Here is a 112,881-nt window from a genome sequence, read left to right as displayed (position 1 = left end):
GACGGCGGGCATCGTCGGGTGCAGCAGCAGGCCGTCCCCGATGATCGCCGTCACCTCGTCCGCCGCCGTGTGGGCGGCGGTGGCCAGCCGCCGCACCAGCGGCTTCGGCAACAGCTTCTCGAGAACCTCGCCGATCACCAGCGACCGCATCGGCGCCGTGTGCTTGCCGCGCGGCGCGACCAGTTCCGGCAGCGAGAGGGGATGGGCGCCCTCCCCGCGCATGATCTCCGCGAAGCTGATGCCCGTCTCCTCGGCCAGGACGATGGTGGTGAACAGGCCGATCTGGCGCAGCGACGTCATCGTGACGTGCTCGACCTTTGCGCCTGCGTCCTCCAGCGCGGCGGCGGCCCGGTCCCGCGCGCGCAGCATCTCGCGGCCGGTGCCCGGCAGGAACGCGTCATCGACGAGGGTCACCCGGACGCCGGTCAGCGAGGTCGACGCGGGGTCGTGCAGCGGCACCTCCCGTACGAGGGGGTCGACGCCGTCGGGGCCCGCCATGATCTCCAGCAGGGGCATCAGGTCCTGGGCGCGGCGCGCCAGCGGACCGTTCGCGCACATCCGCGCGACCCCGTAGGGCGGTGGCCAGGATCCGGTGACGGGCAGCAGTCCGGTCGAGGGCCGGTGCCCGAAGACCCCGTTGCAGAAGGCCGGGATGCGAATCGACCCCAGCGTGTCGGTGGCGATCCCGATCGGGGACCCGCCGCTGCCGATCACGGCACCCTCGCCGCCGGAGGAGCCGCCCGCGCTGCGCCGACGGTCGTAGGCGTTGTTGGTGCGCCCGTAGACCCGGTTGTTGCTCTCGATCCACATGCAGCCCTCGGACGTGTTCGTCAGGCCGAGCACGATCGCGCCCGCGTCGAGGACGCGCTGCACCACCGGCGCGTGTGCCGCGGGGCGGATATGCTTGCGCGCAACGACTCCCGCGGTGTTGGGCATGCCTGCGACGGCGAGCGACTCCTTGACGGTCACCGGAACGCCCGCGAGCGGCGGGAGTGCGTCCGGCCCATCGGCGGCCAATCGCGCGTCGACCTCGTCCGCCTCCCGCCGGGCGGCGTCGTACCGTTCGACCACCACCGCGTTCAACGCCGGGTTGACCCGATCGAGCACCGCGATGTGCGCTTCGACCACCTCGCGCGAACTGAGCGACCCCGCCCGGATCGCGCCCGCCAGCGCGACGGCCGACTCCTCGGTGATCTCCACGTACCCTCCTGACCCTGCACTCTGGACGAGCCCGGCCGACTCGTGCGTGACAGTTTGACATGAGATGTCAACGTGCATCGAGGGCGGTCGGGGACCGACGAGAACGCCCCCGCCGAGCAGGTCGGCGGGGGCGTTCTCGTCACGGTGGGGGAGCGGTCAGCACTCGCCCTTGATGCCGGCGTCCACGCCGCGCTGGAAGTCCTTCTGGTCCTGCTCGGACTTGGTGGCCCAGTCCGGCGCGGCCTTCGCGAGGTTCGCGAACTCGGCGCCGATGGCCTCCGGCGTGGCGGCCTCGTCGGTGATGCCTGCGTCCTTGAGGGTCTTGATGTACTCGCTGATCCCGACGCAGGTGTCGTGGTAGATGTCGCCGGTCAGCTGCGGGGTCTCGCCGATCGCCAGCTCCTCGACCGTGCTGGCGGCGGAGTCGCTCGTCTTCTCCTCGGAATCAGAGCTGCAGCCGACGAGGAGGAAGGGCACGGCGGCGGCCGCGACGGCGGCGATCAGGGTTCGTTTCATGCCCGTATCAGTACCAGACGATCGGGCCGGCTCCGACAGCGCACCCCGTTCCGTCCGCTCCCGGATCCGTTGTCCCACAAGAGCTAGTCGGTCGGGGCGAGCTCGGCGATCAGGGCTTCGACGCGGGATCGGATCTCGTCGCGGATCGGGCGCACCTGCTCGACGCCCCGACCGGCCGGATCCGCCAGCTGCCAGTCGCGGTAGCTCACGCCGGGGAACACCGGGCAGCTGTCCCCGCAGCCCATGGTGATGACCACGGTCGAGGACTCGACCGCGTCGGGGGTGAGGATCTTCGGAGACCGTGCGGAGATGTCGATCCCGAGCTCGGCCATCGCGGCGACCGCGGCCGGGTTGACGGCGTCGGCGGGCGCGGAGCCTGCGGAGCGGACCTCGATCGCGTCGCCCGCGAGGTGGGTGAGGAAGCCGGCGGCCATCTGGGATCGGCCGGCGTTGTGGACGCAGACGAACAGGACGCTGGGTGTGGCTGCCATGATCGGCCTTTCGTCAGGCGGGGAGGTTGGCGGAACGGAAGCGCCCGCGCAGCGCGAGCGAGACATAGACGAGCCCGACCAGGACAGGAACCTCGATCAGCGGTCCGACCACCCCGGCCAGCGCCTGCCCGGAGGCGGCGCCGTAGGTGGCGATCGCGACGGCGATGGCGAGCTCGAAGTTGTTGCCCGCGGCGGTGAACGCGAGGGTCGTGGTGCGCTGATAGCCGAGGCCCAGCCCGGCGCCGAGCGCGTAGCCACCGCCCCACATCACCGCGAAGTACACCAGCAAGGGGATCGCGATGCGGACGACATCGAGAGGATGTGAGGTGATCTGATCGCCCTGCAGGGCGAAGAGCACCACGATGGTGAACAGCAGTCCGTACAGCGCCCACGGCCCGACCTTGGGCAGGAACGTGCCCTCGTACCAGTCTCGGCCCCTTGCCTTTTCGCCGAATCGGCGGGACAGGTAGCCGGCGACCAGCGGGATGCCGAGGAAGATCAGCACCGACCTCGCGATCTGCCACGGCGAGGTGTCGATGGTGGTCTGCTCGAGACCGAGCCAGCCGGGCAGAACGGAGAGGTAGAACCAGCCGAGGGCGGCGAACATGATCACCTGGAACACGGAGTTGATCGCGACCAGGACAGCGGCGGCCTCGCGGTCCCCGCAGGCCAGGTCGTTCCAGATGATGACCATCGCGATGCAGCGGGCCAGCCCGACGATGATCAGTCCGGTGCGGTACTCGGGCAGGTCGGGAAGGAAGATCCAGGCCAATGCGAACATCAGCGCGGGGCCGAGCACCCAGTTCAGCACCAGCGAGCTGATCAGGAGCTTGCGGTCGCCGGTGACGGTGTCGAGTCGGTCGTAGCGGACCTTTGCCAGCACCGGGTACATCATGATCAGCAGGCCGAGGGCGATCGGCAGCGAGATGCCGTCGATCTCCACCGCGCTGAGCACGTCGCCGAGTCCCGGGATCATGTTGCCGAGCAGCAGCCCGGCGACCATCGCGGCGCCGATCCACACCGGCAGGAAGCGGTCGAGGGTGGAGAGTTTGCCGACGACGGCCGGATGGCCCCCGGTGGTCGCTGGCGCGCTCACGCGGTCACCGCGGCGGTGGGATCGGCGTCCGCGAGTGCCGACGAGAGTCGGTGCAGCGCGGCGGGGATCACCCGGTAGTAGACCCAGGTGCCGCGGCGCTCGGAGTCCAGCAGGCCCGCCTCGCGCAGCACCTTGAGGTGATGCGAGATCGTCGGCTGGGACAGATCGAAGGAGGGGGAGATGTCGCAGACGCAGGCCTCGCCGCCGTCGTGGCTCGCGATCAGGCTCAGCAGCCGCAGTCGGACCGGGTCGCCAAGGGCCTTGAACGTGCGGGCGATCTCGTGTGCGTGGCCCTCGCTCAGCGGCTCGCGGACCAGCGGCGAGCATCGCTCGGTGACGTCGGTCAGCGCCAGACCTTGATTCGACATGTGTCTATATTGACACCTGTCGATGTAAAGCGCTACCGCAACTGTGCGCGATCCGTACCCCAGTCGGGGTACGGATCGCGCACAAGCGGCTATGCCGCCTGCACCGCCTGCTCCTCGGCGGACGTGATGGCCGACCGCAGCAGGTCCGCGACGTCGGACACCAACCGCACCTCGACGGACTCGAGCACGTCCGCGGGGACGTCGTCCAGGTCCGGCTCGTTGCGGGCGGGCAGGAACACCGTGCTCAGCCCCGCCCGCTGCGCCGCCAGCAGCTTCTGCTTGGCGCCGCCGATCGGCAGCACCCGCCCGTTGAGCGTGACCTCGCCGGTCATGCCGACGTCCGAGCGCACCGGGCGGCCCAACGCCAGCGACACCAGCGCCGTCACCATCGTCACCCCGGCGGACGGCCCGTCCTTGGGCACCGCACCCGCGGGGACGTGGATGTGGATGCTCCGGTCCAGGGCGGCGGGGTCGACGCCCAGTTCCTTCGCGTGCGAGCGGACGTAGGACAGCGCGATCTGCGCCGACTCCTTCATCACGTCGCCGAGCTGCCCGGTCAGGGTCAGCCCCGCCTTGCCCTCGGTGGCGTTCGCCTCGATGAACAGCACGTCCCCGCCGAGCCCGGTGACGGCGAGCCCGGTCGCGACCCCGGGAACCGAGGTCCGCTCGTGTGCCTCGGGGGTGAAGCGCGGCCGGCCCAGGAGGTCCCTGAGCTGGTCGACGCCGATCACGACCCGCTCCGGCGCGGCGATGCCCGCGAGCCGGGTCGCGGCCTTGCGGAGCGCCTTCGCCAGCAGCCGTTCGAGCTGCCGCAACCCGGCCTCCCTGGTGTAGTCGGCCGCGATCTCGCGCAGCGCGTCCTCGGTGACCTCGACCTCGTCCGCGGTGAGCGCGGCGCGTTCGAGCTGGCGCGGCATCAGGAAGTCCCTGGCGATCGCCACCTTGTCGTCGGCGGTGTAGCCGTCGACGGTGACGAGCTCCATGCGGTCCAGCAGGGCGGCCGGGATCGACTCCACCACGTTGGCCGTCCCGATGAACACCACATCGGACAGGTCGAGGTCGAGATCGAGGTAGTGGTCACGGAAGGTGTGGTTCTGCGCCGGGTCCAGCACCTCGAGCAGGGCCGCCGCGGGGTCGCCGCGGTAGTCCGAGCCCACCTTGTCGATCTCGTCGAGCAGCACGACCGGGTTCATCGAGCCGGCCTCGTTGATCGCGCGGACGATCCGCCCGGGCAGCGCGCCGACGTAGGTGCGCCGGTGCCCGCGGATCTCCGCCTCGTCGCGGACGCCACCGAGCGCGACGCGAACGAACTTGCGTCCCAACGCTCGTGCGACGCTCTCGCCCAGCGAGGTCTTGCCGACGCCGGGCGGGCCGGCGAGCACCATGACCGCGCCCGAGCCGCGACCGCCGACGACCTCCATGCCCCGCTCCGCGCGGCGCGCGCGGACCGCCAGGTACTCCACGATCCGGTCCTTGACCTCCTCCAGGCCGTGGTGGTCGGCGTCGAGGACCGCGCGGGCGGCCGCGACGTCGGTGCTGTCCGTGGTGCGGACCGTCCACGGCAGTTCGAGCACCGTGTCGAGCCACGTGCGGATCCAGCCGGACTCGGGGCTCTGATCGCCCGCCCGTTCCAGCCGGCCGACCTCGCGTAATGCGGCCTCGCGCACCGAATCCGGCAGGTCCGCGCCCTCGACGCGGGAACGGTAGTCGTCCGCCCCGTCCGCCTCGCCCTCGCCGAGTTCCTTGCGGATCGCGGCGAGCTGCTGCCGCAGCAGGAACTCGCGCTGGCTCTTCTCCATGCCCTCGCGGACGTCGTCGCCGATCTTGTCGGCCACCTCGACCTCGGCGAGGTGCTCCTTCGTCCAGTCGATCAACACGGTCAGACGCTCTGTCGCCGAAGGCGTTTCGAGGAGCTGTCGCTTCTGCAGGTCGGTCAGGTAAGGGGCGTATCCGGCGGTGTCGGCGATGGCCGAGGGGTCGGTGAGCCGGTTGACCGAGTCGATGACCTGCCAGGCCTCGCGGCGCTGCAGGACCGCGACCACCAGGTTCTTGTACTCGTGGGCGAGTTCGGTGGTCCGGCCGTCGGGCGCGTGGTCCTCGACGAGTTCGGCCTCGACCCACAGCGCGGCGCCCGGTCCGGTGACGCCGGTGCCGATGCGGGCGCGCCTGCCGGCCTTGAGCACGGCGGCCGGGGCCCCGCCGCTTAGCCTGCCGATCTGTTCGATGGAGGCGACCACGCCGAACGCCGCGTATCGGTCCTCGAGGCGTGGGGCGAGCAGCACGCGGCCGTCGCTGCTGCTGCGGGCCGCGTCGATGGCGGCCTGTGCCGGTTCGTCGAGCTCGATGGGGACGACCATTCCTGGCAGCACCACCGGTTCCGCCACGAACAGCACGGGGAGACGTTCGGTTGTTGTCATGACCCTGCCCTTCTGAAGTTGAGCGTGCGATGCTCAACCTCGTCGATTAGGGGTCTGTTCCCGCCACTGCGGCGTTTCGCCGTGGGCGGACGCGGCGCCGAAGTGTGGCGCGAGAGATAGGTGAGGCTACCCTGTGTTTCTGTTCACGCTTAGCCCTGTTCGGCGGCGACCTCTTCAGCTTCGCGATCCACGTCAACCTCTGACGCACGCAGCGCGACAAAGGGGCGCCTCCCGGCGGGGAGGCGCCCCCTTCTGCCTGGGTCACGGGGAGGTCGTGTGCCGCCTGGCCGCGTACACCAGCGCACCCACGCCGAGCACCGCCAGCCCGCTGAGCACGGAGGCGAGGGGCAGCGCGAAACCCAGCACCACGCAGCCGAGGGCGCCGAGGATCGGGACCCCCGGCCACGCCCTGCCCTCCGCGCGCGTCAGCGTCAGCGCCGAGCAGTTCGCGATCAGGTAGTAGGCCAGCACGGCGAACGAGGAGAACCCGATCGCGTGCCGCAGGTCCGCGACCGCGGCGAGCACCGCGACGACCGCGCCCACCAGCAGCTCCGCGCGGTGCGGCACGCCGAAGCGCGGGTGCACGGCGGCCAGCCCGCGCGGCAGGTGGCCGTCGCGCGCCATCGCCAGGGTGGTGCGCGAGACCCCGAGGATCAGCGCGAGCAGCGAGCCGAGCGCGGCGAGCACCGCACCGACCCGGACCACCGGCTCCAGACCGGGCGCCCCCGCGGCCCGCACCACTTGCGCCAGCGGATCGGTCGCCGCCGCCAGCCCCTGCGGGCCAAGGGTTTTCAGGGCCGCCGCCGCGACCAGGGCGTACACCACCAACGTGATGCCCAGCGCGATGGGGATGGCAAGGCCGATGGTGCGGCGCGGGTCGCGGACCTCCTCGCCGAGGGTGGCGATCCGGGCGTAGCCTGCGAACGCGAAGAACAGCAGTCCGGCGGCCTGCAGCACACCCAAGGCGCCGCCCGAGCCGCCGTCCGCCCAGCGGCTCGGCGCCGCGGAGCCCAGGCCCACGACGACCACGACCGCCAGCACGGCGAGCACCACCGCGACCAGGACCCGGGTCAGCAGCGCCGACTTCTGCACTCCCACATAGTTGACCGCGGTCAGCGCGAGCACGGAGGCCACAGCGACGGCGTGCGCGTGCGCGGGCCAGGCGTAGGCCCCGACGGTCAGGGCGATCGCGGCGCAGGACGCGGTCTTGCCGATCACGAAGCCCCAGCCGGCCAGGTATCCCCAGAACTCGCCGAGCCGCTCGCGGCCGTACACATAGGTCCCGCCCGAGCTCGGGTATCGGGCCGCGAGCCGGGCGGACGAGGTGGCGTTGCAGTAGGCGACAATCCCGGCGACCGCCAGCGCGAGGGGCAGCGCTGTCCCGGCGGCCTGCGCGGCAGGGGCGAGGGCGGCGAAGATCCCGGCCCCGATCATCGAGCCGAGGCCGATCAGCACGCTGTCGCGGACCCCGAGCGTGCGGGCGAGTTCGGGCACCGTCACACGGTAGGGGTGGATTCGGCGCAGCGCCACCGGAACCGGTTGCCGCGGCGTCTAGCTGTATTCGGTGCCGTTGCCCCGGCCGCCCTTGAGCCAGCGGCCGGGCAGCCGGCCGGCGAGGTCGCCGAGCGGGCCCACCGCCGCGCTGAGGACCCCAACGGTCTCGCGGAGCAGTTCGATGCTGTCGCCCATCTTCTCGAGGTTGGGCGCCAGGGACGCCAGCGTCTCGGAGAGGCTGACGATCTGGTCGAGCGGTCCGCCGTCCGCGATGATCCGTTCGAGCGCGCCGTCCTTGGCCAGCAGCGTCTCGAGGATGCCGTCCTCCTCGAGCGCGCGCTCGATGAGTCCGCCCTCGCGGGTGAGGGTTTCGAGCGGACCGGCGGTGGCGGTGAGGCGTTCGAGCGGTCCGTCCTCGGCGGTGAGCCGGTCGAGCAGCCCGCCGGGGGCGAGCAGCCGCTCCACCGGTCCGTCCACGTCGAGCAGTCGGTCGACAGGGCCGCCGGTGGCGAGCACACGCTCGAGCGGCCCGCCCGGTTCGATGATCCGTTCCAGGGTGCCGCCGGGTGCGGTGAGCCGGTCGACAACGCCGCCCGGTTCGAGGAGTCGGTCCAGTGGCCCGCCGGGGCGCATCGCCTGGCCGAGTGGACGCTGGTCCGAGGCGAGCTCGGCGACCTGTTGCAGCAGCTTCAGCGGTCCGGAGGGGTTGGCCGAGGCGAACCCGCCGAGGCTCGCCGCCGCCCCGGGGGAGGTCGAGGCGGCGAGCATGACGCGGGCGGCGCCGAGGGCGGTTTCGGCCACCCCCAGAGCCGAGTCGGTGATCGCGAGGCTGGCCCGCACCGGGAGTGTGACCATCGCCACCAGGTTCATGAAGTAACTGTAACCCTGGGGTGACGGGCAACACGCCCGGTCCGGGTGCGGCGGGTTGTCAGTGCAGGACCTTGAGTCCGATCACGCAGCCGACGATGCCGAGGATCAGCAGGACCTTGACGATCGACGACGATTCGGAGCCGGTGATCATCGCGTAGGCGACCGTGAGGGACGCGCCGATGCCGACCCACACCGCATACGAGGTACCGATGGGGAGAGAGCGCATCGCGTAGGCGAGCCCGCCCATGCTGATCACGAGGGCGACGCCGAACACGATCGAGGGGTTGAGCTTCGAGAAACCCTCGGACTTACCGAGAGCGGTGGCCCAGATGGCCTCGAAGATTCCAGAAATGACGAGCACGATCCATGCCATGGTGTGATTCTCCCAAGGCACCGTCTTGTCGCTGGCCGGGTACGGTGCTGCTCGTCCGGATGTCATGTTGACGTCTTTACCGTAGCAAACGAAATGCCCCGGGTGCGGGTGTCTTCGGTCACCACCGCCGCAAAGGCGGACGTCAGCTCCGCGGCACCCGCGAGATCTGAACGATCGCAAGGCGATTGCCCAGCCCGCCCGGATACGGCGAGATGCGCAGGCTGGACAGCGCCCACTCGTCCTCGCCCGCCCGAAGCCGTGCCACCGCCTCGACGGGCTCGACGGATCCGGAATCGAAGCGGGCGCGGGCCAGCTCCAGCACGCCCTGATCCTCCGGGTGGATGACCCGGTTGCCGCCCTCGATGCCGCGCCAGTGCACCCACGGGGCCGGCTCTGCCAGCCACATGGTCAGCACCCCCAGCTCGGTCTCGAACAGCGCGGTGTAGATCCCGGCCCCCCGCATCACCTCCTGCATGCCGAGCTCTGCGAGCGTCGGCCTGCGGGGCTCGACCGTGTCGGTGACGTCGTGCCAGAGCAGGCGCAGGCCCGCCTGCCCCGGTTCGGTCCTGGCCCTGGCCCAGCAGTGCCACCGCATGATCCGGCCGTCGGCGTGCAGCACGCTCATGTCGGCGTCCCATCGGGCGCCAGGCTGAGGATTGAAGGCCAGTGCGAACAGCGATTCCGACTCGTCGAACTTGACCGCCTTGGCGTAGTACTCGGCAGGCGTCCGTTCGGTGACGTGGTCGGCGGGGCTGACCCCGGACATCATCGACGCCTCGAGCGTCTGCGCGATCATGAGGCGCTCGAGCAACCAGGAGATGCCGGAGGCCATCCGCGGCGGCGAGGGCGGGGCGTCGGCCTCCCCGATCCACAGCTGGACGCCGTGGGTGTCGCCGGACGGTCCGAGGACGGGGAAGGCCTCGAGGCGGTACCGCTTGCGCTCGCCCCTCTGGCTCTGCGCCTCGAGGACCTCGCGGCGGCGGCCGGACCGCACGGCCTCGACCAGTGGTTCGACCCGGACGCCGGGGGCGGGCGACAGCCGGCCGGCCGAGGTCCACGCGCGCACCGTTCCGCCGGTGCTGACCACGGTGGGCGAGTCCTCGGCCAACGTTTCGATCAAGTGCCATTCGTTCACGGTGTCTCGACGCTCCCGGTCATCGCGATCGGATCCGGAGCGTGAAGCCGCGTGGCTTGAGGGTGACCGCTTCCTGGATGTCCAGTGTGTACGCCGGGTCGCCGGTGAACTCGTACCGGCGCAGCAGTTCCGCCAGCGTCAGCACGGCCTCGTGGAGCGCGAACTGGCGCCCGATGCAGGACCGGGGGCCGGTCCCGAACGGCCGGTACGCGTCGCGCGGCCGCTTGCGGGCCTGTTCCGGCAGGAAACGGTCCGGGTCGAAGGTCTCGGTGTCGTTTCCCCACACCGGGTCTCGATGCAGCTGCGGTAGCAGCACGAACACCCAGGATCCCATTGGCATCGCGTACCGGCCGCCGAGCATCGTGTCCGTCCGGACCTTGCGGAAGTAGCCAGGCGCGGCGGGCCACAGGCGCAGGGTCTCGTCGACCACCCGGCGCAGGTACCGCAATTTCCCGATCTGGTCGAAGGAGAGCGGGGCGTCGCCGGGGGCCACGGCGACGATCTCCGCGCGGGCTGCGGCCGCGATCTCCGGGTGCTTGGCCAGGTAGTAGAGGGCGAATCCGAGTGTCCCCGCTGTGGTCTCGTTGCCAGCGACCAGAAACGTGAGTACCTGGTTGCGGATGTTCACCGGGTCGAGGGATTCCCCGCTGGCCGGGTCGACGGTGCCCAGCATCAGGTCGAGGAGGTCGTCGTGACCACCCTGGTGTCGGCTCCGCTCCGCGATCACGTCGTCGACGACCGAGCGCATCAGAGCGATATCGGCCTTGTGCTGTTCGGCGGCCTTCCGGCCGAACAGCTTTCGCACGAAAGGAAGGTCGTTCGAGGTGCGGTTGATGTGAGCCAGCGCCCGCGACATGGCCGTCACGAACGGGTCCTCTGACACTGGTCGCTCCGCGGGCTCCGCTCCTGCGGACTTCGTGAACGAGCCGAAGTCGTAGCCGAACCCGGCCAGTCCGATCACATCGAGGGTGAGCCGGTTCATGTCCCGGGAGACGTCGACCGGGTCGCCGGTGGCCGCGGCCCCATCCCACGCCGACCGGAGGCCGTCGAGGGCCCGGAGCATCGAACCGTGATAGCCGCGCAGCGCGGCCTGGCTGAAGCCGGGGGCCAGGATGTTGTGTGCCTTGGCCCAGTTCGGCTCGTTGTTGAACGCCGTGAACAACCCGTCCTCCGCAATGCTGCGGAGTTTGCGGATCGGCTGGCCGAGGGACTTCGCCCAGGTCGATTCGTCGTTGACCTCCGACACCAGGTCGACGCCAGAGACGACGACGAGGCGCTGGCCGACGATCTTGCGCTCGAAGATCGGGCCCAGTTCGGCGGCCATCCGCATTTCCTTCTGCACCGGCTTGGCCGGGTCGACGCTCAGCAGATCGCCCAGCACAGGTAGCCGGTGGCGGGGCCTCGGGATGACGGCTGCCGGCCCCACCGGCGCGGCCGGCGCCGGATCGGTCGCAGGGGTCGGCCCGGCGATGGTGTGCGGGCACTTGTCGGCGGTCACACCCAGAGTCTGCCGCATCGCCGGGTGCGGGGATCCGCGGTGTCGGCAGGTGCTCGTCGGTGGGTCGTCCGCCGGGCGAATCCCAGGTGGGACCGCCCGGCGGGCGCCTCGCGATCCGGACCCCTCGAGAATGCGTGAGCACCCGATTTCCGGATCGAGTCGGAGGACGGCACGAAAGGGACGCCGGACGGCGCGCGTCCGGTGCTGTGACCGTCGAGGTCGGCGTGGCCCTGAGAGAATCAGGCAAGCCACACCGTGAGTGCTGCATCCGGTTCCGACGTCGACAGGAACCGGGGAACTCCCGAGGGAGCGCAAGGGAAACTCTAGCGCACGGGTCCTCGAGCCGACTGACAGGAAGTTCACAGCCGATGTCCAGCCTCCTGGCAGCGATCACGAACAAGATGGGGGAGTGAGCGCCACCAGAACCGAGGCCAGGGTGTTGGTCGTCGACGACGAGCCGACCATCGTCGAACTGCTGTCGGTGAGCCTGCGGTTCCAGGGCTTCGAGGTCGAGACCGCCGCCACCGGGCCGGAGGCCCTCGACCGGGCGCGCGGCTTCCGGCCGGACGCGGTGATCCTGGACGTGATGATGCCCGGCATGGACGGCTTCGGCCTGCTGCGCAGGCTGCGGGCCGACGGCGTCGACGCGCCGGTGCTGTTCCTCACCGCGCGGGACGCGGTGGAGGACAAGGTCGCCGGGCTCACCCTCGGCGCCGATGACTACGTCACCAAACCGTTCAGCCTCGAGGAGGTGGTGGCCCGGCTGCGGGTGATCCTGCGACGGGCGGCGGGCGGCGCGCAGTCCGCCGAGTCCGCACGTATCCGGTTCGCGGACCTCGAGCTCGACGACGACACCCATGAGGCGTGGAAGGCAGGCGAGCCGGTGTCGTTGTCGCCGACGGAGTTCACGCTGCTGCGGTACTTCATGGTCAACGCAGGCGTGGTGCTGAGCAAGCCGCGGATCCTCGATCACGTGTGGCACTACGACTTCGGCGGCGAGGTCGGGGTGGTCGAGTCGTACGTGTCGTACCTGCGGCGCAAGGTCGACACCGGGGACCGGCGGCTGATCCACACCCTGCGCGGGGTCGGCTACGTGATGCGCGAGCCCAGGGAGCCGTGATGGCGCGCCGGGTCCCGCTGCGGTTGTCGCTGGTGGCGGCGCTCGTGCTGCTCGCGGGCCTGGGGTTGCTCGTGTCAGGGGTTGCGGTCACCTCGTCGCTGGAGAACTCGTTGGTCGCCCGCACCGACGAGGTGCTGCGCGACGCGGCGCACGGCTGGGCGAAGCCCCAGGCGCTGCCGTTGCCGCCGCCTCCGTTCGCGCTGCCCGCGCCCGGGCCCGACCGGCCGCCGACCCAGTTCTTCGTCCTCGTGCAGGCCCCCGGCGGACAGCCCCAGTTCGTCATCAACGACGACGCCAGCCAACCGGATCTGCCGCAGGATCTCGGTTCGGAGCCGGTCACGGTGGGCTCGGTCGGTGACCCAGGGGAGCGGTGGCGGGTGCTGGCCAACACCTCGCCGATGGGCACGGTGACGGTCGCGGTGAGCCTGTCCGACGTCGACGCCACCGTGCAACGGCTGGTGATCCTCCAGCTCGTGATCGGGGCCGTGGTTCTGCTGATCCTGGCCGTGCTCGGGTACTTCGTCGTTTGGCGCAGCCTGCGCCCGCTGGTCGAGGTGGAGCACACGGCCGCGGCCATCGCGGCCGGGGACCTGCACAGCCGGGTGCCCGAGTACGGCGGCAGGACCGAGGTCGGCAGGTTGTCGGCGGCGCTCAACGGGATGCTCGCCCAGATCCAGACCGCGTTCGCGGCCACCGAGGCCTCCGAGGAATCGGCCCGCCGGTCCGAGCAGAAGATGCGACGCTTCGTCGCCGACGCCAGCCACGAGTTGCGAACCCCGCTGACCACCATCCGCGGGTTCGCCGAGCTGTACCGGCAGGGCGCGATGACCGACACCGGGCTGCTGATGGCGCGGATCGAGGGCGAGGCCGCCCGGATGGGCCTGCTGGTCGAGGACCTGCTGATGCTGGCCCGGCTCGACGCGCAGCGCCCGCTCGAACGCGCGCCGGTGGATCTGCTCACCGTCGCCTCCGACGCGGTCCACGATGCCAGAGCAGTTGCCCCACAACGCGAGATCGGGCTCGAGGTGCTCGGCGGCCCCGGGCAGGCCGAGGTGCTCGGCGACGAGGCGCGGCTTCGCCAGGTGCTCGGCAACCTGGTGGGCAACGCGCTCAGCCACACCCCGGCCGACGCCGCGGTCACCGTCCGGGTCGGGACCGAGGGGCCGGATGCCGTGCTGGAGGTCGCCGACACGGGGCCTGGACTGGACGCGGAGACGCGGGAGCGGGTCTTCGAGCGGTTCTACCGCGCGGACAGCTCTCGCACCAGGGAGTCCGGCGGCAGCGGGCTGGGCCTGTCCATCGTGTCGGCGCTGGTCGCCGCGCACGGCGGCACGGTCGCGGTGGAGTCGCCGGAGGGCGGCGGCGCGGTGTTCCGGGTGCTGCTGCCGCGGATCGAGCGGCCCGACTAGCCCCACCGGCCGGCGGCGGCAGCGTGCCCCGCCGAGTGTGCACCTGTGTGCGCACCCACTCGACGTTTGCGACAGCAGGTGCACACTCGGCGGAACCAGCGGCGGTGTCAGGCCGGGACGTTCGCCCCGTGGCCGAGCTCGCGCAGCGTCGCCTTGATGGTGGCCTGCGCCTCGTCCAGGGACTCCGGCGAGGGGTTCGGGTCGGCGCCCGAGATGTTGAAGTCGCCGAGGCTGAATGCCGGGAACACGTGCAGGTGCAGGTGCGGCACCTCCAGCCCGGCGATCAGCAGTCCGGCGCGCGGGGCGTCGAAGCCCTTGCGCACCGCCTGCCCGACGATCTGCGCGACCTTCGTGCACTTGGCGAGCACCTCGCCGTCGAGGTCCTGCCACTGGTCGATCTCGGCGCGCGGGACCACCAGCGTGTGGCCCTGGGTGATCGGGTTGATGGTGAGGAAGGCGACGACCTCGTCGTCCTCCCAGACGAACCGGCCCGGGAGGTCGCCGGCGATGATCATGCTGAAGACGGATGCCATGCCGCGATTATGCCGGGTGACCCGATACGTCGGCGAGATGCACTTTGGCGTCGTCGTAGCCGGCGGAGCCAGCGGCTTCGGCGGAGGTGTAGATCAGGTGCAGCACCCCGGTGGTGAACGTCTGGGCGGAGATCAGGCGCAGTGGGATCGGCGCGCCCTCCTCGAACAGCCGCTTGCCGCTGCGCAGGGCGATGGGGTGCACGAGCAGATGCAGTTCGTCGATCAGCCCCGCTGCCAGCAACTGCTGGACGATCGACGGGGAACCGCTCATGGCGATATCCGTCGCGCCCGGCTGCTGCTTGAGCTCGGTGACGGCGTCGACCAGCTCGCCCGCCAGCTGTTCGGAGTTGCGCCAGGTGAATTCGAGATCCCGGCGGGAGACGACGATCTTGCGGGCATCGCCGAGGGCCTTGGCCATGCCGGCGTCCTCGCCGCCCGTGGCTTCCCGCCCCGGCCAGGCTCCGGCGAAACTGTCGTAGGTCTCGCGGCCGAGGAGCAGGGTGTCGGCTGACGCGAGCTGCGAGCCGACGGCCGCGCCCATCTCGTCGTTGAAGTAGGGGAAGTGCCAGTCCTGAGGTTCGCCGACGACGCCGTCGAGCGAAATGAACAGGCCTGCGGTGATTCTGCGCATGGGAGTGCTCCTGGCGGTGTGGTCGGGCGCGGCTGCGAGCGGATCAGACGGCGTATTTTGCTGTACCGGTGAGGAATTCGCCTGCGGGCGGGGTGAGGAGCGCGATGTTCGGGTTGTGACTCAGCTTGGCCAGTTCCACGTGCTGGGCGTTGGGCAGGGCCGCGGTGATCGCGCGAGCGGCGGTGCGCAGCAGATCGCCGCTCTTTCCGCCGGAGATGACCAGGGTCGGCACGGTGATGTCGGACCAATCCGCCGCGCGCAGCGGTTCGCCGCGCATGTAGTCGCCCATGACGGCCCAATCATGTGCGGTCGCAGGGGCGGTCGCCTTCAGGCTCTTCCAGAACGGTGTGAACCGCATGACGGCGACGAAGGGGCGGGGCATGCCCATGGCGTGGGTCATGTAGAACTTCACGACGTCGGCGCGGCGGTCCTCGGCGATCAGCTTGTGCAGCGTCACATCAAGATCCGCGGCGGGAACGAAGTCCTCGTGGTTCACCACGAACGGCGGTTCGAAGGCGATGACCTTGGTGATGCCGGGCACCCGGCCCGAGGCGGCCGCCAGCAGCGCGAGTCCCGCGCCGGAGGACCAGCCGAACAGTGCGGCGGATCCACCCGTCGCCTCCACCAGGGCGGCGATATCGTCGATCTCGTTCTCGACGTCGTACACGCCCGGCGAATCGCTGCTGTCGCCCCGGCCGCGACGGTCGTAATTGATGACGGTGAGACGGTATTCATCGGCCAGCTTCTGGGCCAGCTCCACCATTTTCGGGAATGCGCGGTAGCTGAATGCACCACCGACGAGAATGACTGTTCCGGCATCGCCACCGACGTAGCGGTCGAAGGCGAGCGTGATTCCGGCTGGCGTGGTGATGGATTCCATGATCTGAGTCCTTTCGTCGAACTCTCTTGTCACCGTTCGGTGGGTTCAGCAATAGAGACGGCGGTCGGCTCCGGTACTCATCGCCACCGATGTGTGACATAAGTCACATCATGTCCGCAGGAAGTTGCCAGCCTCGGTCCAGGGACACCACAGGTTCGGCCGCGAGGGTGGGCCGCATGACGAAATCACTGGTCCGGGGCGAGACGGCACCGGAACCGCCACCGGACGCCCAGACCGTGGCGCTCGACGTGGTCATCCCGGTGTACAACGAGGAACGCGACCTCGAGCGCTGCGTGCGGCGGCTGCGTCAGCATCTCGACGCGTCGGTTCCGTACCCGAGCCGAATCACCGTCGCGGACAACGCGAGCACCGACTCGACCCTCGCGGTCGCGGCGCGGCTCGCCACCGAGTTCGACGGGGTCCGCGTGGTCCACCTCGACGAGAAGGGCCGCGGCCGGGCACTGAGCGCGGTGTGGGGCGGATCGGACGCACAGGTCGTCGCGTACATGGACGTGGACCTGTCCACCGACCTCAACGCGCTGCTGCCGCTGGTGGCGCCGCTGCTGTCCGGGCACTCGGACCTCGCGATCGGATCGAGGCTCTCGCGCTCGTCGCGGGTGGTGCGCGGGCCCAAACGCGAGGTGATCTCCCGCTGCTACAACCTCATCCTGCGCGGAGCCTTGCGAGCGAGGTTCACCGACGCCCAGTGCGGTTTCAAGGCGATCCGGACGGACGTCGCGCGACGGCTGCTGCCGCTGGTGCAGGACACCGGCTGGTTCTTCGACACCGAACTGCTGGTGCTGGCCGAGCGGGTGGGTCTGCGGATCCACGAGGTGCCGGTGGACTGGGTCGACGACCCCGACAGTTCGGTCGACCTCGTCGCGACCGCGCTCGCCGACCTCAGGGGGGTGGTGCGGGTGGGACGGGCGCTGGCCACCGGCGCTCTGCCGGTGGCCGCGCTGCGGGAGGGGCTCGGCCGCGAGCCGCTGGTGCCGGGGGTGCCGCGCGGGATGGTCGGGCAACTGGCCCGGTTCGCGGTCGTCGGGGTCGCCTCGACCCTCGCCTACGCGCTGCTCTACCTGGCACTGCATCCCGTGATCGGCGCCCAGGCGGCGAATCTCGTCGCGCTGCTCGTCACCGCGGTGCTCAACACCGCCGCCAACCGGGCGTTCACCTTCGGGGTGCGCGGCCGGTCGGACGCCGCCAAACACCAGGCCCAGGGCCTCGCGGTGTTCGCGTTCGGACTGCTGCTCACCAGCGGATCCCTGTTCGCCCTGCACCGCTGGCTGCCAGACGCCTCCAAGCATCTCGAACTCGCGGTGCTCGTCGCCGCGAACCTCGTCGCCACCGTCACCCGGTTCGTCGCGCTGCGCTGGGTGTTCCGCAATCACCACGAAGGAGTCACTCCGTGACCACCACCACCGCTGCACCGCCGATCGTGACGGCGCACCCCGATCCAGCACCGCCGCGCTTTCGGTGGGAACCGTGGCTGCTGGCGGCGCTGCTGATCGGGACCGCCGTCGCCTACATCTGGGGACTCGGCGCCTCCGGCTGGGCCAACTCGTTCTACTCCGCCGCGGTGCAGGCGGGTTCGGTGTCCTGGAAGGCCTTCTTCTTCGGCTCGTCGGACGCCGCGAACTCGATCACCGTCGACAAGCCGCCCGCCTCGTTGTGGATGATGGCGCTGTCGGTGCGCGCGTTCGGCCTCAGCTCGTGGAGCATCCTCGTGCCGCAGGCCCTGATGGGGGTCGCCACCGTCGCCCTGCTGTGGGCGACGGTGCGGCGGTATTTCGGCGCCGCGGCCGGGCTGCTCGCCGGGCTCGTGCTGGCGCTCACGCCGGTCGCGGTGCTGATGTTCCGGTTCAACAACCCGGACGCGTTGCTGGTGCTGCTCATGGTCGCCTCCGTCTGGGCGCTGCTGCGCGGCGTGTCGGACGGCCAGACCCGGTGGCTGGTGCTCACCGGCGCGTTCGTCGGGCTGGGCTTCCTGACCAAGCAGCTGCAGGTGATGCTCGTGGTGCCGCCGCTCGCGCTGACCTACCTGCTTTTCGGGCCGCCGAAGCTGGGCAGGCGGGTGCTGCAGCTGTTCGCCGCGCTGGCCGCGATGGTCGCCGCCGCCGGCTGGTGGCTGCTGACCGTGGAGCTGTGGCCGGCCGACTCCCGTCCGTGGATCGGCGGCTCGCAGGACAATTCGATCCTGGAGCTGACCCTCGGGTACAACGGGCTCGGCCGACTCAGCGGCAACGAGCGGGGCAGCGTCACGCCGGGACAGGGGCCGGGGCCGGGCACGGAGGCCGCCGGGATGCCGCCGTTCGTCGAACTGCCCGGTGGTGGTCCTGGCGGGATGTGGGGGAGTACCGGCATCACCCGGATGTTCGACCTGGAGCAGGGCGGTCAGATCGCGTGGCTGATACCCGCCGCGCTCATCCTCGGTGTGCTCGGAATTGTGTTGTGTGGCAGGAGTGCCCGCGTTGATCCCCGGCGGGCGGCTTTCGTGTTGTTCGGGTCCTGGCTGGTCGTCACGGGGCTGGTGTTCAGCTTCATGGCCGGGATCTTCCACTCGTACTACACGGTCGCGATGGCCCCGCAGGTCGGCGCTCTGGTCGGCGCGGGCGCGGTGCTGGCCTGGCGCAGGCGGGCCGACTGGTGGGTCCGCGTCGTGCTGGCGGGCACCCTGGCCGCGAGCGCCGCGTGGGCATGGGAGTTGCTCGGTCGAAGCTCGTCCTTCCTGCCGTGGCTGCGCTGGACGGTGCTGGTGGTCGGCGCCCTCGCGGCGGTGGCCCTGCTGTGGCCGCGCCTGAGCGGGCGGGTGGCAGCGGCGGCCGCGGTGGCGGGGATGCTCACCGGGCTGGCGGGCCCGGCCGCGTACGCGGCCGACACCATCGGGACCCCGCACGGCGGCGCGCTGCCCACCGCCGGGCCGAGCGCCCGGGGACTGCCGTTCGACCTCGGCGAATACGCCGGGGCGGGGTGGATGATCGTCCAGGACGGCAAGGTGATGGTGGGTCCGCCGCAGACGGGCGCCGCCCCCGGGACCCCGGGGACCGGGCCTGCGCCGGGCGGACCTGCCGGGAACCCGCCGGGAGGACGCGCGGGAAAGCGGCCGGGCGGGCCAGAACAGATGAGTGGGGGCGGCCCCGGCGGCGGGTTGCTGAACGGCAGCGAGCCCAGCGCTGACATGACAGAACTGCTCGAACAAGACGCAGACCGGTACACCTGGGTGGCCGCCACCGTCGGCTCCAACAGCGCCTCCGGGTACCAGCTGGCCACCGGGGATCCGGTGATGCCGATCGGCGGGTTCAACGGCAGCGATCCGTCGCCGACCCTGGCGCAGTTCCAGCGGTACGTGGCCGAGGGGAGGATCCACTACTTCATCGGGGGTGGCGGCATGGGCCCCGGCGACTCCGGCGGCAGCGGTGCACAGATATCCGAATGGGTCGCACAGACCTTCGCCGCCACCACGGTCGATGGCGCAACTATCTACGACCTGACCGCGCCTCGGGTACAGGCCGGGCCGTAGTCTGAGGTCCGTGCGCGTACTCGTTATCGGCTCCGGAGCCCGTGAACATGCCCTTCTTCTCGCCCTCGGGCGCGACCCGGGTGTGACGGCCCTGTTCGCCGCACCCGGCAACGCCGGGATCGCCAAGATCGCCGAGCAGCACCCCGTGGACGTCGCGTCCGGGGAGGCCGTGGTGGCACTGGCGCAGAAGGTCGCCGCGGACTTGGTCGTGATCGGCCCCGAGGTGCCGCTGGTGGTCGGCGTCGCCGACGCCGTCCGCGCGGCCGGGATCGCGTGCTTCGGGCCGTCGGCCGATGCCGCGCGGATCGAGGGTTCCAAGGCATTCGCGAAGGACGTGATGGCGGCGGCGGGCGTGCGGACCGCGCACAGCGAGATCGTCGACAGCCCCGCCAACCTGGACGAGGCCCTTGATCGCTTCGGCCCGCACTGGGTGGTCAAGGACGACGGGCTGGCCGCAGGCAAGGGCGTCGTCGTCACCACCGACCGCGGCGCCGCCCGCGATCACGCCGCCGAGCTGCTCGAGACCGGGCACCCGGTCCTGTTGGAGTCCTACCTCGACGGGCCGGAGGTGTCGCTGTTCTGCCTGGTCGACGGCGAGACCGTGGTGCCGCTGCTGCCCGCGCAGGACCACAAGCGGGTCGGCGACGGCGACACCGGGCCGAACACCGGCGGCATGGGCGCCTACACCCCGTTGCCGTGGCTGCCCGAGGAGACGGTGACCCAGATCGTCGACGAGGTCGTCGTCCCGGTGGCCGCGGAGCTGGTCAAGCGCGGCAGCGGCTTCTCGGGCCTGCTGTACGCCGGACTGGCGATCGGCAAGGACGGCCCCGCCGTGGTCGAGTTCAACTGCCGCTTCGGCGACCCGGAGACCCAGGCGGTGCTGGCGCTGCTGGAGTCCCCGCTCGGTGAGCTGCTGAACGCCACCGCGACCGGAACCCTCGCCGAGGTGGCCCCGCTGCGCTGGCGCGACGGTGCCGCGGTGACCGTGGTGCTGGCCGCCGAGAACTACCCCGGACGCCCCCGCACGGGCGACGTGATCAGCGGTGCCGATGCGAAGGATGTGCTGCACGCGGGCACCGGCCTGCGCGAGGACGGCGCCGTGGTGTCCTCCGGCGGCCGGGTGCTCAGCGTCGTCGGGGTCGGCGCCGACCTGACCAGTGCGCGCGAGGACGCCTACGCCAAGCTCGCCGAGGTCCGGCTGGCAGGCGGGCACTTCCGCCGCGACATCGGGCTCGCCGCCGTCGAGGGCCGCATCACCATCTAGTTGGTCGCTGGTCCAGGTCGTCGATGCGTAAAACAGTACTGGCGATTGTGTTCTCGCACTGTCGTTTCCGCGATCCATTCCGGACTGTGAGCGGCGTCAGGATTACCGAACGGTAACGTGCGACTTCTCTCGTATAACAGGTTCCAGTTTTATTGGCCCTGACAGAGAGGTTCCGTTGAGCGAGTACCAGGCGTCGCGAGGCACGGCAGCGACCACTTTCAATCCCAAGCTTTCCCGCAGGAAGTTCATGGCGGCAACGGGTTTCGCGGTGGGGGCCGCGGCGCTCTCCTCCTCGTGGGCCTCGGCGGCGGCATCGCCGCGGCGCGCCCTCAACACCGGCGACCGGGTGCCCGCCCTGATCATCGGCAGCGGGTACGGCGGCGCGGTGGCGGCGCTGAGGCTGACACAGGCGGGAATCGACACCCACATCATCGAGATGGGCCGGGCGTGGACGACGCCCGGCTCCGACGGCAAGATCTTCTCCCCGATGCTCACGCCGGACAAGCGGGCCTACTGGTTGAGGACGCGTACGGCGCAGCCGGTTTCGCACTTCTCGGGCGGCTCGGTGGACAAGGATATCGAGAAGTACGTCGGCGTGCTCGACTGCGAGAACATGGGCGGGATCAACGTCTACCAGGGTCGAGGGGTCGGCGGCGGTTCGCTGGCCAACGGCGGCATGGCCGTGACGCCCAAGCGGGGCTACTTCGAGGAGATCCTGCCCTCGGTCGACTCCAACGAGATGTACGGGACCTTCTTCCCGAGGGCGAATGCCGGTCTCGGGGTGAACAACATCGACCAGGCCTGGTTCGAGTCCACCGACTACTACCAGTTCGCCCGGGTCGGCAGGAAGACCGCGCAGCGCTCCGGATTCCAGACGACCTTCGTGCCCAACGTCTACGACTTCGACTACATGAAGAAGGAGGACGCCGGTCAGGTCGCCAAGTCCGCGCTGGCAGGCGAGGTCATCTACGGCAACAACGCCGGGAAGAAGTCGCTGGACAAGACCTATCTGGCGCAGGCATCGGCCACCGGCAAGCTCACCATCACCACGCTGCACGAGGTGACCAAGGTGGCGCCGGCCGCCAGCGGCGGCGGGTACTCGGTCGAGATGAAGCAGATCGACGAGCAGGGCAACACCGTCGCGACCAAGACGGTCACCGCGGACAAGGTCTTCTTCGCCGCAGGCAGCGTCGGTACCAGCAAGCTGCTCGTCGCGATGAAGGCGCAGGGTCACCTGCCGAACCTTCCCGGTGCGGTCGGTCAGGGCTGGGGCAACAACGGCAACGTCATGGTCGGCCGCGCCAACCAGGGCTGGGACCCGACCGGCGCCAAGCAGTCGTCGATCCCGACGATGGGCATCGACAACTGGGCCGACCCGGCCGGTCCGGTCTTTGCGGAGATCGCGCCGTTCCCAGCGGGCACCGAGCTGTGGGTCAGCCTCTACCTGGCGATCACCAAGAACCCGGAACGTGCCCAGTTCCAGTACAACTCGTCGACCGGCAAGGTGGGGCTGTCCTGGCAGGCCTCGCAGAACCAGCCCGGCATCGACATGGCCAAGCGGGTGTTCGACAAGATCAACTCCAAGGAGGGCACGATCTACCGCACCGACCTGTTCGGTGTGTACAAGACGTGGGGCGACGGACTGACCTACCACCCCCTCGGTGGTTGCATCCTGAACCAGGCGACCGACAACTTCGGGCGGCTCCCGGAGTACCCGGGCCTGTACGTGATGGACGGGTCGCTGGTGCCGGGCAATGTCGGTGTCAATCCGTTCGTCACCATCACCGCCCTCGCCGAACGGAACATGGCCACGATCGTCGCGAACGATCTGCATTAGTTCCACCCGTTGGTGATCGTGTTCCCGCAATTGCCGGGGGCGCCGCGGTGTGGGCCTGGGCCCACATGGGGCGCCCCCGGTGCATGAGAATCGTTGAACAGTACTGGTGATAATGCTGCGGCACAGGCATTTCGAGCATTTCGATATGTGCTGCGGGGTTTCGATTTATTACCGGTCGGTATTGCGAATCTCGACGCTGTCACGGCTGTATAACGAGTTCTACTTTATTGGCCGTGATCAGAGAGGTTCCGTTGACCGAATACCAAGCGTCACGAAGCTATACAGCGACCACCAAGTCGCAGTTCTCCCGCCGTAGGTTCATGGCGGCGACGGGCCTGGCGGCAGGCGCCGTTGCGCTCGCGCCGTCGCTGGCTGCCACCACGGCCGCGGCATCCCCGCGTCGCGCACTCAACACCGGTGACCAGGTGCCCGCCCTGATCATCGGCAGTGGCTACGGCGGTTCGGTGACCGCGCTGCGGCTGGCGCAGGCGGGTATCGACGCCCACATCGTCGAGATGGGACGGGACTGGGGTACGGCCGCCTCCGGGGTCTTCACCTCCACCACCTCGCCGGACAAGCGCGGGTTCTGGCTGAGGAACCGTACGGCGCAGCCGGTCTCGCATTTCATGGGCGTCTCGATCGACAAGGACATCGAGAAGTACGTCGGCATCCTCGACTGCGAGAACATGGGCGGGATCAACGTCTACCAGGGCCGCGGCGTCGGCGGCGGCTCCCTGGTCAACGGCGGCATGGCTGTCACGCCCCGACGCGGCTACTTCGAGGAGCTCCTGCCCTCGGTGGACTCCAACGAGATGTACGGGACGTTCTTCCCGAGGGCGAACGCCGGGCTCGGCGTCAACAACATCGACCAGGCCTGGTTCGAGTCGACCGAGTGGTACAAGTTCGCGCGCACCGGGCGCAAGACCGCGGAACGGTCGGGCTTCAAGACCACCTTCGTGCCCAACGTCTACGACATGAACTACATGAAGCAGGAGGCGGCGGGCGCCGTGCCCAAGTCCGCGCTGGCGGGCGAGGTCATCTTCGGCAACCATGCGGGCAAGAAGTCGCTGCCCAAGACGTACCTCGCGCAGGCGGCCTCGACCGGCAAGGTCACCATCACCAGCCTGCACCGGGTCACCAAGGTCGTGCCGAGCGGGGCCGGCTACTCCGTCGAGATGGAGCAGATCGACGAGCAGGGCAACGTCGTCGCGACCAAGACGGTCACCGCGGACAAGGTGTTCTTCGCGGCAGGCAGCGTGGGCACCAGCAAGCTGCTGGTGGCGATGAAGGCGCAGGGGCATCTGCCGAATCTGTCCGGCGAGGTGGGTCAGGGCTGGGGCAACAACGGCAACGTCATGGTCGCCCGCGCCAACCACCTGTGGGACCCGACGGGTGGCAAGCAGTCGTCGATCCCGACGATGGGCATCGACAACTGGGACGACGCCGGGGGACCGGCGTTCGCGGAGATCGCGCCTTTCCCTGCCGGAGCCGACCTGTTCATCAGCCTGTACCTGTCGATCACCAAGAACCCGGAACGCGCCCAGTTCCAGTACAACTCGTCGACCGGCAAGGTCGGGCTGTCATGGCAGACCTCGCAGAACCAGCCCGGCATCAACATGGCGAAGCGGATCTTCGACAAGATCAACTCCAAGGAGGGCACGATCTACCGCACCGACATGTTCGGTGGCTACAAGGTCTGGGGCGACGGACTGACCTACCACCCCCTCGGCGGCGCGATCCTGAACAAGGCCACCGACAACTACGGCCGGCTGCACGGACACCCGGGCCTGTACGTGATGGACGGCGCGCTGGTGCCGGGCAACCTGGGCGTCAATCCGTTCGTCACCATCACCGCTCTCGCGGAACGGAACATCGCCGCGATCGTCGCGAACGACATGCACTGACATGAGCACGACCGGTACCGAATAGCAGCACCCCCTGCCGACAGCGGCCCCGAGGATTCGATCCTCGGGGCCGCTGTCGTCGCGGTTGCGGTCGGCCAAACGGCCCGGGCGCTCAGTGCCCCGCGCCCGAAGTCTTCTTGCGCTTGCCGGGGATCCACGCGGCGCCTCGCGGCGTTGTCGCAGGTCCAGGTAGAACCCCGCTACCTGGACCTGCTCCGCCTTGCGACGCATCCACGTGGATCCCCGGCAATCATCAATGGACTTCGAGCGCAAGGCACTAGCCTCGTCCCGGTGCGAGAAGAGTCCCAGCGATCCCAGGTCCCCACCTTCCATGTGATGGACGTCTGGAAGGCCGCCACCGAGCGGGCCCGAACCCACGGCGATGTCCTGACGCTGGCCGCGGGGCAGCCGTCCACCCAGGCGCCTGGCCCCGTGCTGCGTGCGGCGCACGAGGCCCTCGGCGCCCAATTACTCGGCTACACCGAGACGTTCGGGATCCTGCCGCTGCGGGAGGCGATCGCCGGGTACCACAGCGCGAAGTCGTCGATCGCGGTCGATCCGGACGAGGTCGTGGTGACCACCGGCTCGTCCGGCGCCTTCACCCTGATCTTCCTCGCGGCATTCGACGCGGGCGACACGGTGGTGGTGGCGCGGCCCGGATACCCGGCGTACCGCAACACGCTCACCGCGCTCGGCTGTCGGGTGCTCGAACTCGACTGCGGGCCGGAGACCCGCTTCCAGCCGACGGTCGCGATGCTCGAGGCGCTGGACGAGCCGCCCGCAGGACTGGTCGTCGCGAGCCCGGCCAACCCGACCGGCACCGTTATCGACCCGACCGAACTCGCCGCCCTCGCGCGCTGGTGCGAGGAGCACGGCACCCTGCTGATCTCCGACGAGATCTACCACGGGATCGAATTCGGCTCCGGCCACTCGGCGACCGCGTCGGCCTGGGAGACATCGCGCGAGGCCGTCGTGGTCGGCTCGGTCTCCAAGTACTTCTCGATGACCGGCTGGCGCCTGGGCTGGATGCTGGTGCCTGCGTCGCTGCGCCGCGCGCTGCAGCGACTCGCCTCGAACATGACGGTGTGCCCGCCCGCGATCTCGCAGCACGCGGCGGTCGCGGCCTTCACCGACGAGTCCATGGCCGAGCTGGACGGGCACGTGCGGCGGTACGCGGCGAACCGTGACCTGGTGCTGGCCGCGCTGCCTACACTGGGAATCACGGACCTGGCCCCGGCGGACGGCGCCTTCTACGCCTACGCCGACATCGGCCATCTCACCGACGATTCGACGTCCTGGTGCGCGGAACTGCTCCGGGAGACCGGGGTGGCGCTGGCGCCGGGCGTCGACTTCGACACGGTCCGCGGCGACCGGACCGTGCGGATCTCGTTCGCCGGCGCGACGGCCGACGTGCAAGAGGCCCTGGAGCGATTGGGGCGAAGTGCTGCACTCGGACACTGACGGGACGGCGGCCTCGCCCGCGCCCGCTCAAACGAAATCGACTCGGCGGAGCGCTTCCGCTGGCACGATGGGCCGGGTGTCTTCCGCGGCGACTCCCAAGGGCGAACGACGCCGGATGGCGCTCGTCGAGGCCGCGGCCGACCTGATGCTCGAGGGCGGGTTCGAGGCGGTCCGCCATCGGGCGGTGGCCCAGCGCGCCTGCCTGCCGCTCGCGTCGACCACCTACTACTTCGATTCCCTCGACGACCTGATCGCGCGGGCGGTCGAGCTGAGCGGCAGCCGGGAGATGGACGCCATGCGCGCCCGGATCGACCGGATCACACAGGCCGACCGCGACTCCGCGGCCGTCGTCGAGCTGATCATCGAGCTGTTGGTCGGCCCGATCGAGGGCGTCACGCGGGAACACCTCATCGCCAGGTACGAGTGCTTCATCGCGTCCGCGCGGCATCCCCAGCTGCACGAGGTACAGAAACGGCTGCGGGTCCAGTTCGACGATGCGCTCGGTGAGGTGTTGCGCCGGTCCGGACGGCAGGTCCGGCAGGAGGGACTGCGCAGGCTGATCTGCGTGGTGGACGGGGCCATCGTCGGGGCGCTGAGCGAGTCCGACCCCGACCCCGAGAAGTTGGCAAGGGAGATGCTGTCGGACGTCATCGAGGTCGCGGCGCCGCCGCTCCCGCCGCTCCCGCCTGAGGAGCCGGAGCTGTAGCCCCGCACGCCCCGGGTGGCGCGGCTGCCGGTCCCGCGGGCGGCGGCCGTAAACTGGGCGCTCGTGAGCCGCATCCCCAACGTCCTTGCCAACCGATACGCCAGCCCCGACCTGAGGGAGCTGTGGTCGCCCGAGCACAAGATCGTGCTGGAGCGTCAGCTGTGGCTGGCGGTGCTGCGGGCGCAGGCCTCGCTCGGCATCGACGTGCCCGAGGACGCGCTCGCCGACTACGAGCGGGTCCTCGAGCAGGTGGACCTCGATTCCATCGCGGACCGCGAGCGGGTGACCCGGCACGACGTCAAGGCGCGGATCGAGGAGTTCAACGCCCTCGCCGGACACGAGCACGTGCACAAGGGCCTGACCAGCCGCGACCTCACCGAGAACGTCGAGCAGCTGCAGATCTTCCGTTCGCTCGAGCACGTGTATGCGCACGGCGTCGCGGTCGCCGCGCGGCTCGGGGAGAGGGCCGCCGAGTACTCGTCGCTGGTGATGGCGGGCCGCAGCCACAACGTCGCCGCGCAGGCCACCACCCTCGGCAAGCGGTTCGCCTCCGCCGCGGACGAGCTCCTCGTCGCGCTGACCCGCCTGCGCGAGCTGATCGACCGGTACCCGCTGCGCGGCATCAAGGGCCCGATGGGCACCGCCCAGGACATGCTCGACCTGCTCGGCGGCGACACCGAGAAGCTCGATTTCCTCGAGGCGAAGGTCGCCGAGCACCTCGGCTTCGCGCACGTGCTGACCAGCGTCGGCCAGGTGTACCCGCGCTCGCTGGACCACGACGTGCTGTCCGCGCTGGTCCAGGTGGGCGCAGGCCCGTCCTCGTTCGCGCACACCATCCGCCTGATGGCGGGCCACGAGCTGGTCACCGAGGGCTTCCAGCCCGGCCAGGTCGGCTCGTCGGCGATGCCGCACAAGATGAACACCCGCTCCTGCGAGCGCGTCAACGGCCTGCAGGTCGTGCTGCGCGGCTACGCGTCGATGGCGGCGGAGCTGGCAGGCGCGCAGTGGAACGAGGGCGACGTGTTCTGCTCGGTGGTCCGCCGGGTGGCGCTGCCCGACGCGTTCTTCGCGATCGACGGACAGATCGAGACCTTCCTGACCGTGCTCGACGAGTTCGGTGCGTACCCGGCGGTCATCGAGAAGGAGCTCACCCGCTACCTGCCGTTCCTGGCCACCACCCGGATGCTGATGGCCGCCGTGCGCGCGGGCACCGGCCGCGAGACCGCGCACGAGGTCATCAAGGAGCACGCGGTCGCCGTCGCGCTGGCGATGCGCGAGGACGGCCGCGAGCCCGACCTGCTCGACCGCCTGGCCGCCGACGACCGGTTCCCGCTGGACCGCGCGCAGCTGGACGCCGCGCTGGCCGACAAGTCCGCCTTCATCGGCGCGGCCGAGTCCCAGGTGGCCACGGTGGTCCGCCGGGTCGGTTTGCTGGTGGAGCAGAACCCCGAGGCGGCGAAGTACTCGCCTGCGCCCATTCTGTAGGCGGCTTCGCCGCCCGTGCGCGGTTGACGAGTGTCTGGACTCGTCAACCGCGCACAGGCGCGTCAGCGCAGTTTGTCGAGGATGCGGCGCAGCTCGGCGCGATCGTGCCCGTCGAGCGCCGCGAAGAAGTCCTCGGCGTCGTCGGCGCGCGCCGTCTCGAGCTCGCCGATGATGCGGCGACCGGCGTCGGTCAGGCGGACGCACGTGGCGCGCCGGTCGGCGGCGTCCGGGACCCGTTCGGTGAGCCCGCGTTCCTCGAGCCTGTCGACGACCTCGGTCGCGGACCGCGGCGCGATGCGCAGTGCCTTCGCGACGTCGCCGAGCCGAGGATGCCGGTCGGTGTCGCGGTCGATCACCTGCAGCGCGCGGTACTCATGGGGTGACAGCTGCCAGGGCTCCAGCGCGACGAACCAGCGTCGGCGCAGGGCGCGGGCGCTGGACATCAGGAGATCCCGGAGGGTGTCGGGGCGCTGCTGGTCCATGGTGACCTAGGCTACCTCACTTGACAGTCACCTCATAGTGAGGGAACCTCAGTATGTCTTACCCGACATACCGAGAGGGGTGGTGTATGACAAGCCCCCGAAGCGGCGAGCCCGGACCGGGTCCCCGCTCACGCAAGATCGATCCCGCCGACCGCGCCCAGCTGGCCGAGTCGCCGGTGAGCCTGCGCCGGATCGGCGCCCTGTTCTCGCCCTACCGCCCGCAGATCGCCGTGGTCACCGTGCTGATCGTCGCGGCCTCCGCCGTCACGCTGGCCAATCCGTTCCTGGTCCGCGCCGTCATCGACAAGGCCATTCCCGACCAGGACGTCACGCTGCTGATGTGGGCGGTGATCGGCATGCTCGCCGTGACCGTCGTCGGCTCGGTGCTCGGTGTCGTGCAGACCTGGATCTCGACCACGGTCGGCCAGCGCATCATGCACGGACTCCGGACCCGGGTGTTCGCGCACCTGCAACGGCAGTCGCTCGGGTTCTTCACCCGCACCAGGGGAGGGGAGATCCAGTCCCGCCTCACCAACGACATCGGCGGCATGCAGACCGTGGTCACCTCGACCGCCACCTCGATCGCCTCCAACGTCACCACCGTCGTCGGCACGGCCATCGCGATGGCCGTGCTGAGCTGGCGGCTCTCTCTGCTCTCGCTGATCGTGCTGCCGCCCGCGATCTGGTTGACCCGCAAGGTCGCCCGGATGAGGCGGGAGATCACGGCGCAGCGCCAACGCACCCTTGCCGACATGCAGACTCAGATCGAGGAGTCCCTGTCGATCAGCGGAATCCAGCTCGGCAAGACGCTGGGGGCGGGTCCCGCGATGTCGGAACGCTTCGCAGACACCTCGCACCTCCTCGCCGATCTCGAGGTCAGGTCGCAGCTCTCCGGCCGCTGGCGGATGGCCACGATGAACATCGTCTTCGCCGCCATCCCGGCGCTGCTCTACCTCGCGGCGGGCCTGCCAGCGACGTCCGGCGGCATGACCATCGGCACCCTGGTCGCCTTCACCGGGCTGCAGGCGGCGCTCTTCCGGCCGCTGATGAGCCTGCTCGACGTCGGTGTCTCGGTGACCAGTTCGCTCGCTCTGTTCAGCCGCATCTTCGAGTACCTCGACCTCCCCGTCGAGATCGACGACCCCGAGCACCCCGTGCACCTGCGCCGTGAGGACGTGGCGGGCGCGGTTCGGTTGGACGACATCTGTTTCCGCTACGAGGGGTCGGACCGGAACGCCCTCGACTCCGTGAGCATCGATGTGCCCGCCGGATCCTCGCTCGCACTGGTCGGCGAAACCGGTTCGGGCAAGACCACTCTCGCCTCCCTGGTGGCGCGCCTCCACGACCCGAGCATGGGTTCGGTGCGCATCGACGAGGTCGACCTGCGGTCGATCCCGCTGGCGGAACTGTCCGAACTGGTCGGCGTCGTCTCCCAGGAGACGTACCTGCTGCACGCCACCATCCGCGAGAACCTGCGGCACGCCAGGCCCGACGCCACCTACGCCGAGATCGAGGCGGCGGCGCGCGACGCCCAGGTGCACGAGCTGATCGCGTCCCTGCCCGACGGCTACGACACCGTCGTCGGAGCGCGCGGTCACCGGTTCTCGGGCGGCGAGAAGCAGCGCATCGCGATCGCGCGCACCCTGCTGCGCGACCCGCGGGTGCTGATCCTCGACGAGGCGACCAGCGCGCTGGACAACGAGACCGAGCGGGCCGTGCAGGCCGCGCTCGACACTGTCAGCCGGGGACGCACCACGATCACCATCGCGCACCGGCTGTCCACGATCCGCGACGCGGACCAGATCGTCGTGCTCGATCGCGGACGCGTCGCCGAACGCGGTACCCACGATGACCTGATCGAGCTCGGCGGTAGGTACGCGGCGCTACTGGCGCGTGGCGGCGGCCACGCCGGCGCGGCGGCCGAAGAACGTGCCGTCGCCTAGCGACGTGCCGCTGATGTAGCCCCAGGAGTGCAGCCCCGACGTGGCGCGGCCTGCGGCGAACAGCCCATGGATCGGGTCTCCGTCGAGGTCGAGAACCTGGCCGTCGACGGTGGTGCACAGCCCGCCGATGGTGAACACCTCCGCGCCGCCCCGGCCCGCCTCGCCGTACTCCGGCGGGGCGATGCCGCGCTGGACGTCGATCGCGGCGAACGGCGACTGCAGCGGTCGCAGCCACGTCGCGGACTTGTGGAAGTAGGGGTCCTCGCCCTCGGCGGCGTGCCGGTTGTACTCGCAGACGGTGGTGACAAGCGCGCCGGGCGGCATGCCGATCTGCTGCTCTAGTTCCTCGAGTGTCTCGGCCACGAAATGCGGTTGTACGCCCCAGCGTTCGTTGACCGGCACCTCCTCGTAGGCTCGCTCGTCGAGGATCACCCACACCTTCAGTCCGTGCTTGTACAGCGCCGCCTGCCCGACCAAACCGGGGTAGACGTCCTCGTTGACGAAGCGCTGGCCGACGCTGTTGACGATCATGCCGCGCACCATCATCCCGGGGATCAGCGAGATGCCGACCTGGCCGGCCGACATGTGCTTGACGGCGGCGCCGACGGCCTGGGCCATCACGATGCCGCGGCCGTCGTCGCCACCATCGCTGTTGACGCCGAGCCCCACCAGCTGCGGGGCGTGCTGCGCGACCATCTCCGCGTTGTCGGCGAATCCGCCGGTGGTGAGCACCACCCCGCGGCGCGCCCGGTAGGTGTAGGTCTTGCCGTACTGGCGGGCGAGCACACCCACCACCCGGCCGGCCTCCACGATCAGTCGGGTCGCGTAGGTGTCGGTGTGCACCGCCGCGTCGGTGGCCGTGACGGCCTCGGACAGCTTGTGCATCAGGACCTTGCCGCCGAACCCGTCCGAGGTGACCCGGTGTCCGCGGGGCGCGGGCCTGGCGAGCTCCGCGAAGGGATAGGAGTTCTCGCCCATCCACATCAGGCCGTCGTCGGTCGGCGGCACCCATGTGGGCGAGTTCCACAGCGACGGCTTGAACGGCACTCCGTGGTCGACCAGCCACTGGTAGTGCGCGACGCTGTCCCGGCTGTAGAGGCCGACCTTCTCCTTGTCGGCGTCGGGTCCGAGGGCGGCCAGCAGGAACGCCTCCATGTCCTGCGCGGAGTCCTCGAATCCGCAGGCCCGCTGGATCTCGGTGCCGCCGCCGAGGTACATCTCGCCACCCGACAGCGCCGACGATCCGCCGCCGCCGCTCGCCTTCTCCAGGATGACGACCTCGGCGCCCGCGGCCGTCGCCTCCAGGGCCGCGGCCGCGCCTGCGCAGCCGTAGCCGACGATCAGCACGTCGGTCTCGTGATCGAAGTGTTCGACGTCGCCCGCATCGAGGGGCGTCACCGGATTGCGTGCGCTCATGTCACAACTCCCATCCACTGTCGGTGGGCATACCCTAGGACCGCCGCGCCGGCGCGAGAAGGGGATTGCCCGTCAGCCGGGATGGCCCGTGGGGCCTATCATCAATCCCCATGAGCCACTGCATTTTCTGTGCCATCATCGCGCGCGAGGCGGAGGCGAGCCTCGTGTACGAGGACGAGCACACCGTGGCGTTCATGGACATCCGCCCGTTCACCCCCGGCCACCTGCTGGTGGTCCCGAAGCGGCACGCGTCGGGGCTCGCGCAGCTCGACCCGCAGGACGGCGGCCGGATCTTCGCCGTCGGTCAGCGATTGGCGGCGGCGTTGCGGGACAACGGCACCGACGCGGCGGGCCTGCCCGCCGACGGCCCGGGCGCCGATGGGGTAAACCTCTTCCTCGCGGACGGCGCCGTCGCGGGCCAGGAGGTCTTCCACGTGCACCTGCATGTCATCCCGCGCACCTCCGGCGACGGGTTCGGTCTCCGCGGTCGCCCCGTCGCCGCGCGCAGGCCGGATCTCGACTACCTGGCCGGTGCGCTCCGCCGCCGGCTCGATTCGGTCTAGGCGATCACATGGACCAGACGACCGGCCCCGCGCTGTACCGGCTCTTCCCGGAACTCGAGGCGACCCTCCCGTACCGCAGGCTCGGCTCCGGCCCGACCCCGATCACCCACCTCGAGGGGCTCGGCCCGGCGAACCGGCTGTGGTGCAAGGACGAGGGCGTGTACGGGGCAGGCGGCTGGGGCGGCAACAAGGTGCGCAAGCTGGAGTGGATCATCCCGGACGTCCTCGCCCGCGGTTCCCGGCAGATCTTCAGCGTCGGCGGCCAGGGCACCAACTGGGGGCTGGCGACGGCCCTGTACGCCCACGAGTTCGGCATCGACACGGCCCTGGCCCTGATCGATCAGCCGATGGACGAGCACGTGCACGCGCAGCTCGAACGGCTGCGGCACTCCGGTGCCGCACTGCATTTCACCCGGACGAAGGCCCGCACGATCGCGGCGGCGCCGTGGCTGTTGCTGCGGCACGCGCGCGGCGGCCGCCTGCCCTACTTCCTGCCCGCGGGCGGATCCTCGCCGCTCGGGACCCTCGGCTATGTCGAGGCCGCGCTGGAGCTGGGCGCGCAGGTCGAGGCAGGCGCGATGCCGGAGCCGACGCACGTGGTGACCCCGGTGGGCTCGGGCGGCACAGCCGCTGGGCTGCTGCTGGGACTGCGCCTGGCAGGCCTGCGCACCCGGGTGGTCGGGGTGGTCGTCAACGACACCCTGCCGCTGGCCGAGCGGGACCTCGTCGGGCTGGCGCGCAAGACCGCGCGGCTGCTCACCCGGCGCGGGGCCGCGCTCGGCCCGGTCGAGTTCGAGCCGGGAGCGATCACCGTGACCCGCGACTGGCTGGGGCCCGGATACGGGTTCGCCACGCCCGAGGGGTCGGCCGCGGAGCGGATCGGCGCGGACCACGGGCTGACCCTCGATCCCGTCTACACCGCAAAGGCACTCGCGGGCGCGCTGGCGATGGACGCGGACGGCGCTCTCGGCGACGGGCCGGTCCTGGTGGTCGACACCTACGGCCCGCGGGGGGACTGAGCGATCAGTCGCCGCGAGCTCGGTCCGCGTGACCCAGGTCCCGCTCCGGCGCCACCACGTCGCGCACGCGCTGCTTGAGCGTGACGATGTCGGGAAAACCGCCGTCGCGCTTGCGGTCCCACAGCAGTTCGTCGCCGATCGCGATCCGGAATACGCCGCCGGTGCCCGGGATCAGGGCCACCTCGCCGAGGTCGGTGCCGAACGTGTTCAGCAGTTCCTGCGCCATCCAGCCGGCCCGGAGCAGCCAGTTGCACTGCGTGCAGTAGGTGACGGTGACGCGGGGCGCGGCGGTGGTCATGCCTCCAGGGTGTCAGACGACCGCCGCGCGCCGCTCCACTCGGTGATGGGCCTGCCCTCGACCAGGTGCTCGTCGACGAACCGTTCGACCCGGTCGGCGCGCAGTTCCGCGTACCAGGAGTTGTCGGGATACACCGCCACGACGGGGGCCTGCGAGCACGGGAACAGGCAGCCGGTCTGGGTGACGAGGACATCCTCGTCGCCGAGGCCGCGGGTCTCGAGCGCGCGGTCCAGTGCCTGCGCGGCCTCCGGGCCGCCGCGGGCCGAGCAGCGCGGACCCCGGCACACCAGGACGTGCCGAGTGAAGCCCGGCACCTCGTCCCACGCGGGGGAGGTCAGGGGAGCGGTGGTGGTGCGGGCCGCGGAGGTGGGGCCCGAGATCGCGGCGTCGAGCAGGTCGACGTACGTGTCGGTGTCGCTCAGCGGCCCGGCGAGGCGGATGTCGGGGACATCCGGTCCGCGCTCGCGCAACCAGTGCCCGATGACGCGGCGGAACCACGCGTCGATTTTGCGGTCCAGCACGGTCTGGGCACTGATCACCACGACCTCGGTGGCGCCCGCCGCGGCCGCCTCGTCGAGCGCCGTGGTGACGGATGTCCCCGAGCCGCCGAGCACCGCCGTCACGAAGTCGGTGTCCGGGTGCCGGTCCCGCAGCACCCGCAGCGCCCCGTTCACCTGGTCGCGGGGATCGGCGCCGCGGTCGGTGGGCGCGGTGACGATCACCCACCGGGACTGCTGAATCATGTTCACGGCGTGACCCTTTCGGTGGTGTCGGCGGTGGTGCCACACAGCACCACCAGCGGGTGGCCGGTCCGTGGATGGGGCTGCACCAGGGCGTCGAGGCCGTACACCTCCGCGAGCAGCTCGGCGGTGAGCACCGACTCCGTCGGGCCCTCGGCGACCACCCGGCCATCGCGCAGCACCACCAGGTGATCGCAGTACATCGCGGCCAGGTTCAGGTCGTGCATCGCGGCCACCGTGGTCAGCCCCCTGGCCCGGATCAGTTCCAGGAGTTCGAGCGAAGCCGAGACGTCGAGGTGGTTGGTCGGCTCGTCCAGCAGCAGCACGCAGGGTCGCTGCGCGAACGCCCGGGCCAGCTGGGTCTTCTGCTTCTCGCCGCCGGACAGGCTCTGCCACAACCGGTGTCGCAGATCGGTGATCCCGGCCGTCGCGAGGCATTCGGTGACGAGTTCGCCAGTGCCGCGTGCGGCGGGGCGGGCCCAGCCGCCGCGCTGCGGGATGGTGCCGAGTTCGACGATCTGTTCCACCGTCAGGTCCAGTTCGGTGGCCGAATGCTGTTCCACCAGTGCGACGGTCCGCGCGAACTCGCGCCGGTTCATCCCGGCCGCCGGTTCGTCACCGAGCAGCACCCGTCCGCTCTCGGGACGCTCGAGCCGAGCGATGGCCGACAGCAATGACGTCTTGCCCGAGCCGTTCGGCCCGATCAGCCCGGTGACCTGTCCGGCCGGGGCAGTGCACGCCACCCGGTCGAGGATCCGGCTGCCCCCGGCCGACCAGGTGACGTCCTCGACCCGGATCTTCGGGGTGTGGTGGCTCATGCGCGAGCTCCCTGGCGTCGGAGCAGCCACACGAATGCAGGCACCCCGACGATGGCGGTGACGATGCTGATGGGCAGTTCTCGCCCGGGCATGACGGTGCGGGCGGCGATGTCGGCCCACACCAGCAGCAGCGCGCCCATCAGCGCCACCACCGGGAGCAGGCGTGCGTGCAGTGGCCCGACGAGCATGCGGGCTGCGTGCGGCACCACGAGCCCGACGAACCCGATGATGCCTGCCTGCGCGACCAGCGCCGCCGTGCACAGCGACGCCACCGCGTACAGCACCCAGCGGGAGCGCTCGACGTTGGTGCCCAGGCTCGCGGCCGCACGCTCACCGAAGGCGAACGAGTCCAGCACCCGGCTGTAGGCGAGGACGATCGTCATCGTCACCGCGACGACGACCAGGATGCCGACCAGACCGGACCAGCGCACGCCTGCCACCGAGCCGAGGGTCCAGCTCAGCACCCGGTGGGCGGCGTCCCGGTCGCCGAACAGAACCAGCGCCGACGTCAGCGCCGCCGCCAGCTGCCCCACCGCTATCCCGGCGAGGACGAGCCGGCCGGGCAGCAGCACCCCGGACCGGGACGTCGCGATGAGGAACACCAGCAACAGACTCCCCAGGGCACCGAGGAACGCGGCCGTCGAGACGGCACCGAATCCGAGTGCGCCCACCGCACTCGCGCCGGTGGTGAGCGCCAGGACCGCGCCCAACGACGCGCCCCCCGACATGCCGAGCAGGTAGGGGTCGGCCAACTGGTTGCCGGTCAGTGACTGGAGCACCGCGCCGCACAGGGCGAGCCCCGCGCCGATCGCCGCGGCCGCCAGCACCCGCGGCAACCGCAGGTCGACGACGATGTGCGTGGTCAACAGGTCGGTGCCGCGGCCGATGCCGAGCCGTCCCGCGATCGACTCGACGACCGTGCCGATCGACAGGTCGGCCGCGCCGATCGCGACCCCGGCCGCGCAGCTCACCGCGAGCAGCGCGACCAGGATCACCGACCATGCGGTGCCGGTCGTGGTGGCTGCCCGGGCGGGGGCCCGGGTGGACGCGGTCACGCCCCGTCGCCGCCCAGCTGCCCGGCGACCAGCGTCGCGCCCTCGATCGTGCGCGGACCCGGCGTGGTCGTCGAGAACGGGAGGACGACGAACGCGTCCTCGCGCACGGCCTTCAGATCCCGCAGCGCGGGGTCGCCGCGCAGGTAGTTCTTCTTCTCCTCGGCCGTGTCCCATGAGGCGTCGGCGAGCACGATGACGTCCGGGTTCGCGGCGAGCACCGTCTCCCAGCTGCCGTCGGCCCAGGATCCGTCCAGGCCGGCGAAGATGTTGGTGCCGCCGACCGCGTCGATGATCAGCTGCGGCCCGCCGGCATTGGCACCCACGTACGGCGTCGTGGTCTTGCTGTCGTACCAGAAGATGCTCTTGCCCTTCGCGGGCGCCGCCGCCTCGATGCCGGTCAGCGTCTCGCGCATCTGCGCGACCACCGCGTCGGCCTCGTTTTCGCGGCCGAACATGATCCCGTAGTCGGTGATCTCGGTCGCGATCGAATCCCAGGCGACCGCGGGCCGCTTCGACCTGTCCTTGCAGCCGAACGGGGAGACATAGGTGGCGACGTCGAGCTCGTCGAACGACTCGTGCGAGCCGACGGCCTTGTCGTCGAACGCGCTCGAGTACGACGCCGTCACCAGGTCGGGCTTCGTCTCGAGCAGGGCCTCGCGGCTCGGGAAGTCCTTCTCGTCGAGAGCCGGGACCTCGGCGTACGCCGCCTGCCACTGGGGGGCGATCGTGTCGTCGAGGTAGGCCGTGCCCGCCATCTGGCCTTGGGCGCCGATCGACAGCGCGGTCTCGGTGGCGCCCTGGTTGAGGGTGACGCCCCGTTCGGCAGGCCCGCTCATGGTGACGGTGCGGCCGCAGTTCTCGAGGGAGATGGTCGCGGCTTCGGAGTTCGACGATCCGCCGCACGCGGACAGGGTGAGCGCGGCAGCGAGCGATGCCGCGGCAGACGCGATGACTCGGTGTGAAACAGGGGTGCGCAAAGCGACCCGCCTTCCATGACTCGTGGAAAACATGCAGGTATGCGTCACGGCCGGTCTCCTGGCTCGGCAGGGATGGCCGCCGGCTACGCCTTCCCGGACGCTTGCGCATCCAGTGGCTGGGGCGGACCCCGAGTAGCCGACGTACCTGCTCACAGTGGCGAGTACCGCGCCGGCTTTGCACCGGACTTCCCGAACACCGCGACAACGGTTGCAGGATAGACCAATGCCCGCGCAGGGCGATCGCCCGCGAATCGGTGGGGGAGTGACCGGATAGGGTGCCGGTGTGCGCCCCTCACTCAGCGACTACGCCCACCTGGCCGGCGGCAAGGTCCGCGACCTCTACACGATCGACGACGAGCACCTGCTGCTGGTCGCGAGCGACCGGATCTCCGCCTACGACCACGTGCTGAGCACCCCGATCCCCGACAAGGGGCGTGTGCTCACCGCGATGAGCGTGTTCTTCTTCGAGCAGCTCGGCGGCATCAACCACCTGGCCGGTGCACCCGACGACGAGCGGATCCCGGCCGAGGTGCTCGGCCGAGCACTCGTGGTGCGCAAGCTGAACATGGTGCCGGTCGAGTGCGTGGCCCGTGGTTACCTCACCGGGTCCGGGCTCGCCGACTACCAGCGCACCGGCGCCGTCTGCGGCGTGGAGCTGCCCGAGGGTCTCGTCGAGGCGAGCAAGCTGCCCGAGCCGATCTTCACCCCGGCCACCAAGGCGGTGCTCGGCGAGCACGACGAGAACGTCGACTTCGCGACCGTGATCGATCAGCTCGGCCAGGAGCTGGCGATCAAGCTGCGCGAGGACACCCTCGACATCTACTTCCGGGCGGCCAGCTTCGCGGCGGACCGGGGCATCATCCTGGCTGACACCAAGTTCGAGTTCGGCCTCGACGCCGATGGCAACCTGGTCCTCGCCGACGAGGTGCTCACCCCGGACTCGTCCCGCTACTGGCCCGCCGAGGGCTACGAGCCGGGCCGGGTGCAGCCGAGCTTCGACAAGCAGTTCGTCCGCAACTGGCTCACCGGCCAGGAGTCCGGCTGGGACCGGGCGAGTGACACGCCCCCGCCGCCGCTGCCCCAGGAGATCGTCGACGCCACCCGGTCCCGCTACATCGAGGCCTACGAGCGTATCTCCGGGCTGTCCTTCGACGACTGGGTCCAGACCCCGGTGTAGCCCGTCACGCCGCGGCACGCACCGCCTAGGCTGGCGGCATGACTTCGTCCGTCACCCCGGTCAGCAGCCCCATCGCAGCCCCGGTCGCCAAGAAGGTCCCCCTCCAGCGCACCCACCACGGCGACACCTTCGTCGACAACTACGAGTGGCTGCGCGAGAAGGACGACCCCGAGGTGCGCGCGTACCTCGAGGCGGAGAACGCCTACACGGAGCAGCAGACCGAGCACCTCGCGCCGTTGCGGGAAACGATCTTCCAGGAGATCAAGGCCCGCACCCAGGAGACCGACCTGTCGGTGCCCTCCCGGATGGGTCAGTGGTGGTACTACTCCCGCAGCTTCGAGGGCAAGCAGTACGGCGTGCAGTGCCGGTGCCCGATCTCCGGCCCGGACGACTGGACCCCGCCGGTGCTCTCCACCGACACGGAGATCGAGGACGAGCAGGTGCTGCTCGACAGCAACCTGCTCGCCGAGGGGCACGACTTCTTCTCCCTTGGTGCGTTCTCGATCACCCTCGACGGCCATCTGCTGGCGTACTCCGTGGACACCGCAGGCGACGAGCGGTACACCCTGCGCTTCAAGGACCTGCGCACCGGCGAGCTGCTCGCCGACGAGATCCCCGGCACCGCACCCGGTGCCACCTGGTCGGTGGACAACGAGCACGTCTTCTACATGACGGTGGACGAGGCCTGGCGGCCCGACACCGTCTGGCGGCACAAGCTGGGCACCGCGCAGTCCGAGGACGCGCAGGTCTTCCACGAGCCGGACGAGCGGTTCTGGGTCGGCTTCGGGTCCACCCGCAGCGAGAAGTACCTGATGATCTGGATCGGCTCCAAGATCACCTCGGAGATCCGCTGCCTCGAATCGGACGACCCCGAGGGCGAGTTCCGGGTGGTGCTGCCCCGCGTCGACGGCGTCGAGTACAGCGTCGAGCACGCGGTCGTCGCGGGCGAGGACCGGTTCCTGATCCTGCACAACGGCGACGTCGACGGCGTGAAGGCGGAGAACTTCACCCTGGTCGACGCCCCGGTGGCCGACCCGACCGACCAGCGGACGCTGCTCGCGCCGCGCCAGGATGTCCGGCTCGAGGACGCCGAGGCGTTCGCCGGTCACCTGGTGCTGAGCTACCGGCGCGAGGCGCTGACCCGGCTCGCGGTGTGGCCGTTGACCGCCGACGGCTACGGCGAGATGCGCGAGCTCGAGTTCGACGAGGAGCTGTACTCGGTGGGCGCCGGGTCCAACCCGGAGTGGACGGGCCCGCTGCTGCGGATGGGCTTCACCTCGTTCATCACGCCCAGCCGGGTCTACGACTACGACGTGGCGACCGGCGAGCTGATGCTGCGCAAGTCGCAGCCGGTGCTCGGCGGCTACGACCCCGACGACTATGAGCAGCATCGGGATTGGGCCACCGCGGCGGACGGGACCAAGATCCCGATCTCGATCGTGCAGCGCAAGGGAGTGACCGGGCCCGCGTCGATGCTGCTCTACGGCTACGGGTCCTACGAGTCCAGCATGGACCCGGGCTTCTCGGTGGCCCGGCTCTCGCTGCTCGACCGCGGCGTTGTCTTCGTGGTCGCGCACGTCCGCGGCGGCGGCGAGATGGGCAGGCACTGGTACGACAACGGCAAGATGCTGACGAAGAAGAACACCTTCACCGACTTCGTCGACTGTGCGCGGCATCTCATCGACGCCGGTCGCACCACGCCCGCGCAGCTGGTCGCGGACGGCGGCAGCGCCGGCGGACTGCTGATGGGCGCGGTCGCGAACCTGGCGCCGGAGCTGTTCGCGGGCATCCTGGCGAACGTGCCGTTCGTTGACCCGCTCACCTCGATCCTCGACCCCTCGCTGCCGCTGACGGTGATCGAATGGGACGAGTGGGGAAACCCGTTGGCGGACAAGGACGTCTACGAGTACATGAGGTCGTACAGCCCTTACGAGAACGTCGCGGCCAAGGACTACCCGGCGATCCTCGCGATCACCAGCATCAACGACACCCGGGTGCTGTACGTCGAGCCGGCCAAGTGGGTGGCCGCGCTGCGGGCGACCAAGACGGGTGACGCGCCGCTGCTGCTCAAGACCGAGATGAGCGCCGGTCACGGTGGGGTCAGCGGCCGCTACGAGAAGTGGAAAGAGGTCGCGTTCGAGTACGCCTGGGTGCTTGCCACGGCGGGCGCGGTGAGGTAGTTCGCGCCGCGAACCACTACCTTCATCCCATGACCGACGCAGCGACCCGCCACCACCGCGACCCGGTGCCGCGAGAGGAACGGGACGACTGGGTGCCGGTCGACCGCCGGATCCTCGGCCTCGATCGCCGAACCCTGTTGCCTGCTCTGGGAATTCTCGTGCTGGCGTTCCTGTACGCCACCGTCGTCCCGGCGATCGACCGGTCGATCGATTATGACGACCCGGTTGCGGCGGGTGAGGTGCTGGTGCTCAAGGCCGGGGTGACCGTCGACCCGCCGGACGGGTGGAATCTCGTATCCGGACTGCGCGAGACCGATGCCACCACGAGTGGTATCAAGGGCACCGACGCGGTGTTCGGTAGCGGGACGATGATCCTGTCGATGCACGCCACCGACTTCAGTGGGTCTGTCGACGCGCTGCTCGACGAGGCCGCCGAACGCAGCGAGGGCATGAATCGCGCGGCGGGTATGCGGCTCACCGGGGAGCGGCACGAGATCTACTCGACCATGGGCACACGCGGGGTGATCGAGAAGTTCACCGAGCCCAATCGGGAGGGGTTCCTCGCGGCCTTCGTCGACGACGGGACCGCCGTCACGATCACCGCGGCGGGACTGCCTGGCGACGTCATCGCCGACAATGCCGACGTCGAGGCGACGCTCGGCAGCATCCGGTTCGAGCGCCAGGAGGCCGGCGAATGACCGCACTTACAGGTGACGCCACCGGTGATGTGGACAAGCAGCTCCAACTGACCGCGATCGCGCGGTCCGGGTACGGCCGTCCGTACCGGATCTACCAGCCGCGCAACCTCGCGTTCTGGGTGTACTGGCTGATCATGGCGGCGGGGGTGGTCCGGCTGCTGGAGAACCTGGCCCCCGGAGCGCCCGTGCTGACCACCGCGCTGGTTGCCGGGGTGATCGTGTTCGCCCTCTACACGGTGCCGTTCTGGCTGATCATCAGCCATGTCGACCGGTTCAGGAGCGTGCCCGTCAAGGTGCGCGTCCTGGCCTTCCTGTGGGGCGGCATAGGCGCGACCTTCGGCCTGGCGATCGCCGCGAACGACCCGATCCGGTCGATCTACACCAAGCTCTACGGTCAGGCCTTCGCGCTGGACTGGAGCGCCGCGCTGACCGCGCCGTTCACCGAGGAGATCGGGAAGGCCGCAGGATTCGTGCTGATCCTGCTGCTCGCGCCGCGGGTCGTGCGGACCGCCTTCGACGGGGCGATCATCGGCGCCTTCATCGGACTCGGCTTCCAGGTCTTCGAGGACCTGCTCTACGCCGTCTCCGCCGCGGCCGGGGCGTTCGGCGCGGAGCAGGGGCCAGCCGTCGTGCAGACGATCGTCATGCGCGCCGCCACCGGCATCGCCTCACACACCGTGTTCAGCGCGATCTTCTGCATGGGCCTGGTGTGGTTGATCGGCAGGCCGGACGAGCCCCGGCGCATCGGCCGTGGCTTGGCGCTCATGGTGGGCGCCATGGCGCTGCACGGCGTCTGGGACTGTGCGGCCGCGCTCTCGCACGGCACGATCGTCGGCGTGATCGGGGTCTGGATCCTGGTGCCGATCGTGATGTTCACCCTGCTGGTGATGGGCCTGCGCAGGGCCGCCGAGCCCGAGCGCGCCTGGGTTCGCGCGATCCTCACCCCCGAGGTCGATCGCGGGGTCCTCACCGGACCCGAGCTGGCCGCGGTGAGCGGCACCGGCCGCGAACGCAAGGCATTCCTCAAGGCCACGGGTGATCGCGCCGCGCGACAGCGCGCCGGCCACGTGCTGACCGCGGCGGGCGAGCTCGCCGAGCAGATCGCGGAGGACGGCGGGCGCGAGACCCCCGCCACCGCGTTCGCCCGATCCGAGGTCGCCAGGCTTCGCTGATCGATCTCGGGGCCGCGCCTACCGAGCAGGTGGGGGACCGGCCACACCGCCGAGGAGGATGTCCGGCATCCGGCGGGCGAGCGCGTCGGCCTCCTCGTCGGCCATCAGCAGTCGCATCACCATGCTGCCGCCGACGATGAACAGCATGGTGGCCTGGGCGTCCAGTGCCGCGGCGTCGGGTTCTCCCGCGCCCCGGTCGTCCGCGCCGCCCCTGCGCAGGGTGTCGGCCAGCATGCCGACGCCTGGCCCGCCGAAGTCGGTCCACAGCGCCGTCAACAGGTCCTCGCGATCGCGGAACGCCGCCAGCAGGCCGGGCAGCGCGGCCTTCACCTCCGGTCGGCCGAAGAGCTCGAGGGTGTAGGCGCAGGACCGGCGGATCCACGCCGCCGGGTCGGCGGCGTCGGCGACCGGCGTCGCGTCGTCCACCCAGCCGAAGATCGCCTCGAACACCAGGTGCGTCTTGGACGGCCAGCGGCGGTAGAGGGCCGGCTTGCCCACCCCCGCGCGCTCGGCGATCGCCACCATCGTGGTCTGGTCCCACCCCGTCTCGGCCAGCAGCTCCCTGGCGGCGGCCAGCGCGGCATCGTCGATCGCCGGATTCCGCGGCCGCCCGCGCCTGCGCTCGCCGTCCTTCTCCGCTGTCTCTTCGCCAGAAGTCATTGTCAATAGCGTAACGCGGTGTTACGTTGCAAAAATCGTAACTCGAAGTTACGTAATGACTTGTATCACACCGGAGGAAGCTGACATGGCGGAGCTGTTGGAGGGCAAGACGGTCGTGGTCTCGGGGGTCGGCAACGGCCTCGGGCGGGAGATCGCGCTGGCCGCGTACCGCGACGGCGCGAACGTCGTGCTCGGCGCGCGGACCGAGGCGAACCTCAAGGCGGTCGCCGAGGAGGTCGACCCCACCGGGGAGCGGGTCGCGTACGCGGTCACCGACATCCTCGAGAAGGAGGCCTGCGGTGAGCTGATCCGCACGGCCGCCGATCGCTTCGGGGGAGTGGATGCCCTGGTGAACGTGGCCGCGAAGGAGGACGTCTTCGGCGGGCTGGAGGGCGCCGACCTGGACGCATGGAAGTCGATGCTCGACGCCAACGTGATCGGCACACTCACCCTGACCCAGGCCGCGCTGCCGGAGCTGAAGAAGCGGGGCGGCTCGGTGGTGTTGATCGGTTCGCAGGCGATGTTCCATCCGCAGCTCCCGCAGTCCGCGTACGCCACGTCGAAGGGTGCGCTCCACGCGGCGATGTGGTCGCTGGCAAAGGAGCTCGGTCCGTACAAGATCCGGGTGAACACCGTCGTCCCCACCTGGATGTGGGGCCCGCCGGTCGAGCTGTATGTCGGTCTCGCGGCCGCAGAGCGCAAGGTTCCCGAGGAGACCATCATCGGCGAGATCACCAAGAACATGCCGCTCGGCGAGGTGCCCGCCGACGATGACGTGGCCAACTCGGTGGTGTTCTTCGCCTCCGACCGGGCCCGGATGCTCACCGGTCAGACCCTGTTCGTCAACGCAGGCGAGTACTTCCGCTGATCGGCGAAACCTGTTGATGCACATCGATATTTGAGAGGCAGCAAGGCATGAAGCACAAGGTCATCGTCTGGGGCACCGGCGTCGTCGGCAAGCTGGTCATCCGTGAGCTGATCGATCACCCGGCCTTCGAGCTGGTCGGCGTCATCGTGCACGACCCCGCCAAGGACGGCGTCGATGTCGGCACCCTGATCGGTGTCGACCCGGTGGGGCTCGCCGCCACAACAGATTTCGAGGCCGCCCTCGCAGTGGAGGCCGACGCGGTGGCCTACTACGGTCCGACCGCGGAGTACGCGGTGCAGAACATCGACAACATGACCGCCGCGCTGCGCTCCGGCAAGCACGTGGTGTCCACCTCGATGACGCCGCTGGTCTACCCCGAGCCGTGCCCGCCGGAGATGAAGGTCGCGCTCGAGCAGGCCTGCCAGGAGAGCGGAAAGTCCTGTTTCACCACGGGAATCGACCCCGGGTTCGCCAACGACCTCTTCCCGATGACACTGATGGGTGTCTGCGGCCGGGTCGACAGCGTGCGGGTGCAGGAACTGCTGGATTACGCCACCTACGAGGGCGACTACGGCCCCACCATGGGCATCGGCGCGCCGATCGAGCAGGCCGCTGTGCTCGAGATCCCGGAGGTGCTGATCTTCGCGTGGGGCCACACCATCCCGATGATCGCCGATGCGGTGGGGGTGAAGCTGGACCGGATCGACACGGTCTACGAGAAGTGGGCGGCCACCGAGCCGATCGAGTACAAGTTCGGCGTCATCGAACCCGGCCAGTGCGCCGCGGTGCGATTCGAGATCCGCGGCTGGGTGGGCGACGAGGCGAAGATCGTCATCGAGCACGTCAACCGGATCACCAACGACGCGGCGACGCACTGGCCGCGGGCCACCTCGGTGGACAACGACGTGTACCGGGTGATCATCAAGGGCAGCCCGAACATCACCCAGGAGACCGTGTTCCGAGGCGAACAGGATGACAACCCGATCACCGGTGGGTGCCTGGCAACCGGGATGCGCGCCATCAATGCGATCCCGTTCCTTGGTGACGCCAAGCCCGGCCTGCTCTCGGCGCTCGACTTGCCGCTGATCGCAGGCAGGGGCACCATCCGATCATGAACCTCCTGCTGACCGGCGCGTTCGGCAATATCGGCTCGCACGTGCTCGCCGAGTTGCTGGGCCGCGGTCACCGGGTGCGATGTCTTGCCCTCGACACCCCCGAGGACCGGCGCCGGGCGCGCGGGTTCGCGGGGGTGGACACGGTGTGGGGCGACATCCGGGACGCCGAGGTCGTCGCGGCGGCCGTCGAGGGCGTCGAGGTGGTGCTGCACCTGGCGGCGATGATCCCACCCGGGAGCGAGCTCGATCCGGAGCAGGCCAGGCAGATCAACGTGGACGGCACCCGTAATGTCATCGATGCCTGCTTGGCGCAGCCGCGTCCGCCGAAGCTGTTGTTCGCCTCCACCTTCGACGTGCACGGTCATACGCTGGACCGGGACCCGCCGCGGCGGGTGGACGACCCGAGGGTCGCCACCGATGCGTACACGGCGCACAAGATCGAGGGCGAGGACATGGTGCGGGGGTCCGGCCTGGACTGGTTCATCCCGCGCTTCGCGGATGTCCCGATCCTGGGGCTCCGCAAGCCGGACCCGATCATGTTCGAGATCGGCCTGGAGAACCGGATCGAGGTGCTGCACCCCGCCGACGCCGCGGTCGCGGTCGCGAACGCCCTCGAGACCCCGGCGGTGTGGGGCCGGGTGTTGTTCCTCGGCGGCGGCGCGGGCTGTCAGATCACCTATCGTCAGTTCCTGACCGAGATGCTGGGCGCGATGGGCCTGGACATGCTGCCGGACGACGCGTTCAGCGGCAAGGTCTATGCCACCGACTGGGTGGACACGGCGGCCAGTCAGCGACTGCTGGGCTACCAGCGTCGCGTCTTCGACGACATCGTCTCGGACATCGCCGCCACCCTCGGGTGGCGGCGGCACCTGATGCCGCTCGCCAGGCCTTTCGCGCGGCGGGCCATGCTGCGGATGAGTCCCTACGCTGGCGCCACACGGGTGACCGCCGCGCCGCGGTGAGGCGTCACCGCCAGACATAGCGCACCTGCGGCCTGCCCGCGCGCCCGTACTCCGTGTGCCGGTCCACCAGTCCGTCCTCGGCCATCCGCTCGAGATACCGCCAGGCGGTGACCCGGGAGACCCCTGCGGCCTCCGCCGCCTGCGATGCGTTCAGGCCGGACTCCGAGGCTCGTACGGCCGAGGAGATCTCCTGCAGGGTCTGCGGCGCAACACCTTTCGGTGCGGAGGAGCGCTCGTCGGTGCTTCGCAGGACGGCCATCGCGCGGTCCACGTCTCGCTGGCTGACCGCCTTCTCGCCGGTCGGCAGCGCCCGGCGGAACTCGAGGTACCGCTCGAGCTTGTCCCGGAAGGCGGCGAAGGTGAACGGTTTGAGCAGGTACAGCACGACGCCCTGCGCCACGGCCGCGCGGACCATCGACAGGTCGCGGGCCGAGGTGATCGCGATGATGTCGGGGGTGGGCCGCACCCCGCCGAGCGCGGCGGCGACGTCGAGGCCGCTGCCGTCGGGCAGCCCGAGGTCGAGCAGGATCAGGTCGATCGGCTCGTCGGTGGCGTTCGCCGCGGCGACCGCCCGGATCGCCGCGCTGCCGGTGTGCACCACCGAGTGCACGGTGAACCCGGGTACCCGGCCGACGTAGGTGCGGTGCGCCTCCGCGATGAGGGGCTCGTCCTCGACGACCAGTACGCGGATCATTCGGTGTCTCCGAGGGGGATGCGGACGAGGACCACCGAACCGTAGGTCATCTCGGCGTTGATGGTGCCGCCGTGCCTGGTGATCACCTGCATCACCAGCGCAAGGCCGAGCCCGCGTTGATCGGACTTGGTCGAGTATCCCCGCGCGGTGGCCCGCTCCAGTGCCTCGGGTGACATCCCTGGTCCGCTGTCCGCGACCCGGATGCTGAGCTCGGGGCCGTCGGAGCGCATCGTGACCTCAACCCATGGCCGTTCGTCCTCGGCGCTCGCGCCCGCCGCGTCGATGGCGTTGTCGACGAGATTGCCCACGAGCGTGACCAATTCGCGGGCGGTGAGGGGACCGGTGGCAGGCAGCGCGGTGTCATCGGTGACCGTGAGGTCCACACCCCGCTCGGCGGCCTGGTTCACCTTGCCCAACAGCAGGGCCGCAAGGGCCGGCTCCGCGATGGCCGTGGTCAACCGGTCGATGAGCTGCTGCGACAGCGCGAGCTCGGCCGTGGCGAACGCGACGGCCTCCTCGGTGCGGCCGAGCTCGACCATGGTGACGACGGTGTGCAGCCGGTTCGCCGACTCGTGCGCCTGGGAGCGGAGCGACTCGGTGAACAGTCGCACGGAATCGAGTTCCCCGGTGATGCTCTGCAATTCGGTGTGGTCGCGCAGGGTGGTCACCGTGCCGATCACCCGGCCCTCGAAGGACACCGGATCCTGGTTCACCACGAGCACGCGGTCCCCGGTCAGGTGGACCTCGTCCTTCACCGGGCCCGGCCCCATGATTCGCAGCGACTCCGGCAGCTGCGCGCGGGTGACCGGGCCGTCGGGCAGCGTCAGCAGGCGTCGCGCCTCGTCGTTGACCACCTCGGCGACGTCCGAACCCGCGTCGAAGACGAGCAGCCCCTCGCCGATCGAGTGCAGCACCGCGTCGTGGTGTTCGTAGAGGGTGCGCAGCTCGGCCGGGGCGAGGCCGAGCGTCTGGCGGCGCAGTCGCCTGCTGAGCAGGACCGAGCCGAGGGCCGCCACGACGAGCGCGACGGCCGTCACCCCGAGCAGCAGCGGCAGTCCGTGCAGGAACTGGTCGATGATCTTCTCCCTGGTGACACCCGCCGCCACGAGGCCGACGATGTGGCCGTCGGCGTACACCGGCGTGACCGCGCGTATCGACGGGCCGAGCGATCCGGTGTAGGTCTCGGTGAAGGTCTCGCCTGCCAGCGCGCGGTCGATGTGGCCGCTGTACTCCTGCCCGATCATTGCGGGATTGGTGTGGGTGTACCGGGTTCGGTCCGGCGCCATCACGACGATGAAGTCGATGCCTGTGGCCAGTCGGATCCGCTCGGTCTGTGGCTGCAGCGCCGCGCTGGGGTCGGGGGAGAGCAGGCCCGCCGCCGTCGAATCGGTCCAGGCGATCGATTCGGCGACCGCCGTCACCTCGCGCTCGGTGGCCGCGTCGGCGTCGCGCCGCTCGTCGAGAATCGTCACCACGCTGCCGGTCAGCACGACCACGGCCAGCACCAGCAGTTGCAGCACCAATACCTGGCCGGCGAGGCTCGCGCGCCGTCGGGACCTGATCATTCGTCCGTCCTCTCGTGAACGAAATGCACGCAACCGTGACTGCCGTCGCGGCGCGCTACACCATTCTTCATGAGGCGAAGTGATGCAGCTCACTTCCTTGAGAGGCAGTCAAGAGGACCAGTCATGACCATCGATTCGAAGCGGGACGATACGCCACCACCGCCGACCGCGGGCAAGCGTGACCGGACCCATTGGCTGTACCTGGGAGTGATCGTCGCCGTCGTCGCCGGTGTGCTCGTCGGCTGGCTCGCACCGGAATTGGGCAAGTCCCTCGGGGTGCTCGGCACCCTGTTCATCAGCCTGATCAAGATGATGATCAGCCCGGTCATCTTCTGCACGATCGTGCTGGGCATCGGCTCGGTGAAGGCGGCGGCCAGCGTCGGCAAGGTCGGTGGGCTGGCACTGGCCTACTTCCTCGGGATGTCCACGGTCGCGCTCGGTATCGGGCTGCTCGTCGGCAACCTGCTCGACCCCGGCAGCGGGCTGCACCTGAGCGCCGCGACCTCCTCGGCCGGCGCGGACCTCGCCGAGAAGGCGCACGGCGCGGGCGGCACCATGGACTTCATCGCCGGGATCATCCCGACGTCGCTGCTGTCCTCCCTCACGGTCGGCAGCGTGCTGCAGACGCTGTTCGTGGCGCTGCTCGTCGGGTTCGGGCTGCAGTCCATGGGCAAGCAGGGCGAACCGATCCTGCGCGGGATCGGCTACGTCCAGAAACTGGTGTTCCGGATCCTGGCGATGATCCTGTGGCTGGCGCCCATCGGCGCCTTCGGGGCCATCGCGAATGTGGTCGGCCAGACCGGTCTCGGCGCCGTCGTGCAGCTGGGCACGCTGATGGTCGGCTTCTACATCACCTGCGCGATCTTCGTCTTCGGTGTGCTCGGCCTGATGCTGCGGGCGGTGTCCGGGTTCTCGATCTTCAAGCTGGTCCGCTACCTGGCCCGGGAATACCTGCTGATCTTCGCGACCTCCTCCTCCGAGTCGGCGCTGCCGCGGCTGATCGCCAAGATGGAGCACGTCGGGGTGCAGCGCACCACCGTCGGCATCGTGGTGCCGACCGGGTACTCCTTCAACCTCGACGGCACCGCCATCTACCTGACGATGGCCTCGATCTTCATCGCCGACGCGATGGGGCAGCCGCTCGCGCTCCCCGAACAGCTCTCCCTGCTGGTGTTCATGATCATCGCCTCGAAGGGCGCGGCGGGCGTCAGCGGAGCAGGCCTGGCGACCCTCGCCGGTGGGCTGCAGAGCCATCGACCGGAACTGCTGGACGGCGTCGGGCTGATCGTCGGCATCGACCGGTTCATGTCCGAGGCCCGCGCGGTCACCAACTTCTCCGGCAATGCGGTGGCGACCCTGCTGATCGGGACCTGGACGCGCACCATCGACGCGTCGAGGGTGCGGACCGTGCTGGACGGGAAGCTGCCGTTCGACGAGACGACAATGGTGGACGACCACCTGCCCGAGGACGGTCCGATCGCCGTCCCGCACGATGGCAGCGAGAAGGTCGGCGCCGCACGAGTTCCCGTACCGTTGGCCTCATGACGAACCCCCTGAACATCGAGATCAACACCCTCGGCGGGTCCCCGACCTCGCTCGGTGCCTACGACGGAAACGCGATCCTGTTGGTCAATGTCGCCTCCAAGTGCGGGCTCACGCCGCAGTACACGGCGCTCGAGCAGCTGGCCAAGGACTACGCGGACCGCGGCCTCACCGTGGTCGGCGTGCCCTGCAACCAGTTCATGGGGCAGGAGCCCGGCACCGCCGAGGAGATCGAGACCTTCTGCTCGACGACCTACGGCGTCTCGTTCCCGCTGCTGGAGAAGATCGAGGTCAACGGCGAGGGCAGGCACCCGCTGTACGCCGAGGTCACCAAGGCCGCCGACGCCGAGGGCGCGGCAGGCGACGTGCAGTGGAACTTCGAGAAGTTCCTGCTCGCGCCCGACGGCACCGTGGCGAACCGCTTCCGCCCGACGACCGTGCCGGATGCGCCCGAGGTCGTCGCGGCCATCGAGGCCGTGCTGCCGAAGTAGCGACGCAGCCGACGAAGGCGGTCATGCACCTGGTGCGTGACCGCCTTCTCGCGTTCACCCGAACAGTGCGGCGAGCCGCTCGACGCGCGCGGCCTCGTTGTCCGGCGCGAGCCGCTGCCCGCGCGTGAGCACGCACATTCCGTGCAGCGCGCTCCAGAAGACCTCGGCCCTGGTCCCGGCGTCGCCGGTCGAACCGCCTCCGATCGCCGACACCAGCGTCTCGAACCCCGCCCGTAGTTCCGGCGGGGTCGATTCGTGTGCGAACCGCACCCCCAGCCGCATCGAGAACATGGCCTCGTAGGTCGCGGGATTGTCCGCCGCGAAGTCCAGGTAGGCGCGGATGAACGCCGTCAGCCGTCCCGCCTCGTCGGCGCCCTCCAGTGCCCGCCGCATGGCCGTGGTGAAATCCGCGAATCCGACCAGCGCGACCGCGCTGACGATGCCGTCCCTGCCCTCCGGGAAGTGCCCGTACAGCACCGGAGGGCTGTACTCGATCTCATCGGCCAGGCGCCGCGTGGTCACGGCGGGCCAGTCCTCCTTCTCGGCGATGGTCCGAGCGCATTCGACGATCCTGTGCGCGCGATCCTGCCGCTCCCTCTCCTTGCGTTCTCGAACTCCCATGCCAAAACTCTATCACTGATAGACAAGCGTTCATCGGTAAGTTAACGTTGGTAGAAATACTACAAACGAAAGGCTTGGCCATGTTGAACTGGATCGGACTCGTCATCAGCTGGATCGGTGCGCTCGGGATCATCGCCATCGGTGTGGCCTATATGGGGAAGAACGCGAAGAACGCGGCCGGCTTCGGTCTGCCCACCAGCCCGGCGCCGGATGCCCGCGGCTGGTGGCAGGTCAAGGGCATCCGCGACATCGCCTCGGGCCTGCTGGTGATCGTCTTCACCTTCGCCGCGCGCGACCAGCTTGCGCTCCTGATGCTGCTGCTCGCCTTCGTTCCCCTCGGCGACATGTGGATCGTGTTGACCAACGGTGGTCCGCGCAAGGCCGCGTTCGGAATCCATGGGGCCACCGCGGTCGCGATGATCGCCGCTGCAGGGCTGCTGGTCGCATGACCGGCGAGGAGTGGGCGGCCTCGGCACGGGCGGACCGGGCCGAGGTGGTGGGGAACGACAGGGCCTCGATGCATCTGCTGTACGACGCCTCGGACACGGCGGGTGCGCTCAGCTCGCTCGAGGTCCACCTCGGGGTCGGGGCGGACGGCGCCGCGCCACATTTCCACACCAGGTCGTCGGAGCTGTTCTATGTCCTCGACGGCGAGCTGCGCGTCATGGCAGGCGACGAGATCGTGACCGTGGCGGCGGGTGGCTCCCTCGTGGTGCCCAAGCTCATGCCACATGCGTTCGGTGCGACGCCGGACTCCGCGGCCCGGGTGCTGATCGTGCTGACCCCCGGGGTGCAGCGGTTCGAGTACTTCCGGCTGCTCGCGAGGATCCAGGCGGGGGAGGCGTCGGTGGAGGAGCTCGCGCCCGCCCAGGAGGAGTACGACAACCACTTCGTCGATGCGCCGCAGTGGTGGCGGGACCGCAACGGGTCGCGCACCCGCCCGTAGGTCCGGCCGAGGGCGCTGCTTCTCGCCGAATGCTCACGTCGGCGTCAGCGGCCGTACATCTTCGGGTGCGACCCTGGGCGCATGGCCGGACAGCTGATCGTGTCGCTCTCGGGGATCCGGGCCGAGACCAGGGACCTCGCCGCCGACTTCGCCAGGGAGATGGACGGGCGCGGGGTTCAGCTCTCGCTGCTCGTCGCCCCGCGCCTGAAGGACAAGTACCGGCTGGTCCGCGACGAGGGCACCCAGGACTGGCTGCGGCGGCGGCAGGCGGGCGGCGACGCCATCGTGCTGCACGGATACGACCAGGCCGCCACCAAGAAGCGCCGCGCCGAGTTCGCGGCCCTGCCCGAGCACGAGGCCGCGCTGCGGCTGCTGGCCGCGGACCGGGTGATGGAGGAGACCGGGCTGCGCACGCGCGCGTTCGCCGCGCCCCGCTGGCTGGCCTCGCCCGGCGCGGTGGCCGCGCTGCCCCGCACCGGGTTCCGGCTGCTCGCCGGGGCCGCGGGCATCCACGATCTCGAGCGCGGCACGGTGGTGCGGGCCCGGGTTCTCGGTGTCGGCGAGGGTTTCCGGGCGGAGCCATGGTGGTGCCGGGCGCTGGTGCTGGGCGCGGGCCGCACCGCCCGTCGCGGCGGGGTGGTGCGCCTCGCGATCTCCGCCAAGCAACTCGGGCGGTCCGGGCCGCGGCAGGCCCTCCTCGACGCCGTCGACCTGTCGCTGCACCACGGCGCGCAGCCGACCGGATATCGCTGGCAGGCCAAGGGTTCCGGATCGCGGGTGGCCTGAGTCGACATTATCTCGAGACCTGCCACGTCAACTGGACGTTTGGTCTACAGTCCGATTCGTTTGACGTACGGATCGATCGGACAGTGGAGGTCGCGTGACCCGGAATTCTCTCTCCCGGCGGAGGTTTCTCACTGCCGGTGCCGGCGCGGCCGCAGCTGTCGCCGCCACCTCGATGCTGCCGCCGTCGCTGCAGCGTGCGCTGGCTACGCCGGTCCGCCCGGGAGGACTCGAGTCGGTCGAGCACGTCGTCCTGATCATGCAGGAGAACCGGTCGTTCGATCACTACTACGGAATGCTGCGCGGGGTACGCGGATTCGGTGACCCCAACTCGTTGCGGTTGCGGACCGGGGCCTCCGTATTCGAGCAGCCGGGCCCGAACGGTCCGGTGCTGCCGTTCCCGATCAGGGACTCCGCCGCCGCCCAGCGGATGGACACCCAGAACGTCACCGGGCTCGACCACAGCTGGGAGGGCGGACACCAGGCCCTCGCCGACGGCTGGCACGACGGCTGGATCGCGGCGAAGACGGGCACGACGATGGCCTACTACGACCGCCAGGACATCCCGTTCCACTACGAGCTCGCGGACGCGTTCACGATCTGCGACGCCTACCACTGCTCGGTGCCGACGTCGACCAGCCCCAACCGCAACTACTGGGTGTCCGGGTACACCGGATTCGAACCCGCAGGCCTGCTCCCGGCCGGGGCGGCCGGGTTGACCGGGTCGGCGGGGCCGGCCGGGTCGTCGGAGCCGGGTCCCGAGGGGCGCGCCGTCACCAACGCCGCCTACGACCCCTGGCATGCCGGGTACGGGTGGACCACCGTCCCGGAGCGGCTTCAGGCCGCAGGCATCTCCTGGAAGACGTACCAGGAGTGGGACAACTTCGGCGACAACAACCTCGAGTACTTCGCCACCTTCAAGAAGGTGGGGTCCCACCTGCTGGGGAACCCCGGCCTGGTCCCGTACGAGCTGCAGACGCTGGCCGGCTTCTATCTCGCGCTGCCCGAGTTGCCACCCGCCGCCCAGGACGTGGCGCTGGGGGCGCTCGAGGTTGCGGTGAACGGGCTTTCCCCCGCCGACCGTCAGCTCTACGACCGCGGGCTGTACCGGTCGCGGCCGGGCACGCTCGCCGCCGAGTTCCGCAAGGACGTCGAGTCGGGCAAGCTGCCGCAGGTCAGCTACCTGGTTCCGCCCGAGGTGGATTCGGAGCACCCGTCCGGATCGTCGCCTGCGGCGAGCGCGACGCTGCTGTACCAGGTGCTCGACGCCATCGCCTCCGACCCGGATCTGTGGGCGAAGACGGCCGTGATCGTCAACTTCGACGAGAACGACGGTTACTTCGACCACGTGCCGCCGCCGCGTCCGCCGCTCTCGGTCGACTCGGAGTGGGTGGCCGGTCAGCCGCTCGGTCTCGGACCGCGGGTGCCGATGACGATCATCTCGCCCTGGACCGTGGGCGGGTTCGTGTGTTCGCAGGTGTTCGACCACACGTCGGTGAACCAGTTCCTGGAGAAGCGGTTCGGGATCACCCAACCGGAGATCGACCCGTGGCGGCGCACGGTGAGCGGCGACCTGACCTCGGCCTTCGACTTCACCAATCCGCGCAGTCGGCCGAACGTCGCGCAGCCGCGGCCCACCCCGCCGCTGGAGCCGCGGTGGACGCCGACGCCGCCGGCCCTGCAGCGAATGCCGGTGCAGGAGGGCGGTACCCGGCCCGCCCGGGCGCTGCCGTACCAGCCCGACGCCTACGCGACCGCGGACCCCGGGGCTCGTTCGGTGACGGTGCACCTGGTGAACTCCGGTGCCGCCTCGGCGCACCTGGCCCTGTACCCCTATGCGGGCGAGTTCGGCGCGCCGCGGCACTACGACGTCCGCGGCGAGATCGAGGACACCGTCGCCCTCCCCGGTCCGCGCTACAGCCTGACCCTGTTGGGCCCCAACGGTTTCAGGAGGGAGTTCGCCGGCTCGACCGATGGCGCGGCGGCCGCGCTCGAACTGTCAACCAGGGTCGACGCGGCGGCGGGAGCGCTCGACCTGACGGTGAAGAACCCTGGGGAGCGTGGGCTGACCGTCGTGATCGACGGCCAGCGCCGTCGACTCGCGGCAGGCGGCAGGGAATCGATGAGGGTGCAGTCGGTGGACGGCTGGTATCAGGCGACCGTGACCGTCGACGAGGACCCGGACTTCAGGCGCACGCTCGTCGGACACATCGAGAACGGCCGGGCCGGCGTCAGCCAAGCAGTCTGAATCGGCGAACGGGGCGCGACCCGATGGGTCGCGCCCCGTTCGCACGATCAGAGTCGGGTGACCTTCAGCCCACCCTCGTGATAGTCGGCGCGCAGGCGCTTCTTGTCGAACTTGCCGACGCTGGTCTTCGGGACCGCGTCGATCAGCGTCCAGTTCTCCGGCACCTGCCACTTGGCGACCTTGCCGTCGAGGAACTGCTGCAGCTCCTCGACGGTCGTCGTGGTGCCCTCGCGCAGCACCACCGCAACCAGGGGGCGTTCGTCCCACTTCTCGTCGGGCACGCCGATGACGGCGGCCTCGGCGACGGACGGGTGTCCCATCACGGCGTTCTCCAGGTCGACCGAGGAGATCCACTCGCCGCCGGACTTGATGATGTCCTTCGAGCGGTCCGAGAGGCTGAGGTAGCCGTCGGGCGTGATCGATCCGACGTCGCCGGTCTTGAGCCAGCCGTCGTCGAACTTGTCCGCCGCGTCGACCCCGTAGTAGGACGCGGTGATCCAGGGCCCGCGGACCTCGAGCTCGCCGACGGAGGTGCCGTCGCAGGGGAGGACGGTGCCGTCGTCGCCGATGAGTCGGGCCTGCACGGAGGCGGGGAACCGGCCCTGGGTGTAGCGGTACTTCCACATCTCGTCGCCGGTGGTGCCCGCGGGCGGACGGGCAACCGATCCCAGCGGGGAGGTCTCGGTCATGCCCCAGGCGTGCAGCACCGAGACGCTGTGCTCGTCCTCGAAGGTGTGCATCAGGGCGGGCGGGACCGCGGATCCGCCGATCAGCACCTCCCGCATCGAGGAGATGTCCTGCGGGTGGTGCTCGAGGTGCAGGTGCAGGCCCTGCCAGATGGTGGGCACCGCGGCGGCGAGGGTGGGCTTCTCGGCCGCGATCAGCTCGGCGAGCGGGGCGGGCTGCAGGAACCGGTCCGGCATGATCAGCGAGGCGCCGATCATGAACGCGGCGTACGGCAGGCCCCAGGACATGGCGTGGAACTGCGGTACCACCGCCAGCGCGCGGTCGCCCTGGGCGAGGTTCGGGCCGTCGGACATGCACACCTGCATCGAATGCAGGTAGATCGAACGGTGCGAGTAGACAACACCTTTCGGGTCACCGGTGGTGCCGGAGGTGTAACACATCGCCGCGGCGCTGCGCTCGTCGACCTCAGGCCAGTCGAACTCGCCCGGCTGGCCCTCGATCAGGCCCTCATAGGTGTGGACCTGCACCCCCTCGGGGGCCTCGAGCCCGGCGGTGGAGGAGCCGGTGACGATCACGTGCTTGACGGTGGTCAGCTGTGGCAGCTGCGGCGCCAGCAGCGGGATGAGGGACGGGTCGACGATGATCACGTGGTCTTCGGCGTGGTTGGCCACGTGCACCAGCTGCTCCGGGAACAGTCGGATGTTCAGCGTGTGCAGGACCGCGCCCATCGACGGCACCGCCAGGTACGCCTCGAGGTGCTCGGAGTTGTTCCACATGAACGTCGCCACCCGCTGGTCCCCGGTGACACCGAGGCCGCGCAGGGCGTGCGCCAGCGCCGCGCACCGCCTGCCCACCTCGGCGTAGGAGGTCCGGCGGGGCCCCGACTCGGTCCACGTCACCACCTCCGCCGCACCGTGCACCGTGCTCCCGTGCCGTAGCAGTTGGGCGATCGACAGCGGGGCGTCTTGCATCGTGCTCAGCATGGGTGGCTCCTGTGTGACGGCGACTGATGACTGTGACCGTAGTCACCTCGCCGCGCGGGCGCTCGTCCACCCCATTGCCGCCGCAGCGGTCAGCTCACCTCGGTGACGGACTCGGCCGGGAGCACCAGGAACTCGGTTCCGGCCGGCCCCATCTCGCGGAGCCGGCCGTAGTAGATGCCGGTCGCGGGGTCGTTGATGATGCCCTGGTGGATCGGCACCGCGACCCGCGGCGCGACGGCCCGCAGGTAGTCGACGGTCTCCGAGATCTTCATCCACGGCGCGACGGCCGGGATGGCCAGCACATCGATCGGCTGCTCGGGCACGAACAGGGAATCGCCCGGGTGCAGCAGCCGCGCGGGCGCGGCCGGATCGCCGAGGAGGTAGCCGGTGTTGTCGATCACCGGGATCTCCGGGTGGATCACCGCGTGCCGCCCGCCGACCCCGGTGACCTGGACGTCGCGGATGGCGAACGTGTCGCCCGCGTGCACAGCCGTCCACCGGCCGCCGAGCTGCGCAGCCGTCTGCGGATCCGCGTACAGCGCCGCGCCCGGGTTCGCCTCGACCAGGGCGGGCAGCCGCGCCGGGTCGGCGTGGTCGGGATGCTGGTGGGTGATGAGGATGGCGTCCAGGCCGGTGATGCCCTCGAAGCCGTGCGAGAAGTTGCCGGGATCGAACAGGACGGTTGCCCCGTCGATCTCGGCGAGCACGCAGGAGTGGCCGAAGTGGGTCAGTCGCATGGGTTCGAGTATGCGCCGGTAAACTGCCTGTTGCCCGGCGGATCATTCCCGGGCGCACCGGAGCACCTAGCGAGGAGCAGCACGTGGCCCGTGTCGTTGTCGATGTCATGCCCAAGGCCGAGATTCTCGATCCCCAAGGGCAGGCAGTTGTCGGCGCCCTGCCCCGACTCGGGTTCACCGGAGTTTCGGATGTTCGCCAGGGCAAGCGTTTCGAGCTCGAGGTCGACGACAGTGTCGACGACGCCGAGCTGGAGAAGATCGCCGAGTCGCTGCTGTGCAACACGGTGATCGAGGACTGGAAGGTCACCCGAGTCCAGTGAACATGAGCGAAGCGACGCGGAGTGGCTCGGGCGCCCGCATCGGAGTCATCACTTTCCCCGGCACCCTCGACGACGTCGACGCTGCCCGCGCGGTGAACCTGGCAGGCGGCGAGGCAGTCAGCCTCTGGCACGGCGATGCCGATCTCAAGGGCGTCGACGGGGTCATCGTGCCCGGCGGCTTCTCCTACGGCGACTACCTGCGCTGTGGCGCCATCGCCCGGTTCGCGCCGGTGATGGAAGAGGTCATCAAGGCCGCGGCAGGCGGCATGCCGGTGCTCGGCATCTGCAACGGCTTCCAGGTGCTGTGCGAGGCGGGGCTGCTCCCTGGCGCCCTGACCCGCAACGAGGGCCTGCACTTCATCTGCCGGGACCAGTGGCTGAAGGTGGAGTCCACCTCGACCGCGTGGTCCTCGAGGTACGAGTCGGGCGCCGAGATCCTCATCCCGCTCAAGTCGGGAGAGGGCCGGTACCAGGCCTCGGAGAAGGTCCTCGACGAGCTCGAGGGCGAGGGCCGCGTGGTGTTCCGCTACTCGGGCGACAACCCGAACGGCTCGCAGCGCGCGATCGCGGGTATCGCCTCGGCGAACGGCCGGGTCGTCGGCCTGATGCCGCATCCCGAGCACGCGACCGAGTCGCTGACCGGACCCAGCGACGACGGCCTCGGCATGTTCTACTCGGCGCTGGACGCGGTCCTCACCGCCTGAGCAGAGCTCGAGGCGAATCCCGCACAAAGGGCGGACCGGTCATCCGGTCCGCCTTTTTGCTACCGTCCGGCCATGATCTCGACGATCGTGTGGGGGACAGGGAACTTCGGGCGCGCGGCGATTCGCGCGGTCGACGCGCACCCTGGTCTGGAACTGGCGGCCGTGCTCGTGCACGACCCCGGCAGGTCCGGGCGGGACGCGGGCGACCTGGGCGGCCTCGGCCGGGTGCTCGGGCTGCAATCGACCGACGACGTCGCGGCCGTCCTGGCGACCGGCCCGCGTGCGGTGGTGTACGCGGCCTCCGGTGACATCCGCTCGGCCGAGGTGGTCGCCGACATCTGCGCGGCGCTCCGGGTCGGCGCGATCGTGGTGACCCCGTCGATCTACCCGCTGTACGACCATCGCGACGATCGGCACGAGCTGCGCGAGGAGATCCGCGCCGCGATCGCGGAGGGCACCGGCTCGCTCTTTGTGACCTGTGTGGACGCCGACTGGACGAACGAGATGGTGCCGCTGCTGCTCGGCGGGCTCGGCGCGGGTGTCGACCGGATCCACTGCCAGGAGATCGTGGACTATTCCGGGTTCGACCAACCCGACTCGGTGCGCTTCCTCACGGGCATGGGCGAGCCGCTGGACTACCTGGCGCCGATGATCGCGCCCAGGATGCCGACGATGGTGTGGGGCGGTCAGGTGAGGTTGATGGCCCGGGCGCTCGGTGTCGAACTCGACGAGATCCGCGAGACCCTCGAACGGCGGCCGCTCGAGGCCTCGATCGAGACCGACGCGATGGGCAAGTTCGACGCCGGTGGGCAGGGCGCGCTGCGCTTGCAGGTGCAGGGCATCGTCGGCGGGGAGCCGCGCATCGTGATCGAGCACGTCAACCGTATCGACCCGACCTGCGCGCCGGACTGGCCGAGCCCGCCGAACGGGCAGTCCGCCGCGCATCGGGTGATCGTCGAGGGCGACGCGCAGATCGCGATGATCGCGGTGAGCGCCGCCCCCGCAGGCGGCGACGAGGCGATGTCGGTGGGTCGGCTGGTCGGCGCCATCGACTGGCTCGCCGGCCAGGCCCCTGGCCTCTACGACGCGCTCGACGTCCCGCTGTGCCCGGCGCGCGCACCGGTGTTGGCGGACGCCCCAGCCTGAGTCGGCCGAACGCCCACGAGAACGTGTTCCAGTTGGGTAGCGTCCCGGCCATGATCTCAACGGTGGTGTGGGGTACCGGAAATGTCGGCCGGGCGGCCATCAGGGCCGTCGATGCGCACCCGGCGCTCAAGCTCGCGAACGTGATCGTGAACAACCCGGACAAGGTCGGCCGCGACGCGGGGGATCTGTCCGGGCTCGGCTCCGAGCTGGGGGTCGCGGCGACCGACGACATCGAGGCGGTGCTGGCCGCCAGCCCGGGCGCGGTGGTGTACGCGGCCTCCGGCGACATCCGGCCCGACGACGCGCTCGCGGACATCTGCCGGGCGATCCGCGCGGGCGCGGTCGTCGTCAGTCCGGCGCTGTACCCGCTCTACGACCCGACCAACGCACCGCCCGAACTGCGGGACCCGGTGCTGGCCGCCATCGCGGAGGGCGGCGGCTCGCTGTTCGCCTCGGGCGTCGACCCCGGCTGGGGCAACGATGTGCTGCCGCTGCTGCTCAGCGGACTGGGCAGCACCGTCGACGTGATCCGTTGCCAGGAGATCTTCGACTACTCCACCTACGACCAGCCCGATTCGGTGCGCTACCTGGTGGGCATGGGTCAGCCGATGGACTACCTGCCGCCGATGATCGCGCCGACGATCCCGACCATGGTGTGGGGCGGGCAGATCCGGATGATGGCGCGGGCGCTTGGCGTCGAGCTCGACGAGATCCGCGAGACCCTCGACCGGCGCGCGCTCGACGCGACCGTCACCACCAAGACGATGGGCGAGTTCGAGGCGGGCACCCAGGGCGCGGTGCGGTTCGAGGTGCAGGGCATCGTCGACGGTGAGCCCCGGATCGTCATCGAACACGTCACCCGGATCCACCCGACGTGCGCCACCGACTGGCCGATGCCGCCGGACGGCGACGGCGCCCACCGGGTGATCATCGAGGGCCGCCCGCGCATCGAGGTGTCGGTCGAGTGCACCGACGAGGACGGCAGCCGGTCCGCGGGCGGAAACGCCACCGCGGTCGGGCGGTTGGTGAGCGCCATCGACTGGCTGGTGGCGGCGGAACCCGGAATCTACGACGCGCTCGACGTCCCGCTGCGCCCCGCAGTCGGCAAACTCGGAAAACGGTAGTCACGAAAGGACGAGCCATGCTCATCGACATTCCCGAAGACAAGGACCCGATCGGGTACGTGTGGGGCGAGATGGTCCCCGGCATCGGGATCGCGGCCTCGAAGTTCTCGCTGTCCGTGTACGAACACTCGACCATCGACCTGCGTGCGTTCGAGGCCGCCCGGCTGCGGATCGCGCAGATCAACGGCTGCATCTTCTGCCAGGACTGGCGCACCGAACGGGACGGCAAGAAGGTGGAGGCCGGTTTCGACGATGCGGTCGAGAACTGGCGCACCACCGACGTTTTCGACGATCGCACCCGGCTGGCGGCGGAGTACGCGGAGCGGTACGCGCTCGACCACCACGGGCTGGACGACGAGTTCTGGACCCGGATGTTCGAGCACTACACCCAGGCCGAGGTCGTCGAGCTCTCGATGAGCATCGGCTCCTGGCTGGCGTTCGGCAGGCTCAATCACGTTCTCGGACTCGACAGCGTCTGCGTGCTGCCGGGCCACTGAGGACCCGCCGGGGCGCGGCCGATCAGTCGGTCGGCGCCCCGGGCAGGGCGTCGAAGAAGTCGGCGCTCGGGGTGAAGAACGCGGATCCGGTGACCGGGACCGAGAAGTCGAGCAGCCGGTCGTAATTGCCGGGCGGATCGCCGAGGAACATGTTCGCGAGCATCCGTTCGGTGATCGCGGGCGTGCGGCAGTAGCCGATGAAGTACGTGCCCATCTCGCCGTCGCCGACGCGGCCGAACGGCATGTTCGCGCGCAGGATCTCCAGCGACTCGCCCTGCTCGTCCTTGATGGCGTTCAGTGCGACGTGTGAGTTCGCCGGCTTGACGTCGGCGCTCATCTCGATGTCCTCGAGCTTGGTGCGCCCGATCACCTTCTCCTGCTCGGGAACCGGCAGCGCCTCCCACGTCGACATGTCGTGCAGGTACTTCTGCACGTGCACGTAGGAGCCGCCCGCGAAGGCCGGGTCCTCGTCGCCAACGGTGACCGCCGCGACGGCGCCTCGCCCAGACGGGTTCTCGGTGCCGTCCACGAAGCCGATCAGGTCGCGGTTCTCGAAGTACTGGAAGCCGTGCACCTCGTCGACCACGGTGGCCGCGCCCGCGAGCCGCTTGGCGATCTGGTGTGCGAGCTCGAAACAGGCGTCGAGGCTCATCGCCCGGATGTGGAAGAGCAGGTCGCCCGGAGTGGACGGGGCCTGGTGCTTCCCGCCGCGCAACGCCGGGAACGGGTGCAACTGCGCGGGTCGCGGCCCGGCGAACAGTCGGTCCCAGGCGTCCGAGCCGATGCTGACGATCAGTTCCAGACCCGAGCCCGGCACCCGCAGCCCGACCGCCCGGCGGAGGCCAGCGGCGTCCGCGAGCAGCGAGCGAGTGAGCGCCTCGCCCCCGGCGTCTACGGTCGCGACGAGGAAGATGGCCGCAGGGGAGAGGGGGCTGGTCACCGTCTGGGACTCGGGAGCCCGTGGCGGGCGAGGCGATTCGGTCATCGTGGGCTCCGGTCTGCGTCGGGTGTGGCTCATCCTGTGCGCCAACGGTAGTCGACCTCGGCGGCGGTCCCCGCGAACGAGTTCGCGCCGAATGTCGGTGCCCGGCGGTAGCGTTCGGGCATGACACTGACACTGGGCATGATCACCTTCGACAGTGCCGAACCGGGTCCGCTCGCCGCGTGGTGGGCCGAGCGGGTCGGTGGCCGGATCGAGCAGGAGAACGACGGCTGGTTCTACATGGTCGAGGTGCCGGGCGCCGCGCACAAGCTGGCCTTCCAGAAGGTGCCGGACCCCACGCCGGGCAAGAACCGGGTGCACCTCGACATGATCGCGGAGGACCTCGACGCGGAGGTGGCCGAGCTGACCGCTGCCGGTGCGCAGGAGTACGAGCGGCACGACATGGACGGCTTCCGGTGGGTCACCCTCACCGACCCGGACGGGAACAGGTTCTGCGTGTCGGGCAGCCACTGACGGGGTCGACCCGGTCACTAGGATCGACTCATGCCGCAGCTCACCGACGCCACCGCAACCGGGCTCTGCTCCTTCGTCGACGCGTCGCCGTCACCGTTCCACGTCTGTGAAACGGTCGCGGGCGAGCTGACCGTCGCGGGCTTCGTGCGGCTGCGGGAGACCCAGGGCTGGCCGTCGGCTCCCGGTCGATACTTCCTGGTGCGCGGCGGCTCGCTGGTCGCATGGAGCACCGAGGCCAGCGGGCGGGAGGCGGCGCCGTTCCGGATCGTCGGCGGCCACACCGACAGCCCGAACCTGCGGGTCAAGCAGCACCCCGACCTCGATTCCGCCGGCTGGCAGCTGGTCGGCCTCGAGCCGTACGGCGGCGCGTGGCTGAACTCCTGGCTGGACCGAGATCTGGGCATCTCCGGCAGGCTGAGCATTCGCGACGGAAACACGCTGCAGGAGAAGTTGATCCGAGTGGACCGGCCGATCCTGCGGGTGCCGCAGCTGGCCATCCACCTGTCTGAGGACCGCAAGGGGGTGCAGCTCGACCCGCAGCGGCACGTGAATGCGATCTGGGGTGTCGGCTCCTCGCCGCGGCGGTTCCTCGGCTTCCTGGCCGAGGAGGCCGGCGTCGATCCGGGCGCGGTGCTCGGCTGGGAACTGATGACCCACGACCTCGCGCCGAGCGCGGTGGTCGGGCTGCACGGCGAGCTGGTCAGCGCGCCGCGCCTGGACAACCAGGGCACCTGCTACGCGGGCAGCCGGGCGCTGCTCGCCGCGGTGGAGAACCCGGCCGAGGCGATTCCGGTGCTGGCACTGTTCGACCACGAGGAGGTCGGCAGCATGTCCGACCGTGGTGCCTTCTCCGACCTGCTGAACTCGGTGCTCGAGCGGATCGTGCTGGCGCGCGGCGGCGGCCGGGAGGACTTCCTGCGCGCGATGGCCGGCTCGGTGTGCGCGTCCGGGGACATGGCGCACGCCACCCACCCGAACTACCCGGACCGGCACGAGCCCGCGCACCGGATCGAGATCAACGGCGGTCCGGTGCTCAAGGTCAACCAGAACCTGCGCTACGCCACCGATGCGGCAGGGGCGGGCGCCTTCGCCCTCGCCTGCGATCAGGCGGGCGTGCCGCTGCAGCGCTATGTGCACCGCGCGGACCTGCCGTGTGGTTCCACCATCGGACCGATCACCGCGTCGCGGACCGGGCTGTCCACCGTCGACGTGGGAGCTGCACAGCTCGCGATGCACTCGGCGCGGGAGCTGATGGGCGCGGCCGACGTGACCGCGTACGCCGAGGCGCTGGCGGCCTTCCTGACGCCCGCGGAGTAGGACCGGTCGACGAAGGTGTTTGTTGACGTTTAGTAACAATTGCCCCAGCAGGCACCTCAGTAACAATTTTCTCGTGGTTGGCTGGGCCGCGCACATTTTCGCGCGCCCTGCCCAGCTCCGAGAGGAACATCTTCGTGCACGCACTGAGTCGGTCGTGGTCGTCCGCCCTGTCTGCGACGGTGGTCGCGGTTGCCCTTGCGGCGTCGGCGGTTTCGCCGGCCGAGGCGGCCGAGGGCGGCCCCTGCGGTCAGGGCGGATCGGGCAGTTCGAGCGGCGGGAGCAGCGGTAGCAGTACCGGATCGCTTGCCGGGGCGCTGCCGTGGCTCACCGGCCCGCCGGACGGCGGCGTCCCGCAGTTGACCGGCAAGACCAAGGCGATCGAGATGGTCACGGGTCCGGGCAGCCCGAACAACACCATCTCGCGCTTCAACGTCTCGGGCACCGACCTGGGCATCATGTGGGACAACGGAAACGCGCTCGGCCGCCACGACGTGATGATGGCGTTCGGTGACACCGTCGGCGACTGCGAGGCCGACGGCGACGACTGGCGGAGCAACGTCCTGTTCCGCAGTTCCGACACTGTGCTGTCCGACGGCATGCGGATCGACAGCTCGCCGCTGGCCGGCCCGAACAATTCCAAGGAGATCATCCCCGGCTTCGCCATCCCCGGCGAGTACACGACCATTCCCACCGCGGGCATCGCGGTGAACGGGGTGCAGTACGTCCGGTTCATGTCGGTGCGGTCCTGGGACACCCCCGGCAACTGGACCACCAACTACTCGGCCATCGCGTACTCGACCGACAACGGGGAGAACTGGACCGCGGACCCGGCGACCGTTCGCGCCAACACCGAGGGCATCGGTATCCCGGGCATCCCCGCGGTGAACCCGGCCAATTCGAAGTTCCAGCAGAGCGCCTTCGTCGACGGTAAGGACGGCTTCGTCTACGAGTACGGCACCGAGTCCGGCCGGCAGGGCACCGCGCTGCTCGCCCGCGTCCCTGCCGCTCAGATCCGCGACCTGAACGCCTACACGTACTGGAACGGCAGCGCCTGGGTCGCCGACCTCGCGCAGGCCACACCGGTGATCGGCTCGCCGGTCAGCGAGCTCGCGGTGCAATGGAACGACTACCTGAACAAGTGGGTGGCGATGTACACCGACGAGACCAACTCGCTCGTGATCCGGCAGGCGGACCGGCTCGAGGGCCCGTGGAGCGGCAAGCAGACCATTCTCAGCGGGGTGCTGGTGCCCGCGCTCTACGGCGGGTTCATGCACCCGTGGGCCACGGGCCAGCACCTGGAGTTCGTGGCCACCACCTGGGACCGCTACAACGTCATCTACATGCGCACCGACCTGAACGGTCTGCAGATGAGGGCCACGGATCAGGCCGACCGTCCCGACCCGGCGACCACAGGAGACGCGCGGCTGCTGCGGGTGGAGTACCCCGACGAGCAGTGACGGCGCGGGTGGCCGCTACCAGTGCGGGGGCACGCTGTCCTGGCGGTTAGACTTTGCCCAGGCAGCGTGGCGCCAGCCGCGGCCGATTTGACTCCTCCAGGGAAGGGACCCGACTCCCCGTGTCTTCAGAGACGAGCACCGTGCAGGTCGACACCGTCACCAAGGCCGCAGCGACCCCGGATGTCGCCCAGCCCTTCAAGGAACTGGGACTCAAGGAAGACGAGTACACCCGGATCAAGGAGATCCTCGGTCGGCGCCCGACCGATGCCGAGCTCGCGATGTACTCGGTGATGTGGAGCGAGCACTGCTCCTACAAGTCCTCCAAGGTGCACCTGAAGTACTTCGGCGAGACCACCACCGACGAGATGCGCTCCTCGATGCTCGCGGGCATCGGTGAGAACGCGGGCGTCGTCGACATCGGCGACGGCTGGGCGGTCACCTTCAAGGTGGAGTCGCACAACCACCCCTCCTACATCGAGCCCTACCAGGGCGCGGCGACCGGCGTCGGCGGCATCGTCCGCGACATCATGGCGATGGGCGCCCGCCCGATCGCGGTCATGGATCAGCTCCGCTTCGGCGCGGCGGACGCGCCCGACACCCGCCGGGTCGTCGACGGCGTCGTGCGCGGCGTCGGCGGCTACGGCAACTCCCTCGGCCTGCCGAACGTCGGCGGCGAGACCGTCTTCGACGCCTCCTACGCGGGCAACCCCCTGGTGAACGCGCTGTGCGCGGGCGCGATGCGGGTCGAGGACCTGCACCTGGCGTTCGCCTCCGGCGCGGGCAACAAGATCATCCTGTTCGGCGCGCGCACCGGCCTCGACGGCATCGGCGGCGTGTCCGTGCTCGCCTCGGAGACCTTCGACGAGTCGTCCGGCGGTCGCCCCAAGAAGCTGCCCGCCGTGCAGGTCGGCGACCCGTTCACCGAGAAGGTGCTCATCGAGTGCTGTCTCGACCTGTACAAGGCGAAGCTGGTCGTCGGCATCCAGGACCTCGGCGGCGCCGGGCTGTCCTGTGCCACCTCCGAGCTCGCGGCCGCGGGCGACGGCGGCATGCACATCGACCTGGACAAGGTGCCGACCCGCGCGACCGGCATGACCGCGGCGGAGATCCTCTCCAGCGAGTCGCAGGAGCGGATGTGCGCCGTGGTCACCCCCGAGAACGTGGACGCGTTCATGGAGGTCTGCCGCAAGTGGGACGTGCTCGCCACCGTCATCGGTGAGGTCACCGACGGAGACCGGCTCACCATCGACTGGCACGGCGAGAACGTGGTGGACGTGCCGCCGCGCACCGTCGCGCACGAGGGCCCGGTCTACGAGCGTCCCGTGCAGCGTCCCGCCACCCAGGACGCGCTCGTCGCGGACACCACCGCCTCCCTCGCGCGTCCGACCACGCCGGAGGAGCTGAAGACGACGCTGCTGAACATGGTGGCCTCGCCTCAGCTGTGCAGCCGCAAGTGGATCACCGAGCAGTACGACCGCTACGTGCGCGGCAACACCGTGCTCGCCGAGCAGGCCGACGCGGGCGTCATCCGGATCGACGAGAAGACCGGCCGCGGTATCGCGCTGGCCACCGACGCCTCCGGCCGCTACACCGCATTGGACCCGTACGCCGGTGCCCAGCTCGCGCTGGCCGAGGCGTTCCGGAACGTCGCGGTCACCGGTGCGACCCCGAAGGCCGTCAGCAACTGCCTCAACTTCGGATCGCCGGAGGACCCGGGCGTGATGTGGCAGTTCCAGCAGGCCGTGCGCGGCCTCGCCGACGGCTGCGCCACCCTCGGCATCCCGGTCACCGGCGGCAACGTCAGCTTCTACAACCAGACCGGCTCGACGGCCATCCTGCCGACCCCGGTGGTCGCCGTCCTCGGTGTGATCGACGACGTGCACCGCCGCATCCCCACCGGACTCGGCCTGGAGCCGGGCGAGACCCTGATCCTGCTGGGGGAGACTCGCGATGAGCTTGATGGCTCGATCTGGGCCCAGGTCGAGCACGATCACCTCGGTGGCGTGCCGCCGAAGGTCGACCTGGCGCGCGAGCAGCTGCTCGCCGACATCCTGCTGGCCGGCTCGCGGGACGGGCTGGTCAGCGCTGCGCACGACCTGTCCGAGGGCGGCCTGGCCCAGGCGGTCGTCGAGGCCGCGCTGGCAGGCGAGACCGGCTGCCGGATCCTGCTCCCCGAGGGCGCGGACCCGTTCGTCACGCTGTTCTCCGAGTCGGCAGGCCGAGTCCTTGTCGCGGTGCCGCGCACCGAGGAGACCCGGTTCACCGGCATGTGCACCGCTCGCGGCCTGCCGTGGGTGCGCATCGGTGTCGTCGACGAGGGCTCGGACTCGATCGAGGTCCAGGGCCAGTTCTCGGTGAGCATGGCCGAGCTGCGCGAACTGTCGGAGGCGACGCTCCCCGAACTCTTCGGCTGAGTCCTTGACCGGGGGAGAGGTCGGGACCAAGCAGGCCGGGGGAGCGGCCGGTGCGAAGCACGAGCCGTCCAACTGGGTCGAGGTCCTCGCCTCTCCCGAGGAGCTTCGGGAACGGCACCCCTTCGTGGGCTGGGCGTGGGGCCTGCTGCGGCTGGACTACACGGGCATCGCGTTCGCGGCGCTGTTCTTCTGCTGGTCGCTGACGCCGTCACTGCTGCCCCGGGACTGGCTCTACCAGGGCCTGATCGGTGGCATCACCGCGGCCATCGGCTACGGCGTCGGGACCGCGGTCGGGTGGGCGGTCAACCGGCTCCTGCTGGCGCGGCTGCCCTGGTGGCCGCCGCCCGCGAAGGTCCAGCTGGCGCTCAAGATCGCGGTGCCGACCCTGTCGCTGCTGGTGTCGATCGGCATGCTCATCGCCTCGGCGGCCTGGCAGCGTGAGCTGGCCGCGCTGACCGACGCCGAGGGCACCACCACCACCGGTTACCTGCGGACGCTGCTGCTCAGCATGCTGGTGGCGGCGCTGCTGATCTCGTTGTGGCGGGTGCTCCGGGACCTGGTCAGGTTGGTCGCCCGCTACCTGAATCGGTGGCTGAAGGTGCCGCGTTCCGCCGCCGCACCGATCGGCGTGGTGCTGGTCGCGTTCCTCAGCTACACCATGGTGACGGACGTGCTGTTCGACGCCGCCTACGCGGCGATCAACTCCGCGTTCAGCCTGCAGAACAACACCACCCGCGAGGGCGTCGAGCAGCCGACCGCCCTCGAGCGGTCCGGCAGTCCCGACTCGTACGCGAGCTGGGAGTCGCTCGGCTTCGAGGGCCGGAACTTCGTCTCGCGGGGCATGCACGCCGACGAACTCACAGCGGTGAACGGGAAGCAGGCGCTCGAACCGATCCGTGTGTACGCGGGGCTGGAGACGGCGGCGGACACCGACGCCCGACTGGACGTCGTGATCGCCGAGCTCGAGCGCACCGGAGCCTTCCACCGCAGTGTCCTGGTGGTCATCCCGACCACCGGCACCGGCTGGGTCAACCCGACCGCGGCCGAGGCGATCGAGCTGGTGCACAACGGCGACAGCGCCCTCGTTGCCAACCAGTACTCGTACCTGCCCAGCTGGATCTCGTTTCTTGCGGACCGGAACAAGGCCGCCGAGGCGGGGCGGGCGCTGATCGGCCGCGTGCACGAGCGCTGGCTGCGCGAGCCCGCGGAGACCAGGCCCAAACTGCTGATCTACGGGGAGAGCCTCGGAACGCAGGCAGGCGAGGCGGCGTTCGACGGGCTCGCCGACATCCGGGAGACCGTCGACGGGGTGCTGTGGGTGGGTCCGCCGAACTCGAACACCCTGTGGAGCCAGCTCGAAGCACGGCGGGACCCGGGCACTCGGCAGGTCGAACCGATGTACTCCGACGGGCTGGTGGTGCGTTTCGCCAATGACGCGGCCTCGATCGGGAGTCCGGCGTCCCCGTGGATGAAGCCCCGGGTGCTCTACATCCAGCATCCGTCGGACCCGGTGGTGTGGTGGAGCCCCGACCTGATCTTCAACCGCCCGGACTGGCTGTCGGAGGCGCCGGGCGACGACCGCCTGCCGGACATGCGCTGGTTCCCGTTCGTCACGTTCTGGCAGGTCGCGGCCGACCTCGCCAACGCGGCGGGGGTGCCCGACGGCCACGGCCACAACTACGGCACCACCGTGCTCGACGGCTGGGTCGCGGTGGCCGCGCCCGACGGCTGGACCGCCGACGACACCGAACGCGTCCGCGCGGCGATCGACGCGAGGGCAGGCACGCAGGGACCGGAGAAGTGACGTGGACAGCGGGGGGAACGTGACGGACCACTGGAGCAAGCCGCCGACATTGCGCGGTGAGTTCGTGCTGCTGCGCCCGACGACGCCTGCCGACGTCGACGGGTTGGCGAGGGCGCACGACGATCCCGAGACGTTGCGCTTCTTTCCGTATGGGATCGAGTCGGAGCCGCCGTCCGTGGCATCGGTCGACCACGCGCTACGGTCCGGGCGGCAGACACTCACGCAGGTGGACGCCGCGACCGGTGAGATAGTCGGTACCACCTCGATCTACAACATGAGCGAGCTGCACGGTCGGGTGACGGTGGGCTACACATGGCTCGCCTCCCGTGTGCGGGGCACGGCGATCAATGCGGAGTCGAAACTACTTGTGCTGGAACATGTTTTCGGCACTCTCGGGGCGCGCCGGGTGGAACTGAACGTCGACGACCAGAACGTGCGCTCGCGCGCCGCCGTCACCGCGATCGGCGCAACGGAGGAGGGTGCGCTCCGTCGGCATGCCCGCAGGCGCGATGGCACGGTACGGACCACGATCGTCTACTCGGTGACGGACGAAGAATGGACTCGGGTGCGGGACGGTCTGCTCGCCCGCATCTCGCGCCGATCAGCGAACCGGCCCGACGCCGACGGGTTGGCGCGGTGACCGCACGCAAGAAGATCGACCCCGCCGACCTGAGGGCGGCGCTGCTCGAGGTCCGCGACTGGCTGGCCGACACCGACGCTCCTGCGCCCAGCCGGGCCCAGCTCGCGGCCGCCGTCCGGCTCAGCGCCAGGACCCTCGAGAACACCGCACCGGGGTCCTCGGTGGAGGTGCGGGTGCCGCCGTTCGTCGCGGTGCAGTGCGTCGCGGGACCGCGGCACACCAGGGGCACCCCGCCGAACGTGGTGGAGACCGATGCGCGGAGCTGGCTGCTGCTGGTGACCGGGGGACTGACGTTCGACGACGCCTCGGCGACGGGCGCGCTCACGGCGTCGGGCACCAGGGCCCGCGAGATCGAGCACTGGCTGCCGCTGCTCCGCTTCTGAGACCGGGAGGCCTGTGGTCAGTACACCCGCCGTTAACCCGTAGAATGACCTTGCCCCCCATCCCACCCCCTAGGGAGCAACCCCGGTGACTCCAGCCGAATTGTCGGTCAACAGCCCGAATCTTCTCGCACCCGCAGACCTGTCGGATCAGGACGAGCAGCCGCCCCGCGAGGAGTGTGGCGTCTTCGGCGTCTGGGCTCCCGGTGAGGATGTGGCGAAGCTCACCTATTACGGCCTCTACGCGCTGCAGCACCGTGGTCAGGAGGCGGCGGGTATCGCCGTCGCCGACGGCTCACAGGTGCTGGTCTTCAAGGACCTCGGCCTGGTCAGCCAGGTGTTCGACGAGCAGACCCTCGGCGCGATGCCGGGGCACGTCGCCGTCGGGCACTGTCGGTACTCGACCACCGGGTCCACCACCTGGGAGAACGCCCAGCCGATCTTCCGGACCACCGCGGCAGGCACGGGCATCGCGCTCGGCCACAACGGCAACCTGGTGAACACGGCGGAGCTGGCGACCAGGGCGCGCGAGGCCGGGCTCATCAACCCCAAGCAGCCGGGCCGAGGCACCTCCGACTCCGACCTCGTCGGCGCGCTGCTCGCGCACGCGGCGGCCGACCGCACCATCGAGCAGGCCGCGATGGAGCTGCTACCCACTCTGCGTGGCGCGTTCTGCCTGACCTTCATGGACGAGCACACCCTGTATGCGGCACGCGATCCGCACGGCGTCCGCCCCCTTTGCCTCGGCCGTCTCGACCGCGGCTGGGTCGTCGCCAGCGAGACCGCCGCGCTCGACATCGTCGGCGCGTCGTTCGTCCGCGACATCGAGCCGGGCGAGATGCTGGCGATCGACGCCGACGGCGTCCGTTCCTCGCGTTTCGCGAACCCGACGCCCAAGGGCTGTGTGTTCGAGTACGTCTACCTGGCCCGCCCGGACAGCGTCATCTCCGGCCGTTCGGTGCATGCCACCCGCGTCGAGATCGGTCGCAGGCTCGCCAAGGAACACCCGATCGAGGGCGACCTGGTCATCCCCGTTCCCGAGTCCGGCACCCCGGCCGCGGTCGGTTACGCGCAGGGTTCCGGGATTCCGTACGGCCAGGGCCTGATGAAGAACGCCTACGTCGGCCGCACCTTCATCCAGCCGTCGCAGACCATCCGGCAGCTCGGCATCCGGCTCAAGCTCAACCCGCTCAAAGAGGTCATCCGCGGCAAGCGCCTGATCGTGGTGGACGACTCCATCGTCCGTGGCAACACCCAGCGCGCGCTGATCCGGATGCTCCGCGAGGCGGGCGCGTTGGAGATCCACGTGCGGATCGCCTCCCCGCCGGTCAAGTGGCCCTGCTTCTACGGCATCGACTTCGCCTCACCCGCGGAGCTGATCGCCAACGGCGCGGGGGCCAGCGAGGCCGGCGGCGTGACCAGCCACAGCATGGACGAGATGCTCGAGGGCGTCCGCCGCTCGATCGGCGCCGACACCCTCGGCTACGTCTCGATCGAGGGCATGATCGCCGCCACCGAGCAGCCCGCGTCCCGACTCTGCTCGGCGTGCTTCGACGGTAATTACCCGATTGCGCTGCCGACCGAGACCTCGATGGGTAAGAACGTGCTCGAGGGAATGCTGGAGAGCACCGCGGGCGTCGCGGCGAAGCAGGACAACGACAACGCGAGCGCGTTGAGTCGACCGTAGGCGCTCAGCGCCCACACGTAGATCACCATGCGGTGCCCCAAGGCGCCGCCGAGAAGATGGCTGGAGCAGCGAATCCGATGACCGACGACAACGACCGCCCCACCGGCGCCTCCTATGCGGCGGCGGGGGTGGACATCGAGGCCGGAGACCGGGCCGTCGAGCTGTTCGCCCCGCTGGCCAAGAAGGCGAGCCGCCCCGAGGTGATCGGCGGCCTCGGCGGATTCGCCGGGCTGTTCGCGCTCAAGGGCGGGTACAAGGAGCCGCTGCTCGCGGCCTCCACCGACGGCGTCGGCACCAAGATCGCCGTCGCGCAGGCCATGGACAAGCACGACACCCTCGGCCTCGACCTGGTCGCGATGGTCGTCGACGACCTCGTGGTGTGCGGCGCCGAGCCGCTGTTCCTGCAGGACTACATCGCCGTCGGCCGGGTCGTGCCGGAGCGGGTCGCCGAGCTGGTCAAGGGCATCGCCGACGGCTGCATCATCGCCGGCTGCGCGCTGCTCGGCGGCGAGACCGCGGAGCACCCCGGACTGATGGCGGACGGCGACTACGACCTCTCCGCCACCGGCGTCGGCGTCGTCGAGGCGGATGCCGTGCTCGGCCCGCAGCGGGTGCGCCCTGGCGACGTGGTGATCGGCATGGGCTCGTCGGGCCTGCACTCCAACGGCTACTCGCTGGCCCGCAAGGTGCTGCTCGAGATCGACCGCATGTCGCTCGGGGGCCACGTCGAGGAGTTCGGCCGGACCCTCGGTGAGGAGCTGCTCGAGCCGACCAAGATCTACGCCAAGGACTGCCTGGCCCTGATCGCCGAGACCGACGTGCGAACGTTCTGCCACGTCACCGGCGGCGGCCTGGCGAACAACCTCGCCCGGGTGATGCCGAAGGGGCTCGTCGCCGAGCTCGACCGTGGCACCTGGAGTCCGGCGCCGGTGTTCGCGATGATCGCGCAGCGCGGCCGGGTGGAGCGGGCCGAGATGGAGCAGACCTTCAACATGGGCGTCGGCATGGTCGCCATCGTGGCGCCCGAGGACGTCGACCGTGCGCTGGCGGTGCTGACCGCCCGCCACATCGACTGCTGGACGCTCGGCACCGTCGCCAAGGCATCGGACAAGCAGGAAGGATCCGACCTCGTTCGCATGGTCGGAGACCACCCGCGCTTCTGATCCCACAGCACAGAGACGAACGGACCGTCGACCCCCTTCGTGGGAGGTCAACGGTCCGTTCGTTTATGTGTTCAGCAGATCGAGATTGCGCGCCGACCGTACATGCCGAAATGCGGGGGAGCCGGTGGGCTTCCCCGCATTCCTGTACTTCGCCGTGTCAGCGGCGCCAGTCGTCGCTTTCGTCGTCGTCCCAGCGCGACGCAGTGTCGTCGGAACGCTGGTCGGCGAGGACCCCGTTCCGGTGGGAGCTGGACGAACCTCCGGACAGTTCCTTTTGCAGGCTGTCGAAGTTCGTGGACGGCGAGCTGTACTTGAGCTCGCGTGCAACCTTGGTCTGCTTTGCCTTAGCCCGGCCGCGGCCCATGGCCAACCCCCTCGCGCTTCCGCGGGGCGGCCTGGGAATTTTTGGCGGCCCCGTTTGAGTGTGTATTTCTTCCTGAGACACACTCTAGCCTGAGAACTCGGCGTGCGCTCCCACCCCAGGCCGCGTTGGGTGTCTGATTTATCTCAGAACGCCGGGAATCGCCCGAATTGTGCCCACCCGAACACCCCCACCCAGTACCGGTGGCGAGGCGAGTTCCGCCAGATCCTCGGTCCAGGCGACCCCGAGTCGGTGCAGCAGCGCGGCCGTGAGCGGCAGGCGGGCGCGTTCGCCGCCGTCGTCGATCTTGAGCGCGAAGGAGGTGCCGTCGGGCAGCGCACCCGCGTGCACGCCGTCGGCGCCCACCTTGCAGAGCAGGCCCGGTACGGCGCTCATCAGCAGGAAGTCGTCGTGACCGGTGCCGGACACCAGCCACGGTTGCTCGCGGACGGCATCGGCCACCGCTCGTTCCTCGCTGTCGGCGGCCGCGGTGGCGAGCGTGGCGAATCCGCGCGCGAGGGCGGAGAGCGAGAGCGGCACGATCGGCAGGCCACAGCTGTCGATGCCCAGCTCGTAATCCGTCTCACCGGCCAGTTCGGCGATGGTGTCCATCACCGCCAGCTGGATGGGGTGTGTGGGCTCCAGGTAGCTCTCCAGCGGCCAGTCGCGCGCCACGCAGGCCGAGAGCATGGCCGCGTGCTTGCCGGAGCAGTTCATGAAGATCCGGCGCGGCAGCGCCCCGGAGGCGAGGACGCGGGCGCGGGCGGTCTCGTTCGACGGCAATTCGGGAGGGCACCGCAGTTGGTGCTCGGCGAGCCCGCTGCGGGTGAGCAGCCGGTGCACCACAGCGACGTGCTCGGGTTCACCCTCGTGCGAGCCGGCGGCGATCGCCAGTTCGCGGTTGTCGGAGGGGGCGAATCCACTGCGCAACAGGGCCACGGCCTGCATGAGCTTGTTCGACGAACGGGGATAGATCGGGGTGTGTACCTCGCCGAGGGCCAGGATGACCTCGCCGTCCGGGTCGAGCACGACCACCGAACCGCGGTGCACGCACTCGCGGAAACCGGAGCGATCCACTTCGACCAGTTCGACGCTCAATACTCCACCTGCACCTTCCGTCCGGCGATCCGTCGGCGTGCCTTGTCTGCGACAGTAGGCGACAGGTCTGGCTGCTGCTCGAGCAACGCGACCAGATTTTCCGGGTCCCGCCCGGTGAACAGGTCGCGCACGGTCACCCCGTGGGCCGGCACGTGCACGCGGTGGATCGCATCGCCGGCGGTCACCAGGCCGCCGCGCACCACCCGCAGGTAGGCGCCGGTGTCGGCGCGGTCGGCGAAACGCTTGACCCAGCGAGGTTCCCCGGCCCACACACCGAAGGTGCCGCACGGGGTCCGCGGGCCGGTCACTTCCAACTCGGCGGCGAGATCGCCGTCACCCAGGCGCCAGCGTTCGCCGATCACCGCGTCGCTCGCGGCGATCCCGCTGATCCGGAGGTTCTCGCCGAACCAGCCGGCGGGCAGCTGCCGTCCCAGCTCCGACTCCCACCGCTGCGCCTCGTCCTGCTGGTACGCGTACACCGCCTTGAACGTGCCGCCGTGGAACTCGGTGTCGCAGATGTGGTCCCCGTCCATGCCCGCGGGGCCGATCCGTACCGGCCCGTCGACGGGCCGCTTGTCGATCGCGGTGCGCGGCACCCGCTTGGTGCCGCTGTCGCGCTCGGCGTGCACCACGCAGACGGCGTCGACGCGCCCCGCGCCGCTCACCGGCCGCGCAGCCGGTCGACGGCGGCCCGGCCCGCCTGCACAGCGTCGTAGCTGGGCACGGAGTCGGCATCGATCGAGGCGGCCACCGAGCCGGCGAGCAGCGCGGTGTCCACCGGAACGGTCCGCTTGACCAGGGCCAGTGCGATGGGGCCGAGCTCGTGGTGGTCGACGACGGTGCCCAGGTGCCCGACGGTCCTGCCGTCCGCGGTGACCGCGTCGCCTGGCTCCGGGCGGGTGTCCGCGGACCCGTCGAGATGCAGCAGCACCAGGTGGCGCGGGGGCTTGCCGAGGTTGTGCACCCGGGCCACGGTCTCCTGGCCGCGGTAGCACCCCTTGTCCAGGTGCACGGCCCCGTGCTCGGCGATGCCGCCGATCCAGCGGGCCTCGTGCGGGATGGTGCGCTCGTCGGTGTCCACGCCGATCCGGGGGCGCACAGCGGCCACCCGCAGCGCCTCGAACGCCCAACTGCCCGCGGGCGCGGCGCCCGCGGCGGTCAGCGTCTCCCACCAGCGGGCGAGCTGGTCGCGGGGCACGATCAGATCGAAGGCGTGTTCGCCGGGCCACGGCATCGAGCGCAGGAAGCCGCCCCCGGGCAGCGCGACCGCGCCGTAGACCGGCGGAAGCGAGGCGATGCCGAGAGCGGCAAGGATTTTCGGCCGGCGTACGTCGGGCCCGAGCAGGCTCAGGACGGCCATCTCGGGCGCGGCGGCGGGCTCGGCCTTCGCCCAGAACACCATCTTCTGGAGGAATGCCAGCAGGCCGGGGCCGTGGGTGCGCTCGGTGTCGATCCAGGTGGTTCCGTCCAGATCGGTCAGCACGAAGTGCTCCTCGACCCGGCCCTGCAGGTCGAGGCTCAGGTTCTCCGCGGAACCGCCGTCGGGCAGCTGCGCGATGTGCTGGCTGGAGATGGTGTGCAGCCAGGTGAGGCGCTCGTCGCCGCCGATGGAGAGCACGAAACGGTTCGAGCGGTCCACGATGGCGGCGGCGTTCTCGGCGCTGCGCTGCTCGCGCAGCGGGTCGCCGTAGTGCCAGGCGACCCCGGCGTCGAGGGAATCGTCGGGACCGGCGACGGCACCGGGATAGGACAGCAGCGGACTGGGGGCGACGCTCGGCGACTCGGACACAGCTCCATAGTAGGAGCGTCCGGCCGCGGCCGGACGGTCGTCCTAGGCTGTTGGCATGGCTCCTCGCGTACTGGTGACCCTCGACGGCAAGGTGCACGACCCCGACGTCCCGCTGCTCTACGCGGACGACCTGGCGGCCGTGCGTGGTGACGGAGTGTTCGAGACCGTGCTGGTCCGGGGCGGTTCCCCGTGCACCATCGAGCTGCATCTCGAACGGCTGAACAACTCCGCGGCGGCGATAGACCTGCCGGAACAAGACCTGGACCGCTGGCGCGCGGCCGTGAAGACCGCCCTCGCGGAGTGGGACGGCGACGGCGAGGGGTTGATGCGGCTGGTGCTCAGCCGTGGCCGCGAGATCGGCGGGGGGCCGACCGGTTATCTCACACTCGGCCCCATCGACGATCGCGTCGCGGCCGTCCGGCGCGACGGGATCGCGGTGGTCACCCTGCCCCGCGGGTTCTCGGTGGACCTGGCGGCGCTCGCGCCGTGGCAGTTGCTGGGCGCGAAGACGCTGTCCTACGCGACCAACATGGCGGCGCTGAGGCATGCGAACTCGCTTGGCGCCGACGACGTGATCTTCACCAGCAGCGAGGGTCTCGTGCTCGAGGGCCCCCGCTCCACGGTCGTCATCGCTCGCGGCCGCACGCTGATCACCCCGCCGATCGAGCAGGGGATCCTGCCGGGAACCACTCAGCGGGCGCTTTTCGAGATCGCGGGCGAGCACGAGTTCCGCACCGAGGTGGCGCCGCTGCGGCCCGCGGATCTCATTCTGGCGGACGGTGTCTGGCTGCTCTCGAGTGTGACTCTCGCCGCACGGGTGCGGGCCTTGAACGGTCGGGTGACGACGGTGCCGGAGATCGCCGAGGAGCTGTCGGCGCTGGTCGACCTGTCGGCGGAGACGGTTGGGGCGATGCCGGACGCCGTCTGAGTGCGGTCCGGGACGAGCACGGGCGACTTGACTCCGCTACTACTGTCGGTAGTAGATAAAGGCCTGCGGCAAAAGGTCGCAGGACGTACCTTTTGAAGCGGGACTGAGGCGTCAGCCCACGACTCGGCCCCGGTCACGCCTGTTCAACGGGCACTGCATGGGAGAAGCCATGGACGCACTGGACGTATCTCGGTGGCAATTCGGAATCACGACCGTCTACCACTTCATTCTCGTCCCGCTCACGATCGGGCTCGCCCCGCTCATCGCGATCATGCAGACGATGTGGGTGATCACCAAAAAGGATCACTGGTATCGGCTCACCAAGTTCTTCGGCAAGTTCTTCCTCATCAACTTCGCACTCGGCGTCGCCACCGGCATCGTGCAGGAGTTCCAGTTCGGCATGAACTGGAGCGAGTACTCACGCTTCGTCGGTGACGTGTTCGGGGCGCCGCTGGCGCTGGAGGGCCTGGTCGCCTTCTTCCTCGAATCCACCTTCCTCGGCCTGTGGATCTTCGGCTGGGGACGGCTGCCGAAACTCGTTCACCTGGCGACGATCTGGTTGGTCGCGATCGGTGTCAACGCCTCCGCGTTCTTCATCATCGCCGCGAACTCGTTCATGCAGCACCCGGTGGGTGCTCGGTACAACGCGGAGCGCGGTCGCGCCGAGCTGACGAGCATCTGGGAACTGCTCACCAACAACACGGCCTTGGCGGCGTTCCCCCACGTGGTGGCGGGCGCGCTCCTCACCGCGGGCACGTTCGTCGCCGGTATCGGCGGCTGGTCGATGGTGCGCAGCATGCGCAGGGCAAAGGAGGCCACCGATCCGGCGGTCTCGGGTGAACACGAGAACACCGCCCGGACGATGTTCCGCCCGGTCACCATCCTCGCCCTGTGGGTGATGGTGGCCTCGGGTGTCGGCCTCGCGATCACCGGCGACATCCAGGCCAAGCTGATGTTCGAACAGCAGCCGATGAAGATGGCATCCGCGGAATCGTTGTGCCACACCGAGACCGGCGCCGATTTCTCCATCCTGACGGTCGGAACGCAGAACAACTGCGAGAACATCACCCAGCTCATCAGCATCCCCGGGCTCACCTCGTTCCTGGCGAACGGCGACCCCAACTCCACCCTCCAGGGCGTCACCGAACTCCAGGCCCAGTACGAGGAGCAGTTCGGACCGGGCAACTACAAGCCCAACCTGTTCGTCACCTACTGGACCTTCCGCGCGATGATCGGCTGGGCGGCCGGCTCGGCCATCCTCGCGGTGGTCGGGCTGTGGATGACCCGCGGCGGCCGGGTCCCGGACAAAAAGTGGTTCGGGTGGCTGTCCCTCCTGGCCATCCCCACGCCGTTCCTCGGCAACAGCGCCGGATGGGTGTTCACCGAGATGGGCCGCCAGCCCTGGGTGGTGCACCCGAATCCGACCGGGGTGGACCAGATCCGGCTGACCGTGGATCAGGGCGTGTCGGACCATCCGACCGGTCTCGTGGTCTTCTCGCTGATCGTCTTCACCCTCCTCTATGCCGCGCTCGGCGTGGTGTGGTTCATGCTGATCCGCCGCTATGCGATCGCAGGCCCGTCCGACCACGACAAGCATCCGCCAGGTGACGAAGAAGAGCCCGAGGAACCGGGCGAGCCCAAACAACTGTCGTTCGCGTACTGAGGCGGGAGAAGACCATGGGACTTCAGGAATTCTGGTTCATCCTCATCGCGGTGCTCTTCGTCGGCTACTTCGTCCTCGAGGGCTTCGACTTCGGTGTCGGCATGCTGTTCCCGGTGCTCGGCCGCACAGACACCCGCCGACGGGTCATGCTCAACACCATCGGCCCGGTCTGGGACGGCAACGAGGTCTGGCTGATCACCGCGGGCGGTGCGTTGTTCGCGGCCTTCCCGGACTGGTACGCGACCCTGTTCTCGGGGTTCTACCTACCGCTGCTGTTGATTCTGGTCGCGCTGATCCTGCGCATCTGCGCGATCGAGTGGCGCGGCAAGATCGACGATCCGACCTGGCGAGTTCGCTGCGACATCGGCATCATGATCGGCTCGTGGGTGCCCGCCGTCCTCTGGGGCGTCGCGTTCGCGAACATCGTGCGCGGCGTGGCCATCGACGAGAACAAGAAGGTCGTCTCCGGCTTCTTCGACCTGCTCAACCCGTACGCGCTGCTCGGCGGCGCGACGACGGCCATCGTGTTCGCGCTGCACGGCGCGGTGTTCCTCGCACTCAAGACCTCCGGTGAGGTTCGCGAGGACGCGGTGAAACTCGCTGCGCGACTGTCGATCCCGACGGTCGTGGTGGCCGGGGCGTTCGTGCTGTGGACGCAGCTGTCCTTCGGCAAGGGCTGGACATGGATCCTCGTCGCGGTGGCGGCCGCCGCCCTGGTCGGGGTGGTCGCGCTGACCGCCGCGGCACGGGAGGGCTGGGCCTTCGTGCTCACCACGGTCGCGGTCGTCGCCACGGTGGCGCTGCTCTTCGGCTCGCTCTACCCGAACCTGATGCCGTCCACCATCGACGAGGCATACAACCTGACGATCTACAACGCGTCGTCGAGCCCGTACACACTCAAGGTGATGACCTGGGCTGCGGTGTTCATGACGCCGGTGGTCATCGGTTACCAGGCCTGGACGTACTGGGTGTTCCGCCAGCGGATTTCGACCAAGCAGATCCCGCCGTCGATCGGTCTGCCCCTGAAGACGCGTTAGATGTCGCTCGACGCACCGGCCGCGCCCGCGGAGCACGCCCGCAGGCGCGGTCCGGTGGACCCCCGGCTCTGGCACTACTCGAGATCGGCCCGCGGCTACCTGCTGCTCACGGTGGCGCTGTCCCTGGTCACCGCGGGCACGGTCATCGTGTCGGCGCTGATGATCGGCACCGTGCTGGCCGGGGTGATCACCGACCCGGCCGCGCGGACGCCCGCCGCGTGGGGGACCGAGCTGGCGGTGCTGGCCGCCGCGGTCGCGGTGCGGACGGCGTCCACCTGGGCGCACTCCCGATACGCGCACCGTTCGGCGTCGAGGGTGATCGGGGAGCTCCGCGGCGAGGTGCTCGAGGCCGCCGCCGAACTGCCCCCGCGGAAGCTGGACCCGCGGCGCGGTGAGCTCGCCACCGTCCTCACCCGCGGGATCGAGGGCCTGCGCGCGTATCTCACCGGCTACCTGCCCGCCCTGATGCTGGCGGTCACCGTCACGCCGCTCACCCTGCTGGTGATCCTGTTCGCCGATCGGACCTCCGCGGTGATCATCGCGCTCACGTTGCCGCTGGTGCCGGTCTTCATGATCCTGATCGGGCTGCTGACCAAGGGCAAGGCGGCCGCCTCGCTGACCACGATGACCGCGTTGTCCGCGCAGCTGCTCGACCTGTTGGCGGGCCTGCCCACGCTGCGGGCGCTCGGTCGCGAACGGGGCCCGGCGGCACGGGTCCGGGCCCTCGGGGACGCGCACCGGCACACCACCATGTCGGCGCTGCGGATCGCGTTCCTGTCCGCGATGGTGCTCGAGCTGTTGGCCACGCTCTGCGTCGCGCTCGTCGCGGTGAGCATCGGCCTGCGACTCGTGTTCGGCGGCATGGAACTACGCGGAGGCGTGATCGCGCTGATCCTCGCCGCCGAGGTGTACCTGCCGTTGCGGATGGTCGGCGCGCAGTTCCACGCCGCCGAGGACGGGATGGCGGCCGCCGAGAAGGCCTTCGGGGTGCTGGACGACAGGGAACCGGTCGTCGCGGGGGACGGCGACCGCGCCGTGCCCCTCGGCCCGATCGTGCTGCGCGCGGTGGGGGTGCGGGCCCGCGGACAGTGGGCCCCGCGCGGCCTGGACGCGGTCCTGGAACCGGGCCGGGTCACCGTGCTCACCGGCGCCAACGGATCCGGCAAGTCCACCGTGTTGCACCTGATCCTCGGTCTCGCCGACCCCGACGAGGGGGAGGTGTCGGTCGGTGGGGTGCCCGTGCGCGCACTCGACGCCGAGCAGTGGTGGCGCGAGGTGGCGTGGCTGCCCCAACACCCGGTGCTGATCCCCGGCACCCTGCGCGAGAACCTGGAACTCACCGGTCCGGTGGCGAGCGATGCCGACGCCGTGGACAGGGCCTGCGCGGCAACGGGATTCGATTCGGTGCTGGCCGATCTCCCGGACGGCTGGCGGACGCGGGTGGGGGTTGGTGGCCTCGGCCTCTCGCTAGGGCAGCGGCAGCGGCTGGCGCTGACCCGCGTGCTGCTCTCCGATGCCACGGTGGTGCTTCTCGACGAGCCGACCGCGCACCTCGATCCCGCCACCGAGGCGACGGTGCTCCGGTCGGTGTGCGGTCTCGCCGCCCGCGGCCGCACCGTGGTGATGGTCGGGCACCGGGACACGGTGCTCCGGGCCGGCGACGAGGTGGTGCTCGTCGAGGCCGCCGACGGTGCGGACCTGGACTCGGAGGTGCCGGCATGAGCCGCGATCCGCTCCTGCGTGCCCTCCGACTGCTGGAACTGCGGCCGGGCCGGGTCCTGTCCGCGGTCGCGGCCGGGGTCGCCACCCTCGGCAGCGCGCTCGCCCTTGCCGCGTTGTCAGCCTGGCTGATCACCAGGGCCTGGCAGATGCCGCCGGTGCTGGATCTCTCGGTCGCGGTGGTCTCGGTTCGCGCCCTTGGCATCTCGCGGGGTGTGTTCCGCTACCTGGAACGGCTCGCCACCCACGACGCCGCGCTGCGCGGCACCACCGCGGCCCGCGAACGGATCTACCGCCGGCTCTCCACCGGAGACCCCGCCGCCCCTGCCGGACTGCGCCGTGGGGACCTGCTCGCGCGCACCGGGGCGGACGTCGACGCGCTCGGCGACGTGGTGGTCCGGGCGCTTATCCCGATGGCCGTCGCCGCGATTCTGGCCGTCGCGGCGACCGTCGGGCTCGCGCTGATCTCGCCCGCCGCGGCGCTGGTGCTGGCCGCCGCGCTCGTGGTCTCGGGGGTGCTCGCGCCGGTGCTGTCCGCACGGGCCGCGCGGATGGCGGAGGCGGACGGCGCCGTCGCGTCGGCGCGCTTCAGTGAGACCGCGGTGCTGGCCCTCGATCACGCCGCCGAACTCCGCGTCGCGGGCAGGCTCGGCGAGACGGTCCGGGCGGCCAACGACTGGGAGGCCCGCGCGATCCGCGCCACCGACCGGTCCGCGGTCCCGTCCGCCTTCGCCGCGGCCGCGACTCCGCTCGCGATCGGGGCGAGCGTGCTGGGGTCGCTGCTGATCGGTATCTCGCTGTACGGCCCCGACGGCGGGGCCCCCGGCGAGATGACCCCGATGGCGTTGGCGATCCTGGTGTTGGTGCCGCTCGCCGCGTTCGAGGGCACGGCCGCGTTGCCCGCGGCGGCGGTCGCGCTGACCAGGGCGAGGCTTGCGTCGGTGCGCATCGTGGACCTGCTCGACCGGTCGGGGGATCCGGTGCCGACCGGGGGTGTGCCGGTGGAGGGGCCGGTGCACCTGCGCACCGAGAACCTGCGCTGCGGGTGGCCGGGCGGCGCTGTGACCGAGCCGCTGGACCTGCACCTGGCACCGGGCGCCCGGGTCGTGATCGTCGGACCAAGCGGCGCGGGCAAGACCACCCTGCTGATGACGCTGGCGGGGCTGCTCGCCCCCGTTGCCGGGGCGCTGACGGTGAACGGGACGCCGGCCGGATCGGTGGACGCAGACTCGCTGCGTCGCACGGTGGGGTTCTTCGCCGAGGACGCCCACCTGTTCGACACCTCGTTGCTGGAGAACCTGCGCGTTGCGGACGGGGAGCTGGACGAGGAGGGCGCGCGGGCGCTGCTCCAGAAGGTCGGGCTGGGGGACTGGGTGTCGGGGCTCCCGGACGGCGTGCACACCTCGCTGGCATCGGGCGGCCGGTCGGTGTCCGGTGGCCAGCGTCGACGTCTGCTGCTGGCCCGGGCCATCGCCTCGCCCGCGCGGGTGCTGCTGCTGGACGAGCCGACCGAGCACCTCGACGCGGAGGCGGGCGCGGCGCTGCTGCGGGGCCTGCTCGATCGCGACGGCACGCTGGTGGCGCCGGGCCGGACGGTCGTGTTGGTGACCCATCAACTGCCCACGGGTACCGCTACCGACCAGGTGCTGGCGGTGCGGCGCAACGAAACGCACGTGTCGGGCCGACGTTCCCTGGCATAGTGGCCACGCGACCGTGTCGATGATCAGGGGGGATCTATGGGATTGTCTGCTCGCGGACTTGTCGGTGGTGTGGTCTTAGCGCTCGCATCCGGACTGGTTGCGGCGTTGGTGGGGGGCGGGACGGCAGGGGCGATCCCGGTCTACCCTGTGGCCGATCCGGATCCCTTCTTCAGCGCACCCCCGGACCTCGCGGAGCGCGCCCCCGGTGACGTGCTCAAGGTCCGGCAGATGCCGCCCAACCTGTACTTTCCCGGGAGCCAGGTCTGGGAGGTGCTCTTCCGCACGAAGGACTCTGAGGGGCTTCCGATGGCGGCGAACACCACCTACCTGCTGCCACCGAACCACGTCCCGGACGGTCCGCTGGTGTCGTACCAGCACATCATCAACGCGCTCGGGAACAAGTGCAAGATCGCGACCGAGCTCTACACGACCGACCCCTTCACCCAGATCCGGGAGGCACCCGGCCTGAACATCGCGCTCGCGCGTGGCTGGGCGGTCGCCCTTCCCGATCACCTCGGGCCGAGGATGGCCTACGGTGCCGCGAAGCTCGGCGGCCAGATCACCCTCGACGGTCTGAAGGCAGTGCGGAAGATCCCCGAGTTCCAGGCGGCGAACAGCCCGATCGGTCTCGCCGGCTACTCCGGGGGCGGGATGGCCACCGGCTGGGCTGCCGCCCTGGCACCCACATACGCGCCCGAGCTGAACATCGTCGGCGCGGCCCAGGGCGGCGTCCCGATGAACATAGGAAAGATGGCCCAGGCGCTCGGTGCGAACCCGCACCCGGCGTTCGGCCTCGCGATGGCGGCCGCGCTGGGGCTCGAACGCGAGTACCCAGACCGGGTCGATGTCTCGGGCCAGCTCAACGACCAGGGCCGGTGGCTGCAGCAGATGATCCAGAACGGCTGCACCAACGAGATCATGTTCTGGGGCATCGGGCGCAGCGCGATGCAGGTGACGGACAACAAGGACTTCATGAACAATCCCTCCGCCTGGGTGGTGATGGACGAGAACAGTCTCGAGCTCTACCCAGGGGTCCCGGACTTCCCGATCTTCGAATGGCACAGCCCCACTGATGCTTTGATTCCGGTCGACTCCATCGACAACACCCTGCGGCGCTACTGCGCGGCAGGCACGCCGGTGGAGACGCTCCTGACCCCCACCCCGGACCACCTCTCCGCCGCGGCCCTGGGTCTGCCGCAGGCACTCGATTGGATCGACGGCCGGTTCCGCGGTGTGCCTGCCCCGTCCACGTGCTGACCTGCGCACGGACGGAGAATAATCCGTTGCGCACCCCCGGGGCCGGGCGTACCTTCGTCCGTACACGAGGAAGGAGGTGGTCTGAAGTTGAAGAACTACAGGACGCGTGAGGTGGCTGTCAGCTAGCCGCTACCGCTGACGGTGGGGTTCCATCAACCGCGCACTGCGGCTGGCGAATCCCAGGCAGCTACCCGGCCCCCGAGTCCCCGGTCGAGTCCCGACCGGGATCCGTGCGACAAACGTCCGCGCACGGGTACGGCTCGGGGGTCGTTCTGCGCTCCGCGCCCGTGCGCGCGTCTCACCCCGATTGGGGTATAAAGCGCGCACAGTTCGGGCAGGGATTTGCACCCCGCCACCCGCCGCGCTCGAGGAGAGCGCGTACCTCGGCCGCCACCAGACACGGCTCCTCGTTCACCTCCTCCCATCCGAAGACCAGTTGGTCCCGGCCGGCCAGGGAGGCCGCGTTCGAACGGCGACGATCGCGTCGGCGCACCTTCCGCGACGAATGCCACCTGTGTCCGTCCAGACGCACGACGAGAACCGCCGCCGACCCGGTGTACGTGACGTCCTCGTAGAGCGTCACGCCGTCGACCGTCACCGGGCCCTGCCGCACTGCGTCCGGGAGTCCGTGCGCTCGTTCGACATCGACTGCGTAGTGGAATTCGAGTACCGACTGGATCCCGTTCGCAAGCATCGAGCATGCGTCGGCGATGGCCCGGTTGTACCGTCGCGGTTTGCGGTCGACGATCCGTGATTGGAGCCGGGACAGTCGGATTCCGCCGTTGGTGACGCTCGCGACCACCGATCCGTAGGCGAGTCGGGCAGTCGGCTGATCGACGGCGAGGTCGATCGCGGTGTCCGGCGGCGAGGTCCGTGGCGGTTCCGTTTCGACACCGATGCGGGAGAAGGCGCGGGAGCGATGCACGATCACCCCGGGATGCAGCAACTCGCCGATCGACGGGACGGGTTCGTGGGCGCGCGGTGGCCTGCGGATTGCCGTCGCATACTGGTTCACGGCGGACGAGCCGTACGGCACCGTGATATGTACCGGTCCGCCGCGCGCCAGTGGTAGCAGTCCCCACTCCTCCGCCGCGGTGTCGTGGCTGAGCATCGCGACGCCGCCATAGAGCAGCGCCGCGCGTAGGAGCATGGGGCGGCTCAAGGGTCCCGTCGTGACGGCGTAGACGCCGTGCAGCGGACGCTGCCACTGGCCGGATTCGAGAAGGTACTGGACATGCTTACGCGTGTAGCCCGACCGGTGTGCTTGTGCGGCCGATAGGAGGCCGTCCTGCGACCCGAGCAGCTGCTCCAGTGATTCGAGATCTGTGGCGTTGGACATAGGCCGGACGTTGTCGGCCGGCACCGACCGTCAACGTCACGACAGCCGCAGCACCGTCACTGCCTGTGGATGATTCCGGGCCTGTTGGTAACGCGAGAACCGTGCGTGGTTCTTACCCCGACTGGGGTGCAACACGCGCACGGGCGGCGCAGCCGCTGCTAACCGATGTAGCGGGCGAGGCGGGCCGAGAGGTGTGGCTTCAGCGGACCGTCGGCGAGGATGCGCTCCTCGACGTAGGCGAGGTCGCCGCCCTCGACGATCCCGTACAGGCGCTTGGCGCCGCCGACCACGGCACCCTGCTTGCTGCGGATGACCACGTCGGTGGCGAGCTCCCAGCTGGACTGGGTCAGCGCCCGGCCGTAGTACAGCTCGACGACCCCGGAGCTGTGCGTGAGCAGCAGCTCGACGGTCTCCTCGTCGATGCTCCCCGGGATGCCGTCTCCCGCGACGCGCCAGTACCCGCTCTCACGCAGGTCCGGCCGGACATACTCGCCGTCGGAGTCGAGGACCCAGGTCTGTGATTCCCAGTGCAGGTAGTTGCCGCCGTTGTGCGAGACCACGATCTGCTGGCCGAAGCGGTACTCGCCGTCGGCAGGGTTATTGGCCTCGCCCTCGCCGCGCCAGACGCCGACCAGGGGGAGCAGCGCGAGCATGCCCGGGTTCAGGTCGGGGCCGAGCCGCAGGTTGGCGGTGTCCTCGGGGATGGGGAGATCGGGCAACACCGGGATGTTGCGTGCGCTGGTTTCCTTTGCGCGCTCCTCGGCGGCGGCCACGGCACGATCGCCGCTGCCGCGCTGCACGGACACTGCATCAGACGGTGCGCCCTCGCCCGATTGGGCCTGCGCATCGTCGTCCGGACCGGACGTCTGGCTCACGACTCGTCGGTCACCAGGCGGTACACGACATACAGCGAGAACCAAGCAATCAGCACGGAGGCGAAGGCGAGTAGAACCTCGAAGAAGATGACCACGGCATCAGTGTAAACCGCTGCGTCGCAGCCGCATGCCGTGGGTGCCGACTGCACCGGAAACGCCGAAGCGGCCCCGCTCCCTGGTGGGGGAGCGGGGCCGCGGGGTCGAACTGTGCGCGCTTTTCACCCTGGTTGGGGTGAGACTCGCGCACGGGCGCCGGAGGCGCTACTTCGAGACGGTGATGTCCACGTTGTGGACGCCGTTGCCCTCGGGGGTGACGGTCGTGTCGCCGTTGCCGGTGCTGGACAGCGCACGCACGGTCCAGGTGCCGGGGGCGGCGAAGAACCGGAAGTCGCCGGTGCCCGAGGCCACGACCTCGGCGGTGAACTCGCCGGTGCTGTCCAGCAGACGGACGAACGCGCCGCCGACCGGCTGGCCGTCAGCAGCCAGCACGCGGCCGGTGATGACGGTTTCCTTCTCGACGTCCACGCCCGCGGGCAGGGTCTGACCCTGAACAGGTGCTCCACACATAACTAGGCTCCCAACTCGATCGGTGCACCCACGAGGGAGCCGTACTCAACCCAGCTGCCGTCGTAGTTCTTGACATTGTTCTTGCCGAGGATCTCCTGCAGCACGAACCAGGTGTGGCTCGAGCGCTCGCCGATGCGGCAGTAGGCGATCGTTTCCTTGCTCTCGTCGAAGCCCTTCTCGGCGTAGAGCTTCGTCAGGTCCTCGTCGGACTTGAAGGTGCCGTCCTCGTTGGCGGTGGTGCTCCACGGGATGTTGATGGCGCCGGGGACGTGGCCACGCTGCTGCGCCTGCTCCTGCGGGAGGTGCGCCGGCGCGAGGATCTTGCCGGAGAACTCGTCGGGGGACCGCACGTCGACCAGGTTCTTGCTGCCGATGGCGTTGATGACCTCGTCGCGGAAGGCGCGGATGGAGGTGTCCGGCTCGCCGGCCTGGTAGGTGGTGGCCGGGCGGACGACCTCGTCCTTCGACAGCGGGCGACCGTCGAGCTCCCACTTCTTGCGGCCACCGTCGATCAGCTTGATGTCCTGGTGGCCGTACAGCTTGAAGTACCAGTACGCGTACGCGGCGAACCAGTTGTTGTTGCCGCCGTAGAGCACGACGGTGTCGTCGTTGGCGATGCCCTTGGCGGACAGCAGTGCGGAGAACTGCTCGCGGTTGAGGAAGTCACGACGGACGCCGTCCTGCAGGTCCTTGCGCCAGTCGAGCCGGACAGCACCCTCGATGTGGCCGCCGTCGTAGGCCGAGGTGTCTTCGTCGACCTCGACGAAGACCGTCTTCGGTGCGTTGAGGTTCTGCTCGGCCCAGTCGGCAGAGACCAGGACGTCGGAGCGAGCCATGGTTTTCCTTTCGATACTTCTTGCGGGGTATGTGGGGGTGGTGCGGTCGAGGCCGGTTGGATTGCGCGGCTACGCCGCGGTGATCGATGTCGACCTGCGGAAGCGGGCCACGAGCGGGTAGATCTGGCAGCCGAGGCAGAACGCGAAGGCCGCGTTCAGCAGTGCGGCGAAGAGGGCGAACCCGGTGGCCACGGTGCCGACGACCGTGAGGCCGGTGAGGAAGCCCGCCACGCCGACGACGGCGAAGACGAGGCCGACGAGCTGGGCGAACCGCAGCGGGGCGACCGGCTCGCGTTCGGTGGTCGGGGACAGCCGCGGCGCGACGAACCGGGCGAACACCTGGCCGTACGGGCTGTTGCGGGGGCCACGGGCCGCGCCGAGTCCGAAGACCACGGCCTGCGCCGCGAGCAGCAGACCGGCCGCGACCAGGGAGAACGTCGACAGCACGAGCACGGCCACGAGGACACCGGTGGTGATCCAGGCCGCGAACCGCGGACCGCGGACGTCGACCTGGTCGGCACTACCGGTGCGGGACCGGGAGGTGGTGGAGGTGGACATGGGAGAGAACTCCTGCGCTTGAAACGGATGCCTTGACGTGCGGAGATGAACCGCGGGTATTCCGGATTGCGATCACGGCGCGGTGCTCAGGCAGGAGATGCCGGATGAGCGGAGAACGTCAGCCGTGGAATCAGCAGCAGGTACAGCAACAACCGCCGAGGCGGCACAGATCAACTGTGCGGCGTCGGGTGAGCATGAGCTCCTGGCTGGTTTGCACGAGAGGCAGCTTACCCGTTTTCGGGCGGGTGTGAATCCCCGGGCCCGCACAGGGGGAGCAGCGCGGCCCGCAGGTCGGCGGCGGTCGGAACCCCGGACACCCGGTACCGCTGCACGCCCGCGGCGTCGAAGATGAACGTGGTCGGCAGCGACAGGACGCCGAGTTCGGCTGCGAGCGCGGGGTTCTCGTCGATGTCGACCTCGATCTCCACGGCCCGCGTCGACGCCGGGTCGAGTTCCCCGTCGAGCGTCTCGAGCACCTGGCCGATCACCCGGCGGACGGCCGCACAGGGCCCGCACCAGTCGGCGGAGAAATGCAGGACGGCCGGGCCCGCGCCCGCCACCCCGGCCTCCGCGAGCAGGGCGCGGCGGGTGTCGGAGCCGGAATCGGACGGTGCGGTGGCCCGCACGGCGCCCGACCGGGCCCGCAGCACCAGCCCCGCCGCCGCGGCAGCGACGAGGACGAGCGCGAGGACGAGCAGACCGGTCATGGTGTCTGCAGATCGTCGAGGTTGATCACCACGTTCTCGCCGGAGCCCTCGATCACGACCTGCGAGCCCTCCGCGTAGACCTTGGTCGGCAGCACGCCGAAGGGCAGCTGCTGGGCCTCGACGGTGCGGGTGAACAGCCCGAGCACGGCGGGTTTGAACGGTCCGGGGACGGTGAAGTCCGCATTGCCCTCGGGGCCGAAGTAGAGGTCGGTGGCGACGATCTTGACGTCCTCGCCGTCGAGGAGGAGGTCGGCCTGCACGCTGACGGCCGCCGACAGCGGACCGATCGGAACCGTGCCGGTCAGCACCACGCCGCCGGAGGTGGTCATCCCGGAACCTCCGGATCCGCCGGTGCCGTCGGACTTGTCCGCGGGCGGCGCGGACACCTGGAGGTCGGGGATCCCGAGGAACTGGCCAAGAGCGGTGGCGTCGATCAGGATCCGGCCGTCGAGCTGGTCGACGGGGACCGTCTTGACGGTGCCGTTCACCAGGTCGGATGCGGGGATGTTGACCCCGCGCAGGTTCGCCTCGACGGTGACCTCGCCGAGGACCTGGCTGTCGACGCCCCGCGCACGGATCTCGACGTTCTCGTATTTGCCGTCCACTGCCTGGGTGAGGAAGGGGAAGCCGCCGATGGTCACGTCGGGGTCCGAATTGAGCTCACCGCCCTCGCGCAGGCTCCGTGAGACCCGATACTCGGAGTAGGCGGCCGCGCCGAAGTCGACGACCACCGCGAGCGCCAACAACAACACGAGGCTGAGAATCAGTTTCCGCACCGCACCATTGTTGCTGACCCGAACGGGGCTGTGTGGGGTGCCCACCGGGCGCGGCACGTTAGTCTGTTCGAGTATCGCGTCACTGTCGGCCGTGCCCGGGCACATGAAACGGCGAGAAGGGGAGGCCGCGTGGAGCTGCTCCTGCTGACCTCGGACCCACACCCTGAGTCGGTGCTGCCTTCACTTGCGCTCCTGGCACATACCGTGCGACCGGCCCCGACGGAGGTCGCCTCGCTGCTCGAGGCCGGATCCGCCGACATCGCGCTGGTCGATGCCCGGACCGATCTGGCCGCCGCGCGCGGCCTGTGCCGGCTGCTCGGCAGCACCGGATCCGCGGTTCCCGTCGTCGCGGTCCTCACCGAGGGCGGCCTGGTCGCGGTGAACGCCGACTGGGGTCTCGACGACATCCTGCTGCCCGGCACCGGGCCCGCCGAGCTCGACGCCCGGCTGCGGCTCCTGGTGGGGCGCAGCGGCGGCGTCGCCAGCGCGGAGAGCTCCGGCAAGATCACACTCGGCGAGTTGGTCATCGACGAGGGCACCTACACGGCCCGGCTCCGCGGTCGCCCGCTCGACCTCACCTACAAGGAGTTCGAGCTCCTCAAGTACCTCGCGCAGCACGCGGGCCGGGTGTTCACCCGCGCACAGCTGCTGCAGGAGGTCTGGGGTTACGACTTCTTCGGCGGCACCCGCACGGTGGACGTGCACGTCCGACGGCTCCGCGCCAAGCTCGGCCCCGAATACGAGGCCCTCATCGGTACGGTGCGCAACGTCGGCTACAAGGCCGTCCGGCCCAGCCGCAAGTCCGGCGCCGCGCCGCAGCCCGTCGACGACGGTGGCGATGACGACGGCGGCGCGGTCGACGATTCGGAGCTGACCCCGGCGAACGGGACGGTCCTGTAGATGCCAGAGGCGGCCAGGAGCTGGTTCTATCTGCTCGACGAGGACCAGGTCGCGCAGGTGCACGGTGTGCTGGACCGGGCGCTCGCGGCCGACGGGACCGCGCCGCTCTCCGAGCAGGCCGTGCACCACGTCGTGGGTAAATCGGAGTCGTCGCGGCATCTGCTGTGGACGCTCGACGATTCGATCGTCGGTTACGCGAGCCTCGAGCCGCCGCACGGAGAGCATCCGGCGATGGTGGAGGTCGCCGTCGACCCGGCGCATCGGGGTATCGGGATCGGTCGTGGCCTGGTCAGGGAGGCCCTGGCACAGGGCGGCGAGGGCACCCGGTTCTGGGCCCACGGAGACCTGCCCGCCGCCCGTGCCGTCGCCGCGCACCTCGGTCTGAGTCCCGTCCGCGAGCTGCTGCAGCTGCGCAGGCCGTTGGACCGGCCGGAGTTGCCGGACGTCGCGGTGCCCGACGGCGTGATCCTGCGGACCTATGCGGGGGCGGAGGACGACGCCGAGTTGCTGCGCGTCAACGCCGCGGCCTTCGACTGGCATCCCGAGCAGGGGTCCTGGACCGAACGGGAGATCGCCGAGCGCCGCGCCGAATCCTGGTTCGACCCCGAGGGTCTGTTCATCGCGGCCGATGCGGGGACCGGCGCCGTCCTGGGATTCCACTGGACCAAGGTGCACCCGGCGACGTCCGAATCGGGCGAGCTCGGCGAGGTGTACGTGGTGGCGGTCGACCCGGCGGCGCAGGGCAGGGGCCTCGGCCGGCTGCTCACCGTCGCGGGTCTCCGGTATCTGCGCGATCGTGGGCTGGGGACCGTGCTGCTGTACACCGAGGCGGACAACGTCGCCGCCCTGCACACCTACGAACGGCTCGGATTCGAGCGGTTCCACGTGGATGTCGCCTACGCCTGAGGGCCTGTTCGCCGTGGCCAAGGGTGAGATCCGCCTCACCCGGTCATGAGTTCACCCTCCGTTCACCGTTCTGGGACGCTCTGTCCACCACCTGCCCCTACCTTTCTCGTTGGGCGGCGCCGTGCTGCCTGGTGCAGCGCTGATGCGGACTGCGCCACGGAACACCGCCCGACACGGGCGTGAAGTTGAGCCTCCCGGAGGAAATAGCGTGAACCTCAAGCGCAGTGCTGCGATGTTCGGTGTGCTGGCCGCAGGTGCCATGGCCCTGACCGCGTGCGGCAGCGACGACAACTCCGCCTCGGGCACGACGGTGGACACCTCCGCCTCGAACGCCGCCTGCGAGGGCAAGGACACGCTGTCCGCGGCCGGTTCCTCCGCGCAGAAGAACGCGATGGACGCCTTCACCTCCACGTACATCGCGGTGTGCAAGGACAAGGGCAAGACCGTCAACGTCGCCTACAACCCCAGCGGTTCGGGTGACGGGCGCACCCAGTTCATCGCCAAGCAGATCGACTTCGCCGGCTCCGACTCCGCCATCAAGGCCGAGCAGGCCGCCGCGGCCAAGGAGCGTTGCGCGGGCAACGACGCCTGGAACCTGCCGCTGGTCTTCGGTCCGGTCGCCCTCGCCTACAACATCGACGGCGTCGACAACCTGACGCTCAACGGCGAGGTCATCGCGAAGATCTTCAACGGTGGCATCAAGAAGTGGAACGACCCGGCCATCGCCGCGCTCAACAGCGGTGCCACCCTCCCGGACCAGGACATCACCGTGATCGTCCGCTCCGACTCCTCGGGCACCACCGACAACTTCCAGCAGTACCTGACCACCGCCTCGAAGGGCGCGTGGACCCAGGGCGCAGGCTCCGACTTCGTCGGCGGCATCGGTGAGGGTGCGAAGGGTTCGGCAGGCGTCGCGCAGGCCGTCGCAGGCGCGCCCGGCTCGATCACCTACGTCGAGAAGTCCTTCGCGGACCAGAACAAGCTCAAGGCAGCCCAGATCGACAGCGGCGCGGGCGCGGTTGCGCTGACCGAGGACTCGGCCGCCAAGGCCATCAGCGGCGCCGCCTTCAAGACCGAGGGCGTCGGCGACCTCACGCTGGACCTGAAGTCGATCTACGGCACCACCGAGGCCGGCGCGTACCCGCTGGTCCTGGCGACCTACGAGATCGTGTGCTCCAAGGGCTACGACGCCGACACCTCCGCGGCCGTCAAGTCGTTCCTGACCAGCGCGGCCAACGAGGGCCAGGCCGAGCTGTCCGCGCAGGGCTACGTGCCGCTGCCCGCCACGGTCAAGGACAAGCTGAACGCGTCCATCTCGGCCATCGGCTGAGTCTTCCGACCGGTCCAGGCTCTATATTCGACGAAGAAGATTGCGAGCGCAGATGAGCGACGCGCCCACCCAATCGGCACCTCGCACCCCCGACCCCGGTGACGCCGGGGCGGGGGTGGGGGGTCCGCTCGGAACACCGGAGGCACCGATCACTCCAACAACCGCAGCCCCGTCCAAGACGGTGACGCGCCCGGGTGACCGGGTCTTCACCTCGATGGCGACCGGCTCGGCCGTGTTCATCTCGGTGCTGATCGGCGCGATCGGTGCGTTCCTGGTGTGGCGGGCGGTGCCCGCACTCGCCCGCAACGAGGTCAACTTCCTCACCAGTTCCGAGTGGGTCACGCAGGACATCAACAACATGGCGTTCGGTGTCCTTGACCTGTTCCAGGTCACCGTGCTGGTGTCGTTGTTCGCCCTGGTGCTGGCCATGCCGGTGGCGCTCGGCATCGCGATCTTCCTCACCGAGTACTCGCCGAAGCGGCTCGCGCGGCCGCTGGCGTACGTGATCGACCTGCTGGCCGCCGTGCCGTCCATCGTGTACGGCCTGTGGGGCCTGCTGATCTTCGCCCCCGCCATCAAGCCGCTGGCCGTCTGGCTCAACGAGAACCTGTCCTGGATCCCGTTGTTCGCCACCGGCTCCGGCTCGATCGCGGGCGGCGGCACGATCTTCACCGCGGGCATCGTGCTCGCGGTGATGATCCTGCCGATTATCACCGCGGTCACCCGCGAGGTCTTCGTGCAGACCCCGACCTCCCAGATCGAGGCGGCGCTGGCGCTCGGCGCCACCAAGTGGGAGGTCGTCAAGACCACCGTCATCCCGTTCGGAAAGTCCGGCTACATCAGCGGTTCCATGCTCGGCCTCGGCCGGGCGCTCGGCGAGACGATGGCGCTCTACATGATCCTGCGCACCACCTCGAAGGCGTTCGGATGGTCGCTGTTCGACAGCGGCTCCACGATCGCCTCGAAGATCGCGCTCGGTTACGCCGAGTTCAACAACGAGATCCAGGCCGGCGCCTACATCGCGGTCGGACTGGTGCTGTTCATCCTGACCTTCGTGGTCAACGCAGCGGCCCGCGCCGCGATCGCCGGAAAGAGGGCCTGACATGACGGTGACCCTCGATCGACCCGTCAAGAAGCCGACCTTCCAGGGGGTCAGCAAGCGGCGACGCTTCGCCGATCTGACGGCGGCGGTGCTCGTGACCCTCGCGGTGCTGGTCGCGCTGGTGCCGCTGGTGTGGGTGCTCTATACGGTGATCGTCCGCGGCTTTCCCGCCATGGCCAGCGCGACCTGGTTCACCAACTCGTTCAGCGGCCTGTCCGCGTCCGCCACCGGCGGCGGCATCTACCACGCCCTGATCGGAACCCTGATCCAGGGACTGGTGTGCGCGGTGCTGTCGATCCCACTCGGACTGTTCGTCGCCATCTACCTGGTGGAGTACGCGGGCCCGTCCAAGCTCGGCCGGCTGACCACGTTCATGGTCGACATCCTCAGCGGTGTCCCGTCCATCGTGGCCGCGCTGTTCATCTACGCGCTGTGGATCGCGACCTTCGGCTTCCCCAAGTCGGCGTTCGCGGTGTCCCTGGCCCTGGTCCTGCTGATGGTCCCCGTCGTCGTCCGCAGCACCGAGGAGATGCTCCGCATCGTGCCGCAGGACCTGCGCGAGGCCTCCTACGCGCTCGGCGTGCCGAAGTGGAAGACGATCATGCGGATCGTCGTCCCCACCGCGCTGCCGGGCATCATCACCGGCGTCATGCTGGCCCTGGCCCGTGTGCTCGGTGAGACCGCGCCGCTGCTGATCCTGGTCGGCTACGCGCCCTTCATCAACTTCGACATGTTCAACGGCGAGATGGGGTCGCTGCCCGGCGTCATGGTCGCCGAGATGAACAACCCGACCGACGCGGGTGCCAGCCGTATCTGGGGCGCGGCGCTCACGCTGATCATGCTGATCGCGGTGCTGAACATCGCGGCAAAGGCGATCGGTCACCTCTCCCGGGTCCGGAGCAAGTGACCCCATGACGACCACCACGCTCACACAACCCCGAGGGAGCCACCATGGCCAAGCGTCTTGATCTCAAGGACGTCAACATCTACTACGGCAAGTTCCACGCCGTCGCGGATGTGGGTCTGTCCGTGCCCCCGCGCAATGTGACCGCGTTCATCGGCCCCTCCGGCTGCGGAAAGTCCACGGTGCTGCGCTCGCTCAACCGCATGCACGAGGTCACCCCCGGTGCCCGCGTCGAGGGCGCCATCCTGCTCGACGGCGAGGACATCTACGGCTCGCAGGTCGACCCGGTCGGCGTCCGCCGCACCATCGGCATGGTGTTCCAGCGTCCGAACCCGTTCCCCACCATGTCGATTCGCGACAACGTGGTGGCCGGGCTGAAGCTACAGGGCGTGCGCAACAAGAAGCAGCTCGACGAGGTCGCCGAGCAGTCACTGCGCGGCGCCAACTTGTGGAACGAGGTCAAGGACCGCCTCGACAAGCCCGGTGGCGGGCTCTCCGGCGGCCAGCAGCAGCGTCTGTGCATCGCCCGCGCGATCGCGGTCTCGCCCGACGTGCTGCTCATGGACGAGCCGTGTTCGGCGCTCGACCCGATCTCGACGCTGGCCATCGAGGACCTGATCACGGAGCTGAAGAAGGACTTCACCATCGTGATCGTCACGCACAACATGCAGCAGGCCGCCCGGGTCAGCGATCAGACCGCGTTCTTCAATCTCGAGGCCACCGGCAAGCCCGGCCGGCTCGTCGAGATCGACGACACCGAGAAGATCTTCTCGAACCCGACGCAGAAGGCCACCGAGGATTACATCTCCGGTCGCTTCGGCTAGACAGCCCTCGTCGAACGGGCCGTTTTCGGGTATCGCTCTCGGGCGATGCCCCGGAAACGGCCCGTTCGCTTTTCGGTGCCTGCCGATACGAGAACGCCCCGACCGGTGATCCGGTCGGGGCGTCGTGGTCGTGTGGTCAGGATTCCAGCGAGGTGGTCTCTTCGGGGTCGACGGGCATCTTGCCGGTGACCAGGAAGATGACGCGGCGGGCGACCTCGACCGCGTGATCGGCGAAGCGCTCGTAGAACCGGCCAAGCAGGGTCACGTCGACGGCCGCGGCCACGCCGTGCTTCCACTCCCGGTCCATCAGCACGCTGAAGAGGTGGCGGTGCAGATCGTCCATCGCGTCGTCCTCCTCGCGGAGCTTCGCGGCCCGCTCGGGGTCGCGGGTCTCGAGGACCTCACGCGCGCCTGCGCCGAGGGCGACCGCGATCCGGCCCATCTCGGCGAAGTAGCCGTTGACCTCCTCGGGCAGCACATGGTTCGGATGTCGGCGGCGAGCGATCTTGGCGACGTGCAGCGCCAGCGCCCCCATCCGGTCGATGTCCGCGACGATCTGGATTCCGCTGACCACGGACCGGAGATCCCCTGCGACCGGCGCCTGCAGCGCGAGCAGGGCGAACGCCCGCTCCTCGCATGCGACGCTGAGTTCGGTGATCTGGTCGTGATCGCTGATGACCTGTTCGGCCAGCGAGAGGTCGGCCTGGAGCAGCGACTGGGTCGCCCGCTCCATGGCCGCGCCCGCCAGGCCCGCCATCTCGCCGAGCATGTCGGCGAGCTCGGTCATCTGTTCGTTGTAAGCCACGCGCATGGAATCAAAGCCTACGGTGTGTGGGATACCAAGTCACGGTCATTGGGTTAACGCGGCATGAATGACGGTGCACGTCAGGGCGGTAAAAGCCGGTCAGGCGCAGGAATCGTCTGCCGCATTGGTGAACGCCAGATCAGCGGGCAGGGCGTCGGCCGCGGCGCCGCTCGCGGAGGAGTTCTTCGGGGCCATGGTCGGGGTCAGGGCGGCGCCGACGGACTTCGGCGGGGCCACCTTCCCGGAGAAGCTCGACCCGAGCACCACCTCGACGATGCCGCCGAGATCGGAGGACTCTTGTAGCACCGCGCCGGGCAGCGAGGACGCCACCGTAGCGGCCTCCGCCTCGAGCCCGGGCGAGTAGCGGACCAGCGTGTTCGTGCTGGTGCCGCTGTAGTTCCCGACGCTGTAGATCTGGAATCCGTACGCGCCGAGATCGTCGGAGGCGGTGGCGGCGAGCCCGGTGACACCGGACCCGTTGGACACCTGCAGCGAAACGTCCATCGGGCTGACCGCCTCGAGCGCGGGCGGCGCGGGTGCGGCGGGCTTCGGGGCCGCGTGCGCGGAGGAGGGAGCCGGGTCCTTGCGCTCCTCGCCCGGTAGGGGCTCGTCGTCGATGATCGCCTGGAAGATCGCGTCGATGTCGTCCTGGCGGGGGATCTCGTTGCCCAGCTCGTTGGTGCCCGCGGTGGGGACAGTGAGGAACGTGACAGCGCCCGCATCCACGTTTTGCAGCGACCTGCCCAGCATCACGAGCGACTTGGTGTCGATGTTCTGGACGAAGGTGTCGCGGGTGAAGGCGTTGATGAAGCCGTTGAGCTTGCCCGGGTCGAACAGCACCTTGTTCGACAGCGCCCCGCGCAGCAGTGAGGAGAGGAACATCTGCTGGCGCTTGATCCGGCCGTAGTCCCCGTTGCCCTCGGCCTCGACCTTGCGCGCCCGCACGTAATTCAGCGCGGTGGCGCCGTCGATCGTCTGCTTGCCCGCATTCGGCAGAACCGTTCCGAGTTCCCCGTCGACCAGGGGTGTGGTCGTGCAGACCTCCACCCCGCCGACCTGGTTGACCATCGACTCGAATCCGGAGAAGTCCATGGCCACGAAGTGGCCGATCTTGAGGCCTGACATCTTCTGGATCACCTTGACCAGGCACTTCGGCCCGCCGAACGCGTAGGCCGAGTTGAGCTTGTCGTTGTCCGCCGCGGGATTCATCTCGGTCGAATACTGGCCCGTGTCGCTGTTCCAGTCCGCGCAACTGGGCCGAGCGATGTCCAGGTCGCGGGGGAACGACACCGCGACGACCCGGCTGCGGTCCGCCGGGATGTTGACCAGGATCACGGTGTCCGCGCGGGCACCCTCGGCGTCTTCGACCGAACCGGCGCCCACGCCGCCGTTCGCGCCCGCCCTGGTGTCGGTGCCGACGATCAGGTAGGTCTCGTCGCCGGTCTGCCCACCCGGGTCGACGACGTCGGTGCTGTCGAGGTCGAGCGCGGCCACCTGGCTGAAACCGTTGTCGGTGTTGCGCAGGTAGCCCCACGCGACACCGGTGATCCCCACGGAGGCCGCCGCGGCCACCGCGACCGCGCTGCGGCCGAGCACCCGCCACCGCTTCTGCTTGCGGCTCTTGCTCGCGGCGAGCCGGGTTTCGCCGGGCGCGCCGACGCGGACAGGGTCACCCGCGGCGGGACCGACGTGTTCGGGCTCCGCCCGGCGCAGCCAGCCGGTGGTCGGCGCGGGCGGCGGGTCGGGCACCGGATCCTGCCGCGGACGGGCGGGTGGCAGCGGCGACACCGCGGGAGTCTTCATCCGGCCGCTGTCAGCCGGCGGCGGGCTGTCGCGGTTCACCAGGTCGGAGACGGAGATCCGCTCGGTGTGCTCGCCGGGTTCGGCGTGCCTGCGACCGATCCGGCCGCTGTCGGTCCGCTGCTGGTCGGGAGGGCCGGGAGGTCCGGGAGGCTGCTGTGATTCGGGACGGTACTGGGGCCTGCTCACGTGCGAGAGCGGTCGTTCCCAGGGAGCGCGACCTTCAGGCACTTGGCCCGGAGTCTGATCGTCGCTCACCTACTTGAACCCTGCCTCTCACGTTTGCATCCACCGCCGCACCGGACGGTCACAACATGATACTTATCGGGACCGCTGGTTCCACTCAGGCTCGAGAGCGACCAGAGGTCACTGGTCAGCCGCCCGAGTGCATCAGGTCGGCGCCCGCCGGGACCAGGCAGTCCTCCGGATCGTCGAGCCAACCCTCGGGCAGGGAGACCTTGCCGGGCGACCCCTGGCGGCCGCGCGGACCCTCGGCGTCCTTGGGGAAGGGCACCGTCGGGTCGAGCTGGGCGAGGAGGTCGTCGAGCTCGGTGAGGGTGGACACCATGGCCATCGCCACCCGCATCTCCGATCCGGCGGGGAAGCCGCGGAGATACCAGGCGACGTGCTTGCGCAGCTCGCGCAGGCCCTTGTCCTCGCCGTGGTGGTCCGCCAGGAGTTCGGCATGCCGTCGGATGATGGACGCGACCTCGCCGAGGTTGGGCGGGGTCGGCTCGGGGGTGCCCGCGAGTGCGGCGCTCAGCTCGGCGAACAGCCACGGCCTGCCGAGGCAGCCGCGGCCGACGACGACGCCGTCGCAGCCGGTCTCCGCCATCATCCGGACCGCGTCCTCTGCGGCGAAGATGTCGCCGTTGCCGAGGACCGGGACGTCTGTGACGTGCTCCTTGAGCCGGGCGATCTCGTTCCAGTCCGCGGTGCCCGAATACCGCTGGGCGGCGGTGCGCGCGTGCAGGGCCACCGCGGCCGCGCCCTCGCCGGCGGCGATGCGCCCGGCATCCAGGTGGGTGTGGTGCTCGTCGTCGATGCCGACCCGGAACTTCACGGTGACCGGGATGTCGGTGCCCTCGGTCGCGCGGACCGCGGCCGCGACGATCTGACCGAACAGGGTGCGCTTGTACGGCAGCGCCGCGCCGCCGCCCTTGCTGGTCACCTTGGGAACCGGGCAGCCGAAGTTCATGTCGATGTGGTCGGCCATGTTCTCGTCGACGATCATCTTCGCGGCGGCGTAGGTGGTCGCCGGGTCCACGGTGTACAGCTGCAGCGACCGTGGCGTCTCGGTGGGCCCGAAGGTGGTCATGTGCAGGGTCGCGGGCTGGCGCTCGACCAGCGCCCGCGCGGTCACCATCTCGCAGACGTACAGCCCGGAGGTGCTGCCCGAGCGGGCGAGCTCCAGCTCACGGCACAGGGTGCGGAACGCCACGTTCGTGATGCCGGCCATCGGGGCGAGCACGACGGGGCTGCGCAGCTCCAATGAGCCGATTCGGAGGTGCTGGCCGGCGGGTGATGACATTCGATACCTCGATAGAAAGGGCTGTGCCCGGTACCTGTTTCGGTACCGGGCACAGAATAGCTGGCGCTGTCAGCGCCGGTGTTCGCTGCGCGGGCTCCGCTCAGGAAGCCTGCTGCTCGCGCTTGGCGGCCTCGCGGGCCAGCATGCGGTCGCGCTGCTCCTCGAACTTGGTGGCCTGTGCGTCGAGGTTCTCGAGGAACTTGGCGAGGTCCTCGCGGGTCTGCTCGCCCTCGGCGGTGAAGTCGGTGCGGTCGAAGATGTTCCACTTGCGGAGCACCGGCATCACCACCTCCTCGAGGTGCTGGCGGAGGTCGTAGATCCCGTGCTTGGCCATCAGGACGCCGTTGCGGCGGAAGTTGGGCATGCCCGCCCCTGGCATCTGGAAGTTCTGGACGATCGTGTTGATCGATCGCAGCGCCTGATCGGGCGCCAGGTCAAGGGCCGCGCTGCAGATGTTGCGGTAGAAGATCATGTGCAGGTTCTCGTCCGCGGCGATGCGCTGCAGCATCTTGTCGGCGACGGGCTCGTTGCAGGCCTTGCCGGTGTTGCGGTGCGAGACGCGGGTCGCGAGTTCCTGGAAGGTCACGTAAGCGACGGAGTGCAGCAGCCCGGCGGCGCCGCCGTCGGGCAGCGAGGAGTAGCCGTTGGTCATGTGCTCCATGCGGAAGCGCTCGAGCTCGACAGGGTCGACGGCGCGGGTCACGACGAGGTAATCGCGCATCACGATGCCGTGCCGGTTCTCCTCGGCGGTCCAGCGACCGACCCAGGTGCCCCAGGCGTGGTCCATCGAGAAGTTCTCGGCGATCTCACGGTGGTAGGACGGCAGGTTGTCCTCGGTGAGCAGGTTGGTGATCATGGCCGCGCGCGCGACCTCGTCGAGCTGAGACTGCTCGATGTCCCAGTCGTCGCCACCCATGGCGGCGAAGTTGCGGCCCTCGTCCCACGGGACGTAATCGTGGGGGTGCCATTCCTTGGCCATGGAGATGTGGCGATTCACGTTCTCCTCAGCAACCTGCGCCAGCTCCTGAAGCAGTTCGAGTTGGGTCAGATCCCTGGCCATACGCATGCCCTCCAAGTGTTGTCTGAAATCGGCTCAACGTAGCCTACGGGACCGTAACCACGTTGTGAATCGTTTGAAATGCTCACAGCCTGGGAATTACCACCGGGTATGGGACACCCCGTCCGGGTCATCGGCCCCCTCCAGCTTTCCGTTACAGCCCTGCTCGGAAGGGATGTCGCGCGTACTTTCTCCGCGCACGGAACTGGCGGCGTCCCCGATTCGGGACGCCGCCAGTTCTGGAGGGATTCGTGCGTGCGGACTACTTGCGCCCGCCGCCGAGCAGGCCGCCGAGCAGGTCGCCGAGGCCGCCGGCCGCGCCGCCACCCGCCGCGCCGCCGAGGAGGCTGCCGAGGACGTTTCCGAGGCCGCCCGCCGACTGTCCGCCGCCGCCGAGCAGGCCGCCGAGCAGGTCACCGATGCCGCCGCCGGACTGGGCCTGTGTGGGCGCCGCCGCGCCGCCGCCGGAGAACTGCTTGGCGATGAACGCCAGCACGATGGGGGCCAGGATCGGGAGCAGCTTGCCGACGAGGTTGCTGTCACCGGCGCCGCCCGTGTTGCCGAGCGCGCTGATCACCTGGTTCTTGTTGTCACCGAACACGTTGTTGACGATCTTCTCGCCGTCGGCCTCGTCGACCTGGTCGATGTCGACGCCGCCGGTGAGCAGGGCCGGATCGGAGTGCTGAGCGAGGGCGGTTTCCAGCGATGCGGCACCCGCCGGGTCCTGGGCGTTCGCCTCGAGGCCGCCGACCAGGGTCGGAATGGCCGTCTTCACGGCCGCGGTCGCGGTCTCCTCGTCGACCCCGAGCTTGGCAGCGATCTGGCTGATCGGGATCTGGGACAGAAGGTCGTCAAGTGATGCCATGGGTGCCCGCCTTTTCGTGGACGCTCTTTTCTCGAGCGTCCGGGTGCGTCCGACACTAGTGACCGTTTCGGCAGGTTGGGAGGATCGCCGCGCGGACCGGCGCGTCGATTCAGCCGGTCGCGGAGGCCTTTTCGCGCGGCACGAGGCATGCGAACAGCGCCACGACGAGCCCGCCGGCAACGAGATTGAGCCCCATCTGATTGCTCAGCAGGTTCGATGCATGGTCGCGGAATTCGTCGCCGAAGCGTTCATTGACCCGAAAGAAGAACGCGGCCAAGGTGATCACGCCGACGACGATGCCGACCCAGCCGAGCGCCCTCGAGCCGACGAGCGCGCTGAGCAGGATGAGTGCCGCCGAGATCACCAGCAGCATCGCCATCGACTTGTAGAACGCCACCGACTGATCGCCGAGTTGCTCGAGTGCCCAGCCGGCAGGGAAACCGTTTCGGAGATCGTCGATCCCGACATCGGTGGGCGTGACGTCCTGCATGATCGGCAGGAAGGCGCCGATGCCGACCGCGATCCCGCACAGCAGCAGGACGAAGTGGACCCAGGTTCGCATGGCGCTCTCCCTCGCATCGGATCGGGTGTCACGCGTGCTACACCCACGGTAACAACACGTGCGGTCCGCCGCTGGCGGAACCCGAGCGATGCGAGCAGGATTCACGCCATGGGCGACAACATGCGACGTCTCGAGGAGATCATCGCCGATCTCCCGGAAGCCGAGCGGGTCGATGTGGCCGCGTGGGGCGACCACCCCACCTTCCGGGTGCGGGGCAAGAACTTCGTGTTCAGTGACAACACGGCCGAGCATCTCTCGTTCAAGCTGACGAAGGACGAGGCCGCCGCGGTGGTCGCCACCGAACCCGGGGCGAGTCCGTCCGGTTACGGCCTGGGCAGGCACGGGTGGGTGGCGCTCGACGTCGAAACCGATGCGGACGGGGAGCGCTGGGCGCAACTGCGCGAGTGGGTCCGGACCAGCTTCATCTTGGTGGCGCCGAAGACGCTCGCGCGCCGGGTGCTCGAGGAGGACGGTGCGAGATGAGCGAGGAGAACGCGACCACCGGTGCGGTGCCCGCAGGGAAACAAGGTCTGCCCGGCTGGGCCAGGAAGGTGATCGCCGGGCTGGTTCTCGCTGTCGTCCTGGTGGTCACGTACTTCATCCTGGCCGCCTTCCTGCCGAGATGGTGGGCGCAGCAGGCCGGGGCGTTGTCGTCGGGCAGCTTCACGAGGGGCATCGCCTGGGGGCTGATGTACGGCGTGCTGTGCACGGTGGTGCCGCTGTTGCTGTTCTTCCTGGCCTGGCGGGTCCGCGGCCGAAAGCACAGTCGCGTGGTGCAGGTGGTGGCGGTGACCCTGGGAATCGTTGCGGCGCTACCGAATTTGCTGACGCTGACAGTGGTGTTCGGGGGGAACACCGCCGCGCATGCGGGGGAGCGGATCCTCGACGTGGATGCGCCCGGATTCCGGGGCGCGTCGCTGGTCGGCGCGATCATCGGGGTACTGGCTTTCGCGGTGTTCGTCGCGCGCAGCGTGTCCTATCGACGCCGAGGCGCCGAGCTCGCCAGGATGCGCGAGGAGGAAAGGGTGCGCCGAGAGGCGGTCGCGGCGGACGCGGAAGCCGTGCCGGGCCCGGACGAGCAGGGCTGACCCCCCGACTCAGGTCCGGCGGGCCACGAAGTCGCGGAAGCGCCGGACCGGTGGGGTCATGTGGCGGTCCGGTGCCCAGATCATCCCGATCTCGCGCGCCGCACGCGCGCCGCGGATGGGGATGATCACGATCCCGTCGGGCCAGCGGGCCGCCCGCGCGACCGGGACCAGCGCCACCCCGAGCCCGGCGGACACCAGTCCCGTCGCCGTGGCGAGTTCACTGCTCTCGAAGACGATCTCGGGCGTGAACCCGGCCCCCTCCGCGGCCTCGTCGAGCAGCCGTCGCATGCCGAAATCGGGATGCATGGCGATGAAGGGCTCGTCCGCGGCGTCGCCGAGGTCGATGGCCGCCCGGCCGGCCAGGCGATGCCCGGCGGGAACCGCGAGCGCGAGGGGCTGACGGCTCAGCAGCAGCCACTGCAGGTCGGTCGCGTCCGGTCGGGGCGAGACCACGGCCAGGTCGGCGTGACCGGACCGGACCCGTTCGCCGAGGAGCCCGGCGGCGTCCTGGTGCAGCGCGAACCGGATCTGCGGCGCCTCGGCGCGGAAGCCCCGGATCAGGTCGGGGACCAGCCAGGTGCCGAACGAATGCAGGAAGTCGAGTCGCACGGTGCCTGCCGTGGGACTGATCATCGTGGTGATCCGCTCCTCGGCGTTCGTGAGTTCGGTCAGCGCGCGCGAGGCGTGCTCGAACATCAACCGGCCGTGCTGGTTGAGGCGGAGGCGGCGTCCGTGGCGGTCGAACAGCTCGACGCCGAGCTGTCGCTCGAGCCGGGCCAACCGTCGCGACAATGTCGGTTGGGACAGTCGCAATAGGTCGGCCGCGGAGGTCACCTGGCCCTCCTCGGCGAGGACCACGAACCATTTCAGGTCGGTGGAGAGCATGTCGGTCCCGATCCGTTGGCGACTACATATGTCTTCTCTGCATATAGAACACCGAAAACTCTCATTATGTCGATAAGTGCAGGTCGGTCAGGATGGACTTCGGAGGCCATTCGATGACTATGACGACGACACTCACGCGGCAGGACGCACCGCACCGGCGCGGAACGCCCGGCTATACCCGGATCACGCTCGCCCTGTTCGCGGCCGGACTGACCACCTTCGTCTCGATGTACTCGACGCAGGCGCTGCTGCCCGCGCTGGCACAGGATTTCGGGGTGCCGCCCGGCACGGCCGCGCTCGCGGTCTCGGTGACCACCGGCATGCTCGCGCTGGCCGTCATCCCGGCGAGCGTGCTCTCCGAGCGGTTCGGACGCACCAGGGTGATGGTGTGGTCGGCCGTGCTGTCCTGCGCGGTGGGATTGGTGCTGCCCCTCAGCCCGACGATCGAATGGCTACTCGTCGGGCGCGTGGTCCAGGGGCTGGCCCTGGCTGGGATCCCGGCCGTTGCGATGGCGTATCTCGCGGAAGAGGTGCACGGCAGGGATCTGGGTGCCGCGATGGGCCGGTACGTCGCCGGAACCACGATCGGCGGACTCCTGGGCAGGCTGATCCCGTCCACGGTGCTCGACATGAGCACGTGGCGATGGGCGATGGAGGCATCCGCGGTGGCGGCGGTGCTGCTGGCGGTGGTGATGGCCAAGACATTGCCGGGGTCGCGTTTCTTTCGGCCGAAGCGGGTGAGCTGGGGGACCGTCACGGCCAATCTCTTTCTGCACCTTCGTAACCGGGATCTCAGGGTGCTGTTCGCGCTCGGTTTCATCCTGATGGGCGGTTTCGTCTCCGCCTACAATTTCCTCGGTTTTCGGCTGCTGGCCCCGCCGTTCGATCTGACGGAGGCCGCGGTCGGCGCGGTCTTCCTGCTCTACCTCTCGGGGACGGTCACGGCCGCGGTGGCCGGTCGGCTGGGCGACCTGGTCGGCAGGCGATGGGTGCTCCTGGCAGCGGTATGTGTGAGCGCGGTCGGCCTGGTGGTGACGCTGCCGGACGTTCTCGCGCTGGTGTTGGTCGGCATGCTGCTGTTCACCGGAGGGTTCTTCGCGGCGCACTCGGTGGCGAGTGGCTGGGTGGGTGCACTCGCCACCGAGCACCGTGCGGAGGCGTCATCGCTGTACCTGTGCGCCTACTACCTCGGCTCGAGCCTGGCCGCCGCAGGTGCCGGCCTCGCCTTCGGGTGGGGCGGATGGACGGCGACCGTGGCCTATGTCGGTGCGCTGCTGCTGGCCGCCATCTGGCTCTCGCTGTTGATGCTGCGGGCGCCCGAGGTCAGACGCGCTGACGCGCCCGCGTGAGGGGCGGGCTGGTCTGCTGTTTCGCCGCCAGGCCGAGCGCGCCCGCGGCCGTGACGATCGCCCCAGCGGCAACGGACACGATCGCCGCCGCGGTCGTGCCGTTGGGGAAGTCCATCGCAAGCGGTGTGGCGAGCAGGAAGAGCCCGAGTGCGATGAGACCCCAATGGCTCGACCGCGATTCGGTGGACATGGCCCACAGGCCGACGGAGTAGGCGAGCAGGCCGAGGATGAGGATGGCGCCGGTGATCTGCCGGTAACCCCGATCCGGCACCCACATGCTCAGCAGCACGAGGGCGATTCCGGTCGCGACGACGACCATGTCGCGGCGTACCTCGCGGACGTGTTCGGAATCGCTCATGGCAGCCTCCCTGATGGTGCGCCGCCACGCTCACCGGACTTCGGGGATCGGAGCGTGACGTCACTCGCTTCCGGTGTCCCCATTCTGGACCCGCGGTGGGTGGGTGTCGAGCCACGAATCGGATTCGGGAGGAACTCAGTCCAGGCCGGCATTTCCGCTCGACGGGCTGCTGAACAGGGGCTGCGGTGCGGGCGCAGAACTCGGCGTCGAGACCGAGGCGGTGAGGCTGGTGTTGTCGGGGTGGCTGAAGAGCGGGACCGGGGGGTCGACCATGTGTTCCATTGGGAGAGCATGCTCCAATCCGGCGCGGAAGGCCATTGACGCGGCCTGGGCGTGTCGACGGAGGTGGCCGCAACGCGGCCGGGGCCGGAGACGAAACGGTCCCGCCAGGCGATCGCCTGGCGGGACCGATGGTGCCCCCAGTAGGGCTCGAACCTACGACCTGCGGATTAAAAGTCCGTAGCTCTACCAACTGAGCTATAGGGGCGCGGTGCAGGAGTCTAGTGGCTTCGCCGCGTCGGCGAGGACAGGACCCCGGCAACGGTGACCGCGCCGATCAGGGCCGCGTCGGCACGCGTTCCCGGCCGGGTGCGCGATGATGGCGGGGAGGCCATGGGAGGGCTGATGGAGAAGCCGCGAATCGGCACGGTTCAGGTGTCGTGCGAAGTCCGTAACCGGCTCTACCGGAAGGCGGTGCTGGTCGGTTCGGATCTTCCACTCGACGAGATCGCCTCGTACCGGTCGGACGAGGACGCGCTGATCTGGGTCGACCTGCTCGCCCCGTCGGTCGGCGATATCGTCGCGCTGTCCCCGCTGATCGGCGGCGAGGTGGCCTTGCATCCGTTGGCCGTCGAGGGGGCGATCACCGGACATCAGCGTCCCCGGCTCGTCAGGTTCCGCGATCACAGTCTGTTGCATACGCGCGCTGTGCGTTTCGAGGCGAAGGGCGGTCGGCTCAGTTCCACCGACATCTCGATCTTCATCCTCGACCGTGCGCTGATCACCATCCGGTCCGATGACCGTTTCGCGATCGATCCGATCCTCGAGGACTGGGACGACAACTCTGACCTCGCGGGCTTCGGTGTCGGCTTCCTGCTGCACACGGTTCTCGACGAGATCGTGGACGGGTATTTCGTCGCACTCGATGCCCTGGACGAGGAGATCCAGGGGCTCGAGGACGAGTTGCTGATCTCGGACGGCGCGCAGAGCGCGGGACGGTCGAGGAACGCGGTCCAGTTGCAGAGCTTCACGCTCCGCAAGGCGGTGGTGCAGTTGTCCCGGTCGGTGCTCCCGATGAACGAGGCCTTCAGTGCGCTGCTCCGGCAGGGCGCGCACGTGCTCGACGCGGAGATGACGCCCTACTACCAGGACATCTACGACCATGCCCTGCGCGCCACCGAACGAATCGACGGGCTGCGCGACACCATCGAGTCGATTCTCGCGACCCACCTTGCGATGCAAGGTAATTCGTTGAACGAGATCATGAAGAAGCTCACCGCATGGGCCGCGATCATCGCCATTCCCACCGGGGTGACGGGCTATTTCGGGCAGAACATCCCGTTTCCAGGTTTCGGTCAGACGGAGGGGTTCTGGCTGAGCACGGTGTTGTTGGTCGGGCTCGCCTTCGGGTTGTGGCTGAGTTTCAAGCGCCGAGACTGGCTGTGAACGGGGGCGCCGCCGCACGGTGTCGCGAACGCAAACGGCTCGGGTGCGCACCCCCTGCGCCGCACCCGAGCCGGCTGAATCGTACCACTCGGTGTGTTCTGCGGTCTGGATACCTTACCCGCAGGTAGGTGGAATCCGCATGAGGTTCCCCCGAAATGGTCCAAATTAGGGCTAAGGTGACAACGAGGTCGTCTGGTGGCCTGTCGGGGCACGGGATAGAGCTGCACGGTTTTCGGAGGCGACTGGCTCACATGGCACGTCAACAGGAACGCGCACGTAGGACGCGCGCGGCGATCGTCGAAGCCGCTGCGGTGGAGTTCGCCCGCCGCGGCTACGCCGCCGCGTCGGTGAACACGATCCTGGAGGGGTCGCACGCCACCAAGGGCGCGATGTACTTCCACTTCGAGTCGAAGGAAGAGCTGGCCCGGGCCGTCCTCGCCTCGGCGCTCGATCACTACACGCAGACCAACGATCGTTGGAAGGCCGTCGACGCCGACCCGTTCCAGGTGCTGCACTCGATCATCGTGGAGCTGGCGGAGCGGTTCGCCAACGACGTCATCGTCCAGGCGGAGTTCCGGCTGATCGTCGAGCCCGAGTTCTACGCCGAGGTGCGGTCCGGTGGTTCGCAGGTGTGGGGGCAGACGGCGCACGAACTCGTGCTGCGCGCACAGACCGAGGGTCATCTCCGGCCGGGGGCCGACCCCGGCACGTTCACCCGCGTCCTCGGCGCGGCGCTGGCCGGCCAGCGCTACATGCTCGACCTCACCGCCGACAGCACGCCGCTGCCCGAACGGTTCGAGGAGGCGCTCGCGGTCGTGCTCGAGGCGATGGCGTCGCAGGAGTGGCTCGAGGGCTGGCATCGCACCGGTTGGCTGGACCTGCGCGCCGACACCGGTGCCGAAACCCCCGAAAATGGGCCAGAAACCGGCTCTGACCATTCGATTTGAGTTTTCCCGAATCAGTGTCTTAAGCTATCCCAGCTCCCAACGGAAAGCCGTTGAGGGAATTGCCGGAGAGATCCGGCGGGGCCCCCTTCGTTTAGCGGCCTAGGACGCCGCCCTTTCAAGGCGGTAGCGCGGGTTCGAATCCCGTAGGGGGTACAGTTCGACCGGTAAGATCGAGTGTTGTTGACACCAACACTCTGCAAGGCCCTGTGGCGCAGTTGGTTAGCGCGCCGCCCTGTCACGGCGGAGGTCGCGGGTTCGAGTCCCGTCAGGGTCGCAAAGTGCCGTTGGTTAGGCACAGCGCGATAGGCATTCGGTTCGGGTGCCGCCCGGCCAGGTAGCTCAGTTGGTACGAGCGTCCGCCTGAAAAGCGGAAGGTCGCCGGTTCGATCCCGGCCCTGGCCACCATGAGTGGTTACTGAAACTCCGGCTTCGAGTTCAACTCGAGGTCGGAGTTTTTTCGTTGGTTCGCAGGGTCACCGGCTGCCCGGGCTGACGATCCCGTTGTCGAAGGCGTACACGATCGCCGCGGCCCGGTCCCGAAGCCCGAGCTTGAGGAAGATGTGACCGACGTGACTCTTCACGGTGACCCCGGAAATCCCTAGCTCCCGACCGATCTCCGTGTTGGTGTGTCCGCGCCCGATCAACGTCAGCACGTCGAGTTCGCGTGCGGTCAGATCGTCGAGGGTCGAGGTGCTGTTGCCGGGAACCGGCGCGGACGTGCGGTAGGTGGCGAGGACCCGCTCGGTGACCGCCGGGTCGAGGCAGGCACCGCCCTCGGCGATGGTCCGAATGGCGCGAATGAGTTCCTCGGCGGGCGAATCCTTGAGGATGAAGCCGGCGGCACCCGCGCGCAATGCGCCGGAGAGCAGATGATCGTCGTCGAAGGTGGTCAGCACCAGCACGGGCGGCGGTCGATCGTTCGATTGCAGCTGCCTCGTCGCCTCGATGCCGTCGACCCGCTTCATCCGCAGATCCATCACCACGACGTCGGGAGAGTGGAGCGCCACCGCGGCGGGTACCTCGGCGCCATCGGCGCACTCGCCCGCGATGATGAAGCCGTCTTTGCGCCGCAGGATCCGTCGCAGTCCCGAGCGAACCAATTCCTGGTCGTCGACCAGGAGCACCTTGACGTCCGTCGCGGTCACGAGAGCCCGGGGATGCCGCGCGAGAGCATGCAGTTGCGGATCTCGGTCCCGAGCGGGAACTCGGCGCGCACCGACCACCCGTTCGCGTCCGGGCCCGCGACCAACGAGCCGCCCAGGAGTTCGGCGCGCTGTCGCATCCCCCTCAGGCCGGAGCCTGCGCCGGGCTCGGATCGTGGCGCGCGGTGGGTGCCGTTGACGATCGACACGACGACCGCATCGTCCGCCACGCGGAGCCGGACCTTCGCGGTCTCGCCCGGCGCATGCTTGACGACGTTGGCCAGCGATTCCTGGGTGATCCGATACAGGCCGAGACCGGTCGCCGCGGACACGGCCTCCGGACTGCCGGTCAGGTCGTACTTGACGTGCACGCCCGCGCGGACGAAGTCTGCAACGAGTTCCGGGATGTCGGCGATGTCCGGCTCTGGTGCGACCCTGGACGGTCCGGCGTCGAGCAGGCCGACGGTTTGCCGGATGTCGGCCATCGCCTGCCGCCCCAGGCGCTCAGCGTCGGTGAGGGCCTCGATCGCCTCGTCGACATCGCGATCCTCCTGGAGCGCTCGGCGGGCACCGGTCAGGTGCAGCAGCGTGATGCTCAACGAATGCGCGATGACGTCGTGAACCTCGCGGGCGATGCGCCGCCGTTCGTCGCTCGCGGCCTGCTCGGCGCGGCGGGCCACGGCTTCGCGCTCCCGTTGCAGCAGGCGCAACTGGGTCTGGAGTACGAAACCCACCATCCACCCGAGCACCACGCCGGTGACGTAGGGCGGGATCCCTTCGAGATCGCCGAGGGTGGCCGCGGCCGCGATCATCGCGACCGCCGCGACGGCAAACGTGACGCTGACCCTCGGTCCGGTGGTCGCCGCGACCTGGGCGACTCCGACGATGAGAATGAACGGCGCGATGTCGTTGGGCACCGGATCCAGCAGCAGCAGTGCAGTTCCGACAAAGGTGGTGGCCATGAGGGTGACGGGCACCAGCCGGGGGTGGGGCAGCGGCAGGCCGAGCGTGAGCCACAGGCAGGCACTCATCGCGATCAGCCCGCCGAGCAGCGCCCATCCGGGAGGGATGAGGGCTCCGCGCTGCGCGACCGCGACGGTGGCGGCGGCGATCAGGCAGATATCGCTCGCGATCGGGATCGCGGGCGGGTAGTCATAGGGCAGCACCGCTATGCGGCGGTGTACGTACTCCGATACCACCTTCACCCCGCCAGCCTAAGGGCTGATCCGGCCGTCGGCATCGTGCCACGAGCGGTCACGGTCTCCACCCACGGTAGGAGACGAAGTCGCGACCCTGGCATGTCGATCCGGGTTCGAGGACTCCGTAGCGTCAGCGGTACCGACAGATACGGAGGTGAGTTCAGTGTCCTGGAATGACTTTCACGCACGCGGTGCCGTGCTTCAGCTGGTCTTGGAGCGGGCTCGGGTCGACCCGGGCGATCCCGGGCTGTTCGTCGACCTGCCCGACATACAGAAGCTGTTCGGCGGACCCGACGGTGTCCTGCTCGCGCTCGAGCATCGATGGACCACCCACCTCGCGGCGAAACTCGATCAGGCGATCGAGGACGGCGCCCCGCCGAACACCGCATGGAACGAGCTGACCGCCGAGCAGCCCGAGCTGCGAGCGGTGCTGGACCGCTATGCCCGCCGTTCGCCGTCCCTGCGCGCGGCCCAGCACGCGGAGCGGGGAATGATCGGCGCGCACTTCAACGCCCAGGTCCATGCCGACGACAGCGGCGGGCTCGGCGGCGGCCGCCAGGAGTCCGGTGCCGCCGCGGCCTCGCCCGCCTCGGAGTCGGTGGTCAGCCGATGCTGAAGGGCTGTCCCCAGAGGGTGACGGTGCCCTTGACGTTCTCGGTGTCGACGGTGACGTTGACGTAGGAGCGGGCCTGCGC

General features: G+C 69.7%; 109 protein-coding genes, 4 tRNA genes and 2 riboswitches (1 of these 115 only partly in view). Of the genes, 61 read left to right on the top strand and 52 right to left on the bottom strand.

The genetic code is table 11. The features are described from left to right. The 11 genes from ABIC28_RS18925 to ABIC28_RS18875 all read right to left on the bottom strand — a co-directional run. On the bottom strand, nucleotides 1-1,200 hold the 5' portion of the coding sequence (locus ABIC28_RS18925) for an amidase (protein ID WP_179800554.1). The gene continues 228 nt to the left of window position 1, outside the view; only the first 1,200 of its 1,428 coding nucleotides appear in the window; the start codon lies at nucleotides 1,198-1,200; its stop codon lies off the left edge, out of view. Between the two features lie 156 nt (nucleotides 1,201-1,356). Further along, nucleotides 1,357-1,716, bottom strand: coding sequence for a hypothetical protein (locus tag ABIC28_RS18920; RefSeq protein ID WP_097211899.1), 360 nt, complete (start codon nucleotides 1,714-1,716; stop codon nucleotides 1,357-1,359). An 83-nt stretch (nucleotides 1,717-1,799) separates the two neighbouring features. Next, nucleotides 1,800-2,207 carry an arsenate reductase ArsC gene (locus tag ABIC28_RS18915; RefSeq protein ID WP_097211900.1) on the bottom strand — a complete coding sequence of 136 codons (408 nt, stop codon included), beginning with the start codon at nucleotides 2,205-2,207 and terminating at the stop codon, nucleotides 1,800-1,802. Nucleotides 2,208-2,220: 13 nt separating this feature from the next. Then, nucleotides 2,221-3,303: an ACR3 family arsenite efflux transporter gene (gene arsB, locus ABIC28_RS18910; RefSeq protein WP_097211901.1), complete on the bottom strand. Its 1,083-nt coding sequence runs from the start codon at nucleotides 3,301-3,303 to the stop codon at nucleotides 2,221-2,223. Next, on the bottom strand, nucleotides 3,300-3,671 hold the full coding sequence (locus tag ABIC28_RS18905) for an ArsR/SmtB family transcription factor (RefSeq protein WP_097211902.1): 372 nt from the start codon (nucleotides 3,669-3,671) through the stop codon (nucleotides 3,300-3,302). Before ABIC28_RS18905 ends, arsB begins: the two co-directional genes overlap by 4 nt. Nucleotides 3,672-3,760: 89 nt before the next feature. Then, nucleotides 3,761-6,088: an endopeptidase La gene (gene lon / locus ABIC28_RS18900; protein ID WP_354580280.1), complete on the bottom strand. Its 2,328-nt coding sequence runs from the start codon at nucleotides 6,086-6,088 to the stop codon at nucleotides 3,761-3,763. A gap of 261 nt (nucleotides 6,089-6,349) precedes the next feature. Beyond that, a complete protein-coding gene (locus ABIC28_RS18895; RefSeq protein ID WP_502945048.1) occupies nucleotides 6,350-7,582 on the bottom strand; it encodes an APC family permease in 1,233 nt (410 codons plus the stop codon). 57 nt (nucleotides 7,583-7,639) lie between these two features. After that, the gene (locus ABIC28_RS18890; protein ID WP_097211903.1) at nucleotides 7,640-8,452 is read right to left on the bottom strand and encodes an ABC transporter; all 813 of its coding nucleotides are present in this window, start codon (nucleotides 8,450-8,452) and stop codon (nucleotides 7,640-7,642) included. Between the two features lie 58 nt (nucleotides 8,453-8,510). Beyond that, complete coding sequence (locus tag ABIC28_RS18885) at nucleotides 8,511-8,825, bottom strand: DMT family transporter (protein ID WP_097211904.1); 315 nt, start codon at nucleotides 8,823-8,825, stop codon at nucleotides 8,511-8,513. A 14-nt stretch (nucleotides 8,826-8,839) separates the two neighbouring features. Beyond that, nucleotides 8,840-8,902, bottom strand: a riboswitch (guanidine-III (ykkC-III) riboswitch). Nucleotides 8,903-8,967: 65 nt separating this feature from the next. Continuing rightward, the gene (locus ABIC28_RS18880) at nucleotides 8,968-9,960 is read right to left on the bottom strand and encodes a GAF domain-containing protein (protein WP_097211905.1); all 993 of its coding nucleotides are present in this window, start codon (nucleotides 9,958-9,960) and stop codon (nucleotides 8,968-8,970) included. A 19-nt stretch (nucleotides 9,961-9,979) separates the two neighbouring features. Further along, a complete protein-coding gene (locus ABIC28_RS18875) occupies nucleotides 9,980-11,458 on the bottom strand; it encodes a cytochrome P450 (protein WP_354580275.1) in 1,479 nt (492 codons plus the stop codon). Nucleotides 11,459-11,867: 409 nt separating this feature from the next. Between ABIC28_RS18875 and ABIC28_RS18870 the strand changes: the two genes are divergently transcribed. Beyond that, a complete protein-coding gene (locus ABIC28_RS18870; RefSeq protein ID WP_179800555.1) occupies nucleotides 11,868-12,578 on the top strand; it encodes a response regulator transcription factor in 711 nt (236 codons plus the stop codon). Beyond that, nucleotides 12,578-13,987 carry a sensor histidine kinase gene (locus ABIC28_RS18865; RefSeq protein WP_354580272.1) on the top strand — a complete coding sequence of 470 codons (1,410 nt, stop codon included), beginning with the start codon at nucleotides 12,578-12,580 and terminating at the stop codon, nucleotides 13,985-13,987. The genes ABIC28_RS18870 and ABIC28_RS18865 overlap by 1 nt, the downstream gene beginning before the upstream one ends. A 107-nt stretch (nucleotides 13,988-14,094) precedes the next feature. Here ABIC28_RS18865 and ABIC28_RS18860 read toward each other — a convergent pair whose 3' ends face one another. The 3 genes from ABIC28_RS18860 to ABIC28_RS18850 are packed head-to-tail and all read right to left on the bottom strand — an operon-like array spanning nucleotide 14,095 to nucleotide 16,031. Further along, nucleotides 14,095-14,520, bottom strand: coding sequence for an HIT family protein (locus ABIC28_RS18860; protein WP_209927589.1), 426 nt, complete (start codon nucleotides 14,518-14,520; stop codon nucleotides 14,095-14,097). Nucleotides 14,521-14,527: 7 nt separating this feature from the next. After that, complete coding sequence (locus ABIC28_RS18855) at nucleotides 14,528-15,151, bottom strand: dihydrofolate reductase family protein (RefSeq protein WP_097211909.1); 624 nt, start codon at nucleotides 15,149-15,151, stop codon at nucleotides 14,528-14,530. A gap of 43 nt (nucleotides 15,152-15,194) precedes the next feature. Beyond that, nucleotides 15,195-16,031 carry an alpha/beta fold hydrolase gene (locus tag ABIC28_RS18850; RefSeq protein WP_097211910.1) on the bottom strand — a complete coding sequence of 279 codons (837 nt, stop codon included), beginning with the start codon at nucleotides 16,029-16,031 and terminating at the stop codon, nucleotides 15,195-15,197. A 176-nt stretch (nucleotides 16,032-16,207) separates the two neighbouring features. Here ABIC28_RS18850 and ABIC28_RS18845 point away from each other — a divergent pair, with 176 nt between their 5' ends. The 8 genes from ABIC28_RS18845 (at nucleotide 16,208) to purB (ending at nucleotide 28,208) form a co-directional block, all read left to right on the top strand. Then, nucleotides 16,208-17,443 carry a bifunctional glycosyltransferase family 2/GtrA family protein gene (locus ABIC28_RS18845; RefSeq protein ID WP_354580269.1) on the top strand — a complete coding sequence of 412 codons (1,236 nt, stop codon included), beginning with the start codon at nucleotides 16,208-16,210 and terminating at the stop codon, nucleotides 17,441-17,443. Further along, complete coding sequence (locus ABIC28_RS18840) at nucleotides 17,440-19,551, top strand: glycosyltransferase family 39 protein (protein WP_354580267.1); 2,112 nt, start codon at nucleotides 17,440-17,442, stop codon at nucleotides 19,549-19,551. The genes ABIC28_RS18845 and ABIC28_RS18840 overlap by 4 nt, the downstream gene beginning before the upstream one ends. A 10-nt stretch (nucleotides 19,552-19,561) precedes the next feature. After that, nucleotides 19,562-20,815, top strand: coding sequence for a phosphoribosylamine--glycine ligase (gene purD, locus ABIC28_RS18835; protein ID WP_354580265.1), 1,254 nt, complete (start codon nucleotides 19,562-19,564; stop codon nucleotides 20,813-20,815). Nucleotides 20,816-21,062: 247 nt separating this feature from the next. Beyond that, complete coding sequence (locus ABIC28_RS18830; protein ID WP_179800556.1) at nucleotides 21,063-22,652, top strand: GMC oxidoreductase; 1,590 nt, start codon at nucleotides 21,063-21,065, stop codon at nucleotides 22,650-22,652. Between the two features lie 233 nt (nucleotides 22,653-22,885). Further along, nucleotides 22,886-24,556 (top strand): GMC oxidoreductase, encoded by a 1,671-nt coding sequence (locus ABIC28_RS18825; RefSeq protein ID WP_502945047.1) that lies wholly within the window; start codon nucleotides 22,886-22,888, stop codon nucleotides 24,554-24,556. Between the two features lie 291 nt (nucleotides 24,557-24,847). Further along, nucleotides 24,848-26,017, top strand: a complete 1,170-nt coding sequence (locus ABIC28_RS18820; protein WP_209927583.1) for a pyridoxal phosphate-dependent aminotransferase — start codon at nucleotides 24,848-24,850, stop codon at nucleotides 26,015-26,017. 76 nt (nucleotides 26,018-26,093) lie between these two features. Next, complete coding sequence (locus tag ABIC28_RS18815) at nucleotides 26,094-26,723, top strand: TetR/AcrR family transcriptional regulator (protein ID WP_097211999.1); 630 nt, start codon at nucleotides 26,094-26,096, stop codon at nucleotides 26,721-26,723. A 63-nt stretch (nucleotides 26,724-26,786) separates the two neighbouring features. Then, nucleotides 26,787-28,208, top strand: coding sequence for an adenylosuccinate lyase (gene purB, locus ABIC28_RS18810; protein ID WP_097212000.1), 1,422 nt, complete (start codon nucleotides 26,787-26,789; stop codon nucleotides 28,206-28,208). Between the two features lie 62 nt (nucleotides 28,209-28,270). Here the strand turns inward: purB and ABIC28_RS18805 are convergent, their stop codons facing one another. Next, a complete protein-coding gene (locus ABIC28_RS18805; RefSeq protein WP_354580261.1) occupies nucleotides 28,271-28,690 on the bottom strand; it encodes a MarR family winged helix-turn-helix transcriptional regulator in 420 nt (139 codons plus the stop codon). Between the two features lie 86 nt (nucleotides 28,691-28,776). On the opposite strand from ABIC28_RS18805, the gene ABIC28_RS18800 reads away from it, so the two are divergent. Next, a complete protein-coding gene (locus tag ABIC28_RS18800; RefSeq protein WP_354580259.1) occupies nucleotides 28,777-30,633 on the top strand; it encodes an ABC transporter ATP-binding protein in 1,857 nt (618 codons plus the stop codon). On the opposite strand, the gene ABIC28_RS18795 is transcribed toward ABIC28_RS18800, so the two are convergent. Next, a complete protein-coding gene (locus ABIC28_RS18795) occupies nucleotides 30,574-32,049 on the bottom strand; it encodes an FAD-dependent oxidoreductase (RefSeq protein ID WP_354580257.1) in 1,476 nt (491 codons plus the stop codon). The genes ABIC28_RS18800 and ABIC28_RS18795 overlap by 60 nt on opposite strands. 110 nt (nucleotides 32,050-32,159) lie before the next feature. On the opposite strand from ABIC28_RS18795, the gene ABIC28_RS18790 reads away from it, so the two are divergent. Continuing rightward, nucleotides 32,160-32,612 carry an HIT family protein gene (locus ABIC28_RS18790; RefSeq protein ID WP_097211921.1) on the top strand — a complete coding sequence of 151 codons (453 nt, stop codon included), beginning with the start codon at nucleotides 32,160-32,162 and terminating at the stop codon, nucleotides 32,610-32,612. Between the two features lie 8 nt (nucleotides 32,613-32,620). Beyond that, nucleotides 32,621-33,631: a 1-aminocyclopropane-1-carboxylate deaminase/D-cysteine desulfhydrase gene (locus tag ABIC28_RS18785; protein ID WP_097211922.1), complete on the top strand. Its 1,011-nt coding sequence runs from the start codon at nucleotides 32,621-32,623 to the stop codon at nucleotides 33,629-33,631. 4 nt (nucleotides 33,632-33,635) lie between these two features. On the opposite strand, the gene ABIC28_RS18780 is transcribed toward ABIC28_RS18785, so the two are convergent. Genes ABIC28_RS18780 through ABIC28_RS18760 form a run of 5 tightly spaced genes read right to left on the bottom strand, consistent with a single transcriptional unit; the run spans nucleotide 33,636 to nucleotide 37,519 of the window. After that, nucleotides 33,636-33,929: an Rdx family protein gene (locus tag ABIC28_RS18780; RefSeq protein ID WP_097211923.1), complete on the bottom strand. Its 294-nt coding sequence runs from the start codon at nucleotides 33,927-33,929 to the stop codon at nucleotides 33,636-33,638. Next, complete coding sequence (locus ABIC28_RS18775; protein WP_245221753.1) at nucleotides 33,926-34,672, bottom strand: (2Fe-2S) ferredoxin domain-containing protein; 747 nt, start codon at nucleotides 34,670-34,672, stop codon at nucleotides 33,926-33,928. Before ABIC28_RS18775 ends, ABIC28_RS18780 begins: the two co-directional genes overlap by 4 nt. Before the next feature lie 2 nt (nucleotides 34,673-34,674). Beyond that, nucleotides 34,675-35,487, bottom strand: coding sequence for an ABC transporter ATP-binding protein (locus ABIC28_RS18770; protein WP_354580254.1), 813 nt, complete (start codon nucleotides 35,485-35,487; stop codon nucleotides 34,675-34,677). After that, on the bottom strand, nucleotides 35,484-36,542 hold the full coding sequence (locus ABIC28_RS18765) for a FecCD family ABC transporter permease (RefSeq protein ID WP_097211926.1): 1,059 nt from the start codon (nucleotides 36,540-36,542) through the stop codon (nucleotides 35,484-35,486). Before ABIC28_RS18765 ends, ABIC28_RS18770 begins: the two co-directional genes overlap by 4 nt. After that, a complete protein-coding gene (locus ABIC28_RS18760; protein WP_354580252.1) occupies nucleotides 36,539-37,519 on the bottom strand; it encodes an ABC transporter substrate-binding protein in 981 nt (326 codons plus the stop codon). Before ABIC28_RS18760 ends, ABIC28_RS18765 begins: the two co-directional genes overlap by 4 nt. A gap of 31 nt (nucleotides 37,520-37,550) precedes the next feature. Continuing rightward, nucleotides 37,551-37,735: riboswitch (cobalamin riboswitch) on the bottom strand. A gap of 67 nt (nucleotides 37,736-37,802) precedes the next feature. On the opposite strand from ABIC28_RS18760, the gene ABIC28_RS18755 reads away from it, so the two are divergent. From ABIC28_RS18755 to ABIC28_RS18740, 4 genes are read left to right on the top strand one after another with little or no spacing between them, the layout of a single operon-like run. Next, on the top strand, nucleotides 37,803-38,696 hold the full coding sequence (locus tag ABIC28_RS18755) for a phosphoribosylaminoimidazolesuccinocarboxamide synthase (protein ID WP_097211928.1): 894 nt from the start codon (nucleotides 37,803-37,805) through the stop codon (nucleotides 38,694-38,696). A 38-nt stretch (nucleotides 38,697-38,734) separates the two neighbouring features. Further along, nucleotides 38,735-40,876, top strand: coding sequence for a S9 family peptidase (locus tag ABIC28_RS18750; protein WP_354580249.1), 2,142 nt, complete (start codon nucleotides 38,735-38,737; stop codon nucleotides 40,874-40,876). Nucleotides 40,877-40,905: 29 nt separating this feature from the next. Further along, entirely contained in the window at nucleotides 40,906-41,574 is a 669-nt protein-coding gene (locus ABIC28_RS18745; protein ID WP_097211930.1) for a hypothetical protein, read from the top strand. Beyond that, nucleotides 41,571-42,746 (top strand): PrsW family intramembrane metalloprotease, encoded by a 1,176-nt coding sequence (locus tag ABIC28_RS18740; protein ID WP_097211931.1) that lies wholly within the window; start codon nucleotides 41,571-41,573, stop codon nucleotides 42,744-42,746. The genes ABIC28_RS18745 and ABIC28_RS18740 overlap by 4 nt, the downstream gene beginning before the upstream one ends. An 18-nt stretch (nucleotides 42,747-42,764) precedes the next feature. On the opposite strand, the gene ABIC28_RS18735 is transcribed toward ABIC28_RS18740, so the two are convergent. Then, complete coding sequence (locus tag ABIC28_RS18735; RefSeq protein ID WP_097211932.1) at nucleotides 42,765-43,406, bottom strand: TetR/AcrR family transcriptional regulator; 642 nt, start codon at nucleotides 43,404-43,406, stop codon at nucleotides 42,765-42,767. Nucleotides 43,407-43,491: 85 nt separating this feature from the next. Between ABIC28_RS18735 and ABIC28_RS18730 the strand changes: the two genes are divergently transcribed. Genes ABIC28_RS18730 through ABIC28_RS18720 form a run of 3 tightly spaced genes read left to right on the top strand, consistent with a single transcriptional unit; the run spans nucleotide 43,492 to nucleotide 46,351 of the window. After that, nucleotides 43,492-44,274, top strand: coding sequence for an SDR family oxidoreductase (locus ABIC28_RS18730; RefSeq protein WP_077043901.1), 783 nt, complete (start codon nucleotides 43,492-43,494; stop codon nucleotides 44,272-44,274). 47 nt (nucleotides 44,275-44,321) lie between these two features. Next, complete coding sequence (locus ABIC28_RS18725; protein ID WP_097211933.1) at nucleotides 44,322-45,389, top strand: NAD(P)H-dependent amine dehydrogenase family protein; 1,068 nt, start codon at nucleotides 44,322-44,324, stop codon at nucleotides 45,387-45,389. Further along, nucleotides 45,386-46,351, top strand: coding sequence for an NAD-dependent epimerase/dehydratase family protein (locus tag ABIC28_RS18720; RefSeq protein ID WP_354580245.1), 966 nt, complete (start codon nucleotides 45,386-45,388; stop codon nucleotides 46,349-46,351). The genes ABIC28_RS18725 and ABIC28_RS18720 overlap by 4 nt, the downstream gene beginning before the upstream one ends. A 4-nt stretch (nucleotides 46,352-46,355) precedes the next feature. Here the strand turns inward: ABIC28_RS18720 and ABIC28_RS18715 are convergent, their stop codons facing one another. Then, nucleotides 46,356-47,045, bottom strand: a complete 690-nt coding sequence (locus tag ABIC28_RS18715) for a response regulator (protein ID WP_097211935.1) — start codon at nucleotides 47,043-47,045, stop codon at nucleotides 46,356-46,358. Further along, entirely contained in the window at nucleotides 47,042-48,610 is a 1,569-nt protein-coding gene (locus tag ABIC28_RS18710) for a sensor histidine kinase (protein ID WP_097211936.1), read from the bottom strand. The genes ABIC28_RS18715 and ABIC28_RS18710 overlap by 4 nt, the downstream gene beginning before the upstream one ends. Nucleotides 48,611-48,733: 123 nt before the next feature. Between ABIC28_RS18710 and ABIC28_RS18705 the strand changes: the two genes are divergently transcribed. Both ABIC28_RS18705 and ABIC28_RS18700 read left to right on the top strand, forming a co-directional pair. Next, nucleotides 48,734-50,155, top strand: coding sequence for a cation:dicarboxylate symporter family transporter (locus ABIC28_RS18705; protein WP_097211937.1), 1,422 nt, complete (start codon nucleotides 48,734-48,736; stop codon nucleotides 50,153-50,155). After that, on the top strand, nucleotides 50,152-50,643 hold the full coding sequence (locus tag ABIC28_RS18700) for a glutathione peroxidase (RefSeq protein ID WP_027503422.1): 492 nt from the start codon (nucleotides 50,152-50,154) through the stop codon (nucleotides 50,641-50,643). Before ABIC28_RS18705 ends, ABIC28_RS18700 begins: the two co-directional genes overlap by 4 nt. 54 nt (nucleotides 50,644-50,697) lie before the next feature. On the opposite strand, the gene ABIC28_RS18695 is transcribed toward ABIC28_RS18700, so the two are convergent. Then, a complete protein-coding gene (locus tag ABIC28_RS18695) occupies nucleotides 50,698-51,264 on the bottom strand; it encodes a TetR/AcrR family transcriptional regulator (protein WP_354580242.1) in 567 nt (188 codons plus the stop codon). Between the two features lie 80 nt (nucleotides 51,265-51,344). Here ABIC28_RS18695 and ABIC28_RS18690 point away from each other — a divergent pair, with 80 nt between their 5' ends. The 4 genes from ABIC28_RS18690 to ABIC28_RS18675 all read left to right on the top strand — a co-directional run bounded on the left by ABIC28_RS18690 (nucleotide 51,345) and on the right by ABIC28_RS18675 (nucleotide 55,241). Next, a complete protein-coding gene (locus tag ABIC28_RS18690) occupies nucleotides 51,345-51,713 on the top strand; it encodes a DUF4267 domain-containing protein (protein ID WP_097211939.1) in 369 nt (122 codons plus the stop codon). Beyond that, on the top strand, nucleotides 51,710-52,210 hold the full coding sequence (locus ABIC28_RS18685; protein WP_097211940.1) for a cupin domain-containing protein: 501 nt from the start codon (nucleotides 51,710-51,712) through the stop codon (nucleotides 52,208-52,210). The genes ABIC28_RS18690 and ABIC28_RS18685 overlap by 4 nt, the downstream gene beginning before the upstream one ends. 81 nt (nucleotides 52,211-52,291) lie before the next feature. Beyond that, nucleotides 52,292-52,996 (top strand): DUF2334 domain-containing protein, encoded by a 705-nt coding sequence (locus ABIC28_RS18680; RefSeq protein WP_097211941.1) that lies wholly within the window; start codon nucleotides 52,292-52,294, stop codon nucleotides 52,994-52,996. A gap of 94 nt (nucleotides 52,997-53,090) precedes the next feature. Next, a complete protein-coding gene (locus tag ABIC28_RS18675; RefSeq protein WP_097211942.1) occupies nucleotides 53,091-55,241 on the top strand; it encodes a phosphocholine-specific phospholipase C in 2,151 nt (716 codons plus the stop codon). 47 nt (nucleotides 55,242-55,288) lie between these two features. Here the strand turns inward: ABIC28_RS18675 and ABIC28_RS18670 are convergent, their stop codons facing one another. Together ABIC28_RS18670 and ABIC28_RS18665 are read right to left on the bottom strand one after the other, a co-directional pair. After that, nucleotides 55,289-56,911, bottom strand: coding sequence for a long-chain fatty acid--CoA ligase (locus ABIC28_RS18670; RefSeq protein ID WP_097211943.1), 1,623 nt, complete (start codon nucleotides 56,909-56,911; stop codon nucleotides 55,289-55,291). An 89-nt stretch (nucleotides 56,912-57,000) separates the two neighbouring features. Next, nucleotides 57,001-57,648, bottom strand: coding sequence for an MBL fold metallo-hydrolase (locus tag ABIC28_RS18665; RefSeq protein WP_097211944.1), 648 nt, complete (start codon nucleotides 57,646-57,648; stop codon nucleotides 57,001-57,003). An 83-nt stretch (nucleotides 57,649-57,731) separates the two neighbouring features. On the opposite strand from ABIC28_RS18665, the gene purS reads away from it, so the two are divergent. The 5 genes from purS (at nucleotide 57,732) to ABIC28_RS18640 (ending at nucleotide 61,439) form a co-directional block, all read left to right on the top strand. Next, a complete protein-coding gene (purS, locus tag ABIC28_RS18660) occupies nucleotides 57,732-57,968 on the top strand; it encodes a phosphoribosylformylglycinamidine synthase subunit PurS (RefSeq protein ID WP_027503415.1) in 237 nt (78 codons plus the stop codon). A gap of 2 nt (nucleotides 57,969-57,970) precedes the next feature. After that, a complete protein-coding gene (gene purQ / locus ABIC28_RS18655) occupies nucleotides 57,971-58,672 on the top strand; it encodes a phosphoribosylformylglycinamidine synthase subunit PurQ (RefSeq protein ID WP_097211945.1) in 702 nt (233 codons plus the stop codon). 72 nt (nucleotides 58,673-58,744) lie between these two features. Continuing rightward, entirely contained in the window at nucleotides 58,745-59,818 is a 1,074-nt protein-coding gene (locus ABIC28_RS18650) for a dihydrodipicolinate reductase (protein ID WP_354580237.1), read from the top strand. Between the two features lie 50 nt (nucleotides 59,819-59,868). Beyond that, nucleotides 59,869-60,942, top strand: coding sequence for an NAD(P)H-dependent amine dehydrogenase family protein (locus ABIC28_RS18645; RefSeq protein WP_097212001.1), 1,074 nt, complete (start codon nucleotides 59,869-59,871; stop codon nucleotides 60,940-60,942). Between the two features lie 17 nt (nucleotides 60,943-60,959). Continuing rightward, nucleotides 60,960-61,439 (top strand): carboxymuconolactone decarboxylase family protein, encoded by a 480-nt coding sequence (locus ABIC28_RS18640; RefSeq protein WP_077042822.1) that lies wholly within the window; start codon nucleotides 60,960-60,962, stop codon nucleotides 61,437-61,439. A 22-nt stretch (nucleotides 61,440-61,461) separates the two neighbouring features. On the opposite strand, the gene ABIC28_RS18635 is transcribed toward ABIC28_RS18640, so the two are convergent. Then, a complete protein-coding gene (locus ABIC28_RS18635) occupies nucleotides 61,462-62,424 on the bottom strand; it encodes a Dyp-type peroxidase (protein WP_097211947.1) in 963 nt (320 codons plus the stop codon). 120 nt (nucleotides 62,425-62,544) lie between these two features. Here ABIC28_RS18635 and ABIC28_RS18630 point away from each other — a divergent pair, with 120 nt between their 5' ends. The 9 genes from ABIC28_RS18630 (at nucleotide 62,545) to purM (ending at nucleotide 73,757) form a co-directional block, all read left to right on the top strand. Continuing rightward, the gene (locus tag ABIC28_RS18630; protein ID WP_097211948.1) at nucleotides 62,545-62,895 is read left to right on the top strand and encodes a VOC family protein; all 351 of its coding nucleotides are present in this window, start codon (nucleotides 62,545-62,547) and stop codon (nucleotides 62,893-62,895) included. 30 nt (nucleotides 62,896-62,925) lie between these two features. Next, nucleotides 62,926-64,212, top strand: a complete 1,287-nt coding sequence (locus ABIC28_RS18625; protein ID WP_354580233.1) for a M18 family aminopeptidase — start codon at nucleotides 62,926-62,928, stop codon at nucleotides 64,210-64,212. Nucleotides 64,213-64,346: 134 nt separating this feature from the next. Further along, nucleotides 64,347-65,669: a glycoside hydrolase family 183 protein gene (locus tag ABIC28_RS18620; protein WP_354580231.1), complete on the top strand. Its 1,323-nt coding sequence runs from the start codon at nucleotides 64,347-64,349 to the stop codon at nucleotides 65,667-65,669. 140 nt (nucleotides 65,670-65,809) lie between these two features. After that, nucleotides 65,810-68,083 (top strand): phosphoribosylformylglycinamidine synthase subunit PurL, encoded by a 2,274-nt coding sequence (gene purL / locus ABIC28_RS18615; protein WP_354580432.1) that lies wholly within the window; start codon nucleotides 65,810-65,812, stop codon nucleotides 68,081-68,083. A gap of 4 nt (nucleotides 68,084-68,087) precedes the next feature. Then, a complete protein-coding gene (locus ABIC28_RS18610; protein WP_097211952.1) occupies nucleotides 68,088-69,887 on the top strand; it encodes an alpha/beta hydrolase in 1,800 nt (599 codons plus the stop codon). A gap of 1 nt (nucleotide 69,888) precedes the next feature. Continuing rightward, nucleotides 69,889-70,527 carry a GNAT family N-acetyltransferase gene (locus ABIC28_RS18605; protein ID WP_354580228.1) on the top strand — a complete coding sequence of 213 codons (639 nt, stop codon included), beginning with the start codon at nucleotides 69,889-69,891 and terminating at the stop codon, nucleotides 70,525-70,527. Continuing rightward, nucleotides 70,524-70,910: a sterol carrier family protein gene (locus ABIC28_RS18600; protein WP_354580226.1), complete on the top strand. Its 387-nt coding sequence runs from the start codon at nucleotides 70,524-70,526 to the stop codon at nucleotides 70,908-70,910. Before ABIC28_RS18605 ends, ABIC28_RS18600 begins: the two co-directional genes overlap by 4 nt. A gap of 85 nt (nucleotides 70,911-70,995) precedes the next feature. Continuing rightward, complete coding sequence (purF, locus tag ABIC28_RS18595; RefSeq protein ID WP_097211955.1) at nucleotides 70,996-72,594, top strand: amidophosphoribosyltransferase; 1,599 nt, start codon at nucleotides 70,996-70,998, stop codon at nucleotides 72,592-72,594. A gap of 77 nt (nucleotides 72,595-72,671) precedes the next feature. Further along, a complete protein-coding gene (purM, locus tag ABIC28_RS18590) occupies nucleotides 72,672-73,757 on the top strand; it encodes a phosphoribosylformylglycinamidine cyclo-ligase (RefSeq protein ID WP_097211956.1) in 1,086 nt (361 codons plus the stop codon). Between the two features lie 157 nt (nucleotides 73,758-73,914). On the opposite strand, the gene ABIC28_RS18585 is transcribed toward purM, so the two are convergent. The 4 genes from ABIC28_RS18585 to ygfZ all read right to left on the bottom strand — a co-directional run bounded on the left by ABIC28_RS18585 (nucleotide 73,915) and on the right by ygfZ (nucleotide 77,005). Further along, entirely contained in the window at nucleotides 73,915-74,121 is a 207-nt protein-coding gene (locus tag ABIC28_RS18585; protein ID WP_097211957.1) for a DUF3073 domain-containing protein, read from the bottom strand. 138 nt (nucleotides 74,122-74,259) lie between these two features. Continuing rightward, nucleotides 74,260-75,216: an asparaginase gene (locus tag ABIC28_RS18580; protein WP_097211958.1), complete on the bottom strand. Its 957-nt coding sequence runs from the start codon at nucleotides 75,214-75,216 to the stop codon at nucleotides 74,260-74,262. Beyond that, nucleotides 75,213-75,881: an MOSC domain-containing protein gene (locus ABIC28_RS18575; protein WP_097211959.1), complete on the bottom strand. Its 669-nt coding sequence runs from the start codon at nucleotides 75,879-75,881 to the stop codon at nucleotides 75,213-75,215. The genes ABIC28_RS18580 and ABIC28_RS18575 overlap by 4 nt, the downstream gene beginning before the upstream one ends. Beyond that, complete coding sequence (ygfZ, locus tag ABIC28_RS18570) at nucleotides 75,878-77,005, bottom strand: CAF17-like 4Fe-4S cluster assembly/insertion protein YgfZ (protein ID WP_097211960.1); 1,128 nt, start codon at nucleotides 77,003-77,005, stop codon at nucleotides 75,878-75,880. Before ygfZ ends, ABIC28_RS18575 begins: the two co-directional genes overlap by 4 nt. 55 nt (nucleotides 77,006-77,060) lie before the next feature. Between ygfZ and ABIC28_RS18565 the strand changes: the two genes are divergently transcribed. From ABIC28_RS18565 to ABIC28_RS18540, 6 genes are all read left to right on the top strand, one after another. Then, nucleotides 77,061-77,933 (top strand): aminodeoxychorismate lyase, encoded by an 873-nt coding sequence (locus ABIC28_RS18565; RefSeq protein WP_097211961.1) that lies wholly within the window; start codon nucleotides 77,061-77,063, stop codon nucleotides 77,931-77,933. 169 nt (nucleotides 77,934-78,102) lie between these two features. Next, entirely contained in the window at nucleotides 78,103-79,596 is a 1,494-nt protein-coding gene (locus ABIC28_RS18560; protein WP_097211962.1) for a cytochrome ubiquinol oxidase subunit I, read from the top strand. 14 nt (nucleotides 79,597-79,610) lie between these two features. Next, entirely contained in the window at nucleotides 79,611-80,633 is a 1,023-nt protein-coding gene (gene cydB, locus ABIC28_RS18555) for a cytochrome d ubiquinol oxidase subunit II (protein WP_269589036.1), read from the top strand. Further along, entirely contained in the window at nucleotides 80,634-82,355 is a 1,722-nt protein-coding gene (cydD, locus tag ABIC28_RS18550; protein ID WP_097211964.1) for a thiol reductant ABC exporter subunit CydD, read from the top strand. Next, nucleotides 82,352-84,052, top strand: coding sequence for a thiol reductant ABC exporter subunit CydC (gene cydC / locus ABIC28_RS18545; protein WP_354580220.1), 1,701 nt, complete (start codon nucleotides 82,352-82,354; stop codon nucleotides 84,050-84,052). The genes cydD and cydC overlap by 4 nt, the downstream gene beginning before the upstream one ends. 36 nt (nucleotides 84,053-84,088) lie before the next feature. Further along, a complete protein-coding gene (locus tag ABIC28_RS18540) occupies nucleotides 84,089-85,309 on the top strand; it encodes a lipase family protein (RefSeq protein WP_097211966.1) in 1,221 nt (406 codons plus the stop codon). Between the two features lie 298 nt (nucleotides 85,310-85,607). On the opposite strand, the gene ABIC28_RS18535 is transcribed toward ABIC28_RS18540, so the two are convergent. From ABIC28_RS18535 to ABIC28_RS18505, 7 genes are all read right to left on the bottom strand, one after another. Next, the gene (locus tag ABIC28_RS18535) at nucleotides 85,608-86,648 is read right to left on the bottom strand and encodes a type IV toxin-antitoxin system AbiEi family antitoxin domain-containing protein (protein WP_269589035.1); all 1,041 of its coding nucleotides are present in this window, start codon (nucleotides 86,646-86,648) and stop codon (nucleotides 85,608-85,610) included. A gap of 158 nt (nucleotides 86,649-86,806) precedes the next feature. Beyond that, nucleotides 86,807-87,448, bottom strand: a complete 642-nt coding sequence (locus tag ABIC28_RS18530; protein ID WP_209929101.1) for a heme-binding beta-barrel domain-containing protein — start codon at nucleotides 87,446-87,448, stop codon at nucleotides 86,807-86,809. 336 nt (nucleotides 87,449-87,784) lie between these two features. Further along, nucleotides 87,785-88,090 (bottom strand): DUF1416 domain-containing protein, encoded by a 306-nt coding sequence (locus ABIC28_RS18525; RefSeq protein WP_354580217.1) that lies wholly within the window; start codon nucleotides 88,088-88,090, stop codon nucleotides 87,785-87,787. 2 nt (nucleotides 88,091-88,092) lie between these two features. Then, nucleotides 88,093-88,926 (bottom strand): sulfurtransferase, encoded by an 834-nt coding sequence (locus ABIC28_RS18520; protein WP_077042806.1) that lies wholly within the window; start codon nucleotides 88,924-88,926, stop codon nucleotides 88,093-88,095. A gap of 69 nt (nucleotides 88,927-88,995) precedes the next feature. Then, nucleotides 88,996-89,484 (bottom strand): DUF4395 domain-containing protein, encoded by a 489-nt coding sequence (locus ABIC28_RS18515; RefSeq protein WP_136910645.1) that lies wholly within the window; start codon nucleotides 89,482-89,484, stop codon nucleotides 88,996-88,998. A gap of 227 nt (nucleotides 89,485-89,711) precedes the next feature. Beyond that, nucleotides 89,712-90,191, bottom strand: a complete 480-nt coding sequence (locus tag ABIC28_RS18510) for a thioredoxin family protein (protein WP_209927547.1) — start codon at nucleotides 90,189-90,191, stop codon at nucleotides 89,712-89,714. After that, nucleotides 90,188-90,967 (bottom strand): LmeA family phospholipid-binding protein, encoded by a 780-nt coding sequence (locus tag ABIC28_RS18505; RefSeq protein WP_136910643.1) that lies wholly within the window; start codon nucleotides 90,965-90,967, stop codon nucleotides 90,188-90,190. The genes ABIC28_RS18510 and ABIC28_RS18505 overlap by 4 nt, the downstream gene beginning before the upstream one ends. 129 nt (nucleotides 90,968-91,096) lie before the next feature. On the opposite strand from ABIC28_RS18505, the gene ABIC28_RS18500 reads away from it, so the two are divergent. From ABIC28_RS18500 to pstB, 6 genes are all read left to right on the top strand, one after another. Continuing rightward, a complete protein-coding gene (locus ABIC28_RS18500) occupies nucleotides 91,097-91,867 on the top strand; it encodes a winged helix-turn-helix transcriptional regulator (protein WP_097211970.1) in 771 nt (256 codons plus the stop codon). After that, on the top strand, nucleotides 91,868-92,773 hold the full coding sequence (gene mshD, locus ABIC28_RS18495; RefSeq protein WP_097211971.1) for a mycothiol synthase: 906 nt from the start codon (nucleotides 91,868-91,870) through the stop codon (nucleotides 92,771-92,773). Nucleotides 92,774-92,981: 208 nt separating this feature from the next. After that, a complete protein-coding gene (gene pstS, locus ABIC28_RS18490; protein WP_097211972.1) occupies nucleotides 92,982-94,103 on the top strand; it encodes a phosphate ABC transporter substrate-binding protein PstS in 1,122 nt (373 codons plus the stop codon). 52 nt (nucleotides 94,104-94,155) lie between these two features. After that, nucleotides 94,156-95,205 carry a phosphate ABC transporter permease subunit PstC gene (gene pstC / locus ABIC28_RS18485; RefSeq protein WP_097211973.1) on the top strand — a complete coding sequence of 350 codons (1,050 nt, stop codon included), beginning with the start codon at nucleotides 94,156-94,158 and terminating at the stop codon, nucleotides 95,203-95,205. A gap of 1 nt (nucleotide 95,206) precedes the next feature. After that, on the top strand, nucleotides 95,207-96,112 hold the full coding sequence (pstA, locus tag ABIC28_RS18480; protein ID WP_097211974.1) for a phosphate ABC transporter permease PstA: 906 nt from the start codon (nucleotides 95,207-95,209) through the stop codon (nucleotides 96,110-96,112). Nucleotides 96,113-96,156: 44 nt separating this feature from the next. Then, nucleotides 96,157-96,933, top strand: coding sequence for a phosphate ABC transporter ATP-binding protein PstB (pstB, locus tag ABIC28_RS18475; RefSeq protein ID WP_027503383.1), 777 nt, complete (start codon nucleotides 96,157-96,159; stop codon nucleotides 96,931-96,933). 136 nt (nucleotides 96,934-97,069) lie between these two features. Here pstB and phoU read toward each other — a convergent pair whose 3' ends face one another. The 6 genes from phoU to ABIC28_RS18445 form a co-directional block, all read right to left on the bottom strand. After that, nucleotides 97,070-97,744: a phosphate signaling complex protein PhoU gene (phoU, locus tag ABIC28_RS18470; RefSeq protein WP_097211975.1), complete on the bottom strand. Its 675-nt coding sequence runs from the start codon at nucleotides 97,742-97,744 to the stop codon at nucleotides 97,070-97,072. Nucleotides 97,745-97,837: 93 nt separating this feature from the next. Continuing rightward, on the bottom strand, nucleotides 97,838-99,796 hold the full coding sequence (locus ABIC28_RS18465) for an LCP family protein (protein ID WP_502945046.1): 1,959 nt from the start codon (nucleotides 99,794-99,796) through the stop codon (nucleotides 97,838-97,840). A 115-nt stretch (nucleotides 99,797-99,911) separates the two neighbouring features. Beyond that, a complete protein-coding gene (gene dusB / locus ABIC28_RS18460) occupies nucleotides 99,912-101,069 on the bottom strand; it encodes a tRNA dihydrouridine synthase DusB (protein WP_077042797.1) in 1,158 nt (385 codons plus the stop codon). A 100-nt stretch (nucleotides 101,070-101,169) separates the two neighbouring features. After that, nucleotides 101,170-102,129: an acyl-ACP desaturase gene (locus tag ABIC28_RS18455; protein ID WP_097211977.1), complete on the bottom strand. Its 960-nt coding sequence runs from the start codon at nucleotides 102,127-102,129 to the stop codon at nucleotides 101,170-101,172. 259 nt (nucleotides 102,130-102,388) lie between these two features. Further along, nucleotides 102,389-102,991, bottom strand: a complete 603-nt coding sequence (locus ABIC28_RS18450; protein WP_097211978.1) for a DUF937 domain-containing protein — start codon at nucleotides 102,989-102,991, stop codon at nucleotides 102,389-102,391. Nucleotides 102,992-103,100: 109 nt separating this feature from the next. Further along, the gene (locus tag ABIC28_RS18445) at nucleotides 103,101-103,553 is read right to left on the bottom strand and encodes a hypothetical protein (protein WP_097211979.1); all 453 of its coding nucleotides are present in this window, start codon (nucleotides 103,551-103,553) and stop codon (nucleotides 103,101-103,103) included. 108 nt (nucleotides 103,554-103,661) lie between these two features. On the opposite strand from ABIC28_RS18445, the gene ABIC28_RS18440 reads away from it, so the two are divergent. After that, nucleotides 103,662-104,036, top strand: coding sequence for an MmcQ/YjbR family DNA-binding protein (locus ABIC28_RS18440; RefSeq protein WP_097211980.1), 375 nt, complete (start codon nucleotides 103,662-103,664; stop codon nucleotides 104,034-104,036). Beyond that, a complete protein-coding gene (locus ABIC28_RS18435; protein WP_097211981.1) occupies nucleotides 104,033-104,641 on the top strand; it encodes a hypothetical protein in 609 nt (202 codons plus the stop codon). Before ABIC28_RS18440 ends, ABIC28_RS18435 begins: the two co-directional genes overlap by 4 nt. 9 nt (nucleotides 104,642-104,650) lie before the next feature. On the opposite strand, the gene ABIC28_RS18430 is transcribed toward ABIC28_RS18435, so the two are convergent. Next, a complete protein-coding gene (locus tag ABIC28_RS18430) occupies nucleotides 104,651-105,526 on the bottom strand; it encodes a LysR family transcriptional regulator (protein ID WP_354580207.1) in 876 nt (291 codons plus the stop codon). Nucleotides 105,527-105,639: 113 nt separating this feature from the next. Between ABIC28_RS18430 and ABIC28_RS18425 the strand changes: the two genes are divergently transcribed. After that, nucleotides 105,640-106,875 (top strand): MFS transporter, encoded by a 1,236-nt coding sequence (locus tag ABIC28_RS18425; RefSeq protein WP_354580205.1) that lies wholly within the window; start codon nucleotides 105,640-105,642, stop codon nucleotides 106,873-106,875. On the opposite strand, the gene ABIC28_RS18420 is transcribed toward ABIC28_RS18425, so the two are convergent. From ABIC28_RS18420 to ABIC28_RS18410, 3 genes are all read right to left on the bottom strand, one after another. Further along, nucleotides 106,850-107,233 carry an SPW repeat domain-containing protein gene (locus ABIC28_RS18420; protein ID WP_097211983.1) on the bottom strand — a complete coding sequence of 128 codons (384 nt, stop codon included), beginning with the start codon at nucleotides 107,231-107,233 and terminating at the stop codon, nucleotides 106,850-106,852. The genes ABIC28_RS18425 and ABIC28_RS18420 overlap by 26 nt on opposite strands. Before the next feature lie 135 nt (nucleotides 107,234-107,368). Next, nucleotides 107,369-107,515, bottom strand: coding sequence for a hypothetical protein (locus ABIC28_RS18415; RefSeq protein WP_269589027.1), 147 nt, complete (start codon nucleotides 107,513-107,515; stop codon nucleotides 107,369-107,371). A 129-nt stretch (nucleotides 107,516-107,644) separates the two neighbouring features. Further along, nucleotides 107,645-107,720 (bottom strand) — tRNA-Lys (locus tag ABIC28_RS18410). Nucleotides 107,721-107,776: 56 nt separating this feature from the next. On the opposite strand from ABIC28_RS18410, the gene ABIC28_RS18405 reads away from it, so the two are divergent. The 5 genes from ABIC28_RS18405 to ABIC28_RS18385 all read left to right on the top strand — a co-directional run bounded on the left by ABIC28_RS18405 (nucleotide 107,777) and on the right by ABIC28_RS18385 (nucleotide 110,250). After that, complete coding sequence (locus ABIC28_RS18405; protein ID WP_354580202.1) at nucleotides 107,777-108,898, top strand: magnesium transporter CorA family protein; 1,122 nt, start codon at nucleotides 107,777-107,779, stop codon at nucleotides 108,896-108,898. A gap of 251 nt (nucleotides 108,899-109,149) precedes the next feature. Further along, complete coding sequence (locus ABIC28_RS18400; RefSeq protein WP_354580200.1) at nucleotides 109,150-109,845, top strand: ScbR family autoregulator-binding transcription factor; 696 nt, start codon at nucleotides 109,150-109,152, stop codon at nucleotides 109,843-109,845. An 80-nt stretch (nucleotides 109,846-109,925) separates the two neighbouring features. Then, a tRNA-Glu gene (locus ABIC28_RS18395) sits at nucleotides 109,926-109,998 on the top strand. Nucleotides 109,999-110,045: 47 nt separating this feature from the next. Beyond that, a tRNA-Asp gene (locus tag ABIC28_RS18390) sits at nucleotides 110,046-110,119 on the top strand. A 54-nt stretch (nucleotides 110,120-110,173) separates the two neighbouring features. Further along, a tRNA-Phe gene (locus tag ABIC28_RS18385) sits at nucleotides 110,174-110,250 on the top strand. Between the two features lie 68 nt (nucleotides 110,251-110,318). Here ABIC28_RS18385 and ABIC28_RS18380 read toward each other — a convergent pair. Together ABIC28_RS18380 and ABIC28_RS18375 are read right to left on the bottom strand one after the other, a co-directional pair. Continuing rightward, nucleotides 110,319-110,969: a response regulator transcription factor gene (locus tag ABIC28_RS18380; protein ID WP_354580430.1), complete on the bottom strand. Its 651-nt coding sequence runs from the start codon at nucleotides 110,967-110,969 to the stop codon at nucleotides 110,319-110,321. Nucleotides 110,970-110,986: 17 nt separating this feature from the next. Further along, nucleotides 110,987-112,192, bottom strand: a complete 1,206-nt coding sequence (locus tag ABIC28_RS18375; protein WP_257017487.1) for a sensor histidine kinase — start codon at nucleotides 112,190-112,192, stop codon at nucleotides 110,987-110,989. A gap of 190 nt (nucleotides 112,193-112,382) precedes the next feature. On the opposite strand from ABIC28_RS18375, the gene ABIC28_RS18370 reads away from it, so the two are divergent. Further along, the gene (locus ABIC28_RS18370; protein WP_179800559.1) at nucleotides 112,383-112,802 is read left to right on the top strand and encodes a hypothetical protein; all 420 of its coding nucleotides are present in this window, start codon (nucleotides 112,383-112,385) and stop codon (nucleotides 112,800-112,802) included. On the opposite strand, the gene ABIC28_RS18365 is transcribed toward ABIC28_RS18370, so the two are convergent. After that, the coding region (locus ABIC28_RS18365) for an MspA family porin (RefSeq protein WP_354579191.1) at nucleotides 112,789-112,881 on the bottom strand (93 nt) is incomplete at its 5' end. The genes ABIC28_RS18370 and ABIC28_RS18365 overlap by 14 nt on opposite strands.

This window comes from Rhodococcus sp. PvR044 (assembly GCF_040548995.1).
Classification (GTDB): Bacteria; Actinomycetota; Actinomycetes; order Mycobacteriales; family Mycobacteriaceae; genus Rhodococcus_G; species Rhodococcus_G oryzae.
This window is presented reverse-complemented; position numbering and strand designations above follow the sequence as displayed.

Coding starts and splice junctions, on each gene's coding strand:
- ABIC28_RS18920 (WP_097211899.1), bottom strand. CDS start 1,716: ATGAAACGAACCCTGATCGCCGCCGTCGCGGCCGCCGCCGTGCCCTTC.
- ABIC28_RS18915 (WP_097211900.1), bottom strand. CDS start 2,207: ATGGCAGCCACACCCAGCGTCCTGTTCGTCTGCGTCCACAACGCCGGC.
- ABIC28_RS18905 (WP_097211902.1), bottom strand. CDS start 3,671: ATGTCGAATCAAGGTCTGGCGCTGACCGACGTCACCGAGCGATGCTCG.
- lon (WP_354580280.1), bottom strand. CDS start 6,088: ATGACAACAACCGAACGTCTCCCCGTGCTGTTCGTGGCGGAACCGGTG.
- ABIC28_RS18890 (WP_097211903.1), bottom strand. CDS start 8,452: ATGAACCTGGTGGCGATGGTCACACTCCCGGTGCGGGCCAGCCTCGCG.
- ABIC28_RS18885 (WP_097211904.1), bottom strand. CDS start 8,825: ATGGCATGGATCGTGCTCGTCATTTCTGGAATCTTCGAGGCCATCTGG.
- ABIC28_RS18865 (WP_354580272.1), top strand. CDS start 12,578: ATGGCGCGCCGGGTCCCGCTGCGGTTGTCGCTGGTGGCGGCGCTCGTG.
- ABIC28_RS18860 (WP_209927589.1), bottom strand. CDS start 14,520: ATGGCATCCGTCTTCAGCATGATCATCGCCGGCGACCTCCCGGGCCGG.
- ABIC28_RS18855 (WP_097211909.1), bottom strand. CDS start 15,151: ATGCGCAGAATCACCGCAGGCCTGTTCATTTCGCTCGACGGCGTCGTC.
- ABIC28_RS18850 (WP_097211910.1), bottom strand. CDS start 16,031: ATGGAATCCATCACCACGCCAGCCGGAATCACGCTCGCCTTCGACCGC.
- ABIC28_RS18845 (WP_354580269.1), top strand. CDS start 16,208: ATGACGAAATCACTGGTCCGGGGCGAGACGGCACCGGAACCGCCACCG.
- ABIC28_RS18830 (WP_179800556.1), top strand. CDS start 21,063: ATGGCGGCAACGGGTTTCGCGGTGGGGGCCGCGGCGCTCTCCTCCTCG.
- ABIC28_RS18805 (WP_354580261.1), bottom strand. CDS start 28,690: ATGGACCAGCAGCGCCCCGACACCCTCCGGGATCTCCTGATGTCCAGC.
- ABIC28_RS18800 (WP_354580259.1), top strand. CDS start 28,777: ATGACAAGCCCCCGAAGCGGCGAGCCCGGACCGGGTCCCCGCTCACGC.
- ABIC28_RS18795 (WP_354580257.1), bottom strand. CDS start 32,049: ATGAGCGCACGCAATCCGGTGACGCCCCTCGATGCGGGCGACGTCGAA.
- ABIC28_RS18790 (WP_097211921.1), top strand. CDS start 32,160: ATGAGCCACTGCATTTTCTGTGCCATCATCGCGCGCGAGGCGGAGGCG.
- ABIC28_RS18785 (WP_097211922.1), top strand. CDS start 32,621: ATGGACCAGACGACCGGCCCCGCGCTGTACCGGCTCTTCCCGGAACTC.
- ABIC28_RS18780 (WP_097211923.1), bottom strand. CDS start 33,929: ATGACCACCGCCGCGCCCCGCGTCACCGTCACCTACTGCACGCAGTGC.
- ABIC28_RS18775 (WP_245221753.1), bottom strand. CDS start 34,672: ATGATTCAGCAGTCCCGGTGGGTGATCGTCACCGCGCCCACCGACCGC.
- ABIC28_RS18770 (WP_354580254.1), bottom strand. CDS start 35,487: ATGAGCCACCACACCCCGAAGATCCGGGTCGAGGACGTCACCTGGTCG.
- ABIC28_RS18750 (WP_354580249.1), top strand. CDS start 38,735: ATGACTTCGTCCGTCACCCCGGTCAGCAGCCCCATCGCAGCCCCGGTC.
- ABIC28_RS18745 (WP_097211930.1), top strand. CDS start 40,906: ATGACCGACGCAGCGACCCGCCACCACCGCGACCCGGTGCCGCGAGAG.
- ABIC28_RS18740 (WP_097211931.1), top strand. CDS start 41,571: ATGACCGCACTTACAGGTGACGCCACCGGTGATGTGGACAAGCAGCTC.
- ABIC28_RS18735 (WP_097211932.1), bottom strand. CDS start 43,406: ATGACTTCTGGCGAAGAGACAGCGGAGAAGGACGGCGAGCGCAGGCGC.
- ABIC28_RS18730 (WP_077043901.1), top strand. CDS start 43,492: ATGGCGGAGCTGTTGGAGGGCAAGACGGTCGTGGTCTCGGGGGTCGGC.
- ABIC28_RS18725 (WP_097211933.1), top strand. CDS start 44,322: ATGAAGCACAAGGTCATCGTCTGGGGCACCGGCGTCGTCGGCAAGCTG.
- ABIC28_RS18720 (WP_354580245.1), top strand. CDS start 45,386: ATGAACCTCCTGCTGACCGGCGCGTTCGGCAATATCGGCTCGCACGTG.
- ABIC28_RS18715 (WP_097211935.1), bottom strand. CDS start 47,045: ATGATCCGCGTACTGGTCGTCGAGGACGAGCCCCTCATCGCGGAGGCG.
- ABIC28_RS18710 (WP_097211936.1), bottom strand. CDS start 48,610: ATGATCAGGTCCCGACGGCGCGCGAGCCTCGCCGGCCAGGTATTGGTG.
- ABIC28_RS18705 (WP_097211937.1), top strand. CDS start 48,734: ATGACCATCGATTCGAAGCGGGACGATACGCCACCACCGCCGACCGCG.
- ABIC28_RS18700 (WP_027503422.1), top strand. CDS start 50,152: ATGACGAACCCCCTGAACATCGAGATCAACACCCTCGGCGGGTCCCCG.
- ABIC28_RS18695 (WP_354580242.1), bottom strand. CDS start 51,264: ATGGGAGTTCGAGAACGCAAGGAGAGGGAGCGGCAGGATCGCGCGCAC.
- ABIC28_RS18690 (WP_097211939.1), top strand. CDS start 51,345: ATGTTGAACTGGATCGGACTCGTCATCAGCTGGATCGGTGCGCTCGGG.
- ABIC28_RS18685 (WP_097211940.1), top strand. CDS start 51,710: ATGACCGGCGAGGAGTGGGCGGCCTCGGCACGGGCGGACCGGGCCGAG.
- ABIC28_RS18680 (WP_097211941.1), top strand. CDS start 52,292: ATGGCCGGACAGCTGATCGTGTCGCTCTCGGGGATCCGGGCCGAGACC.
- ABIC28_RS18670 (WP_097211943.1), bottom strand. CDS start 56,911: ATGCTGAGCACGATGCAAGACGCCCCGCTGTCGATCGCCCAACTGCTA.
- ABIC28_RS18665 (WP_097211944.1), bottom strand. CDS start 57,648: ATGCGACTGACCCACTTCGGCCACTCCTGCGTGCTCGCCGAGATCGAC.
- purQ (WP_097211945.1), top strand. CDS start 57,971: ATGAGCGAAGCGACGCGGAGTGGCTCGGGCGCCCGCATCGGAGTCATC.
- ABIC28_RS18650 (WP_354580237.1), top strand. CDS start 58,745: ATGATCTCGACGATCGTGTGGGGGACAGGGAACTTCGGGCGCGCGGCG.
- ABIC28_RS18645 (WP_097212001.1), top strand. CDS start 59,869: ATGATCTCAACGGTGGTGTGGGGTACCGGAAATGTCGGCCGGGCGGCC.
- ABIC28_RS18640 (WP_077042822.1), top strand. CDS start 60,960: ATGCTCATCGACATTCCCGAAGACAAGGACCCGATCGGGTACGTGTGG.
- ABIC28_RS18635 (WP_097211947.1), bottom strand. CDS start 62,424: ATGACCGAATCGCCTCGCCCGCCACGGGCTCCCGAGTCCCAGACGGTG.
- ABIC28_RS18630 (WP_097211948.1), top strand. CDS start 62,545: ATGACACTGACACTGGGCATGATCACCTTCGACAGTGCCGAACCGGGT.
- ABIC28_RS18625 (WP_354580233.1), top strand. CDS start 62,926: ATGCCGCAGCTCACCGACGCCACCGCAACCGGGCTCTGCTCCTTCGTC.
- purM (WP_097211956.1), top strand. CDS start 72,672: ATGACCGACGACAACGACCGCCCCACCGGCGCCTCCTATGCGGCGGCG.
- ABIC28_RS18585 (WP_097211957.1), bottom strand. CDS start 74,121: ATGGGCCGCGGCCGGGCTAAGGCAAAGCAGACCAAGGTTGCACGCGAG.
- ABIC28_RS18565 (WP_097211961.1), top strand. CDS start 77,061: ATGGCTCCTCGCGTACTGGTGACCCTCGACGGCAAGGTGCACGACCCC.
- ABIC28_RS18560 (WP_097211962.1), top strand. CDS start 78,103: ATGGACGCACTGGACGTATCTCGGTGGCAATTCGGAATCACGACCGTC.
- cydB (WP_269589036.1), top strand. CDS start 79,611: ATGGGACTTCAGGAATTCTGGTTCATCCTCATCGCGGTGCTCTTCGTC.
- cydD (WP_097211964.1), top strand. CDS start 80,634: ATGTCGCTCGACGCACCGGCCGCGCCCGCGGAGCACGCCCGCAGGCGC.
- cydC (WP_354580220.1), top strand. CDS start 82,352: ATGAGCCGCGATCCGCTCCTGCGTGCCCTCCGACTGCTGGAACTGCGG.
- ABIC28_RS18540 (WP_097211966.1), top strand. CDS start 84,089: ATGGGATTGTCTGCTCGCGGACTTGTCGGTGGTGTGGTCTTAGCGCTC.
- ABIC28_RS18535 (WP_269589035.1), bottom strand. CDS start 86,648: ATGTCCAACGCCACAGATCTCGAATCACTGGAGCAGCTGCTCGGGTCG.
- ABIC28_RS18525 (WP_354580217.1), bottom strand. CDS start 88,090: ATGTGTGGAGCACCTGTTCAGGGTCAGACCCTGCCCGCGGGCGTGGAC.
- ABIC28_RS18520 (WP_077042806.1), bottom strand. CDS start 88,926: ATGGCTCGCTCCGACGTCCTGGTCTCTGCCGACTGGGCCGAGCAGAAC.
- ABIC28_RS18515 (WP_136910645.1), bottom strand. CDS start 89,484: ATGTCCACCTCCACCACCTCCCGGTCCCGCACCGGTAGTGCCGACCAG.
- ABIC28_RS18510 (WP_209927547.1), bottom strand. CDS start 90,191: ATGACCGGTCTGCTCGTCCTCGCGCTCGTCCTCGTCGCTGCCGCGGCG.
- mshD (WP_097211971.1), top strand. CDS start 91,868: ATGCCAGAGGCGGCCAGGAGCTGGTTCTATCTGCTCGACGAGGACCAG.
- pstC (WP_097211973.1), top strand. CDS start 94,156: ATGAGCGACGCGCCCACCCAATCGGCACCTCGCACCCCCGACCCCGGT.
- pstA (WP_097211974.1), top strand. CDS start 95,207: ATGACGGTGACCCTCGATCGACCCGTCAAGAAGCCGACCTTCCAGGGG.
- pstB (WP_027503383.1), top strand. CDS start 96,157: ATGGCCAAGCGTCTTGATCTCAAGGACGTCAACATCTACTACGGCAAG.
- phoU (WP_097211975.1), bottom strand. CDS start 97,744: ATGCGCGTGGCTTACAACGAACAGATGACCGAGCTCGCCGACATGCTC.
- dusB (WP_077042797.1), bottom strand. CDS start 101,069: ATGTCATCACCCGCCGGCCAGCACCTCCGAATCGGCTCATTGGAGCTG.
- ABIC28_RS18455 (WP_097211977.1), bottom strand. CDS start 102,129: ATGGCCAGGGATCTGACCCAACTCGAACTGCTTCAGGAGCTGGCGCAG.
- ABIC28_RS18450 (WP_097211978.1), bottom strand. CDS start 102,991: ATGGCATCACTTGACGACCTTCTGTCCCAGATCCCGATCAGCCAGATC.
- ABIC28_RS18445 (WP_097211979.1), bottom strand. CDS start 103,553: ATGCGAACCTGGGTCCACTTCGTCCTGCTGCTGTGCGGGATCGCGGTC.
- ABIC28_RS18440 (WP_097211980.1), top strand. CDS start 103,662: ATGGGCGACAACATGCGACGTCTCGAGGAGATCATCGCCGATCTCCCG.
- ABIC28_RS18435 (WP_097211981.1), top strand. CDS start 104,033: ATGAGCGAGGAGAACGCGACCACCGGTGCGGTGCCCGCAGGGAAACAA.
- ABIC28_RS18430 (WP_354580207.1), bottom strand. CDS start 105,526: ATGCTCTCCACCGACCTGAAATGGTTCGTGGTCCTCGCCGAGGAGGGC.
- ABIC28_RS18425 (WP_354580205.1), top strand. CDS start 105,640: ATGACTATGACGACGACACTCACGCGGCAGGACGCACCGCACCGGCGC.
- ABIC28_RS18420 (WP_097211983.1), bottom strand. CDS start 107,233: ATGAGCGATTCCGAACACGTCCGCGAGGTACGCCGCGACATGGTCGTC.
- ABIC28_RS18415 (WP_269589027.1), bottom strand. CDS start 107,515: ATGGAACACATGGTCGACCCCCCGGTCCCGCTCTTCAGCCACCCCGAC.
- ABIC28_RS18400 (WP_354580200.1), top strand. CDS start 109,150: ATGGCACGTCAACAGGAACGCGCACGTAGGACGCGCGCGGCGATCGTC.